The organism is Paenibacillus sp. UASWS1643 (genome assembly GCF_008693195.1).
Lineage (GTDB): Bacteria > Bacillota > Bacilli > Paenibacillales > Paenibacillaceae > Paenibacillus > Paenibacillus amylolyticus_B.
In genome coordinates this window covers 338,415-453,757 of record NZ_VXKZ01000114.1, presented here as the reverse complement: position 1 = coordinate 453,757, position 115,343 = coordinate 338,415, and the positions used below count along the sequence as shown (strand labels likewise).

At 44.5% G+C, this 115,343-nt stretch carries 103 protein-coding genes, 1 pseudogene and 1 other annotated feature (2 of these 105 cut by a window edge); of the genes and pseudogenes, 76 read left to right on the top strand and 28 right to left on the bottom strand.

All coding sequences use genetic code 11. From position 1 onward, the window contains the following. Together FE296_RS24355 and FE296_RS24350 are read left to right on the top strand one after the other, a co-directional pair. Positions 1–331: the 3' portion of a hypothetical protein gene (locus tag FE296_RS24355; RefSeq protein WP_150366624.1), read on the top strand. 281 nt of this gene lie to the left of the window's left edge; only the last 331 of its 612 coding nucleotides appear in the window; its start codon lies off the left edge, out of view; it ends in the stop codon at positions 329–331. Further along, on the top strand, positions 331–753 hold the full coding sequence (locus FE296_RS24350) for a hypothetical protein (RefSeq protein ID WP_150366623.1): 423 nt from the start codon (positions 331–333) through the stop codon (positions 751–753). Before FE296_RS24355 ends, FE296_RS24350 begins: the two co-directional genes overlap by 1 nt. A 273-nt stretch (positions 754–1,026) precedes the next feature. On the opposite strand, the gene FE296_RS32995 is transcribed toward FE296_RS24350, so the two are convergent. Beyond that, positions 1,027–1,269, bottom strand: coding sequence for a hypothetical protein (locus FE296_RS32995; protein WP_105597642.1), 243 nt, complete (start codon positions 1,267–1,269; stop codon positions 1,027–1,029). Positions 1,270–1,385: 116 nt separating this feature from the next. Further along, a complete protein-coding gene (locus tag FE296_RS24345; RefSeq protein WP_181155313.1) occupies positions 1,386–1,628 on the bottom strand; it encodes a stalk domain-containing protein in 243 nt (80 codons plus the stop codon). A 269-nt stretch (positions 1,629–1,897) separates the two neighbouring features. On the opposite strand from FE296_RS24345, the gene FE296_RS24340 reads away from it, so the two are divergent. From FE296_RS24340 to FE296_RS24290, 11 genes are all read left to right on the top strand, one after another. After that, positions 1,898–2,104 carry a hypothetical protein gene (locus FE296_RS24340; protein WP_150366622.1) on the top strand — a complete coding sequence of 69 codons (207 nt, stop codon included), beginning with the start codon at positions 1,898–1,900 and terminating at the stop codon, positions 2,102–2,104. Positions 2,105–2,422: 318 nt separating this feature from the next. Beyond that, positions 2,423–2,920: a phage holin family protein gene (locus FE296_RS24335; protein ID WP_150366621.1), complete on the top strand. Its 498-nt coding sequence runs from the start codon at positions 2,423–2,425 to the stop codon at positions 2,918–2,920. A gap of 250 nt (positions 2,921–3,170) precedes the next feature. Further along, positions 3,171–4,118 carry a glycoside hydrolase family 25 protein gene (locus FE296_RS24330; RefSeq protein ID WP_150366620.1) on the top strand — a complete coding sequence of 316 codons (948 nt, stop codon included), beginning with the start codon at positions 3,171–3,173 and terminating at the stop codon, positions 4,116–4,118. A gap of 935 nt (positions 4,119–5,053) precedes the next feature. Next, positions 5,054–6,700, top strand: coding sequence for an ABC transporter substrate-binding protein (locus tag FE296_RS24325; RefSeq protein ID WP_150366671.1), 1,647 nt, complete (start codon positions 5,054–5,056; stop codon positions 6,698–6,700). Between the two features lie 221 nt (positions 6,701–6,921). Further along, positions 6,922–7,926 carry an ABC transporter permease gene (locus FE296_RS24320; protein ID WP_150366619.1) on the top strand — a complete coding sequence of 335 codons (1,005 nt, stop codon included), beginning with the start codon at positions 6,922–6,924 and terminating at the stop codon, positions 7,924–7,926. A 36-nt stretch (positions 7,927–7,962) separates the two neighbouring features. Next, positions 7,963–8,862 (top strand): nickel transporter permease, encoded by a 900-nt coding sequence (nikC, locus tag FE296_RS24315; RefSeq protein ID WP_124117053.1) that lies wholly within the window; start codon positions 7,963–7,965, stop codon positions 8,860–8,862. A 727-nt stretch (positions 8,863–9,589) separates the two neighbouring features. Then, positions 9,590–11,470: a molecular chaperone HtpG gene (htpG, locus tag FE296_RS24310; RefSeq protein ID WP_124117052.1), complete on the top strand. Its 1,881-nt coding sequence runs from the start codon at positions 9,590–9,592 to the stop codon at positions 11,468–11,470. Between the two features lie 538 nt (positions 11,471–12,008). Continuing rightward, the gene (locus FE296_RS24305) at positions 12,009–13,424 is read left to right on the top strand and encodes a deoxyguanosinetriphosphate triphosphohydrolase family protein (RefSeq protein ID WP_150366618.1); all 1,416 of its coding nucleotides are present in this window, start codon (positions 12,009–12,011) and stop codon (positions 13,422–13,424) included. A gap of 21 nt (positions 13,425–13,445) precedes the next feature. Then, the gene (locus FE296_RS24300) at positions 13,446–14,471 is read left to right on the top strand and encodes an MsnO8 family LLM class oxidoreductase (RefSeq protein WP_190945517.1); all 1,026 of its coding nucleotides are present in this window, start codon (positions 13,446–13,448) and stop codon (positions 14,469–14,471) included. Positions 14,472–14,756: 285 nt separating this feature from the next. Further along, on the top strand, positions 14,757–16,469 hold the full coding sequence (locus FE296_RS24295; protein WP_150366617.1) for a methyl-accepting chemotaxis protein: 1,713 nt from the start codon (positions 14,757–14,759) through the stop codon (positions 16,467–16,469). Positions 16,470–16,810: 341 nt separating this feature from the next. Then, positions 16,811–17,788: a TRM11 family SAM-dependent methyltransferase gene (locus tag FE296_RS24290; protein ID WP_150366616.1), complete on the top strand. Its 978-nt coding sequence runs from the start codon at positions 16,811–16,813 to the stop codon at positions 17,786–17,788. A 177-nt stretch (positions 17,789–17,965) separates the two neighbouring features. Here the strand turns inward: FE296_RS24290 and FE296_RS24285 are convergent, their stop codons facing one another. Beyond that, the gene (locus FE296_RS24285; protein ID WP_124117049.1) at positions 17,966–18,922 is read right to left on the bottom strand and encodes a D-2-hydroxyacid dehydrogenase; all 957 of its coding nucleotides are present in this window, start codon (positions 18,920–18,922) and stop codon (positions 17,966–17,968) included. A 207-nt stretch (positions 18,923–19,129) separates the two neighbouring features. Here FE296_RS24285 and thpR point away from each other — a divergent pair, with 207 nt between their 5' ends. Continuing rightward, positions 19,130–19,732 (top strand): RNA 2',3'-cyclic phosphodiesterase, encoded by a 603-nt coding sequence (gene thpR, locus FE296_RS24280; protein WP_150366615.1) that lies wholly within the window; start codon positions 19,130–19,132, stop codon positions 19,730–19,732. Positions 19,733–19,862: 130 nt separating this feature from the next. Further along, on the top strand, positions 19,863–20,720 hold the full coding sequence (locus tag FE296_RS24275) for a cell wall hydrolase (RefSeq protein WP_124117047.1): 858 nt from the start codon (positions 19,863–19,865) through the stop codon (positions 20,718–20,720). A 274-nt stretch (positions 20,721–20,994) separates the two neighbouring features. Here the strand turns inward: FE296_RS24275 and FE296_RS24270 are convergent, their stop codons facing one another. Beyond that, positions 20,995–22,209 carry an MGDG synthase family glycosyltransferase gene (locus FE296_RS24270; protein WP_124117376.1) on the bottom strand — a complete coding sequence of 405 codons (1,215 nt, stop codon included), beginning with the start codon at positions 22,207–22,209 and terminating at the stop codon, positions 20,995–20,997. 382 nt (positions 22,210–22,591) lie between these two features. On the opposite strand from FE296_RS24270, the gene FE296_RS24265 reads away from it, so the two are divergent. From FE296_RS24265 to FE296_RS32990, 4 genes are all read left to right on the top strand, one after another. Then, positions 22,592–23,173, top strand: coding sequence for a TetR/AcrR family transcriptional regulator (locus tag FE296_RS24265; protein WP_076209603.1), 582 nt, complete (start codon positions 22,592–22,594; stop codon positions 23,171–23,173). A gap of 206 nt (positions 23,174–23,379) precedes the next feature. Then, on the top strand, positions 23,380–25,662 hold the full coding sequence (locus FE296_RS24260) for a YhgE/Pip domain-containing protein (RefSeq protein ID WP_150366614.1): 2,283 nt from the start codon (positions 23,380–23,382) through the stop codon (positions 25,660–25,662). A 672-nt stretch (positions 25,663–26,334) separates the two neighbouring features. After that, positions 26,335–30,933, top strand: coding sequence for a glutamate synthase large subunit (gene gltB / locus FE296_RS24255; protein WP_150366613.1), 4,599 nt, complete (start codon positions 26,335–26,337; stop codon positions 30,931–30,933). Positions 30,934–31,163: 230 nt separating this feature from the next. Continuing rightward, a complete protein-coding gene (locus FE296_RS32990; RefSeq protein WP_017690128.1) occupies positions 31,164–31,319 on the top strand; it encodes a hypothetical protein in 156 nt (51 codons plus the stop codon). Between the two features lie 98 nt (positions 31,320–31,417). On the opposite strand, the gene FE296_RS24250 is transcribed toward FE296_RS32990, so the two are convergent. Continuing rightward, a complete protein-coding gene (locus FE296_RS24250; protein WP_017690127.1) occupies positions 31,418–31,786 on the bottom strand; it encodes a helix-turn-helix domain-containing protein in 369 nt (122 codons plus the stop codon). Between the two features lie 378 nt (positions 31,787–32,164). On the opposite strand from FE296_RS24250, the gene FE296_RS32985 reads away from it, so the two are divergent. The 28 genes from FE296_RS32985 (at position 32,165) to FE296_RS24115 (ending at position 59,478) form a co-directional block, all read left to right on the top strand. Beyond that, entirely contained in the window at positions 32,165–32,569 is a 405-nt protein-coding gene (locus tag FE296_RS32985; protein WP_190945515.1) for a hypothetical protein, read from the top strand. A 155-nt stretch (positions 32,570–32,724) separates the two neighbouring features. Further along, on the top strand, positions 32,725–33,483 hold the full coding sequence (locus FE296_RS24245; RefSeq protein ID WP_105597655.1) for a tyrosine-protein phosphatase: 759 nt from the start codon (positions 32,725–32,727) through the stop codon (positions 33,481–33,483). A gap of 38 nt (positions 33,484–33,521) precedes the next feature. After that, the gene (locus FE296_RS24240; RefSeq protein ID WP_036611336.1) at positions 33,522–34,271 is read left to right on the top strand and encodes a YveK family protein; all 750 of its coding nucleotides are present in this window, start codon (positions 33,522–33,524) and stop codon (positions 34,269–34,271) included. Next, positions 34,252–34,929 carry a CpsD/CapB family tyrosine-protein kinase gene (locus FE296_RS24235; RefSeq protein ID WP_091015443.1) on the top strand — a complete coding sequence of 226 codons (678 nt, stop codon included), beginning with the start codon at positions 34,252–34,254 and terminating at the stop codon, positions 34,927–34,929. The genes FE296_RS24240 and FE296_RS24235 overlap by 20 nt, the downstream gene beginning before the upstream one ends. A gap of 187 nt (positions 34,930–35,116) precedes the next feature. After that, complete coding sequence (galU, locus tag FE296_RS24230) at positions 35,117–36,109, top strand: UTP--glucose-1-phosphate uridylyltransferase GalU (RefSeq protein ID WP_317889426.1); 993 nt, start codon at positions 35,117–35,119, stop codon at positions 36,107–36,109. Then, entirely contained in the window at positions 36,015–36,713 is a 699-nt protein-coding gene (locus tag FE296_RS24225) for a sugar transferase (protein ID WP_036611331.1), read from the top strand. Before galU ends, FE296_RS24225 begins: the two co-directional genes overlap by 95 nt. Before the next feature lie 34 nt (positions 36,714–36,747). Then, the gene (locus FE296_RS24220) at positions 36,748–38,124 is read left to right on the top strand and encodes an O-antigen ligase family protein (protein ID WP_150366612.1); all 1,377 of its coding nucleotides are present in this window, start codon (positions 36,748–36,750) and stop codon (positions 38,122–38,124) included. Continuing rightward, positions 38,121–38,579, top strand: coding sequence for a PssD/Cps14F family polysaccharide biosynthesis glycosyltransferase (gene pssD, locus FE296_RS24215; protein ID WP_036611329.1), 459 nt, complete (start codon positions 38,121–38,123; stop codon positions 38,577–38,579). Before FE296_RS24220 ends, pssD begins: the two co-directional genes overlap by 4 nt. After that, positions 38,576–39,055 (top strand): PssE/Cps14G family polysaccharide biosynthesis glycosyltransferase, encoded by a 480-nt coding sequence (pssE, locus tag FE296_RS24210; protein ID WP_150366611.1) that lies wholly within the window; start codon positions 38,576–38,578, stop codon positions 39,053–39,055. The genes pssD and pssE overlap by 4 nt, the downstream gene beginning before the upstream one ends. 38 nt (positions 39,056–39,093) lie before the next feature. After that, positions 39,094–40,161: a glycosyltransferase family 4 protein gene (locus FE296_RS24205; RefSeq protein WP_150366610.1), complete on the top strand. Its 1,068-nt coding sequence runs from the start codon at positions 39,094–39,096 to the stop codon at positions 40,159–40,161. A gap of 21 nt (positions 40,162–40,182) precedes the next feature. Next, positions 40,183–41,127, top strand: coding sequence for a glycosyltransferase family 2 protein (locus FE296_RS24200; protein ID WP_150366609.1), 945 nt, complete (start codon positions 40,183–40,185; stop codon positions 41,125–41,127). A gap of 11 nt (positions 41,128–41,138) precedes the next feature. Further along, positions 41,139–42,161, top strand: a complete 1,023-nt coding sequence (locus tag FE296_RS24195; protein ID WP_150366608.1) for a glycosyltransferase — start codon at positions 41,139–41,141, stop codon at positions 42,159–42,161. A gap of 46 nt (positions 42,162–42,207) precedes the next feature. Then, on the top strand, positions 42,208–43,110 hold the full coding sequence (locus FE296_RS24190; RefSeq protein WP_133386851.1) for a glycosyltransferase: 903 nt from the start codon (positions 42,208–42,210) through the stop codon (positions 43,108–43,110). Between the two features lie 8 nt (positions 43,111–43,118). After that, positions 43,119–44,495, top strand: coding sequence for a lipopolysaccharide biosynthesis protein (locus FE296_RS24185; protein WP_150366607.1), 1,377 nt, complete (start codon positions 43,119–43,121; stop codon positions 44,493–44,495). After that, entirely contained in the window at positions 44,482–45,510 is a 1,029-nt protein-coding gene (locus FE296_RS24180) for a polysaccharide pyruvyl transferase family protein (protein ID WP_150366606.1), read from the top strand. The genes FE296_RS24185 and FE296_RS24180 overlap by 14 nt, the downstream gene beginning before the upstream one ends. Beyond that, complete coding sequence (locus FE296_RS24175) at positions 45,507–46,889, top strand: sugar phosphate nucleotidyltransferase (RefSeq protein WP_150366605.1); 1,383 nt, start codon at positions 45,507–45,509, stop codon at positions 46,887–46,889. The genes FE296_RS24180 and FE296_RS24175 overlap by 4 nt, the downstream gene beginning before the upstream one ends. 32 nt (positions 46,890–46,921) lie before the next feature. Beyond that, positions 46,922–48,253 (top strand): UDP-glucose dehydrogenase family protein, encoded by a 1,332-nt coding sequence (locus FE296_RS24170; protein ID WP_150366604.1) that lies wholly within the window; start codon positions 46,922–46,924, stop codon positions 48,251–48,253. Between the two features lie 13 nt (positions 48,254–48,266). Then, a complete protein-coding gene (locus FE296_RS24165; protein ID WP_150366603.1) occupies positions 48,267–49,187 on the top strand; it encodes an LCP family glycopolymer transferase in 921 nt (306 codons plus the stop codon). A 39-nt stretch (positions 49,188–49,226) separates the two neighbouring features. Continuing rightward, a complete protein-coding gene (locus FE296_RS24160; RefSeq protein WP_190945511.1) occupies positions 49,227–51,368 on the top strand; it encodes a WD40/YVTN/BNR-like repeat-containing protein in 2,142 nt (713 codons plus the stop codon). A 10-nt stretch (positions 51,369–51,378) separates the two neighbouring features. Beyond that, a complete protein-coding gene (locus tag FE296_RS24155) occupies positions 51,379–51,963 on the top strand; it encodes a VanZ family protein (protein WP_150366601.1) in 585 nt (194 codons plus the stop codon). Between the two features lie 84 nt (positions 51,964–52,047). Next, on the top strand, positions 52,048–52,569 hold the full coding sequence (locus FE296_RS24150) for a hypothetical protein (RefSeq protein WP_150366600.1): 522 nt from the start codon (positions 52,048–52,050) through the stop codon (positions 52,567–52,569). Between the two features lie 290 nt (positions 52,570–52,859). Next, entirely contained in the window at positions 52,860–53,111 is a 252-nt protein-coding gene (locus FE296_RS24145) for a hypothetical protein (RefSeq protein WP_143760279.1), read from the top strand. A 32-nt stretch (positions 53,112–53,143) separates the two neighbouring features. Continuing rightward, on the top strand, positions 53,144–54,052 hold the full coding sequence (locus FE296_RS24140) for an ABC transporter ATP-binding protein (protein ID WP_124117026.1): 909 nt from the start codon (positions 53,144–53,146) through the stop codon (positions 54,050–54,052). Further along, the gene (locus tag FE296_RS24135) at positions 54,045–54,836 is read left to right on the top strand and encodes an ABC transporter permease (RefSeq protein ID WP_091015416.1); all 792 of its coding nucleotides are present in this window, start codon (positions 54,045–54,047) and stop codon (positions 54,834–54,836) included. The genes FE296_RS24140 and FE296_RS24135 overlap by 8 nt, the downstream gene beginning before the upstream one ends. A 177-nt stretch (positions 54,837–55,013) precedes the next feature. After that, positions 55,014–56,087, top strand: a complete 1,074-nt coding sequence (locus FE296_RS24130; protein WP_091015415.1) for an AI-2E family transporter — start codon at positions 55,014–55,016, stop codon at positions 56,085–56,087. A 216-nt stretch (positions 56,088–56,303) separates the two neighbouring features. Further along, entirely contained in the window at positions 56,304–56,699 is a 396-nt protein-coding gene (locus FE296_RS24125; RefSeq protein WP_150366599.1) for a GntR family transcriptional regulator, read from the top strand. A 30-nt stretch (positions 56,700–56,729) separates the two neighbouring features. After that, on the top strand, positions 56,730–57,830 hold the full coding sequence (locus FE296_RS24120; RefSeq protein WP_150366598.1) for a DUF1648 domain-containing protein: 1,101 nt from the start codon (positions 56,730–56,732) through the stop codon (positions 57,828–57,830). Positions 57,831–57,888: 58 nt separating this feature from the next. After that, entirely contained in the window at positions 57,889–59,478 is a 1,590-nt protein-coding gene (locus FE296_RS24115; protein WP_150366597.1) for an alpha/beta hydrolase family protein, read from the top strand. A gap of 125 nt (positions 59,479–59,603) precedes the next feature. Here the strand turns inward: FE296_RS24115 and FE296_RS24110 are convergent, their stop codons facing one another. Then, complete coding sequence (locus FE296_RS24110; RefSeq protein ID WP_124117020.1) at positions 59,604–60,962, bottom strand: hemolysin family protein; 1,359 nt, start codon at positions 60,960–60,962, stop codon at positions 59,604–59,606. 376 nt (positions 60,963–61,338) lie between these two features. Between FE296_RS24110 and cls the strand changes: the two genes are divergently transcribed. Both cls and FE296_RS24100 read left to right on the top strand, forming a co-directional pair. After that, positions 61,339–62,778, top strand: a complete 1,440-nt coding sequence (cls, locus tag FE296_RS24105) for a cardiolipin synthase (protein WP_047841979.1) — start codon at positions 61,339–61,341, stop codon at positions 62,776–62,778. 347 nt (positions 62,779–63,125) lie between these two features. Further along, entirely contained in the window at positions 63,126–64,037 is a 912-nt protein-coding gene (locus FE296_RS24100; RefSeq protein ID WP_124117018.1) for a YitT family protein, read from the top strand. A gap of 55 nt (positions 64,038–64,092) precedes the next feature. Here FE296_RS24100 and ligD read toward each other — a convergent pair whose 3' ends face one another. The 5 genes from ligD to ku form a co-directional block, all read right to left on the bottom strand. Continuing rightward, entirely contained in the window at positions 64,093–64,983 is an 891-nt protein-coding gene (gene ligD / locus FE296_RS24095) for a non-homologous end-joining DNA ligase (protein WP_150366596.1), read from the bottom strand. A 40-nt stretch (positions 64,984–65,023) separates the two neighbouring features. After that, entirely contained in the window at positions 65,024–65,974 is a 951-nt protein-coding gene (locus FE296_RS24090) for an ATP-dependent DNA ligase (RefSeq protein ID WP_124117016.1), read from the bottom strand. A gap of 53 nt (positions 65,975–66,027) precedes the next feature. After that, positions 66,028–67,125: a GerAB/ArcD/ProY family transporter gene (locus FE296_RS24085; RefSeq protein ID WP_190945509.1), complete on the bottom strand. Its 1,098-nt coding sequence runs from the start codon at positions 67,123–67,125 to the stop codon at positions 66,028–66,030. Positions 67,126–67,302: 177 nt separating this feature from the next. After that, positions 67,303–68,172 carry a VOC family protein gene (locus FE296_RS24080; protein ID WP_091015400.1) on the bottom strand — a complete coding sequence of 290 codons (870 nt, stop codon included), beginning with the start codon at positions 68,170–68,172 and terminating at the stop codon, positions 67,303–67,305. A 317-nt stretch (positions 68,173–68,489) separates the two neighbouring features. Beyond that, complete coding sequence (gene ku, locus FE296_RS24075; RefSeq protein ID WP_017690092.1) at positions 68,490–69,404, bottom strand: non-homologous end joining protein Ku; 915 nt, start codon at positions 69,402–69,404, stop codon at positions 68,490–68,492. A gap of 250 nt (positions 69,405–69,654) precedes the next feature. On the opposite strand from ku, the gene FE296_RS24070 reads away from it, so the two are divergent. The 8 genes from FE296_RS24070 to FE296_RS24040 all read left to right on the top strand — a co-directional run bounded on the left by FE296_RS24070 (position 69,655) and on the right by FE296_RS24040 (position 76,314). After that, complete coding sequence (locus tag FE296_RS24070) at positions 69,655–69,951, top strand: hypothetical protein (protein ID WP_124117014.1); 297 nt, start codon at positions 69,655–69,657, stop codon at positions 69,949–69,951. 4 nt (positions 69,952–69,955) lie between these two features. After that, the gene (locus tag FE296_RS24065) at positions 69,956–70,132 is read left to right on the top strand and encodes an H-type small acid-soluble spore protein (protein ID WP_026081228.1); all 177 of its coding nucleotides are present in this window, start codon (positions 69,956–69,958) and stop codon (positions 70,130–70,132) included. A gap of 108 nt (positions 70,133–70,240) precedes the next feature. After that, positions 70,241–70,402 (top strand): hypothetical protein, encoded by a 162-nt coding sequence (locus FE296_RS32980; RefSeq protein ID WP_190945507.1) that lies wholly within the window; start codon positions 70,241–70,243, stop codon positions 70,400–70,402. Further along, positions 70,399–70,881, top strand: coding sequence for a tRNA (adenosine(37)-N6)-threonylcarbamoyltransferase complex ATPase subunit type 1 TsaE (gene tsaE / locus FE296_RS24060; RefSeq protein WP_017690089.1), 483 nt, complete (start codon positions 70,399–70,401; stop codon positions 70,879–70,881). Before FE296_RS32980 ends, tsaE begins: the two co-directional genes overlap by 4 nt. A 2-nt stretch (positions 70,882–70,883) precedes the next feature. Beyond that, positions 70,884–71,732: a tRNA (adenosine(37)-N6)-threonylcarbamoyltransferase complex dimerization subunit type 1 TsaB gene (tsaB, locus tag FE296_RS24055; RefSeq protein ID WP_124117375.1), complete on the top strand. Its 849-nt coding sequence runs from the start codon at positions 70,884–70,886 to the stop codon at positions 71,730–71,732. 238 nt (positions 71,733–71,970) lie between these two features. Next, positions 71,971–72,492, top strand: a complete 522-nt coding sequence (rimI, locus tag FE296_RS24050) for a ribosomal protein S18-alanine N-acetyltransferase (protein ID WP_036668955.1) — start codon at positions 71,971–71,973, stop codon at positions 72,490–72,492. After that, positions 72,489–73,544, top strand: coding sequence for a tRNA (adenosine(37)-N6)-threonylcarbamoyltransferase complex transferase subunit TsaD (gene tsaD / locus FE296_RS24045; protein WP_150366594.1), 1,056 nt, complete (start codon positions 72,489–72,491; stop codon positions 73,542–73,544). Before rimI ends, tsaD begins: the two co-directional genes overlap by 4 nt. Positions 73,545–74,060: 516 nt before the next feature. Beyond that, positions 74,061–74,398 (top strand) — a binding site (T-box leader). Between the two features lie 356 nt (positions 74,399–74,754). Continuing rightward, the gene (locus FE296_RS24040; protein WP_150366593.1) at positions 74,755–76,314 is read left to right on the top strand and encodes a 2-isopropylmalate synthase; all 1,560 of its coding nucleotides are present in this window, start codon (positions 74,755–74,757) and stop codon (positions 76,312–76,314) included. Between the two features lie 578 nt (positions 76,315–76,892). Here FE296_RS24040 and FE296_RS24035 read toward each other — a convergent pair. Beyond that, positions 76,893–78,851 (bottom strand): ABC-F family ATP-binding cassette domain-containing protein, encoded by a 1,959-nt coding sequence (locus tag FE296_RS24035; protein ID WP_150366592.1) that lies wholly within the window; start codon positions 78,849–78,851, stop codon positions 76,893–76,895. A 279-nt stretch (positions 78,852–79,130) separates the two neighbouring features. Here FE296_RS24035 and FE296_RS24030 point away from each other — a divergent pair, with 279 nt between their 5' ends. The 8 genes from FE296_RS24030 to FE296_RS23995 all read left to right on the top strand — a co-directional run bounded on the left by FE296_RS24030 (position 79,131) and on the right by FE296_RS23995 (position 85,864). Further along, entirely contained in the window at positions 79,131–79,769 is a 639-nt protein-coding gene (locus tag FE296_RS24030; RefSeq protein WP_150366591.1) for a 5-formyltetrahydrofolate cyclo-ligase, read from the top strand. Between the two features lie 15 nt (positions 79,770–79,784). Further along, positions 79,785–80,288 (top strand): cyclic pyranopterin monophosphate synthase MoaC, encoded by a 504-nt coding sequence (gene moaC / locus FE296_RS24025; RefSeq protein ID WP_223869015.1) that lies wholly within the window; start codon positions 79,785–79,787, stop codon positions 80,286–80,288. Between the two features lie 38 nt (positions 80,289–80,326). Beyond that, entirely contained in the window at positions 80,327–80,812 is a 486-nt protein-coding gene (locus tag FE296_RS24020; RefSeq protein WP_017690080.1) for a MogA/MoaB family molybdenum cofactor biosynthesis protein, read from the top strand. 209 nt (positions 80,813–81,021) lie between these two features. After that, on the top strand, positions 81,022–81,270 hold the full coding sequence (tatA, locus tag FE296_RS24015) for a twin-arginine translocase TatA/TatE family subunit (protein WP_036611264.1): 249 nt from the start codon (positions 81,022–81,024) through the stop codon (positions 81,268–81,270). 78 nt (positions 81,271–81,348) lie between these two features. After that, complete coding sequence (gene tatC / locus FE296_RS24010; RefSeq protein WP_150366590.1) at positions 81,349–82,131, top strand: twin-arginine translocase subunit TatC; 783 nt, start codon at positions 81,349–81,351, stop codon at positions 82,129–82,131. Positions 82,132–82,604: 473 nt separating this feature from the next. Continuing rightward, positions 82,605–82,886, top strand: coding sequence for a co-chaperone GroES (groES, locus tag FE296_RS24005; RefSeq protein ID WP_017690077.1), 282 nt, complete (start codon positions 82,605–82,607; stop codon positions 82,884–82,886). Positions 82,887–82,959: 73 nt separating this feature from the next. Continuing rightward, a complete protein-coding gene (gene groL / locus FE296_RS24000; protein WP_036611259.1) occupies positions 82,960–84,594 on the top strand; it encodes a chaperonin GroEL in 1,635 nt (544 codons plus the stop codon). A gap of 451 nt (positions 84,595–85,045) precedes the next feature. Further along, positions 85,046–85,864 (top strand): DUF5677 domain-containing protein, encoded by an 819-nt coding sequence (locus tag FE296_RS23995; protein WP_190945503.1) that lies wholly within the window; start codon positions 85,046–85,048, stop codon positions 85,862–85,864. A gap of 319 nt (positions 85,865–86,183) precedes the next feature. On the opposite strand, the gene FE296_RS23990 is transcribed toward FE296_RS23995, so the two are convergent. From FE296_RS23990 to FE296_RS23930, 14 genes and pseudogenes are all read right to left on the bottom strand, one after another. After that, complete coding sequence (locus FE296_RS23990; protein ID WP_150366588.1) at positions 86,184–87,389, bottom strand: site-specific integrase; 1,206 nt, start codon at positions 87,387–87,389, stop codon at positions 86,184–86,186. A gap of 62 nt (positions 87,390–87,451) precedes the next feature. Further along, a complete protein-coding gene (locus tag FE296_RS23985; RefSeq protein ID WP_068661353.1) occupies positions 87,452–87,655 on the bottom strand; it encodes a helix-turn-helix transcriptional regulator in 204 nt (67 codons plus the stop codon). A 37-nt stretch (positions 87,656–87,692) separates the two neighbouring features. Further along, positions 87,693–88,067: a DUF6075 family protein gene (locus tag FE296_RS23980; RefSeq protein ID WP_150366587.1), complete on the bottom strand. Its 375-nt coding sequence runs from the start codon at positions 88,065–88,067 to the stop codon at positions 87,693–87,695. Between the two features lie 194 nt (positions 88,068–88,261). Next, positions 88,262–89,734, bottom strand: coding sequence for a DNA primase family protein (locus FE296_RS23975; protein ID WP_190945501.1), 1,473 nt, complete (start codon positions 89,732–89,734; stop codon positions 88,262–88,264). A 253-nt stretch (positions 89,735–89,987) separates the two neighbouring features. Next, positions 89,988–90,566 (bottom strand): hypothetical protein, encoded by a 579-nt coding sequence (locus FE296_RS23970; protein WP_150366585.1) that lies wholly within the window; start codon positions 90,564–90,566, stop codon positions 89,988–89,990. Positions 90,567–90,744: 178 nt separating this feature from the next. Continuing rightward, positions 90,745–90,930, bottom strand: a complete 186-nt coding sequence (locus FE296_RS32975; protein WP_190945499.1) for a hypothetical protein — start codon at positions 90,928–90,930, stop codon at positions 90,745–90,747. 252 nt (positions 90,931–91,182) lie between these two features. After that, a complete protein-coding gene (locus FE296_RS23965; protein ID WP_150366584.1) occupies positions 91,183–91,788 on the bottom strand; it encodes a hypothetical protein in 606 nt (201 codons plus the stop codon). Beyond that, positions 91,767–92,216: a hypothetical protein gene (locus tag FE296_RS23960; RefSeq protein WP_190945497.1), complete on the bottom strand. Its 450-nt coding sequence runs from the start codon at positions 92,214–92,216 to the stop codon at positions 91,767–91,769. Before FE296_RS23960 ends, FE296_RS23965 begins: the two co-directional genes overlap by 22 nt. 197 nt (positions 92,217–92,413) lie before the next feature. Next, entirely contained in the window at positions 92,414–92,611 is a 198-nt protein-coding gene (locus FE296_RS23955; RefSeq protein ID WP_150366582.1) for a helix-turn-helix domain-containing protein, read from the bottom strand. 434 nt (positions 92,612–93,045) lie between these two features. Next, on the bottom strand, positions 93,046–93,633 hold the full coding sequence (locus tag FE296_RS23950) for a hypothetical protein (RefSeq protein WP_150366581.1): 588 nt from the start codon (positions 93,631–93,633) through the stop codon (positions 93,046–93,048). 619 nt (positions 93,634–94,252) lie between these two features. Then, on the bottom strand, positions 94,253–94,861 hold the full coding sequence (locus FE296_RS23945) for a hypothetical protein (RefSeq protein WP_150366580.1): 609 nt from the start codon (positions 94,859–94,861) through the stop codon (positions 94,253–94,255). Between the two features lie 117 nt (positions 94,862–94,978). Continuing rightward, entirely contained in the window at positions 94,979–95,959 is a 981-nt protein-coding gene (locus FE296_RS23940) for a YqaJ viral recombinase family nuclease (protein WP_150366579.1), read from the bottom strand. A gap of 33 nt (positions 95,960–95,992) precedes the next feature. Continuing rightward, a pseudogene (locus FE296_RS23935) lies at positions 95,993–96,426 on the bottom strand (JAB domain-containing protein). A gap of 224 nt (positions 96,427–96,650) precedes the next feature. Continuing rightward, on the bottom strand, positions 96,651–97,589 hold the full coding sequence (locus FE296_RS23930) for a DUF932 domain-containing protein (protein WP_150366578.1): 939 nt from the start codon (positions 97,587–97,589) through the stop codon (positions 96,651–96,653). Between the two features lie 314 nt (positions 97,590–97,903). Between FE296_RS23930 and FE296_RS23925 the strand changes: the two genes are divergently transcribed. From FE296_RS23925 to FE296_RS23880, 10 genes are all read left to right on the top strand, one after another. Beyond that, the gene (locus tag FE296_RS23925; protein ID WP_150366577.1) at positions 97,904–100,384 is read left to right on the top strand and encodes a sacsin N-terminal ATP-binding-like domain-containing protein; all 2,481 of its coding nucleotides are present in this window, start codon (positions 97,904–97,906) and stop codon (positions 100,382–100,384) included. A 27-nt stretch (positions 100,385–100,411) separates the two neighbouring features. Continuing rightward, positions 100,412–101,386: an RNA-binding domain-containing protein gene (locus FE296_RS23920; RefSeq protein WP_150366576.1), complete on the top strand. Its 975-nt coding sequence runs from the start codon at positions 100,412–100,414 to the stop codon at positions 101,384–101,386. Positions 101,387–101,762: 376 nt separating this feature from the next. After that, positions 101,763–101,978 carry a hypothetical protein gene (locus FE296_RS23915; protein ID WP_150366575.1) on the top strand — a complete coding sequence of 72 codons (216 nt, stop codon included), beginning with the start codon at positions 101,763–101,765 and terminating at the stop codon, positions 101,976–101,978. Positions 101,979–102,010: 32 nt separating this feature from the next. Beyond that, positions 102,011–103,729, top strand: a complete 1,719-nt coding sequence (locus tag FE296_RS23910) for a DUF262 domain-containing protein (protein WP_150366574.1) — start codon at positions 102,011–102,013, stop codon at positions 103,727–103,729. Positions 103,730–104,169: 440 nt separating this feature from the next. Continuing rightward, a complete protein-coding gene (locus FE296_RS23905; RefSeq protein ID WP_150366573.1) occupies positions 104,170–105,825 on the top strand; it encodes an AI-2E family transporter in 1,656 nt (551 codons plus the stop codon). 11 nt (positions 105,826–105,836) lie between these two features. Continuing rightward, on the top strand, positions 105,837–106,838 hold the full coding sequence (locus FE296_RS23900; RefSeq protein WP_150366572.1) for a hypothetical protein: 1,002 nt from the start codon (positions 105,837–105,839) through the stop codon (positions 106,836–106,838). Then, the gene (locus tag FE296_RS23895) at positions 106,838–107,938 is read left to right on the top strand and encodes an AAA family ATPase (protein ID WP_150366571.1); all 1,101 of its coding nucleotides are present in this window, start codon (positions 106,838–106,840) and stop codon (positions 107,936–107,938) included. Before FE296_RS23900 ends, FE296_RS23895 begins: the two co-directional genes overlap by 1 nt. A 1,060-nt stretch (positions 107,939–108,998) precedes the next feature. After that, positions 108,999–109,439, top strand: coding sequence for a hypothetical protein (locus FE296_RS23890; protein ID WP_150366570.1), 441 nt, complete (start codon positions 108,999–109,001; stop codon positions 109,437–109,439). A 122-nt stretch (positions 109,440–109,561) separates the two neighbouring features. Continuing rightward, positions 109,562–109,798, top strand: coding sequence for a hypothetical protein (locus FE296_RS23885; RefSeq protein WP_150366569.1), 237 nt, complete (start codon positions 109,562–109,564; stop codon positions 109,796–109,798). A gap of 132 nt (positions 109,799–109,930) precedes the next feature. Continuing rightward, positions 109,931–110,278 (top strand): hypothetical protein, encoded by a 348-nt coding sequence (locus tag FE296_RS23880; protein ID WP_124117008.1) that lies wholly within the window; start codon positions 109,931–109,933, stop codon positions 110,276–110,278. Positions 110,279–110,404: 126 nt separating this feature from the next. On the opposite strand, the gene FE296_RS23875 is transcribed toward FE296_RS23880, so the two are convergent. Further along, on the bottom strand, positions 110,405–111,136 hold the full coding sequence (locus FE296_RS23875) for a hypothetical protein (RefSeq protein WP_150366568.1): 732 nt from the start codon (positions 111,134–111,136) through the stop codon (positions 110,405–110,407). A gap of 152 nt (positions 111,137–111,288) precedes the next feature. Then, a complete protein-coding gene (gene lacZ, locus FE296_RS23870) occupies positions 111,289–114,408 on the bottom strand; it encodes a beta-galactosidase, LacZ type (RefSeq protein ID WP_150366567.1) in 3,120 nt (1,039 codons plus the stop codon). A gap of 93 nt (positions 114,409–114,501) precedes the next feature. Here lacZ and FE296_RS23865 point away from each other — a divergent pair, with 93 nt between their 5' ends. Further along, positions 114,502–115,343: the 5' portion of a helix-turn-helix transcriptional regulator gene (locus tag FE296_RS23865; protein ID WP_223869014.1), read on the top strand. 25 nt of this gene lie beyond the right edge of the window; the window shows 842 of its 867 coding nt (coding positions 1–842); it begins with the start codon at positions 114,502–114,504; its stop codon lies off the right edge, out of view.

Genomic DNA, 115,343 nt, shown 5'->3' with positions numbered 1-115,343 from the left:
GCGTTTAAGTGGGTATGAAACGGATAGAACAGACTTGATAACAATAAGAGCGAATTTGACCGCTACAGACACAACAATTCTAAGTGGTGGAGCGGCAATGCTGATTAAGTCTATCGCGGTATGTTGCCGTACCACAGACCCGGTAAAATTAAACCTGCTATTTGGGAATGATTATATAATTTCAAATAGAGCACTTGGAAAGTTAGAAACTTTATTCATCCCTGTATCAGATCAATATTTTCCAGCCGGGGAAATAATAAAAAGCGGAGCGCCTGGAGTTACCGGGTCAGCTAATGTGGTAGTCCATATCAATGCACAGGTGGTGACCTAATGCCGACACTTGATAATTACTCACTGGGCAATTACGGGTTGGGCGGATGCGACAAAGATGCGCCTATGACCTTATTGTTCCAAAGCGGCGATGTGGCTTCTTCTAGTAGCACTTTGAGTTCCCTTAGCTTCGACCAACCCCAATTTGCCGGGCCTAATTTTTATTATATATCCGCAACCAACACTACTGGTGTAATACCAAAAATGATAATCGTCAGAAGAGGGATCGGCACGACAACAACCAGTGTATTTTTAAGAGACGTAAAAAATGCATCGGGTTATTCTCTTTGTTTTTGTAGCGCATCAGGAGGGAATTTTATTTCTATTTCCACAACTTTTACAGGTTTTTTTGTGACCAGTTCTTCGATCAGGTTGCCCGTTGCGATCAATGATACTAACTACAGATGGGAAGCATGGGGTTGACATAGAGAGATAGCAGGGGGAAAGGGTGTGACGTTGTGAACCGGGAAAGCTTATACCGCATACTCACAACATGAAGAGATATATAGCGTGGGGATCACATAGAGATAACCAGCGTACTTATATGGTAGCGTGCCTACATGGTACGCTATTTTTATGCCCTCTGTAGTGGTCAGAAAGGGTACTCAAAAATTACAAACACCCCACAATTATAGCTGGGGTGTTGTTCTTCTATGTGAACAGACTTTTTTTGCTAAGTAAAAGGCGCTGAGATTATTAGAACTTCACAGTGTAGTAGTTTCTGTCGCGAAGTATTGGATCAGAAATTTTAACATCAGAAACTTTTACGCCTGGCTTAATTAACTTACCAACAGATACACTTGACCACTCGTTTACAGTAATATTTCCCGAAGCGGTTGTTCCACCCATATACTCGACTCCAGTATCTAAAGTATAGATATCAATAAAATGGATGGAAGCCCATTTTGGAAATGTTGTTGGTTCTTTTTTAACTAACACATCGAATTCAACAATCGCGTATGTAGCACCTTCTCCTGCAGGTGAGTCATTGAAACTACTATCATATCTAACACCTGTAACTTTAATGTCAAAATAAGGTGTTTTGACAACATCGCCTACATTGTAAATCTTGCTTTGTGTTTGGCTTGTAGTGCTAGGGGAGTGGAGGAATTGTTGTTCAAAAACGATTCTCCTTTAGTTTCAAACTCAATTTTCTTTTGCTCTTTGTCATAAATTAATTTGTAACCAGTCATTTCTGCAACTTCACGAATAGGCAAGTATGTTTTTCCGTTATAAACCAGCGTGTCAGATTGCAAATTTTGTTCCTTGCCATCAACAGCGAATGAAAATTTGGTCAATATGGCATTAACCGTAGAGGGGGGCGGCTGCAGCAAGGGTTGCTGATCCGATCATCATGCCAATACCGAGAGTGGCCACTGTTTTAAATAATGATTTTTTCAAAGTGTGAGTCTCCTTTATAAATGGGGTATACACTTTATTTCGGTAAACACTGGAAATAGTTTATAGCACCTCTCCCAAAAAGACGGTACTTAATATGTTTGCCTAAATGAAATCACATCGATTTTCCCGGATGGGTCGAGGGCATAAAAATGAAGGAGGGAAGGCCATGTTTAATCGAGGGGGATTTAACCGCATGGCCTTTAACCGCCAAATATCCGTATTCGTGTTTGGTCGTGCTGTCGCAGACGTTTCCGGATCTGCGGCGGCGGTCGGCACGATGGAAATGACGGGTTCGGCGCGGTTATGGATGTGGCAACCAATGCTAAGGCGATTACATTTGAGAGGTTCCGAAACGGGCTATCATGGATGTTAGTTTTGGTAAGGTCGCGAAAGATAGCCGATACCATGTTTAAATTTCTGTAATTCACAGGTCAGTTCAAACCAGGTGATCAAATTATCATAGATGCCAACACATTTAAAATCACACAAAACGGCATGACCGCTTCACATTTACTATTTTAGAAGGCGATTTTATTAATTGAAATTTAAATCTAAATCTTAGTGAAAACAATTTAACATGGACAGACCCTTGTTCAGGGAATAAACGAACTTGTATTAAGGACTACACGCAATCCACTAATTTTTTTTTTGTTTCTAAAACGATTATACGAATCACAAAGGAGGTGAAACCATGGAAAGATGGGATACCCTATGGAAATGGGGAATTGCGCTGATGAGCAGCTCGGCAACCTACTTCTTCGGAGGCTGGTCAGGAGTGCTCGGTGTATTGCTTGTATTCGTCATCCTCGACTACCTAACGGGCATCGCGGCGGCGGGCATGAGTGGCAAGTTAGAGAGTAATGTTGGCATGTTCGGCATCGCCCGAAAGGTATTTATATTTGCAATGGTTTCGGTGGCTCATCTGGTGGACGGTGTTCTGGGAGACGGACATTTGTTCAGGGATGCGGTCGCCTTTTTTTATATCGCAAATGAGTTGTTGTCCATTATCGAAAACGGGGGTAAGTTGGGCGCTCCGATTCCGCCAGTGATTCGGCAAGCTATTGAAGTGCTCAAGGGCAAAGGGGGAACCGGGGAACTCCCCGGTAAATTCTCCCCAAGTGCCAAAGACTCTTTTTCACAGGCTGATCCGGATGACGTTGATTCACAGGCTGGAGATAGTAAGAAGTAATGCGACTATAGCAAGCTAGCACGTGAAACTAAACATAACTCAACACATCAGGGACACGCACACAAGCAACCCCTGATCCAACCGCATTAACTATAGGAGCATTTTGCATCAATCCAGAGAGTGACATCCAATCAGCAATGTATAGATCAGAATGCTCTAATCTGTCTATACTTGTACCCGGGAACGCTTGAATCGAATGATGTAAAATGCTGAACAAACGGCAATTTGCCGCATAAAGGGTGTGAGAAACATGCAAACGAGAAGTTCGGGCAACACACAGGGCATTGACGTCTCCCGATACCAGGGCAATATTGACTGGGCGAAAGTGAAGGCAAGTGGCATGACATTTGTATTTATCAAGGCAACCGAGGGACAGACATATACCGATCCAAATTACCAGAAAAATGTAACCGGTGCACTGGCGGCGGGCATGCTGGTCGGAACGTATCACTTCTTCCGCGCAACCTCTACCGATGGTGCCAAAGCTGAAGCGGCACATTACGCCAATACGCTTAACAAAGTTGGAGGCGCCAAAGCGTTACAACTGCCACCCGTCATGGACTACGAGAACAACCCCGGCAACCTGAGCAAAGCGCAGATGAATACGGTTGCCAAAGCTTTTTTAACCGAACTACAACGTCTGACAGGTGTAAAACCGATCATATACACGGGCAATTCATTTGCCGGGAATTTTGACACATCACTCAGCTCATACGATCTGTGGATCGCACGTTACAGCAACACACGTGTACCGGAAGACCAGCCGGCATGGAAGCGTTGGACGTTCTGGCAGTATACGGATTCAGGCAAGGTGAATGGCATTAGTGGCAACGTGGATATGAATGAATTCGAGGGAACAGCGGCACAGCTCAGAGCAAGATACGCAGCAGCCACTCCGAACCCCCCGGAGCCATCCAATCCGACGAATCCAAGTCATCCGAATCCACCAACCGAACCACCGAAAGGGGGCGAACCGATGACAGCCGAAGAGAAAGCAGCGTTTGACGCGCTCAAATCTCAAGTGGATAAACTGCAGGCACGTCAGCAAATGGAAGTTCCAGTATGGGCGAAAGCTGCTGTGGATGCAGCGCTGGCATATGACACCAAAAATCCATTGTTCAGCATCGATAATGGGGCGAGTTATGATTTTTACCGTTTTATTACCGTGATGCATCGCAGAGGTTTGTTTAAAAAGTGAGCTGATTCTTAGCAAATTAAAATGTTGATCTTATCTGAATAGGGATGAAATGGAGAAGGGACACAAGACGTTTTTTGTCGAACTGTGTTCCTTTTTTGTGTTTTGTGTAAGTAATATTGACGCATATAATAAAGTTGAAAACATATGTCTGTAAATCTCTTGTCTAATTGATTAATGTGATGTAAAGTAAGTTACACGAAATTGTTTTTCACTACGGTTTATTTACACAATCCTCCTCATCATGACAAAACCATAACATAAGAAGTTATTGTAATGTCTCCCTGTTGTACAATCCAACATCTCAAGATGACTCGTTCATACGTTATACACATCCAATCTGCAAGAGAAAACCACCGTTTTAAAAAACTTACACGATCTAAACAACCTAGCCTATGTTGAGTTTCTTTCGTCCGTATTGCAAACGATACCTAGTCCAGCTCCCACACTGCATACTCAAGACGACATGCTCAAGGAACAGACTTTATTGCGTAGCCAGCAACGTAGTATTCATATGCCCATCTGTATTTTCAATCTACTGACTTGAACATGCTCTTACCGGTCTGTAACCGTTTGCTGTTGCTTATTGACCTAAGTTCAAATAAAACGCAAAAATCATAAGCAGCAATCTCATTCAATTTCATAGATTCATCTCACAAGATACGTTGTTGAAGCTTTTTCTTTTTCTATAAAAGTAATCAATCCATGTCCTCAATCCTGTGCACGATGATCTCATATTTACCTGTATCCCATACGTATCCCATGCTGCTTTTACATTTCATCCATGTCGTACTTTTCCCAGAACTTTAATTCAGGTATCGCAGGCATTTAAAGCCTTTTATATGATACATAGCACCAAACCGACTGCCAACATTGGAGATCTTTCATGCCAGAATCACACACATTATGAGACAGGGAAGGGTGTTGTACGTATGCGAATGAGAAAAAAATGGATGTCCGGTGTTCTAACGATGGCCTTAAGTACCGTATTGGTGTTGTCCGGTTGCTCCAGTAACGAGAGTGGAGAGAATACGCCTGCTCCGGCAGAAGGAAACGACCCTCCAACCGAAGCGGTAGCGCAGGATACGATGATTATGGGGCGTGGTGGGGATTCCGTAGCACTCGACCCGGCAATTGTAACTGATGGGGAGTCGCTGAAGATTGGACATCAGGTGTTTGATTCATTGCTGGATTACAAGGAAGGCGGAACAGAGGTCGTTCCTGGACTGGCAGAGAGTTGGGAGATTTCGGCAGATGGGCTCAAGTATGTGTTTAAGCTGAAGTCCGGTGTGAAATTCCATGATGGAACTGACTTCAACGCCGAGGCTGTTGTGTTCAACTTCAACCGCTGGGGTGATCCGGCGAGTGAATATAAATTCGAAGGAGATTCCTTCGATTATTATGATTCCATGTTTGGTCCAGAGGATGGACGTGTGATCAAGGAAGTGAAGGCGACGGACGAGACTACGGTGGAGTTCACATTGAACCAGCCACAAGCGCCTTTCCTGCAAAATATTGCGATGACGCCATTTGGCATTGCCAGCCCAACCGCAATTCAGGAGAAAAAAGAAAACTTTAAGAGCGAGCCTGTGGGCACCGGCCCATTTGTATTCAAAGAGTGGAAGCGTAACGACTCCATCACCCTGGAGAAAAACGCGGATTATTGGAAAGAAGGACTACCGAAGCTGAACAAAGTTATCGTGCGTTCGATTCCGGATAACACGGCTCGCTTCAATGCCCTGCAAAACGGCGAGATTGATGTCATGGAAGACCTGAACCCGGACGATCTGTCCATCCTTGAAGGCAACAGCGAGTTGCAGAAGATCGAGCGTCCACCGTTCAATGTGGCGTATATCGGCTTTAACTTCAAAAAGAAACCATTTGATAATGTCAAAGTCAGACAAGCCCTCAACCATGCGGTGAACAAGCAGGCCATTATTGATGCGTTCTTTGCTGGACAAGCAGAGCCTGCTGTCAACCCGATGCCGCCAACGCTGTGGGGGTATAACGATACCATTGAGGATTACCCATATGATCTGGAAAAAGCAAAAGCTCTACTGGCCGAAGCTGGCTTCCCTGACGGTTTGCCTGATCCGGTAACCTTCTATGCAATGCCGGTATCCCGCCCGTATATGCCTGATGGCAAGAAGGTAGCAGAAGCAATCCAGGCTGATTTTGAGAAAATTGGCGTGACTACAAACATCGAATCCCCAGAATGGGCGACGTATCTGGATGATGCCAAAGCCGGGGAGAAAGATGATATCTACATGCTCGGCTGGACGGGTGACAACGGGGACCCGGATAACTTCCTGTACACTTTGCTCGACAAAGACGCCATTCCGGGCAACAACCGCAGCTTCTATGTCAACGAAGAGTTGCATGTGTTGCTGACCGATGCGCAGAAAGAAATAGATCAGGAGAAACGTGCCGAGCTGTACAAACAAGCGCAGGCAATTATCAAGGAAGACGCACCGTGGATTCCACTCGTGCACACCACGCCAATTCTGGCGGGTAAATCAAACCTGAAAGGTTTTGTACCATCGCCACTGGGCAGTGAATCCTATGCTGGTGCCTACTTCGAATAATACAGACGTAAGTTGAGCTTATCCATTTCAGGATAACGGAGTGTGCAGAATCACTCTGAAGAGGGTACTGCACTCGGAGTGAATAGTGTAATTTCTTTCTATTAAAGCGCTGGTGAGACGAAATGCTTGGCAGAACCCACATCCGGACGTAACTATCCAAAGCATGCGTTTCTGCCGGCGCTTTTTATTTTGCACGATATGTCGAAGGCAGGTGAACAGGATTGAACAGCTATATTGTCAAACGTGTGCTTGTGTTGCTGCCCGTACTGCTGGGCATGACCCTGATCGTCTTTTCCATCATCCACGCGATTCCGGGTGACCCGGCCGAGACCATACTTGGGCAAAAGGCAACCGAACAATCCAAGCAGGCCCTTCGTGACCAGCTCGGTCTGGATAAACCTTGGTTCCAGCAATATTTCGCCTACTTGGGCGATTTGCTCAAAGGAGACCTGGGAACGTCCATCCGCACCAAGGTGCCTATTGCCCAGGAAATTGTGCCTTATCTGACAGCAACCCTTGAATTAACGATGGCAAGTATGTTGTTTGCTGTCATTATTGGGGTGAATGCCGGGATTGTCAGTGCATGGAAGCACAACTCCTGGTTTGATTATTGCTGTATGGTTATTGCTTTGGTGGGTGTATCGATGCCAATCTTCTGGCTCGGTCTGATGGAACAATGGCTGTTTGCGAACAAGTTGCAGTGGCTGCCATCCATTGGACGCATGAATGCACGTGATCCGGTGGATGCCATTACGGGCTTGTATGTGCTGGATACGATGATTGCCGGACGCTGGGATCAGTTGTGGACTGTTACAAAACATTTGTTGCTCCCAAGTATTGCGCTTGGTACGATCCCGATGGCCGTTATTGCAAGGATGACCCGTTCCAGCATGCTGGAAGTCATGAGTTCCGATTACATTCGTACAGCAAAGGCGAAGGGACTGGGTCCGTTTTTTGTCGTATATGGACATGCACTCAAAAATGCGTTTATCCCTGTGCTCACGGTTATAGGCATCCAGACCGGATCGTTGCTCGGGGGTGCGGTGTTGACCGAAACGATCTTTGCTTGGCCGGGCGTGGGACGTTATATATATGAAGCGATTAGTTCACGTGATTATCCAGTGATCCAGAGTGGTATTCTGATCGTGGCCTTCTTTTTCGTGGTGATCAACTTGATTGTGGACTTACTTTACGCCGTGTTTGATCCTCGGATTAGTTATAAATAGGATTCCATCATTCATATCCAGGAAAGGAGACACCGCATGGCCAAATTATCGACCAATACCGGACCATCCATTGACGCTGCGTCGGCGAGTACATCCGGTCCATGGCGGGAAGCGTGGAGAACGTTTCGGAAAAATCGGCTTGCGCTTGCAGGTCTGATTATTATCGTATTTTTTATCCTGTTGGCCTTCCTCGCGCCATACATTGCACCTTACGATTACAAGGAACAGGTGCTGGTGGATCGGCTTCAGGCTCCTTCGGCAGAGCATTGGTTTGGTACCGATGATCTGGGGCGTGATGTGTTTTCCAGAGTGCTGCATGGGGCTCGTATTTCATTGTGGGTGGGCTTCTTCTCCGTCATTGGTTCCATTATTGCGGGCACGCTGCTTGGCCTGATTGCCGGATTTTATGGAAAATGGGCGGACATGCTCATTTCGCGTCTATTTGATATCCTGCTTGCCTTTCCGGGGATATTGCTCGCCATCGCCATTGTGGCGATACTGGGCCCGTCATTGCAAAATGCGCTGCTCGCCATCGCTATCGTGAACATCCCGACCTACGGAAGGTTGGTGCGTTCACGAGTACTCAGCTTGAGACAGGAGGAATTCATTACGTCGGCGCGGACACTTGGAGCAGGCAACGGGCGAATCTTGTTTCGCCATATCTTGCCCAATAGTCTTACTCCACTGATCGTGCAGGGTACACTCGGGATTGGAACGGCGATTATCGAAGCTGCTGCACTCGGATTTCTGGGCATGGGCGCGCAACCACCCGACCCGGAATGGGGTAAAATGCTGTCGGACTCCCGTCAGTTTATACAAAAAGCACCGTGGACTCTCATCTTCCCCGGTGTTTCCATCATGTTGACCGTGCTCGGCTTCAACCTAATGGGCGACGGCCTGCGCGATACCCTTGATCCGAAAATGGCGAAAAAGTAGAAGTTTCTAATTCTAACCGTAATTGTTTCTCCCCATGCCGGTTCGAACTTTGGTTCGAGTCGGCTTTTGTATTGCCTGCGGGTTTACGTTAAAATGATTGATGATGTGCAAAAGTTGAAGGGTTATTCGATCTTTTTGTTTAAAATAACCGCCTGCGTATTGACACCCATTTTTCCCATATGTTATATAAAAGGAAGGGTTTAGCACTCCGATCATTAGAGTGCTAACAAATGATGTTTTTACTACACGACTACATATGGAATGATTCTGTTTTTGAAAATAGAGATTGAACCTGAGTAGGACATGTGAAGCCAAGGGGCGCACAGACCTGAAGAAGCGAAATGTTTGCTTAATCAACAGACTTCATTTAAATAGAAGGCTCTAATCCTCATACAAGTTCCTGATTAAATGCGAAAGTAGTGCAGGGGACGAAATCGATTTGGAGGAAGCGAAGCGTTCGCCTTTATCACCGAGTTTCTCCCTTTTCAAAAGAGAATCAAAGAAATTCGGGGATAACAGCGATCCGAAAAACGATTCGTAACCGGAACGGCTACATTGCTGAACGTCATGCATTTTGAAGATTGGCTATTCTAGTGGATCTGATGATCAAGTGTTGAGCTTCGAATGATTTTCTGTCACTCGCAAGTTTTGTATGAGAAACTCAAGGTTTACTTTCTATTTTCAATCCAATCATTCGATATCCAATTTGAAAGGAGTCCAACCATTCATGGCTAAAAAAGAATTCCAGGCAGAATCCAAACGTTTGCTGGATATGATGATCAACTCCATTTACACCCAAAGAGAAATCTTTTTGAGAGAATTGATCTCCAACTCCAGTGACGCCATTGATAAAATTTACTACAGAGCCCTAACGGACGATTCACTCGTTTTCAACAAAGAGGACTACTTCATCAAGCTCACCATCGACAAAGAAAACCGCACGCTCACACTGACAGATACCGGTATCGGGATGACGCAGGAAGAGCTGGAGAACAACCTGGGGGTTATCGCGAAGAGTGGTTCCCTGGCGTTCAAGAAGGAAAATGAAGCAAAAGACGGCCATAACATCATCGGACAATTCGGGGTTGGTTTCTACTCGGCATTCATGGTGGCGGACAAGCTAACGGTAACGAGTAAAACGCTGGGCAGCGACGAGGCTTGGAAATGGGAGTCCGAAGGCGCGGATGGTTACACGATCACACCAGCTGAGAAAGATTCCGTAGGTACAGAGATCGTGCTGACGATTAAAGAGAATACTGAAGAAGATTCGTATGACGAGTTTTTGGAAGAGTACCGCCTGAGATCCATCATCAAGAAATACTCCGACTTCATTCGCTACCCGATCAAGATGGATGTAACGGGTCAACGGCCGAAAGAGGGCACAGAGAACGAGTTCGAAGAGTACCAAGAAGAACAAACCGTAAACAGCATGGTGCCGATCTGGCGTAAAAATAAAAGCGAACTGACCGAAGAAGATTACAATAACTTCTATATGGAAAAACGCTACGGTTTTGACAAACCGCTCAAACACCTGCACATCAGCGCAGATGGCGCTGTGGTATATAATGCAATCCTGTTTATCCCGGAGAACACGCCGTTTGACTACTACACGAAAGAGTATGAAAAAGGCCTTGAGCTGTACTCCAACGGTGTATTGATCATGGATAAATGCGGGGATTTGTTGCCAGATTACTTTGGATTTGTCAAAGGTATGGTGGATTCCGAAGACCTGTCCCTGAACATCTCCCGTGAGATGTTGCAACATGACCGTCAGCTTAGCCTGATCGCGAAGAACATTAAGAACAAAATCAAGAGCCAACTGCAAAGCCTGTTGAAGGACGAGCGTGAGAACTACGAGAAGTTCTACCAAGCGTTTGGTCGTCAATTGAAATATGGTGTATATAGCGACTACGGTGTGAATAAGGATACATTGCAGGATCTACTGTTGTTCACGTCTTCCAAAGAGAGCAAACTCGTGAGCCTGGACGAATACGTCTCCAGAATGCCGGAAGATCAGAAGTATATCTACTATGCATCTGGTGAGTCCATTAGCCGTATTGAGAAGCTGCCACAGATCGAGGGTGTTCTTGAGAAAGGGTACGAAGTATTGTACTTTACCGATGACATCGACGAGTTTGCAATCAAGATGATCACGAACTACAAGGAGAAAGAATTCAAATCCATCTCCAGTGGTGACCTGGGTATCGAAGATAACGCGGACAAAGAAGAAACGGACGCTCAGGACAACGACAACAAAGAGTTGTTTGAAGCGATGCAAGCTCAATTGGCAGGTAAAGTCAAAGCGGTTAAAGCTTCCAAACGTCTCAGAAGCCATCCGGTATGTTTGTCCACCGAAGGTGAATTGACGATTGAAATGGAGAAAATCCTGAAAGCTATGCCGAACAGTGAAAACGTACAAGCCGACAAAGTGCTGGAAATCAACGTGAATCACGATGTTTTCAAATCGTTGAAAGACGCTTTCGCGCAGGATCAGGAAAAACTGAACCTCTACACAAGCTTGTTGTACCATCAGGCATTGTTAATCGAAGGATTGCCAATTCAAGATCCAGTAGAATTCACCAACGATATCTGTAAGGTGATGGTGTAAAATCCTTCGTACAAGGGTGCGATAATATCCTTGATTCAAAAATTCATGTAGCTTCAAGAGTAGACTGCGTGAACATTAAGTTTAGTAGCTAAATCGCAACGCTGCATTCACCATATTCATCCGACAGGACATTTCCGTCCTGTCGGTTTTTGTTTTTTTACCCACAACGGGGAGGGCGCGGGGGAGGCAGACTATCATTGTAGTGATGGTTTTTCCGTTAGTAAAGGGAATTCAGAAAACCTGGAGACAACAGCGATCAGAAGAACGATCCGTAACCGGAACGGCTACCTGGTGGCACAGTGAGTACTTATGGTTGTTCAGCTATGGGAGCGAGCATATGTGAATAATGAGTTCCATGTGAATCATTATCATTTAGATGCACGGATGATAGTCTGGCAGGGTATAATAAGAGAAGATGACTGTTCATTACAAGTTGATGTAAGAAGAGATGACAATCGCAGACAGGTTTTACTTTTCGAAACCACAGATGTTGTGTATAATCACTCAAAATAGAGACAGTCGGCTAGGAGTGATCCCCATGCAATGGAACGATCTGAGAGAACATAGACAATATCCTGAATTAACCAAATTGGATGGATCTCGTGCAGCATATGAACGGGACTATTCGAGACTCATTCATTCACCGACCTTCCGTCGGTTACAGGGCAAATCGCAGGTGTTTGGCGCAGGAACGGGTGATTATTATCGTACTCGTTTGACCCATTCCCTGGAGGTGGCGCAGATTGCACGAGAGGCTGCCCGCAGCCTGATTCGTCGTTTTCCCGAAGTGGACTGGGACCGTGCGGATAACCCCGGCCTTATTATTGATTCAGAAGTGGTGGAGTGTGCTGCAATCGCACATGATTTTGGTCACCCGCCGTTTGGACATAAAGGTGAAGAAGTATTGGATGGTATTCTGGATGACCTCATCAACACCGAAGCTAAGAAAATCATGAAAAAAAGCCGCAGCGCCAAAGTTCCCAAGGTCGAGTCTGAAGTCCGTGCCGAGTTAAAACGGAAATACGAGCATTTTGAAGGCAATGCGCACAACTTCCGTCTCATAATGCACTTGGAGAAACGTGAAGATATCGACGGACTGAACCTGTCCGATGCGGTATTACTAGGAATCAACAAGTATCCGTACCCCGGGACAGAGAGCAAGAAAGGCATGTATCATCATGAGTGGCAATATATTCGTGAGATCCGTGATCGTTGGAACGTGCCGGCAGGCAAGAAGACGCTGGAAGCACAGCTGATGGATCTCTGCGACGATATTGCGTACTCCTCACATGACCTGGAGGATGGCATCAAAGCAGGCAAAATTGAAGTACATGAACATTTCCTGCAAGATCCACATGTGAATCGACTGATTGTGGATAAGATTACAACGCTGGAGGATCTGTTCTGGAACGGATGGACTCGAGAAGCGATTGGGAAAAAAGTAGAAGAGGTCCTCGCTTCGTTCCTGCGCATCTGGAATGAGAAGATGCCGTTCTGTGAGCATGATTACTCGCGTACCCGCCGTGAGGTGAAGGCCTACTGGGTGAGCTTTTTTGTAGGCAGCCTGGGCGTTATTGACGACGGCGACTGGAAGAAGGTCACCTTTGTCCGTGAAGGGGCTGAAGACCTTGATATGTTGCGTACGGTGAGTGTGCTCAAGAGTTTTGCCTGGGTGACGATGATTCGTGACCTGCGTGTGCAACGGCTACAGAAGCGAAGTGAATGGATGATTAAGCGATTATGGGATGCATTTCTTGATCCGGAAACGTCCAAATCCATTATTCCATCTGACTGGCTGCAGCGTTATGAGAAGGATCAGGCAAAAGCCCAGCCGATCTGGACTTGGGAACACATGGTGATCGATTATATCGCAGGAATGACGGATGCATTTGCCGAGAAAATATATAATGAACTCTACGGTCTGAAGGTGGGTTCGATCTACGATCTGGATTAAAATTAACCGATATAAAGGGAGATGAGACGCGTGGCTAAGCGAATGAGTGAGACGTTCAGTCTGGGCGTACTTGACCTAGTGCCAAGGTTAAACGATGCCACAGCGGAACAGGCACTTCAACAATCGGTTACACTTGCGCAACATGCCGAGTCTTGGGGATACGCCCGATACTGGACATCAGAGCATCATGATATGGCTGAACTGGCATCGGCCTCTCCCGAAGTACTGTTATCGCACATCGGAGCAAGGACAACAACGATCCAACTTGGCTCTGGTGCGGTCTTGTTGCCGCATTATAGCCCACTCAAGGTTGCGGAGTCGTTCCGCCTGCTGGCTGCGCTCTATCCGGGGCGCATTGAGCTTGGGCTCGGACGTGCTCCTGGCGGTGGACCTCATGCCACGATGGCACTCAGTGGCAATTACTTGCAGCATGTGTCCAAGCTGCCCGAATCACTTGCAGCACTCACAGAATTGCTCGAAGACCGCTACATGTACGAGGATCATTCCGTGACAGCTCGTCCGATTCCCAAGCTTCCGTTATCACTCTGGATGTTGGGAACTAACGTGAAGAGTGCAGAATTTGCGGCACGGTTTGGCATGGGATATGTATTTGGTCAATTCATGAGTGATGCCGATGGTACAGAGGCTGTAAGGCGATACCGGGAAGGATTTATTCCTAGTGCAACTATGAAGGAGCCTGAGGTTATGGTGGCAGTCAGCGTATTGTGTGCCGAGTCGGAGACGGATGCTATGGCCTGGAGTCGTGACATGATGGAGAGACGCGAGACAAATGGGAAAGAACGTTCAACTGAGCCGAATTCAAGTGGTATCACGATCTCTAACACGAATGATGCAGCCGTTATTGATCATAATGAATCGGTGCGGCACTATGCAGGTACAGCTGAGCAGGTATGGGCGCGATTGCAACAGGTGAGTAGCAGGTTGGATACGGAGAGGTTGCTTCTGGTTACGGCAGGACCAGATTATAAGCGCAGGTTGGATTCATATCGATTGCTGGCTGAGCATAAGACAGCAATACTGAACTAGGCTGATCGCTTTATGATTTTAGCCGTTGAAATCCGAACAAACCGAAGAGCTGCAGATCGGGACTTTACCGTATGCTGCAGCTCTTCGGTTTGAACTTTGTCAAGATTCAACAATCTTTTACAAAACCAAGCATCTTAATGACAAAATAATGTTATAATACTTTACGTCTATTTTCCTATCGATATAATATAGATAAGTTCTTTTGACAAGAGGTCAAAAGAAGGGGAAAACAATGACAAACGCACCTGCATTCGGGATGACCGAAGAGGTCAAGGGGGAAATCATATGTTCAGCAGATTCAAGATCAAGAGTATTGGTCTGCGTATCAGCATCGCGTTCTACTTGTTAATCCTCTGTTTAATTGTTTTGAGTGTCACGATTGTCACCCGGATGAATTCAATTGAAACCAATACCAATGAAATTACGAACAATTGGATGCCATCAATCCAGCAAATTAATCGGTTAAATTATACCACAGAGCGTGTCCTGTCACTAAGTTATCGTCACTTTGACGCGGAAGAAACAGACAAGGCATTTTTGTCAGAAGAGCGTACCAAGTATATTCGTGAAACGACGCAGGCGATTAAAATCTATGATCAGCAGGAGAAGTCTGCGGAAGAGCTCGAACACTGGACTGCGTTCAAGAACAAATGGGAAGCATATCTCAAGATTAATACGCAATCTATTAAGCTGAGTGATGAGGGTCAGACACAGCTGGCGAAGGAAGTAGCTGATAAAGGTGCTGATTCCTTCGACACCATGCAAGTCGATCTCGATTATCTCGTGGAATACAATCAGGAACAGTCCAATCTGGCGGCGACCCAAACGATCAGATCGGTGCAGGATGGTAGGTTAATCATCATTATCGGTGTTCTTGTCATGATTGTCATTACAGCGATCAGCATTCCGATTATTCGTTCACAGGTCGTGAAACCACTGCTACGTGTCATTAGTGCGGTGAAACTGATTGCAGAAGGCCAACTGAATGTTCAGGACATACATACCAAACATGAGGATGAGGTCGGTGTTCTGGCCAAAGCGGTGAATGACATGAAAGGTAACCTGACTTCCATGGTTCTGAGCGTCAGAAGAATTGCGCAAGCTGTCAATCTGCAAAGTGGGGAACTGGCGATATCCTCAGAAGAGGTTAAGATTGGTAGTCGCCAAATTGCTGTGACCATGGAAGAGTCAGCCAAGGCCGCGGAGAGCCAGGCAGAGACAGCCGTGGAATCAGCCCGTACGGTTGAAGTGTTGAATGATCACATTCAGAATCATACGGAACAAGGCAGTCAGCTACGCGTCATGTCGGATCTTGTACTGGAGCAAGGGCTGAATGGCCGCAAGGCGATGGAACAGTCGGTGCAGCAGATGCAACAGATTTCCGGTTCGGTCTCGGCTTCCATGAACAAGATGGAACGGTTGAATCGTAAAAATGAAGATATTTCCAAGCTGGTTCAGGTCATTCATGACATTGCACGTCAAACCAATCTGCTGGCATTGAATGCCTCCATTGAAGCAGCACGTGCGGGAGAGAGTGGACGCGGATTCGCTGTAGTTGCATCAGAAGTGCGGAAGTTATCTGAGGCTGTGCAGACTTCGGTTGAAGAGATCACAGCGATTACCGAGGATATTCAGCAGGAGTCACAAGGGGTAGTTGCGGAATTACGTACGGGCGTTCAGGAGACCGAACTGGGTCAGGAACATGTGATTGCTTCAGGACAACTCTTCCGTACAATTAACGAATCGGTGGAAGGCATGGTTGGTGTCATCAGCACGATGACAGATGGACTGGCAGGCATGCAGGAAGCAAGCGGACGAATGAATGATTTCAGTCAGCAGATTTCCGCTGTTTCGGAACAATCGGCAGCGAGTGTGGAAGAAGTTTCTGCATCGGCGGAAGAGCAAGTAAGTTCCATGGAAACGATTAGCGGCAACATTCAAAGTCTGAAAGAATTATCGGAAGATTTGCTTACATCCATTGAAAAATTAAAAATATAACCTTCTTCTTATAATAGAAGAAGCTGGAATCAAGCAGGCGGCGATTGGTGAGAAATCAGTATGATATATGAGCTGTTGGCCTATAACGTTTGCCAGCAAGAATGATTAGGATTCAATGTTATAATCTCAAAATTAAAGTAAGGCGTTCCTCAACAATGGGAACGCCTTATTTTTTTTCTTTCCAAATAGATACGTGCAAGGAAATGGATAGTTGTCTAGGAGCCTAACATTGTATACAATGACTACCTGAAGCAAACGTATGAGTTGTATTTGATATGTCTTCAATGAGCTTACTATTTATATAGAAGAAACATGATTAATGAAGGAAGGAGAGGGGGATTTTGCCTGATGAAACACTTGGTATTTACGCTACTTCTGGGAAACACCTCTACACCTTTGCTTGCCACGAGAACGAGCAAGAATTATGCATGCTGGAACTGAATACGCTGCTTGAACCGAGTTTGGAGATCTGTATGGATATGGGGTCGTATGTGTGGTCGGAACGATGTATTCCACCTGGACGCAGTCCTTTTATCCATGGCAGACTGGACGTGATCGGCGAAGGGGATGCCATGACTGATTTGCTTCCTCTTGCCAGAGATATTCATCTGTTGCCTGAAGAGACATTTAAGGTGGTTTGTCTGAAAGAAGGGGACCATACCCCTGATTATGCACAGTCTCGTCAACTGGAAAAAGAAGTTGGTATGTGTATTAAAGGCAAGGCACAGATGAAACAACCTAAGGTGACTTTCGGCCTAATCCGAACAGGAGAAAAATGGATCTTGGGCCAGTGGACAGAAGCAGATCGATCATGGCAGATTCACCGGCAGAAGCCGCAAAATTACTCAACTGGATTTGGCATCACGCTCGCCAGAGCGCTGGTTAATATTGCTGTTCCGAGAGTAGAAAACCATCTTTTGCTTGATCCATGCTGCGGTATGGGAACGGTTGTGATTGAGGCTTTATCCATGGGAATTGATGCAAAAGGTAACGATCTCAATCCGCTGGCTGTCCGAGGTGCACGTATCAATCTGCCGCATTATGGATATGATTCGGATCGAATCACACTGGGGGATATGAATGAACTGCAAGATTTGTATGATGCAGCAATTCTGGACATGCCCTATAACCTCTGCTCTGTACTTCCGGATGCTGAGCAACGAGCCATGCTGGAGAGTTTGCGCAGATTGGCAAAACGGGCGGTGATTGTTTCCACAGAGTGGGTAGAAGAGCACTTGTTGGAAGCGGGATGGGCTGTAAAAGAGTACCGAACAGTACACAAAGGCACGTTTATGCGTCATATTTGGCTTTGTATGTAAGCGTAAAAAACAAAAAAATCTACCTTAGGGAAATTTCCAGAGGTAGATTTTTTTATTGCTTACATATCCATTGAACTAACCGTTTACACTAGAACGTAGAGGACAGAAATATTTCTTTAGTTCAATGTAGATCGTTGATCTGATTTGCACAATATTGCATGGGAACGGGTGTTTGTGTTAATATTTATGACTATAATCCACAAGGTTCAACGGCAGGGTATCGCCAGCGACGTAAGCTTCCAGATTTTTGACGAAAATATCGACTGCTCGATCCGCGTATTGCTCTGTACTTCCTGCGATATGAGGCGTAATTAACACGTTATCCATGCCCCATAGCGGGTGGTCTGCTGGAAGTGGTTCTTCTTCGAACACGTCCAGTGCGGCGAAAGCAACTTGGCCGTTTTGGAGTGCATTCAACAACGCTTCCGTTTTCACACTGGGGCCACGGCCCACATTGACGAAGCAGGCACCGGATCGGAACTGCTCAAATGCAGTTTGATCATATATATGTTTGGTTTCATCGGTTAGCGGTAAAATGTTAATTACATAATCGCCCTGGCTCAAGGCTTCATGTAAACCAGTCATATCGTACATCTGGTCCACATTGGGGACATCCTTACCTGAGCGGCGAACTCCGATCGTGCGCATGCCGAGTGCTTTGAGAATACGGGCTGTTTCCGTACCAATCTCACCTACACCCACGATGACTGCTGTTTTGCCATGCAGTTCCGGCAGTGGTTTGGCAGGAGCTTTCCATTCGGCCTGCTGTTGATGCAGCATAGCTTGTCTCAGCCAGCGACTGTGGGATAACATCATGCCCAGAATAATTTCGGTGATTGGAATCGCGTGAACTCCATTTGCACTAGTGACCTGAACGTTCTTTTGTTGCAGATCTGCGAAGGGGAGATTGTCCACACCAGCAGACCAGACCTGAACCCATTTCAACAGGCTGTCCTGTTTCAATGCATGTTCTGTGACGAGTGGGGACCAGCCGAGAATAATCTCAGCTTCTTTCAACTCAGCGGGGTCCAATTCCTTGGCTTTTCCGAATTTCAGGGTGTATCCCGGTGCAGCATTCTGAATGCGTTGTTGCTGTTCTTCGGATAGAGATGGAAAACATACAATTTTACCCATAATGTGTGGTCCTCCTGAGATAAATAGTTTGATGAGTTTGATAATTAAAGTGTATCAGATTTGGTGTTGGATGTGCATTAAGGTGGGAAATGCAGGAATCTAGCCTTATTTGCAAATGGTTATATTTGTGTCACTCTATACTTACCCAACTTGAAACGATATGTATAGTTATGAAATAATAGAGCGAACTTTAGAGAGGTGTATGCAATGAATAACCAATCACATCAGGATCATTCCTCCCGACGGGAAAGATTGTTTGTAGCCATTCGTCTTCCTGTTGCTGTTCAGCAGTCTCTTCAGATGGATGCGAGGCTTGTACAGAACAAGCTGGATTTTCGTAAATGGACAGATCATAGAGATTATCATATAACCTTGCAATTTCTGGGGGATACGTTAGTTAGTGACATCGGACACCTGCGAAAAGCATTGCGCTCAGCAACAAGCGGATTCCAGCCGTTTGAACTTCAGCTTTCCGACTGGGGCACATTTGGGCTTGAAGAAGCACCTAAGGTGCTATGGAAAGGTGTTAGCGGAGAGATAGAGCGCTTGTTTTCATTGCAAAAACAAATCGTGCAGGCGACTTCGCCCCTTGGGTATGAAGCTGAATTAAGACCTTATGCTCCCCACATTACCATTGCCAGAAAATATCTGGGACAGGTTCCAGGTAATGAGAACAAAGGGGTATCTGGAGTGCTTCCGGAACATTCCACAGGTGCTAATTCATGGATGGTGGAGGACATTGTACTTTATGTGACAAGGCTGGGGCAATCGCCAATGTATGAGGTCGTGGATACGTACTCTTTTTCCTGATAATCATTTTTATGCCATAAAATCACATTGACATAACGTTTATCCCTATGTAATATTAGCCATCGTTATTCAAATTCTTTTTTTTGGGTTACTTAGTTAAGGGAATTGTTTCGACAGGAGGAATCTTCGAATGAACATTATAAGCAAAAATCGTTGGGTAGCACCGATGTTATCAGTGCTGCTTGTATGTATAGTGGGGGTAAATGTCGTTCAGGCGACGGGGAAGTGGAATGAAGCTAGTGATAGTAAACAGATGACCGAACTTGCGGCTTCTGGGCAAAATAACCAAACATCTACGCAGGAAGAGAGGCGCATGATGGAAGATGGGACAAGTCTGTCCTCTAATCTGTCTGCCCAAACCGTAGCGTGGACTGAATCTCTGCCAGCGAAGAACTGGCTTACGACTGCTCAAGAAGAGCAGGAAATGCAAGAAGCCAAGGCCAAGAACAAAGCTAGAGCGGTAGCTGCGGCCAAAGCCAAAAAAGAAGCTGCACTGAAATTGGCCAAAGTGAAACGTGCCAAAGAAGTCGCTGCTGCAACAACTCCCCCCCAAAAACTATACTTTACACGGACCAAACTTCTGAACCAGGAAGACTCGAAACTTGCAACCTGGTCATACAGTGTGTCCGATAAAGAACTGCATCTGCTGCAAAAAATCGTTATGGCAGAAGCGGAAGGTGAACCGTACGAAGGCAAAGTGGCAGTTGCCAATGTTGTCTTAAACCGGCTGCGGTCAGCCAATTTTCCCGATACCATTTACAAGGTCATCTATCAAAAATCCCAGTTTAGTCCTGTAGCGAACGGACGTATGAAACGTGTGGTTCCCAACGAGGACAGCATCAAAGCAGTGAATGCTGCGTTGAACGGGAAGAAGGAAGTTGCCGATGATACGTATTATTTCTTATCATTGACGCTTGCCGACGATCTGACAGTTGCTCGCTCGCAGAAAAAAGTAAAAACGATCGGTCATCATACTTTTTACAAGTAATCGACCCGTAAATTCTGCAAACAGGCAGGGTAGTTAACTGTGTGTACATCACACGGCCCTTGAAAAAGCCTGAATCGTAGTTTTATTTCGTTATTTAAAATATGGTTATACTCTAAATTACCCTTTTTTCTGCCAAATCATACGGTGGAATTCGTGAAAATAAAAGAAGGTTCCCTTCCAAAAATTCGGAAGGGAACCTTCTTTGTATATTGTGAGCAATTGTCTCGTCCTCTATAACACCTCATGAGAGCTATTCTATAGGCCCATAGAGACGTCAGAATGGTATTCTGGTACCTGACAAGGACGTGGCAGCGATTCCGGCTGAGAAGCGTTCCAAGGAGGTTGTTGTGACCTCGGGTGTAGTTGGGAACAATAAGTTATGAACAGCTTGAGCACAGCACTTCGGATCATAGGCCGACTGGTTACCTGAAATATGCGCTACGTTCAGCGGGCTTTCAGTTTGAGCAGGTGCCTGCTCAACTAGTTGTCTGAAACGATTGGTAATCACGTCGGCAGAGTGAATGACCTGGCCGTATCCGGCTTGTACAAAGTATTCACAGTTCTCTTCCTCTTGACCTGCAATCGGAGGAATAAATAACATCGGTAGACCCTTGGCCAGCGCTTCAGTGCATGTCATGCCACCTGGCTTCGTAATGAGCACATCGGATACATCCATCAGTTTGCTTACTTCTCGTGTATATCCCAGAATACGAATATTCGGATGCTGGAAGCAAGGCATTTCCTTCATTTTTGCAATCATTTTTTCATTGCTTCCCAGACAGAAGACCAATTGAACACGATCTGCCCAAGACGTGAGAGCTTTCATATGATCCTCATCAAACGAAAGTCCCCATCCGCCACCCATAAGTAGCGCTGTAGGCATGTTCTGAAGCCCCATCTCTTCCCGTAGCTTCACCTTATCTCCAGCTTCCCAGAAGTCTGGATGCACAGGGATTCCCGTGATCTGAATATGGGAGGGATCGACACCTCGGATCTCAAGCAATGCTTTGACCTGAGGGGTAGAGACCAGATATTTGTTCACTTCCGGATTAATCCATGTTCCGTGCACGTCATAATCCGTCACAACCGTATAGAGCGGGATATTCAGACCCTGGCGTTTGAGCCGGGAGATGACAGCATTCGGAAAAGGATGGGTACAGATCACCGCATCGGGTTTCAGTTGGGATACGACCTGTGCCGTCTGTGTATAGAAAATTCGGTGCAACGCCAGCTTGGTAAAACCATTTAATGATTTATTGTACTGTGTGCGGTACAACAGGCTGACCAGTTTGGGTTGAACCGATAGTGTCTTTCGATATGCAGAGAAAATTAGTGGAGCTACCGTTGGGTTCAAAAATTTGCCTAGTTCAATGACACGACTGTGAACATGTGGACTGACTTTTTTGATGCCATGTGCCAGCGCATGAGCGGCCTGAGTGTGACCGGTACCGAAACCTTCCGATAATAAGAGCACTCTTGGTTTTCGCATGAGTTCACCTTTATTCATAAGTTTTAATTCAAAAAGAAAATATTCATCGTTTATTCTAGCTATGGAATGCGTTACTACATGAATATACATTGGAGCACAAAATCATGTTTCTTCTATGAATATTTACACCATATATCTTACAATGAGACAACTTAAACTTCATTATATACACGTATTATCTGAGTCATCTTACACTATAGACGACGACAGAAGGAGTTTCCACTGCATTTCGGTTAAAAAATATTAACACAATTTTTAAAATGTTAGGGTTGCAATCTTATTTCGAAGGTGGTATTGTAGTTTTTGACCGGATGACTGAATTGTATTTTTGGTCATTTATATAGAACGTTTAAACAATAAATCAGCATAAAGGAGGGATACGATGGCTCCGATTGACAGGAGACAGCAGGTTATTCATGCAGCAGCCCAGTCGTTTGCCATGTTTGGATACAAAGCAACGACGATGGATCAGGTCGCCAAGATTGCGAACGTTGGCAAAGGAACGATCTATACGTTTTTCACCAATAAGGAACAATTGTTTGATCAGATCCTGGTAGAAGTGATTCAGGAAATGAAAAACATCGCGCATCGTGAAGTACATCAGGAAAGTGCATTTTTCGATAATCTGTTTCGGGTACTGGATGCATTGTTAGAGTTTCGTCGTGATCACGATCTGCTTGTTAAGTTATCTCAGGAGCTGAAGGACTTTGGAACGCTGCAGGCCAAGGAAGGATTGGACAAGGTGGAGAAAGTAATCTCCGACTTTCTGGCTAAGGAGCTTGAGAAAGCAAAAGACAATGGAGAGATCCGAGATTGTGATCCGCAAGTCGTCGCATTTATGATGATTCGCCTGTACATTGCACTCACTTCAGACTGGAGCAAACAACATCAACCGCTGAGCAAAGAGGAAATTAAGACTTACTTTCGCCTTTTCTTAATGGAAGGAATTGCTGCTATAACGTAATCCGAATTTAATCTACTATAATATAAGGATTTTTACGCGTATCAAGCAGTGAGGCTTGTCAGAAGACAGGTTGTTTTTTTGTCCTAAAGTGACCATTTGGGGAAAGTGGTCAGTTCGTGTTTCAGTATGTTTTCTGGAATGCGACATTGTATTTCATTATGGTTATTCCTGCTCATGGAGCAGAGAGATTAAGGGGAGAAAATGACATGAAATCTTTATCCGTGTTTTTCAAGGATGTGGGATCGGCCGTGAGAAACCCGAAGGTGTTGATCCCTGTTATTGCAATTATGTTTATACCGATCCTGTATAGTGGCATCTATCTGGCGGCCTATTGGGACCCGTATGGTCATGTGGACGAGATGCCGGTTGCCGTTGTCAATCTGGATAAAGGCGCTGAGCTGGAGGGCAAATCCCTCCATGTGGGTAGTGATCTGGTGGATGAGCTGAAGAAAAATGCCGATTTCAAATGGGATTTTGTCAGTGCGAGTCAAGCCAAAGAAGGCATGAGTAATGACAAATATTATATGCAAATTACGATACCGGAGAACTTCTCATCCCAAGCAACAACATTGCTCGATGACAAGCCGGAGCCAGCTGATCTGATCTATGAACCGAATGGCAATTACAGCTTTGTCGGTGCACAGATCGGTAAGACCGCTATTAAGGACCTGAAAGCAAAAGTCTCAGCCAAAGTAACGGAATCCTATGCAGAGACATTACTCGACAAGTTCTCTGAAGTATCAGATGGCTTGGCTGAGGCAGGCGATGGGGCAGGTGAACTGAATACCGGCGCAGGCAAACTGGATGATGGTGCTGTTAAGCTCAAGGATAACCTGGCGAAGCTTGCATCAGGAACGCTTGAACTTCAGGAAGGACTTTCTCCATTAAGTGATGGTGTTAACGCGCTGCATACAGGGGCAACCAAGCTTGAAAGTGGAACATCGAATCTTGTATCCGGTCTGCAACAGCTTCAGGCAGCTGCTTCGAGCCAGCTTCAAAGCGGAGCAGATCAGTTGAAGGATGGCAGCGCCAAGTTGGAAACCGGACTCCAGTCTTCACTGGATGGCACAAGTAAGTTACAGGCTGGCCTGAAATCGTCAGAACAGGGCAGTGCGAAGCTGTCGGATGGTCTGCAAAGTGCCGTTCAGGGCAGCGGCACACTGGCAACAGGCCTGCAATCGGCTGTAGATGGCAGTGGTAAGGTTGCTGATGGTGCACAGGGCGTAGCGGCCGGATTGAAACAGCTTGCTGCATCGAACCCCGAACTGGCCGAAAATGCGGATGTACAGAAGCTGCTTGCAGCAAGTGAGGCTGTCGCTGACGGCAGTGCACAACTGCATGAGAGCGAGCAGAAACTTGCGCAGGGTGCAGATCAACTGCATCAGGGCAACCAGCAGCTGGCTGCGGGGGCAGCCGAGCTTCATGGAGGTCAGGAACAACTCCTTGCTGGTGCGAACCAACTGGTGGATGGTCAGCAGCAATTACTGGCTGGTGCCGGACAGCTTAGTCAAGGAGGAGCGAAACTCTCCGATGGTCTGAAGCAGTTCAGCGGCAAGTTGGGTGATGCTGCAAGTGGCGGTACATTGCTTGCAGATGGTGCCAAGCAGCTGGGCTCAGGGACAACAGCTTTGCAAACGGGTGTAGGTAAACTCAGTGGTGGCGTTAATTCACTAACTGATGGTTCCAAGCAACTGGGTGATGGCGCGGGCAAACTGGCTGACGGTCTTACCGAGCTAAAAGATGGCTCAAGTGAACTGGCAACCAAGCTGAATGATGCCGCTCGGAAAACATCCGAAGTTAAGAAAACGGATGATGTGGTGAACATGTTCGCTGAACCTGTAAACTCCTCGGAGAACACAGCAGAGAACGTGAGCAATTATGGTACAGGATTGACACCGTTCTTCCTGTCGATTGGTCTGTTTGTGGGATCGTTGATTTCCACGATTGTATTGAAAATGCGGGAAACGTCCGTACCTGGTGTAACAGGCTGGAATCGTTTTGTCAGCCGGACACTGGTATTTGGCTCCGTGAGTATTTTCCAATCGGTTATTGTGGCAAGTTTCATGTTATATGGTCTTGGACTGGAGACGCACAGCGTAGGGCTGTTCTACCTGTTTACCATTATTACGGGGCTGACCTTCATGTTGATCGTTCAGGCACTTGTAACCTGGCTGGATCTGCCTGGACGTTATGTTGTCATTCTGCTTCTGGTCTTCCAGCTTGCGGCTAGTGCAGGGACCTTCCCTGTAGAACTGATTCCATCATGGCTTCAAGCATTTAGTCCTTGGTTGCCAATGACACACAGCATTATGGGCTTCAAAGCCGTGGTATCGAGTGGTAATCTGGATGTGATGTGGCATCAGGCAGGAATTCTTAGTATCTATGCAGGTGTATCCATCCTGCTGACGCTTGCTTACTTCCTTTGGAATGGCAGACGTCCGAAAAAAGAAGTCGAACAGGCTGATTCTGGTCAAGTTGTGACGGCATAAGTCGAACCTGATCTTCAGCAGGGTCATATTTTTGAAAAAAAACTTTATTTTCTTGTAGTGAAATTATGCAATATAGTAGTCAAATAGTGCAAATAGCCTGTGACCCCAAAAAGGGGTTGCAGGCTATTTTGTATACAAATGTATAGAGAAGTAAAGTTTCGCTGGCTTAAGCAGTGAAAATTTGGTGGAATTATGGATAAACCTAGGCTGTACATGGAACGATTTTCTTCTGTCAGCAATTTAAATCAGTTGTACTCTGGCTTAAAAAGTGTATAATTATTCGAAAAAGAGATGAATTTAAACGTCACTACTGTAAAGCTGTACTGCAAAACATTTCTTATCAGAGGTATTAAAAAGTTTAAATTGCGCTGATGTTAGGTCGGTGTTAAAATAATAGAACTATATCAAAAAAACGTCGCTCCATTTCAGTAGCCGTGCCAGCGGCTGCGTGTTGATTTATACAGGCTGTTTGCCGGATCGTCCGGATCAGCTCATCTCATTTAATGGCTTCTGCCCAATAGCAGGCATTATTTTTGACAGTCTCATGCTGTCACCTCTTCTATCTAGCAGGCTCTATCGCAAGCGAAAGGCCAGCTCCTCCCGTTTCATTGTTGCCTGTTGCCTATGTTCTTGATCTTTCCGAAATACTTCATTATAGAAAGGTTGCGTTCCATGAGACACATCGGATTACCTCCAAAACAGGGTCTGTATGACCCGCAGTTCGAAAAAGACGCATGCGGAATGGGTTTTGTTGCCAACATTAAAGGAGTACCTTCACACGATATCGTTAGTCAGGCACTGACCATGCTTAGTAACATGGAGCACCGTGGAGGACAGGGAAGTGAACCAAATTCCGGTGACGGAGCAGGTATCCTGATTCAGATCCCACATCGCTATTTTGCACAGGAAGCGGAACGTCTTGGTTTTGCATTGCCTGAACAGGGTTTCTATGGCGTAGGGATGTTGTTCATGTCCCAAGACCCTGCCATCCGTAGTGCACATGAAGAGAGCCTTAAGAAGATTATTGAAGAAGAAGGACAGACGTTCCTGGGTTTCCGGGATGTTCCTACTTTTGATGAAATGCTTGGCCGTTCTGCACTTGCAGCGAAACCTTATGTACGTCAGGTGTTCATTGGAAGATCAGCAGATGTGAAGGATGAGCTTGGATTCGAGCGTAAGCTGTATGTTATTCGCAGACGTGCTGAGCTGGCTATTCGTTATTCGGCAGATGAAGCAGAAGGCGGTTCATTCTACCTTCCAAGCTTGTCTTGTCGCAAAATTGTATATAAAGGCATGCTGACAACGGAACAGGTGGGAGAGTTCTATCTGGATCTGCAGCAAGACCTTGTTGAATCGGCTATTGCACTCGTGCATTCCCGTTTCAGTACGAACACCTTCCCGAGCTGGGAACGTGCCCACCCGTATCGCTTCATGATCCACAACGGTGAGATCAACACGATGCGTGGTAACGTGAACTGGATGCATGCTAGACAGTCCTTGTTCGAGAGCGAGTTGTTCGGTGACGACATCGCGAAAGTAAAACCGGTCATCAATCCAGACGGTTCGGATACAGCCATGTTTGATAACACACTGGAGTTTCTGTATCTGAGTGGACGTTCCCTGCCACACGTGGCCATGATGATGGTTCCTGAACCTTGGAGCACGGATGAGGGAATGGACCCTGCCAAAAAGGCATTTTATGAATATCACAGCACGATGATGGAGCCTTGGGATGGACCAGCAGCAATGGCCTTTACAGATGGGTTGCAAATTGGTGCAACACTTGACCGTAACGGTTTGCGTCCAGCTCGTTATTATGTAACCAAGGATGACCGTATTATCCTGTCCTCAGAAGTTGGGGTACTTGATATCGCACCGGAAGAGATCCTGTACAAAGATCGTCTGCGCCCAGGTCGGATGTTGCTTGTGGATACACAAGAAGGCCGCATCATCGCGGATGAGGAAGTAAAAGCAATCATTGCAGCCGAGAATCCGTATCAGGATTGGCTTGATGAGCATTTGATGGATCTGAGCGAGTTGCCGGAAGCACCGGAACTTCCTGATCCAAAACATGATAACGTGACCCAGCTTCAGCTGGCATATGGTTATACATTCGAAGAACTGCGTAAAATCCTGGAGCCCATGGCAACAACAGGTATGGAAGCTACGGGTTCGATGGGTTATGATGCACCGCTGGCTGTGTTGTCGGATCGTCCGCAGCGTCTGTACAACTACTTTAAACAGATGTTCGCCCAGGTAACCAATCCGCCAATCGATGCAATCCGTGAAGAGATTGTAACCTCTACGGCAACAACCATTGGACCTGAGCGCAACTTGTTGAATCCAGAACCGGAGAGCTGTCGCCAGATCCGTCTGGATACACCGGTATTGTCGAATGAAGACTTTGCGAAGATTCGCCATGTGCGTCGCCCAGGCTTCCGCTCCATGACGATTCCAATCTTCTTCACCGCTGCGGAAGGAGCAGAAGGACTTCGCAAAGCGATGGATTTGCTCTTCGAAGCTGCGGATCGTGTCATAGACAAAGGACATAACATTTTGATCCTGTCTGACCGCGGTGTGGACGCAGAGAATGCTGCCATTCCTGCATTGCTTGCTGTAGCAGGTCTGCATCACCATCTGATTCGCCAGGGAACCAGAACAAAAGTCAGCATTATGCTCGAATCGGCAGAACCGCGTGATATTCACCACTACGCGTTGCTGCTGGGTTACGGTGTAAGTGCGGTGAACCCTTATTTGGCCTTTGAAACGCTGGATGACATGATTCAGCAAGGGTTGCTGCGTGGTATCTCGCATGAGAAAGCAGTGAAAAACTACATTAAAGCAGCTACCAAAGGCGTTACTAAAGTGTTGTCCAAAATGGGGATTTCTACGATTCAATCGTATCGTGGAGCTCAAATCTTTGAAGCGGTAGGTCTGAAATCAGACTTCGTTGACCGTTACTTTACCTGGACACCTTCCCGTATCGGTGGAATTGGGTTGGAAGAAGTGGCAGCCGAAGCGTTGACACATCATAACCGTGCCTTTACGGAAAAAGACGGTAACGATAAAGTATTGGATTCCGGTGGGGATTATCAATGGCGTAACGACGGAGAAGAGCATCTGTTCAATCCGCAAACCATTCATACCCTGCAACATGCGGTACGCACTGGGGATTACAAGCTGTATAAAAAATATTCCAAACTTGTACAAGGTGAGAATGATCAACTGTTGACCATTCGCTCCATGCTGAAACTGAAACCAGTTGGAGATTCCATTCCACTCGAAGAAGTTGAATCCGTAGAAGATATCATGCGTCGTTTCAAAACAGGTGCAATGTCCTTCGGTTCGATCAGTAAAGAGGCGCATGAAGATCTTGCCATTGCTATGAACCGTGTTGGAGGTAAATCCAATACCGGTGAAGGTGGAGAAGATCCGGCTCGCTTCATTAAAGATAGCAACGGGGATTCCCGTCGCAGTGCGATTAAACAGGTAGCATCCGGACGTTTTGGTGTTACATCCAACTACTTGGTTAATGCCGATGAAATTCAGATCAAAATGGCTCAGGGAGCTAAACCAGGTGAAGGCGGACAACTGCCAGGACGTAAAGTGTATCCTTGGGTTGCTGAAGTCCGTGGTTCAACACCAGGTGTAGGTCTGATCTCACCTCCACCGCATCACGATATCTACTCGATCGAAGATCTGGCAGAGTTGATCTATGACTTGAAAAATGCCAATCCACGTGCTGAGATTAACGTGAAGCTTGTATCGGAAGTGGGCGTGGGTACCATCGCAGCTGGTGTAGCCAAAGGCCGTGCCGATATCATCCTCGTCAGCGGTTATGACGGTGGTACAGGTGCATCACCGCAAGGTTCGATTCGCCACGCAGGTATGCCTTGGGAACTAGGTCTTGCAGAGACACATCAAACGTTGATGCTGAACAATCTGCGTGACCGTGTTGTCCTCGAAACAGACGGTAAAATGCTTAACGGCCGTGACTTGGCTATTGCAGCTTTGCTTGGAGCAGAAGAGTATGGTTTCTCTACAGCACCGCTCGTTGCACTTGGCTGTATCATGATGCGTGTCTGTCAAATGGATACCTGTCCAGTTGGTGTAGCAACACAGAATCCGGAATTGCGTAAAAATTATATGGGTGATCCAGCTCATGTGGTTAACTTCATGCGATTTGTTGCTGAGGATGTGCGTGAGATCATGGCTGATCTTGGTTTCCGTACTATTCAGGAGATGGTCGGACGTACAGATTGCCTCGAAACGGTAGAAGCCGTAGATCACTGGAAGAAAAAAGGTGTGGATCTGTCTGTATTGCTGCACGTGCCTGAAATGCCGGAAGGCTCTGCACGTTACCGCACACAGCATCAGAATCACCAATTGGAAGAAACGCTGGATATGCAACAATTGCTGCCACTGGCACAGTCTGCTATTGAATCCGGTCAACCGGTTGAAGCGGTGCTTCCAATTACAAACGTTAACCGTGCAGTAGGTACCATTTTGGGTAGTGAGATCACACGCAAATATGGACTCGCAGGATTGCCTGAAGATACGGTTAAATTCAAATTTGTCGGCTCTGCCGGACAAAGCTTTGGGGCCTTTGTACCTAAAGGTATGACCTTGACCGTTGAAGGGGATTCCAATGACTACGTAGGTAAAGGACTGTCCGGAGGTAAATTGATCGTGATGCCTTCTCCGAAAGCAACGTTTGAGGCGGAAGATAACATTATTATCGGTAACACGGCTCTCTACGGAGCAACAAGCGGCGAAGCATATATCCGTGGTATTGCGGGTGAGCGATTTGCTGTACGTAACTCGGGCGCCAAAGTAGTCGTTGAAGGTGTAGGCGACCATGGTTGTGAGTATATGACAGGTGGACGTGTCGTTGTACTGGGCGATACAGGTCGTAACTTTGCAGCAGGGATGTCCGGAGGTATTGCTTATGTGTATGATCCGGAAGGCACATTCCTGAAACGCTGTAATCTGGAAATGGTTCTTTTGGAGCGTATCGAAGATGTGGCCGAAAGTGCAGATCTGCGAGGCATGATTCAACGTCATGTTGCCAATACAGGAAGTGCTGTCGGTCAGCGCGTTCTGGATAACTGGCAAGATGCGCTGAATCAGTTCGTTCGGGTTATTCCGAAGGACTTCAAACGTATGACAGAACAGATCGAACGAATTCAGGCAACAGGTTTGACTGGAGAAGCAGCGCTTCTTGCAGCGTTTGAAGCGAATATGCGTGAACTTGCACGTGCTGGAGGTTAATAACTTCCTTGTTCAAAGGTATAAGTGCATGAACAGGTTGTATTAAGAATAATAGGAGCAATATGGTTGCCATTCCGGCACCATATTGCTCCTATTTTGCTTTCGACAAAATTAGAACCCCTTCAAAAAACGTTATCGCCATGAGACGACAACATCGAGGAACTTTCTCAAGTATAATAAGGCTAGTTTTGGAGGGCAGGGAAAGTATAAAGATAAGAGAGGTTAGCGGAATGAATATGAAGCATCCAAACAGGGACGATCGTAGGCCGACAGGTAAACAAGTCGAAGCAACCCAGATGGACATCATGAAGGTTTTACTGCAATGCGGAATCGACCCGGAGCGTTGGAACCATTTCGTATCCTCCGTCAACAACAAGCGTCCTTGACACAATAGACAAGCATGGAATGAAAGGGAATTTAAGACACAAAAAAAGCCCAGAAGCCAGAGATGTTATCTCTCGGGAACTGGGTCCTCTTTTCGGGTCTAGTCCATACTGCGTTCCATTCGGACAAACGCAATAAAACGACGTGCCTCTTCTTCTGTTAAGGACTTCCCATCAATCATCAGATCGAAGCGTTCCAACACTTCCTTATCCGACAACTCCAAGGTATCAACGAATTCACGTACATCTTCATCCATCACGACATCGCTTTGCTTTGTACGTCCTATAAGATAATCAATAGACACCTCAAAGATGTCAGCAAGTCTCGTTAACACTTCGAAATCCGGTTTACGACGGTTCTTCTCGTAGTGGGAGAGAGCAGCTCTGGTAATATGAATGGAGCTCGCAAGTTCTTCTTGAGTAAGTCCCCGCTGTTCCCGTAATTCAGCAATGCGATTTCCGTAGCTCATAAGCTATTTCCCCCTGAACGACATCAAATATATATTGAAACAATCCTGAGCCAAGTGTTTGATCAGGGCAGCTTTCCTGCAAAAGAGTAACTCCTCATGTGTTTCCTTTAACCCATTTCCATTTGTAAATAGGTCTGTCTAAGGACATCTCAAATTGTCGTAAATCAAAAGAACCATGTCCAAATACCGCTTGACATGATACGTATTGTATCGTAAATTGGACGTATGGAGTTACAAAATGTATCATTTGGAATATTTTAAGTATCTCCTTGTTGCCTGGACCATATACCTGTGAGAAGGAAGTGGAGGCAGTCCATGTAGGCTAATCCATTCTAAAGGAATGAAACCATGTATTCAATAATTCAGGAATGGGCTGATATGAAATTAAATGTCCATATGTACATTCAGGAGTTTCAAGGGAAAATGGTAGACTGCAAAAGACGCCCTGTTCTGTTACTTGGAATGGACACTCAAGCAATCACCTTCCTGAGCGACCTGAACTTGCCGGTATCATCAGAAATGCTCATTGGTTTGGATGTTGAAGATCAACATGTATGTGTAAGACTTCACGCAAGGTTGCAATGGAAACAGCCCTTCGGAGAGCTCACAATGTATCATTCAAACTTGCATATTCAGCACGAACAGAAACTATATATAACTGGACAGTTAAACACAATGCTTACTGAAGTTCAGTTTCCCGCGGTTTCCCGTTTTCAGTATGAAAAGGCAACAGAACAAAAGGTTCTACAGGAACCCTATCATTACATTGATTTCACCATATAATTCCAAGTCGATTCTTAACATTTTCTGAACAAAACATGTACTTAACGCCATTTTACTATATTTCATAGCGTTATGCATTAGTTCTTTAACACCAAAAGCATTTGCGCAATGAATAAAGGGGCGAGGGGGCTCATACTATTTCAGGAAGTTTGGATATGGTTGAAATGCACTGCCACATATTATCCGGCCTGGATGATGGTCCTGTTCGAATGGAGCAGTCTGTTGCGATGGCTGAGAAGGCGGCAGCCTCAGGAATTACCTCCATTATTGCTACTCCGCATCACCTGAACGGGCAATACAACAATGAACCGATGGTGGTCAATCAGGCCGTGAACCTGCTTCATGCAGAACTTCGCAAACGTAACATTCGCCTGGAGATCCGTCCCGGACAGGAGATCAGGGTGCATGACAACCTGATTGGAGACTTATATGCAGGAAAGTGCTGCACACTCGCCGGAAGTCGTTACATGTTGCTGGAACTGCCCTTTGGTCATATTCCCTCACAGTTCCCCAGGATACTGCATGAATTACGAATAGCGGGAATTACCCCTATTATTGCTCATCCGGAACGTAATCGTGTCATTTTGAAGAAGCCAAGGTTGTTGGCTGATTACTTGAGTCAAGGCGGACTATGTCAGCTCACAGCTCAATCTTTCACTGGGCTTTTCGGACGGAAAGTTCGGCAGTGGTGTTTTCATTTTTGCAAAGAAAACGGGTTTCATTTCATTTCATCAGATGCACATGATACGTGCAAAAGGACATTTGCCATAAGTGAAGGGGAGCGGGCCATCGAGCGTCGATTTGGAGCTGAAGCCGTTAAGCGGCTGGCAGAGAATGCGTCGCACATTCTATCGAATTCGTGTCTGGTCACAGAACGCTGGAAACCTCGCAAATGGCTACTGTCCATCTGGTAGTTACATAGGATAGATCACAACGTATAGGAGGAATGAAAGTGGAACTGAAAGGATATTTTCGACTCTTACAAAAGAAACTGTGGTTGATTGTTGCAATTGCTTTGATAGCCGGTGTGGGTGCAGGGGTTAAAAGCATTTTCTTCACCCAGCCGATCTATGAGGCAAGTTCCAAACTGATCGTGAACCAGACCTCTAATGTTCAAGGCCAGGCGATGATGGATTTTAGCATGATTCAAACCAATATCAAACTCATTAACTCATACAGAGAAATTATTAAATCTTCAGCCATAATGGATAAAGTCGCTACTACGTATCCGGACCTAGGCTTAACCTCTGCACAGCTCATGAACAGCACCTCCGTCTCTACAGCCAGCGAATCCCAAGTGATGAGCATAACTGTACAAGGGACTACCTACGAAAAAGCCGCAAAAACGGTCAATGCCATCTCCAACGTATTCCAATCTCAAATCCCCCTAATCATGAAAATCGATAATGTGGCTATCCTCAGTGAAGCAAAAGTGGACAGTAACGCATCTCCAATCAATATGAAAACCACATTAAGCATCATTGTCAGTCTGTTCGCAGGTCTTGTGCTCGCGATTGCACTTGTATTCCTGATGGATTATCTGGATGACACATTCAAATCCGAAACTGAACTTGAAAAAGAGCTGGGCCTGCCTGTGCTTACGGTTATATCCAAAATGAAAAAAGATGATCTGAAAAATACGAAAAATTACGTATCTCAACAGAAAGTGGGGGATGGCAAATATGTCGCGGCTAACCAATGAAAATAACAGTCTGGTGACCTATTTTAACTCCAAATCTCAAATCTCGGAGGGATACCGTAAATTACGGACCAACATCCAGTTCTCCTCAATCGACAGTCATATCAAAAAAATCATGGTGGCTTCGGCCGAAGCCGGCGAAGGCAAGACCACAACCATTAGCAACCTGGCGGTAACCTATGCCCAGGAAGGCAAAAAAGTTCTGCTGATTGATGCGGATCTGCGTAATCCTTCCTTGCACCAGGTGTTTTCCGTACCCAATCATATCGGTCTGAGTAGTGTGCTGTCTAATCAGTACAGTGTGGAAGACGTACTTAGAGAGAGCTATATCGACAATCTCCAATTGTTCACTTCTGGTCCAATTCCGCCGAACCCTTCCGAGATGATCGGTTCCAACCGGATGAAAAGGCTGATTGAGAAGTTAGAGGATCAATATGATGTCATCATGTTTGATACACCGCCGGTGCTCGCGGTAACGGATGCACTCATTGTGAGTTCGCTGTGTGATGGCGTGCTGCTGGTCGTGAACTCGGGCAAGGTCAAGAAGGAACTGGTGAAGAAGACCAAGGCTGCTCTGGAGCATGTGAATGCACGAATCCTGGGCGCAATCCTGAACAATATCAAAAACGTTGCAGTTCCGGTGGGCTACGGAGAGAAGTAAACCTTCCATCCAATGCTCCCAAGTAAACAGGTAATGTCTACTGCACCTTTATCACTGTAGGCACTCGGTCATGCTGTGGGTTCAATGAACCTTAGACGTTAATCGTCGAAGGTATGACGTGAGGACGGGTTAGATGCCCTGGTTCAACTTTTATCAAACTAAAAAAAAAGAGGATAGGGTGGTATTTATGAAAAAAGTGAGAAAAGCAATCATTCCTGCAGCTGGACTAGGTACACGATTTTTGCCAGCCACAAAAGCGATGCCCAAAGAAATGCTCCCTATTGTGGACAAACCAACTATACAGTATATCGTTGAGGAAGCCATTGCCTCTGGAATCGAAGACATCATCATCGTAACTGGTAAAGGGAAACGGGCAATTGAAGATCATTTCGACAATGCTTTTGAATTGGAACATAACTTGCTGGAAAAAGGGAAGCTGGGCCTGCTTGAAGAGGTTCGCAAATCCTCTAATGTGGATATCCACTACATAAGACAAAAAGAGGCCAAAGGACTTGGTCATGCTGTCTGGTGTGCACGTAACTTTATCGGTGACGAACCTTTTGCCGTGTTGCTCGGAGATGACATCGTCGTATCGGAAGTTCCATGCACCAAACAATTGATTGATCAATATGATCAGGTTCAACATTCCATTGTTGGCGTACAAACCGTACTTGCTGAACAAACAGACAGATACGGCATTGTGGACCCGCTTCAATCGGATGGCCGTTTGACAGAGGTTCTCAGGTTCGTAGAGAAACCTGCCCAAGGCACAGCGCCTTCCAACCTGGCGATTATGGGGAGATACGTACTGAGTCCAGAGATTTTCGAACATCTAGAGCAACAAGAGATTGGTCAAGGGGGAGAGATTCAATTAACAGACGCGATTCAGCGCCTAAATGAGACACAAGGAGTGTATGCTTACGATTTCGAGGGAGTACGTTATGATGTGGGCGAGAAACTGGGATTCATTTTGACAACCATCGACTTCGCTCTGCAAAAACAGGAACTTAGAATTCCTATGCTGCAAGCTCTGCAACAAATTTTGGAAAAAGAGTCGGTAGAACATGCAGCCGGGGGGAGTTTGAATGAGTCCATCTCCCCAATCGAAGGAAGCGGAGATTGTTATGGACCCAAGTCTGGGGTACAATGCATCAACGATGTCAGGACAAAATGCGGATAAAGTGTATCTATTTATGAAAAGAATGCTCGATTTGCTGGGTTCTTTCATAGGTTTAATCATTTTGTGCCCCTTGTTTGCGGTCATCGGATTACTGATCAAAATCGAGGCCCCGCAGGGGTCTGTTTTTTTTCGTCAGGTACGGGTAGGACAGAATGGAAAAGAGTTTCACATGTACAAATTCAGGTCCATGGTTGCGAATGCAGAAGATCTGCTGGAACAGCTGATTGATCAGAATGAAGTGAACGGGAATATGTTCAAAATGAAAAATGATCCCCGCATTACCCGGATTGGCAAGTTCATTCGGAAAACCAGTCTGGATGAGTTGCCACAGTTGTGGAACGTGTTCAGAGGAGAGATGAGTCTCGTTGGACCCAGACCGGCTCTGCCCAGAGAAGTGAAGAACTACACTTCCTATGACAGACAACGTCTTCAGATGATCCCGGGATGTACGGGATTATGGCAAGTCAGCGGACGAAATAGTGTTGGTTTTGAAGAAATGGTAGAGCTGGATCTGACGTATGCCCGTGAGCGCAGCATGATGGTGGATATCAAAATTATCTTCAGAACGTTCAAGGTGCTGGTAGGTTCGAAGGATGCGTTTTGAAACACGATTCTGGCTTTGAGGTGGCATAGCAGATATGCAAAAGACCGGTATACTTGCTGCATTGAATATGAAGTCGTTTAATATCATTCTTTTTTCGCTGGTAATTGTCTTCGCAGCAATCTATCTTCCGCTAGTCTCGGTTGTTGCACTCATAGTTGTGATTCTGCTGGGCGTTTATATTAAACAGCCCAGCTGGATTTTTATGATTCTCATCGTAAGTTTTTCATTGTCCATTGACAAAATATTTAGCATTCATCTGGCAGGACTGGATTCGCTGTCCTTCTACAAGCTGGCGATTCTGGGTTTTGTCGTCTCTCTTTTTTTACGCTTTGGAATTCGCAAAGATCTGATATATCCTGCACTGGCGATTGGTTTTTTATTTGTGGAGAGTTATTTTCTATCTGATCTGCCCAGTAAGGTTAGTCCGCTCGATCCATTCAAGGCCTTTCTGGGAGTCATTGTTCCTTTTTTGTTGCTGATGCCCCATTTTTCAAGAGAAATCAGTCAACGAATTATACGTGTACTCGCATGGTTGCCGCTGTTCAGTCTGGCTGGTGGTTATATTCTGCAACTCGTCGGCATATTGTCCATTACTAACCTGGAGATGTCGGGTGTAACCCGGTTACAGGGAGCTAACATCGCCGCGCATCTGGCCATGTTGTGTTTTATCTCGATCTGTGTCTGTCTGATTCAGATCAAGCAAGGCCATCAGGTTGTTCTGTATTACATGCTTACCTTGACACATCTGGTCATTCTGGTCCAGACGGGAACAAGGGGGCCACTTATTGCGCTTATTCCGATTATTCTGGTCTATCTTTTTGATCAACTGAAAGCCTTCATCAAAGGCAGAGTCAGTGCCATTATTCCTCTCATTCTGTTCGTTGTCGCTGTGGCCTATATGGTGATTGCGCAGTGGGACAATTATGAGATGAGGTCAGAGAGCAAAGGGCTGTCGGGAAGGGATGTAGCCTGGAATTATTTTATTGGCAAAGCAAATGAGTATCCGATATTTGGACGTGGACTCGGCTCAACTCTTGTAGCAAATGATGGAAGTATTTTTTCTGGATTCGTTGTTCCTCATAATGAATACATTCGTTTTTATTACGATGGCGGGTTAGTTGGAGCCATCCTGTTGTTTCTATCGCTGCTGCTGGTGTTTCGGGCTGTTTACTTCCGATTGGGCGGCATGATCCGGTTGTATTTTGCCGGTATGATTATTGGTTTCCTGACCTATTCCTTTTTTGACAATACCCTGTCCACGGTTCATCTGATTGCTCCATTCTGTATCTTCCTGAACGCGTTATATGCTACCGGAAATGGAGTTCATTCCAAGTCAGGGGCTGAAGCAGAAGTGGATATACAGATACAGCGAGCCAAGGACGTATCCTTTTCAAAGGAGATTAGAACATGAAGGTCTGTTTGATCAGTTCTACAGGAGGTCATTTTGATGAATTAACCAAAATTATTCCTGCGGTTGAAGAACATGATTATTTCCTGATTACCGAGAAGAATAAAAGCAGAAAAGTAGATTCTGCACAGGGCAAAGTATACTTCTTAATGCAGCAAGAGCGTAAAAATGCGATGTTTTTACTAATCTTTGTGGCTAATATTATCAAGTCGTTCTTTCTATATCTGCGTGAGCGTCCAAAGGTGATCATTACAACAGGGGCCGGAGCTACCTACCCTTTTTGCCTTATCGGTAAAATCTTCGGTGCCAAGCTGATTTATATCGAAAGTTATGCCAAAATCTATTCCTCCAGCGCAACCGGGAGATTGATGTACAAAATCTCGGATGAGTTCTTCATCCAATGGGAAACGTTGCAGGATAGCTATCCCAATGCAAAATACAGGGGGGCTTTATTTTGATATTTGCTATCGTTGGAACCCAGCGGTTTCCCTTCAATCGGATGTTTGAGCTTATTGATGAGGCGATTGAGGCAGGAATTATTGAAGAAGAGGTTGTTGCTCAATCCGGATATACCGAGTATCAGCCACGAAATTTCACTGTGATTCCTTTCCTCACCCAGGAAGAGATGAATGAATATGTGGAACGCAGCAGATGCATTATTTCTCATGCGGGTGTTGGCTCCATTACAAATAGTCTTGAACGCGGCAAGCCCGTTATTGTCATTCCACGCCGGAAAGAATGGGGCGAGCATGTGGATGACCATCAGCTTGAAATCTCCAAGGTTTTTCAGGAAAACGGCTATGTGGCCGTCGCGGAGAGTCGGGCTGAATTGCAAAAGTTGGTTCCTTGCATAGAGAAGCTGACGTTCCAGCCCTATGTGAGAAAACAGTCTGATCTGATCTCATCCATTAAAAATTACGTGAATAGTCTGTAAGTGGTCTGAAGATTAACCATGAAAAAAAGGAGTCTATCATGAAACCAAAAGTATTGGTTGTTGGATCATCCTTGAAGGATATGGGCGGAATTGTGAGTGTCATCAAAAACATTGAGGATTCCTCCATCTCGGAAATGTACGCCATGCAGCGGGTCGAAACGTATATCACGGGCAGCGTGTTCTCACGGTTGCTTATTTTTATACGGGGATTCATTCAATTCTGGATGAAACTGTACACGTTTAAGCCGGATATCGTGCATATTCATATGGCGAACAACGGGAGCTTTTATCGGAAGTCTCTATTTCTGCTAACGGCACGAAAGTTGTTTCGAAAGTCAGTTATTCTGCATATTCATGCGGCCAGCTTTGATGATTTCTACAATCAATTTGCTCTGCAGCGCAAGTATTGTCACTACATTCTGAATCAGGCAGACAAGTTGATTGTCTTGTCCCAGACGTGGAAAGATTACTTTGCTACGATTGTGCCGGAGACAGCGATTGAGGTTCTTTATAACGGGGTCTTTGTCAAAGAACCGTTTGTAAGAGAACAACAAGCAGCCGTTAATGCTCTCTTCATGGGCAGACTCGGTGAGCGAAAAGGAGTCTACGATCTGCTTCAGTCCATTCAGCAATTGAAGGCGCTAGGCGTTACAGCTACCTTCAATCTGGCAGGGGATGGCGAAGTCGAAGAAGTCAAAGCAATCGTGCAGCAGTATGGAATAGAGGATCGTGTCAATGTACTCGGCTGGATTAACGGAGAGCAAAAGGAAAAGCTGATGCGGGAAGCGGATCTACTGGTCCTGCCTTCTTATCATGAGGGATTACCTATGGCCATACTTGAAGCAATGAATTGTGGCTTGCCCATTATATCGACCACCGTCGGAGGCATCCCCGAAGTGATTACATCCGGTCATAATGGGCTGTTAATCGAGCCGGGAGATGTGCACGGGCTGACATCAGCGCTGGAATACCTCATCACGGATGAAGAGGTTAGAGCAAGAATGGGTTCGCATAACAGAGAGATTATATCGGATAAGTTCGATATGAATCTTCTCGTAGGCAGATTATCAGGAATATATGATGCACTTCAAGTGAAGGTATCTTAGTGAACAGGAAAAGGTGATGAAATGAACCCCTTGGTATCTTGCATCATTACGACCCATAACCGGGCCGATTTATTGAAAAATGCGTTGAGAAGTGTACGAGAGCAAACACATCCGTATCTGGAAATTTTCATTGTGGATGATGGATCAGAAGATCAGACGCCAGAGATCTGTCAGGCTTGGGCCCGGGACGATTCACGGATTCGGTACATCCGGGTTCCATATCCCAAAGGAGCCAACCATGCACGGAATGTAGGGATATCCCAAGCCAATGGCAAGTACATTGCCTTCCTGGATGATGATGATGAATGGATGCCTGACAAAATAAAAACTCAGGCGGAAGTGCTGGAGCGTACACAGGAATCATTCACTTTTTGCAGCAAGTATCTCGCATACACGAATGAGCAGCATCAGGTGGTCAAACGGAAATTGTCGGTGGAACCTCGCGATGTTATCCGGTATGAGGATCTGCTTACATTCAACTGGATTGGGGAAACGTCCAAAATCATGGTACTTACTTCACTGGCCCGTGAAGTTCGATTCGATGAAAATCTGACATCCGCTCAGGATTATGACTTTTATCTGCGTATATTGAAACGAGGCTACATCGCCGTGAATGTGAAAGAACCGCTGGTGGATATCAACATCCACAGTGGTCCACGAATTTCAACCTCTACAACGGCCAAGTACAAGGGCCAACGCAAGATTATATTGAAATACTACAATGACATGTCCATGGAACAGAAGCGTCGTCAGTTACACCATTATCGAATGCTCGAATGGTCGAGAAATACACTTCGCAATAACGTTTATTTGAAAAAAGCACTATCGCTGTATCCCTGGTGGAAAGATTGGGTGCTGCTCAAGCGTAATACCAAAATTATGATGCAAGGATTTCTGATGAGATTTCATGCAAGGCGCGCAGTTGGAACGTATACAGAGGAACCTGTGCGAATGAAACTAAAGTAAGAGGTGCCTGGATGGAAAATCCGACGGTGTATATGCTGCCTAAGATGATTGAAAACAATAAATTCAATGAGCTGTTATCCGATTCCATTGAGAATAAGGGATGGGAAGTAAAACAGTTTACCAAAAAAGATCTAATCAAACTGAGAAAAAATGATGTGCTGCATTTTCATTGGCCCAGCTTCTATTACAGAGGTTCATCCGTGCTGTCAACAGTGATCAAATCCATCCTATATGTATTGATGATTTGTTTTGCACGTTTGCGCGGGGCCAAATTGTTTTGGACGGTGCATAACATCTGGCCTCACAACAGCGGTAAGACGCGCTTCGATTATTGGATGAGAAAAATACTGGTCCGAAACTGCTCCAAGCTGATTGTCATGGGCAAACCCCTGATCTCTGAGATCTGTTCGACCTTTGGGATTGATTCTAGCCGGATCGAGGTTATTCCTCATGGACATTACAAGGGAGTGTATCAGGGGAAAGGCGTGAATATCCGCTCCCGGTTTGGCATCCCGGAGGATAGTTATGTGTATGCTTTCTTCGGTCAGGTGTCGCCTTACAAAGGCGTGGATGATTTGCTGGAGGCCTTCAAGGATCTGGATTCCGAACAAGCCCATCTGTTGATTGCTGGCAAAAAGGTAAAGGACTATGACCTTGGAGATGAATTTCTCAAGAGTGGACATATCCATACCCATTTTCATTTCATCGAAGATGATGAATATTCGGACTATTTCGATGCAGTCGATTCGATCATTCTTCCATACAAGCAAATTGCAACTTCCGGTAGTGCGATTCTGGCATTGACCTTCTGTAAACCGGTGGTGGCACCACGGATTGGCTTATTGGAGGAATACCTGCCCGAAGATTGTGCGGTCCTCTACGAACCTTCGGATCCGGATGGGTTGCTTAAAGCGATGAATATGATCCGATTAAAACAATCGGAGTTTCAGGAAGGCAGTGGTTTTGTCAAAGCGTTGGAGCGGCTGGATTGGCCAGTGATTGCCCAAAGGACACTTACCCTGTACTCCAGTTAGTACAGATGAACAGGTGGACCTAATTGAAAAATATGGGGATGAAATGATGAAGGTAACCGTCGCGATCTGTACGTATAACCGTGCACATGATGCGGTAGAGGCCATACGAAGTGCAATACAACAGAATTACGCAAGCAGCGACTATGAGATCATACTCATTGATAACAATTCGAAAGACAACACACGGGAAATCGTGCTCCAAACCATCTTGCAGCATGAAAACCATTCGATCCGTTATGTGTTGGAAGAAAAGCAAGGGTTGTCCGTAGCCCGTAACCGGGCCATTCACGAGGCGCGCGGCGAGTATATCCTGTTCCTTGACGATGATGCCTTTGCTTGCAGGGATTGGATTCGCCAAATTGTTAGCGTGTTTGAGATGAATGAAAACATCGGTTGTGTCGGAGGCAAGATTGACCCGATCTGGGAAGTGCCTGAGCCAATGTGGATTCCACCGGAGAACAGGTCGCTATTCACCATTCTGGATTTTGCAGATGAAGTCACTGAAATGAAAAGTCCTTATATTCCATTTGGGGCAAATGTGGCTTTTCGTTTATCCGTCTTTGATCAACTGGCTCCCTTCCGTGAAGATCTTGGAAGAGTGGGGAACAACCTTCTCTCCAGTGAAGAGAGTGAATTAATTGCAAGAATACGGACAAAGTTCAAGGTATACTACACGCCGTATGGTGCGGTACAACATAAAGTAGCCAAAGAGCGAACGACAAAGAACTGGTTTCTGCGCCGAATCTATTGGCAAGGTGTGAGTGATGCCATTCGTGATCAGGATCGTGGTGTTGTGCGTACGGCCAAACATGGCATCAAGCTTGCACAGGGGATCACAACCTCACTGATCTACATTTATAATGCAGATCGGTTCACACGTCAGCTTGCCAAAGTATGTTACCGAAACGGCATGATTGTTGGGTCGCTTCGTCAAAACAGTAAGGGATGAGGATCGCTATGGCGCAAGTTGCACTTCGCAAAGTATTCAGAGGAAACGGCTTAATGAGTGCCATATTTCAGACAAGTGGAACCAATCTGCTGGTCATGACACTGACGATGCTGTCTTCCATTTTGACGTCACGCATGTTCGGCGTAGAGGGGAAGGGCGCATTCTCGGCCATTCTGTTCTGGCCTGCGCTCTTAACCGGATTGGTCGGATTTGGACTACCAACTTCTATCATTTATAACATCAAACAGAGCGCAACCGAGAAGAGTGCACAGTATGTGCGGTTAAGCTTTCTTTTTCAGGTTCCGGTGTGCATCATCATTGGCATAGTAGCCTGGTTTGGATTACCCTTCTGGCTTTCCAACTTTCCGCCGGAGGTCGTGCAGATATCCAGATGGTATACGATTGCTACCGTTCCTGTACTTATTGTCATCAATCTCATATCAGCCCTCTCGCAGAGTCGGGAGAAATTCGCTGTATATAATGGTATCCGGTTAATGATCCCCCTGTTTAATGTAGGCGGGCTTTTTGTGTTATGGGGTCTGGGCATGCTGAGCATTCAGCTCGCGGCTGCGATCTATTTTGTAACCAGCTTCTCAGTGGTGGCGTGGGCTATCTATGCGAACCGTAATGAATTGAGACTGAGATGGTTCAAGGATCGGGTGGACCAGAGTTCGGCCAAGAAGCTTTTTGGTTATGGCAGCAAGGTGTATGGCGTTGAATTGTTAGGAACGCTGTATACCCAGTTTGATAAAATCATTATTTTGGCTTTGCTCACCCCGCGTGATTTTGGACTGTATTCCGTCGTATTTGCGTTATCCCGAATCTACAATGCCGTTCAGACGGCGATTAGCAATGTTGTTTTTCCAAAAGTGACCGGATTGCCCCAAGAGCAGATTATTCGAACAGTTGGCAGAGCCTTCCGTATCTCGCTCATGGTCATGATGATCATTGTAATACCCACCATGTTTGTGGGGAACTACCTGATGGGTCTTCTGTTTGGCTCCGAATTTTTGGAAGCGAGCGTTGCATTTTATATTTTGGCTGTTGAATGCATCATTGGTGGTGGCTCCTGGATTCTGGCATCCGCATTTAATGCACTTGGTCGGCCTGGACTTGTGATGATCAGACAGCTCATTGCACTCTCGGTGACGGTGGCTTTGTTCTTTGTATTCACCCCGCTGTGGGGGCTCAACGGAATTGCGATTGCATTATTGATCGGGTCCATTGTGCGAATGGTGGTTACTGTGGCCGCCATGAAAATTGTATTTAAGGTGAAGTTTGCCGCCATGTTCTATGACAAGGAAGATTTGCCGTTCCTCTATGAACGGTTAAACAAAAAAAGAAGAAGAGTCACCCAAGGAGGAGATGGAGATGCTGGGCACTAATAATATTCATCCAATGGAAGAGTTGAAGGGACATTTACGTCAGATTTTGAAGGTCATTCCACCGCGTACCGAAATCTATTATTTGGATTACCCGGTGCATAGCAATGGTGGCGACTTGTTGATTATGAAAGGGACTGAGGCTTTCTTCCGGGACAATGATATTCAAGTACGTGCCAGATACAGCATTCTGGATTGCCCTTTGTCTCTCAAGGTACCGGAAGGTATCACAATTGTGTTGCACGGGGGAGGTAACTTTGGTGATCTGTACCCTGCCCATCAGAAATTGAGAGAACGAATGATTGCCCAGCATCCGAATCATCGGATCGTCATTCTGCCTCAGACGATGTTTTACAAAAGTGATATTGAATTGAAAAAAACAGCCCAAGTATTCAATCGTCATAAGGATGTGCACTTTTTTGTCCGGGATACCTTATCTTATGAGATAGCCAGTAAAGAATTTCAACAAACAAATGTCTATCTGTCTCCCGATATGGCGCATCAATTGTGGCCTCTGAAGTCCAAGAGCAAGCCCAATGCAGAGATGTTGTATTTCTTCCGTAAAGACATTGAGAAGACTCAGAATCAGGTGCATTACGAATCCGTCAGTGGACCTAAGGCCACGTTTAAAGACTGGGAGACATTGTACAACCGGGTTGACCGGAAAATCATTCGCATGATTACATCCCGGTTGAAGTCAGGGAAAGGCAGCTCTTTTGCCCGCTGGTTGTGGTACAAATACTCTGATCGGATGGTACATACGGCCATTAAGGAATTCAATAAGTACCAAACCATTACGACATCCCGTCTGCATGGACATATTCTGGCCTGTCTCCTGGATCAACCGAACATCCTGCTGGATAATTCATACGGCAAGAACTCGAATTATTATGCAGCGTGGACCAAGGGCAATCCGGCAGGCAGACTGGAGTCCAACCAGACCAGCACATATAACAAACCAACCGAGACCGGCAAGGGAGCAAGTACGGTTGTGTTGTCGGATGGTGCAGCCCTATGAGAAGTATTCTGTTATCCGGCGGTTCTGGCAAGCGTCTCTGGCCGTTATCCAACGATTCCAGATCCAAGCAATTTCTTAAAGTTCTTCATGGGCCAGAGGGAAATCCGGAATCCATGGTACAGCGGGTATGGCGACAGCTGAATCATGCCGGACTTGCATCAGAGTCGCTTATCGCGACCAGTTTGCCACAGGTGGAGATTCTGACTTCTCAGCTGGGAGACGATGTGAGACTGGTTGTGGAGCCTGAGCGCAGAGATACGTTTCCTGCGATTGCGCTGGCAGCCTCCTATCTGTATTCCGTAGAGAGTGTGAGTCTGAATGAGACAATTGCAGTGTTGCCTGTAGATCCCTTTGTTGAAAAAGAATTCTTCGAAGTGCTGGCAACCTTACCGGAGATGCTTGATAAGTCTGGTGCTGATCTGGCCTTAATGGGAGTTGTGCCCACGTACCCGTCAGAGAAGTATGGATACATCATTCCGCAATCCCTATCTTCCAGTGAAAATAACAATGAATACGTGAATGTAGCGAAGTTCCAGGAGAAACCCTGCGAATCCGATGCGGTCCTCATGATTGAGCAGGCCGCATTATGGAATTGCGGGGTTTTTGCTTTTAAGCTGGGTTATTTGATCAATCTGCTCATTGAGATGGAACTGCCGATCCAGTATGACGAAATGCTGAAGCAATACGGAAGATTGAACAGGATCAGTTTTGATTATCAGGTTGTCGAGAAGGCAAATCAGATTATCGCTATTCCGTATGACGGTTTCTGGAAAGATCTAGGCACGTGGAACACACTCACGGAAGAGATGGGAAGCTCGGTTGTAGGAAAAGGGTGGATTACGGGAGATTCCCTGAATACGCACCTGGTCAATGAATTGAACATTCCGGTTGCCATATTGGGATTGTCGGATGTGGTGGTCGCCGTGAGTCCGGATGGCATTCTGGTCAGTGACAAAGAAGCCAGCCCACGTATCAAGGAAATCTTGAAGAATGAGGATCAACGCCCCATGTATGAGGAGCGTAGGTGGGGGTGTTACCGGGTTCTGGATTACACAAGAAACGAAGCTGGCGGCGAGGTTCTCACCAAACGAATCTGCATCAGTGCCGGGAAAAACCTGAGTTATCAATACCATTTGCTTCGCAATGAGGTATGGACGGTTGTATCGGGAACAGGGGAATTGATTCTGGATGGGCAGAGTCGAATGATCGGGCAAGGAGATACGGTGATCATTGACCGGAGTATGCTTCATTCCGTCAGAGCCGTTACGGAACTGGAGATCATTGAAGTACAGATCGGCAGCCAGCTGATTGAGGAAGATATCGTTAGAGTGTCTACCGAATGGCACGATATTGTTCAGACATATGTGAAGCACGCGTAACCAACACATTAGAACATGGGGGAGATTATGGAATGAATATTACGGTGATTGGCACAGGGTATGTGGGTTTGGTATCGGGCGTATGTTTTTCGGAACTGGGAAATAACGTGATCTGTGTCGACAACAATGTGGAAAAAGTGAATATGTTAATGGACGGTCATGTTCCGATCTATGAACCGGGTCTGAAGGATATCATGAATGCCAATATGAAAGCAGGAAGGCTGTCCTTTACCACGAACATTCAGGATGCTATCAGTCGTTCGGATATCATCATTATCGCGGTGGGTACGCCATCCCTGCCTAATGGCGAAGCTAATCTGAGCTTTATTGAGCTTGTCGCGCGAGAAATAGGTTCTTATATGGATAATTATAAAATAATAATGACTAAAAGCACTGTTCCTGTCGGAACGAACGATCGTATTCAGGAATGGATCAGCAGTTTGACGAATCATCCATTCGACATGGCATCGGTACCGGAGTTCCTGCGAGAAGGTACCGCTGTACAGGATACGCTTTATCCTGACCGGATAGTCATTGGGACACATAGTGAGCGGGCAGTCACCACGTTGAAAGAGCTGCATCAGCCATTAACCGATCAGATTATTGTTACGGATATTCGTTCGGCCGAAATGATTAAATATGCATCCAATGCTTTCCTGGCAACCAAGATTTCATTTATCAACGAAATCTCTAACATCTGTGAGAAAGTAGGAGCAGATGTCAGCCGCGTTGCCGAAGGCATGGGCTATGACAGACGAATCGGTGCCTCCTTTCTCAAGGCAGGCATTGGTTACGGAGGTTCCTGTTTCCCTAAGGACACACAGGCTCTGATTCAAATTGCAGGTAATGTGGATTATGACTTCAAACTGCTGAAGTCCGTGGTGGAAGTGAACAAAGATCAACGCTTCAACGTCATTCGTAAACTGGAAGACGCACTAGGCTCACTCGAAGGGAAGGAGATTGCCATCTGGGGGCTTGCTTTCAAACCGGATACCGATGATGTTCGTGATGCTCCGGCGATTGAGATCATTCAGCGTTTGCTTGAGCAGGGGGCAGTGATTCGGGCGTATGACCCCATCGCTACCGAGAATTTCCGCAAAGAGGTGGATTCCCCATCCATTACGTGGGAAGAACGTGCCATGAAAGCGGCGGAAGGTGCTGATGCACTCTGCGTTCTGACGGAATGGAAAGAGTTCATGGAGGTTAATCTGACTGATTTGGCAGCACATATGAATCAACCCATCCTGATTGATGGAAGAAACATCTACGGAGAAGATCAGATTAAAGATACATCCTTCCAATACTACTCCGTTGGTCGTCCAGGTCTAACCAATATCGATGGAAGAAAAACGGCAGTCATCTAACGGAGGCCATAACATGAGACGCGGGATCAAAATAACATTAGGTGCCATTTCCCTTGTTGCAGTTGTCATGATTGGATATTCTGTGTACCTGTATTCGCATGTTAAATCAGCGGCGGATCAAATGTATGAACCCCGGGAACCCATCAAGCAGGTATCTATTGTTGACCAGCGGGGTGGGGGAGATTTCCCTGTGGACATGGAGAATGAAGAACCTTTTAATGCTTTGATTCTGGGTGTGGATGAACGTTCCAATGATCGGGGGCGCTCCGACACCATGATTGTATTAAGTGTTAATCCTGCGAAACAATCCGCACTTATGTTTAACATCCCCCGAGATACCAGAACGAATATTGTTGGTCACGGCACGGAGGATAAGATCAACCATGCCTATGCTTTTGGGGGCGTTAACATGTCTGTGCAAACGGTGGAACAATTGCTTGATGTTCCCATACATTACTACATGAAAGTGAATATGGAGGGCTTTGCACAAGTCATCGACATGGTGGGTGGAGTGAATGTGAATAACCCGTTTGCATTTGACTATGAGGGTTACCGGTTCGAGCAAGGGAATATTCATCTGGATGGTGAAGCTGCTTTGGGATTTTCGCGGATGCGTTATGATGATCCTAAGGGAGATCTCGGGCGGAATGACCGTCAGCGGGAGATCATCAAACAAGTGCTGAAGAATACGGTTCAGGTATCCAACGTGTTGCAACTGGAGACGTTGCTGGACGAAGTCAGTGCTCATGTCAGAACCGACGTTACCTTTGATGAGATGAAGCAGATGTTCTCCAAATATCGTTCGGTACTGGATCATATTGAATCCGTTGAAATTAAAGGCACGGGCAAGAAAATAGACGGAGTGTATTACTATATCGTGGATCAGTCGGAACGAGACAGGATACATCAGATGATTGAAGAACATTCAAAATGATCGGATAGGGCGGTGAACCAGATGCGTATCTCCAGGCTAATGAAATTGTCCCTGATTGTGCTACTAATGTATATGCTCATGATACCGGCAAGTACAAATTATGTTCAATCAGCTCAAAACTATCAATGGAAGAATATACCGATTGGTGGTGGGGGGTACGTTACGGGGGTGGTCATTCATCCGACTGAGCCTGATCTGGTTTACGCTCGAACTGACGTTGGAGGAGTCTATCGGTTGGATGCAGCTTCAGGAGATTGGGTCCCACTACTTGATCATTTCGGAGATGAGGACAGCAATCTGTACGGCGTGGATGGAATTGCGCTGGATCAGCAAAACCCCAATGTCGTGTATATCGCTGCTGGGAAGTACGGTAACGTGGGGCCGAGTGATATTCTGAAATCCACAGATCGGGGAGAGACCTGGATTCGAACCGGACTTAATCTTCGGAATGAATCGAATGGAAATATCCATCGAGCCATGGGAGAGAGCATCGCGGTTAATCCCACGAATTCCAATTACCTGCACGTGGGTACACGATATGATGGATTGTACACTTCCAGTGATGGTGCAGCCACTTGGAGCAAGGTATGGGATGTACCTAGCGGGCTGTCCGGTGAGGGAATTCGGAGTGTAGCTTATGGATTGAATCCCGTGACGAAGCAAGGTCAAGTTGTGTATGCGGGGGTTCGCGGCATTGGTGTGTATAGCAAAGCACCAAGAAGCAATGGTCAGACCACTTGGCAACTTACCGGGAGAAGCCCCGAATATCCTGCGCGTATGACTGTGGCGAAGAACGGGACGTTGTATGTGACAACGGATAATCAAGGCGTTTACAAGTTCAATGGTGTACAGTGGACGAATATAACACCCAGCTCCAGTTACTCATCTTATTATGGAATCACAATTGATCCCAATAATGATAATCACATCCTGGCAGCCGTTCGAACAGGCGGAGATAATCTGCCACTGTATCGTTCCGTTAATGGCGGACAGAGTTGGACAACAGTGAGCAAAACGCTGGTATCCAAACCGTCATGGTGGACACCCAACATGTTTTTCTCAGCGACATCCAGTATCAAGTTTGATCCGCATAATCCGGGTACCGTATATGCTACAGACTGGTTTGGCGTGTACAAAACGGAAAATATCAATGGTACCAATGGATTGACTGGCAATACAGCGAGTACTTGGGAAGCCATTACCGATGGTCATGAAGAAGTCGTCGCACTCACGGCATCCACACCACCTCAGGGTGTTTCATTCTTCAGTGGTTTAACGGATCAAGTCGGATTTAGACATGAAAATGTAACCGATGTTCCTCTTAATAAAATCCCGCTCGCGGGTATGCGAGAAATTGTAAGTATTGACTATCATGAAGCAAATCCGAATTACATGATATTTCTGGGAAGCAGCGACTGGTATGGAACGACCACACGATTATTTGTCTCTTCCAATAACGGAGTTACCGTAACTCCAATGAATGTTCCGGCTGGCTCCAAACTGGGGAGGGTCGCCTACTCGGCCATTAATCCGAATGTAATTGTTTATTACCCCCAGACCGGTAATCCGGTCAGAAGCACGAATCGTGGCGCAACCTGGCAGAATATGAACGGTGCCCCTTTTCAGGCTATCGGGGGGAATATGGTCTTTGCCTATAATCATCCACTGGCTGCCGATCGCATCAATGGATATAAATTTTATATGTATGCTGCTGGTTATTTGTATCGCTCAACGGATGCGGGTGCCAACTGGTCCAAAGCCAATGCGGTTCGCCTTCCTGTTAATACGGATATCAATACGAGCTCCATTAAAGTCGAGGCTGCACCTGGTGTGGCGAATGCCGTATGGGTAAGTTTGGGAACTGATGGACTATATGCATCGACCAACTCGGGAAATACATTTTCCAAGATCCAAGGTGTACAGAATTCCAAATTATTTGCCTTTGGAAAGGCTCAGCCAGGCAAATTGGTTCCAGCCGTCTATGTATATGGCACCGTAAATAATGTGAATGGATTCTTCCGTTCAGATGATATGGGGGCAACCTGGAACAATATAGGTCCTTTAGGTGATGGAATCGGGCTGGGCAATGAACCGCAAATTATGGCGGCAGACCGTCAAATCTATGGTCAGGTATATGTAGGTACAAATGGCAGAGGCATGTATGTTGGATCAATAGAATAACGATAGAGATATGAAAGTGGTGAAGATCAAAATGATGGAGGAGGGCTCCGGGCGCACGAGACAAAAGCATGTACGAAGAACGTACGGATTTCTCATTGCTCTGCTGTTGATTGTGATCTGGATTCTGGTGATCTGGTCCATGTCCACGCAATCCTCTCAACAGCAAGACATTCAGCCTTGGCTTCATAAATGGTCTCAAAAATTGCACATCGGTTTTACACTTCCTGATGTGCAATTCACTTACGGGGAGTATGAGTATTCGCTGAAGCAGCGGCCGTATGATTTTGCAGAGTTCGTCTTTCGCAAGAGTGCGCACTTATTTGTATACGCTGTGCTCGCCGTGCTTGTGTTCGGCGGGCTGCGGTACAGAAGAACATCCCTTGTGACCAGTATCTTTTCTGCTCTGGCTGTGGTGTTTGTCATAGCCTCCATTGATGAGTATATTCAGCAGTTCAGCCCGGACAGGACAAGCTCGATACGTGATGTTGGAGTAGACTTGCTCGGCGGCTGCTGTGGGATTGCCATATATGCAGGACTTCAGTCCATGATCCGAAGGATCAGAAAGGGAAAGTGTACTTCCATTCACAGCGAGTGATTTCCCAGGAAATTAGATGTATCGTTCAACTTCTACTTGTCTGCCATCCGTCATAAGTATGGAGTAGGACAAGGAGGACTGGACATGCTGCGAAGAAGGAACCGCAATGCTTTGCTCAAAAAGATCGGGTTCATCACGATCATTGTATTATTGCTGTGGTTGATTGCCAGAACCATTCCGTATTTGTTTCAGGCAGATACAACGGATGAAGCTGCTGCTGTTGCCGAAGAGTTTTACAAATATGAGCAGACGGGTGACTTCGGCAGTTCATGGGAACTCTTTCATCCTCTGATGAAAGAGCGGTTTCCCAAGAGTGCTTACGTACAGAACAGAGCACATATATTTATGCAGCATTTTGGCGTGGAAACGTTTGAGCTGGAGATGGAAAAGCCGGAGCGCGAGTTCGATGTAACCGTGATCGATGGCGTTAAGCCATTTTCTGAAGCCTACAGAATCCGGGTCACCCAGAAGTACTCAGGTACCTTTGGCCAATTCGATATTGTGCAGACCTGTTATCTGGTAGAGGATGGCGATGGGTGGACCTTACTCTGGTATTATCCAAATCAGAAAAATGAGGATACCTCGCATGTCGACAATAGTGACTGATCAGGAATCGTGGGCATGTTGTGAAAGAGATTCAAACTCCGTCATAATGATATTAACCCATACATTGAACCGAATTGTATCATTTACCTAACATGAAGCTCCGTGAATGCGAGACTTTTGTCGCATTTATGGAGCTTTTTTTGCGTTTTTCTTGTTTTTATGCCTGTAAAGCCTTGACATTAGTCCCGGTGTCAAGTAAATTACGAGATAGATACAAAATGTATCAATTTTCAGCGTCTAACGACAAATAACAAGGACTTCTAAGCTCCTTGTGAGGGGAAGGAATATCATTGATCGAAACGGGCCGCTTTTACTGTGTCAGTTGTGGGATGATTGTGTCGGTCACTAGAAGCTCTGTCGAAATGAAGGAAGAGGGCAATGGAGGCAATCACGTATTTCGCACCGGATTCTACCGGAGTGAAATGCCGCTTGGATGCTGTGAAGCGTGTGTAGTTGAAGCGAAACGTCAGGGGAAATCCCAGTTTGCGGGACAATATACTAAAGATTATGATACACTATGTTCATATGAGAAACGGGCATGAGTTATGTGCTCGTCCATGAAGGAGGGGATTGAATGCAGCAGGAGCCGGTCGTCCGGATTCAGGGCGTCAGCAAAATCATATCCTCCCGATCATTGGTCAGCGACCTGACTCTGGATATTTCTCCGGGGCAGGTTTTTGGTTTTTTAGGACCTAATGGCGCGGGGAAAACAACAACGATTCGGATGATGGTTGGATTGATGTCCATCAGTAAAGGTGACATTTTCATCTCGGGACACAGTGTGAAGAATGAATTTGAGAAGGCGGTAGCCCAGGTAGGGGCTATTGTGGAAAATCCGGAAATGTACAAGTTTCTGACCGGGTACCAGAATCTTGTTCACTTTGCCCGCATGTCACCTGGAGTTACCAAAGAACGGATTGCGGAAACGATTGAACGTGTGGGGCTTACGGCCCGTATTCACGATAAGGTCAAAACCTATTCACTGGGCATGCGCCAGCGTCTGGGTGTCGCGCAAGCGATATTACATAAACCGAAGCTGCTTGTACTGGATGAGCCGACCAATGGTTTGGACCCGCAGGGTATACGGGAACTGAGAGATTATTTGCGTCAGCTCACCCAAGAGGAAGGTCTTACGGTCTTTGTATCCAGTCATTTATTGTCGGAGATGGAGCTGATGTGTGATACGGTGGCCATCATCCAGAATGGCAAGTTGATTGATGTAAGAAACCTTCGGGCTGAAGCCGGTTCGGATGCATTAATCGAAGTTGCTTTTGAGCTGAATGATGTTGACCGCGCTGCGGATCTGATTCAGGGTGCTGTCGTACAGGGCAATGTCCTGGTGATGCGAGTGTCTCGTGAGCAGATTCCGGATATCAATGCCAAGCTGGTTAGCGAAGGGTTTCAGGTATACGGTATTCGTAACGTGACTCACACCCTGGAAGAACAATTCTTGCAAGTCACTGGGGGTGGAGGCATTGGGTAGTTTTGGTAATCTGATATTGAACGAGAATATGAAAATTTTCCGTCGTCCCCGTACCTGGATCATGTTATCAATTCTGGCGCTGATCTCGCTATTAATGCCAGTGTTACTGCGAGAAGGGATGGGGTCCAATGAAGTTTTGTACTGGGAAGCGGCTGTAACGACCATCCAGATTACGTTTTTCCTGAACACGATCTTCTGTGTTGTGATTGCAGCGGAATCGGTCGCGGGCGAATTTACCTGGGGAACCATTAAGCTATTGCTGATCCGTCCATGGTCACGAAGCAAAGTTCTTGCTTCCAAATATCTGACCGTCGTTGGCTTCAGTATTGTCAGTACATTGCTGGTCATCGTGATGGCCATGCTAACGTCTTATATCCTTTTCTCGCATGATGCTCCGGGAGGAAGCAGTAGTCCGGCTACGAATGCTCTGACGTTATGGGGATATTTGTACGTTGATCTGTTCATTACACTTGCGATTGCCTTTATGGTGTCCTCCGTATTTCGTTCAGGTGCACTTGCGATTGGATTATCCCTGTTCATTATGTTCTCACAGAGTATCTTCTCACTCATATTCAATCCGGTCCGTTATGAGTGGGCCAAGTATGTTCTATTCAACAACATGGATCTCAGCAAATACATGACCTCCGGGGCGGATTTTGCGCTAATGGGTGGTCCAAGTGCAGGAATGACACTGGGTTTCTCCATTGCAGTTCTGGCGGTGTATTACGTTATTTTCATGGTGATTTCCTGGGTTGTATTCAGCAAAAGAGATGTGGCAGGCTAACGCCTGCTTCTTTTTTTTGCTCCAATGCTGTTTTGGAAAGAAAAAAAAGTGTATATTCAGCATCGCCTGTGGCATGACTGTCATTTAAGGGTACTTAGTATCATAAGTAAATGACTAGATATACATATGAACGCCGCAGTCACTTTGGCAGAGCAGCGCATGGAGGGATCATGTTTCTTGATAAATAACAAGTTCTACCGCATATGCACAGCGATTATTCTGCTGCTGCTCATCGTGTATCTGGGGGAAAAAGTGAACTTTATTTTCAGCCCCCTGACCTCACTGATTCACATCATCATCATTCCGCTGCTGATTGCTGGTTTCTTCTATTATCTGCTGCGCCCGCTCGTCGATTATATGGAAAGGCATAAGATCAAGCGTGCATTGTCAGTTCTGATTATTTATGTCGTAATTGCATTAATACTTGCAGGTTTTAGTGTGCTCGTATGGCCTTCCCTGCGTGAACAATTGATGAATTTTGTGGAGAATGCTCCAGCGTTGGTTACTTCACTCAGCGATCAGTTGAATGCACTTGAAAAGAGCAATTTTGTATCCAGATACCTGCCTGATGATTCCAATCTATTCTCACGATTATCCGATGTTCTGAGCCAAGGGATCACGCAGGTAACCGATTATGTCTCCGGGTTATTCTCCGTGGTATCCAATCTGGTTATTATTCTGGCAACGTTCCCGATCATGTTGTATTACATGCTCAAGGAAGGCAGCAAGTTTGGAACGAATCTAACCTTATTATTGCCAAGACATTATCGGAAGGATGGGGAAGAGACCGTCCATGAGATCGATGAAGCACTAAGCAACTATATTGTTGGGCGGGTTATTGTTAATGTAGCCCTGGGGATTCTGATGTATATCGGTTTTCTCATCTTAGGTTTGCCTTACGCTTTGCTGCTGACTGTTGTATCGATTATTCTGAACTTCATCCCTTATGTGGGTGCTTTGCTGGCAGCTATCCCGGTTGTCATTGTTGCGTTTATCGAATCACCTTCGATGGCGATCTGGTCCCTGGTCATCATTGTAATCGCACAGCAAATTCAGGATAACCTGATCTCACCTTATGTCTATGGCAAGCAGCTTGATATTCATCCACTGACTACCGTTATCCTTTTGCTCGTGGGTGCTGACCTGGGGAATATCTTGGGTATGATCATCGTGATTCCCCTATATATGATTCTGAAAATTATAGTTCGCAAAATCCATTATCGGATTGTCGAAGATAAGACTGAAACTTAAATGGAATTTGAAATACAACGCTGTCATGTGCCACTATTAATGTTTGTTATTGAATCACATCGATAAGCTCAACAGTATAAGCCGCATATCAATGGTGAAGGGTCAGGTAAGTTTGCCCTCGCCATTGGTGTGCGGCTTTTTTTCATCCATATTGCTCACTCATGTTATATCTGTTATACTTGGTATATAACAGATAACAAAAAAGAAGGTGAACCCTTGATTATTCAACTGGATATGCAATCCGAACTTCCCATCTATTCGCAACTTGTTTATCAAATTATTGAAGGCATTGCTAGTGGTGAGTTACAGCTAGGTGAGGCGTTACCATCGGTTCGGAATTTGGCCGCAGATATCGGTGTTAACCTTCACACCGTCAACAAGGCTTACACACTACTCAAGCAAGATGGATACATTCTGGTTCATAGACAAAAGGGAGTTGTAGTGAACCCTGATGGAATGCCTGGTTTAACGGATGATTTTTTGAAAAAGCAGGAAAGAGAATTAAGACCGATTATTGCGGAAGCGATCTGTCGCGGAATGACCAAAGAGGAACTATCTGCAGTGTTAGACCAAATGTATGATGATGTGAAGATGGGTCACAACAAAGAATAAAGAATAACGAATCAAGGGAGTGTGTTATGTATGCAACTATTTAGTATATTGCCTATCATTTTAATCTTTGCTCCATTAGCCTTACTGCTATCCTTTGCACCTTATGTGACAAGGGAAACAATCAGCTTTGGGGTTACGGTAAGTCAATATAATTACTACACACCGGTATTACGTAAGCTCCGGAGAACGTTTGCTACAGTAAGTCTGATCGGAAACGGGTTGATTATTCTTACCTGTCTGTATATACTCCGATCTGCCAATGAAGAGTCTACCACAATGATCACCGGTGTTTGCACAATGATATTCATTGTGTACTGGGCCGCACTACACATCTTATTTCATTTCAAGATGAAAAAGATAAAAGAAACACTTACAACTGTAGAAGTACCTCAAAGGGTTAAAATCGATACCACCTTCCGCCAAAATAAACTCACCTATTCCAACTATTGGTTTCTCGTTCACATAGCTATTATTGTAGCCATTGCGATCATTACAATCTTGAATTATAACGCACTACCTAACGTCATTCCGATGAAATATGATCTTCAGGGCAATGTCACTTCCAGTGTGCCCAAAACCTACCTTTCAGTATTGGCTATTAACCTTGTACAGCTAGGAATCATTGCACTGATGATGTTGGTGAACTGGAGTATTAAATCAAGCAAACAACAGCTTACTCCATCTAATCCTGCCCAATTTGCTGCTGATCATATCCGATTCCGCCGTAAGTGGTCCCTATTTACGATCATAACAGGCTTGCTTCTTACCATCTTATTTGCCTTCATTCAGATAAATATGTTCGTTCCTAATCAGGTCTTGTTAACAGCGATTAGTCTGATCACCTCAGTGGCGATCTTATTAGGCGCTATATTGCTGTCGCTTACAGGCAGACAAGGCGGTGGAAAAATTAGGAACCATCAGGAGGATCACGAACGGTCCAAGGAGCAGCCTGTGAATGACGATGATTATTGGAAACTTGGTTTTATTTACTTCAATCCCAAAGATCCTTCTTTTACCGTAGAAAAACGTTATGGAATAGGTTGGACGATTAACTTCGCTCGTCCACTATCTTGGGTCCTAGTGTTATTCATTATTGCTATTGTTGTTTTAAGCAGAGTTCTGAGCCAATAAATGCTCATAATTCTATGCATTTAATAGATGAAATTAATTATTAGGAGGAGTTATTACAATGAACAATTGGAAAAAACTATTACTTTCTCTTACTTTTATAGGTCTCATCCTTCCGGTGACATCCATCTCAGAAGCTGCTGAAAAATCCGCTGGTAGTGAAAATATTGTTCCTATTCGTGAGATTGCAGAACAGAATGGGGCAGAGGTATCTTGGCAACAACAAACAGGACAGATCACAATACGAAAAAGCGAGCTTACGATTGTAGTTAAGGTAGGAGAGAAACAGGCGATTGTGAATGGGCAAGTCATCCCCTTAGACAATCCTGTTCAGTTAACGAAAGGAGTTACCTATATGGATGGGGCGTTTCTTACCGAGACGCTGAAGGCAGCACCTGAGGACATATTCATTTCACTTATTAGTGAGGGCGATGGTCAGGAGGCTGCCAAGTATGTTCATACCTCTGTGAGTGGAGTGTTGTCACCCACGTTGTTGAGTCAGCTGTGGGGAGCTTTAGAAGGACAAAATGGCAAAATTACAAGTGAAGCCATAGCTAAGCATGTAGAAGATAATACAGTGCATCGCAATGTTACCTATACGTTCAAAACAGAGCTGACTCGTATAAATATTACGGTCAGAATGAATCATAACGGACTTGTGGATGATTTGCATATTGCCGCCGCTACGCCAGATGTGTATCAAAAACCAAGCTACGACGACCCATCTGCCTATACAGAACAAGACATTACGGTTGGTAAGGGGGATCTAGCTTTACCAGGGACATTAACTTTGCCCAAGGGTGAGGGACCTTTCCCAGTTGTTATTCTGGTACACGGATCTGGGCCTAGCAATCAAGATGCTGCCATTGGTGGTGCAAAGCCGTTTCGTGATCTTGCAGTAGGTTTAGCTTCACAAGGAGTTGCAGTATTAAGATACGATAAGGTCACGTATGAGCATACCTATAAGGTGGCTTCTCAGCCTAAATTCACATTAAAAAAAGAGAGCGTAGATCAGGTAAACGATGCAGTGGAATTGCTTAAAAAGAATGCACATATTGATTCTACAGCGATTTTTGTAGCTGGACATAGTCAAGGCGGGTTTGCAATGCCGTTAATCATTGCTGAGGATAAGCAACATGATATTGCAGGAAGTATTCTACTTGCTGCACCAAGTAGTAGCTTTGTGGATGTGCTTACCGAGCAGCAGGACGAATTGGTAGAGCGGATGAAGCAGCTTGGTTTAGACACGGATGTCATTCAAGGGCAAGCTGATTTTTATAAAAATGTGGCTGCGATGGTTAAAGATCCAAAATATTCTGTAGATCATCTTCCTGAGGCGTTTCCACTTCAACCTGCTTATTGGTGGTTTGAGCAAAGAGATTATGTGCCTGCGGAACTGGCTAAAACACAAAATACACCTATGCTTGTTATACAAGGCGAAAACGATGTGCAAGTGTCTATGAATCAATTCCAAACCTGGAAATCGTCTCTTCAAGGTCATTCCAATGTAACGTACAATAGCTATCCAAAGGTAAATCATCTTTTATCCAACTATGATGGACTTTCAATCGGTCAAGAGTACGCTGAGCCATCTAATGTCTCCAAAGCCATTATCGATGATATTGCGAAGTGGGTATTAAAATCAAACTAAAAACGGGAGTTCCATTCTTGGGTTGAATGATAACTTGGAGAAGTGACGGATAGGGCGAGATAGAATAAGAAGAGGAGCACTTGCCAAAATAGGCAAGTGCTCCTCTTCTTATTTATAAATTTGCTTTATTTAGACCAATTGGACTCTTTCTCGTCTTCATCGGTATAATCAGACATGGTCAGTGGTTCCTTGGGAACAACGGCCACTTTGTAGAACCGATTTTTGTCTTTTTCCAGCAAAACAAAGATTAGATTCTCGAACTCATATTCTTCCTGTTCATTCATCTCGGGACGGTGGCTGTAGAGCCATCCACCAATGGTGTCCCACTCATCTGCATCCAGGCTGGACATAAACATGTCGTTCACCTTCGATAAGGAAACCTTGCCATCCATAATGACATAGTTCTCATTGATGACTTGAATATCTTCCACTTCGTCTGCGTCGAACTCGTCGCGAATCTCACCAACAATCTGCTCAAGTACATCCTCGATGGTTACAATTCCGGAAGTTCCTCCATATTCGTCGACAAGTACGGCGATATGTACGCCATCCTTCTGCATTTTCTTGAGCAAGTCCTTCACAGGAGTTGTTTCGTGAACAGCCGATACAGGCTGAATCAGGGAGGATAGATCAACAGGTTCATCGTTTCCGTAAAGTTCCAGGAAGAATTGTTTCGTATTAATGATACCGATGATATCGTCTTTACTCTCATTCACTACTGGAAAACGTGTATATTGTTCTTCACGAATGATCTCCAGGTTTTCCTCGTTTGTTCTATTCACATAAAGGCAGACCATATCGGTCCGGGGTACCATGATTTCTTTGGCTAACATTTCATCAAAAGCAAAGATCCGGCTTACATAACCGAATTCGGCTTGGTTGATTTTACCACTTTCAAAACTTTCATTAATGATGATCTGCAACTCTTCTTCGGAGTGTGCATCTTCATGTTCAGAAGCCGGTTTGATTCCGAACAGTTTCACCAGTTGGTTCGCTGAGCCGTTTAACAGCCAGATAAAAGGATACATAATTCGGTTAAACCAGATGATAGGTGTAGACGTCAGCAGTGCAACAGTCTCGGCTTTCCGGATTGCAATTGTTTTTGGAGCGAGTTCACCAACCACAACATGCAGATACGTGATGGAAGCAAACGCGATTACAAACGATAAGAATGAAGAAACCGCCTCAGGAATTTGCATACTTTCGAACACAGGGTGGAGAATTTTCTCTACCGTTGGTTCACCCAGCCAGCCCAGTCCCAGAGATGTGATCGTGATTCCAAGCTGGCAGGCGGACAAATAACCATCCAGATTGGCAACGGCTTGTTTAACAGCCAGCGCACGCTTGTTTCCTTCTGCAATCATTTGGTCGATCCGGCTCGGTCTAACCCGTACCAGAGCGAATTCCACTGCGACAAAAAACGCCGAAAGTCCTATCAAAAAAGCAACCATTACTAAATTTAACGCATACCTCTCACTTTCCATTCACTGCTCTTCTCCTTTAGGTAATAAGTTTTTAACGATTATTATATCTAATTTTACGTAAGAAGACCACCTCCCGACAAAGAAATGAGGAAGAGTCTGGAAAGTAAAATGAGCAGATTGGTGTCACAATGCGAATCTGTTCCATCATTAAACTGATATGTAGAAGGTAACACAGTCAGAATATACAATGAACAAAGTAGAATTTTGAATTTCCAGAATCAAGTGTTCCGTCTGCTTATGTAAAGTTTTATCTAAGCAAACGTTACGAATAGGGGGTACATTGGGTATCTATGATTAGCTGTATACATAATCGTCAAAGCTGTGTAGGTGAGAGAAGGGCAAGGCCATAAAGCTTGCCACTTGAGGAGGAAGCCGAATGTTCTGGCTGGTCATTATATTACTCGTATTTATTTTCCAGGCAGCCACAATTCTTTTGCTGGAATTTCGTAATCCGGCTAAAGCTGTGGCTTGGCTGTTTATTTTGTTCTGTGTGCCTTTGATCGGTTTTGTAGTGTACTATTTCGTGGCGCAGGATTATAACAAACGAAAAAAACTTCGCAAGGGTGGATCGCGGATCTTCCGTGAAATGAAGGAAACAATTTGGGAACAAGCCCACATCATTGGAGATGTCGAACAGATGCCTGGTGATCGTTTCAGCCACCAGCATCGATTGTTTAACCTGTTATCCCATCTGTCGGAGAGCCCGATTACAGGTTGTAACCACAGTACGGTGCTCACAAATGGTGAAGAGGCATTTGCGGCAATGCTGAGGGAAATGGAAAAAGCAAAGCACCATCTGCATGTGGAATTTTACATTTTCCGTGATGATGTAATCAGTACGAAGTTTCAGGATGTCATGATTCGTAAGGCACAGGAGGGCGTGAAGGTTCGGTTTATTTGTGACGGTCTCGGCAGTCACAAGATGAGCTGGAGTTTTATCCGCAAACTGCAGGATGCAGGTGTGGAGTTTCATTATTTTCTACCGCCACTGATTGCAACGATTGACCGAAGAGTCAACTACCGGAATCACCGTAAAATTGTCGTTGTGGATGGACAAGTTGGCTTCGTGGGTGGCATTAATGTAGGCGATGATTACCTTGGACAATATCCAGAGGTGGGTTTCTGGCGGGATACACATGTGCAGATCGAGGGAGATGCCGTGTACTTCCTGCAAAGTACGTTCCTTAACGACTGGAAATTGGCTTCCGGTGAGCGAATTACCGAACCCCAGCTTGCGGAATTGTTTCCACCTCATATCTGTAGCGGGGAAGAACGAATTCAGATTCTGGCCAGTGGGCCGGATCAGGACTGGGATGCCATTCAGGAAATGTGTTTTGGGGCCATTTCGGTAGCCTGTGACCGGATTTACATTACAACACCATATTTTATTCCTGATCCTGCTCTGTATGAGGCACTCAAAACAGCTGCTGTCAGTGGCGTTGATGTGAAAATTATCATTCCATATCAATCCGATTCAAAGCTTGTTCATTTGGCATCCCTTTCATATGTAGAGGAACTTCTGCGAGCAGGTGTTGAGTTCTTCCAATATCGCAAAGGTTTTGTACATGCCAAAGTGATGATTGTGGATGAGTTGCTTGCAACGGTAGGCACGGCCAATATGGATATGCGCAGTTTTTTTTGCAATTTTGAGTTAACGGCTGTCCTGTTCGAGTCCTCTCCGATTCGTCGTTTGATCACTGACTTTGAACGTGATCTCGGGGAATGCAGTCAGATCGATGGTGAGGTATTTCAGAAGCGTTCACGACGGCAAAAAGGCGCAGAAATGCTTTCTCGGATGCTTTCTCCGCTTCTTTAGCCGATTTAGGGCAGATTTCTGAAGATAAGTTCACTTTTTGTGAATTTATCTTCTTTTTGCTGAGTATTTTGCGCAAATTTGATCTTTTATGATATAATAGATATATAAATCATGTCTTGGCGAAGGAGGGGAGTCTGCGGGAAAACAGGCTCCCTTTTGCTCTCTTTTGAAGTGCAAACCGGGATGAATAACATTTTGAATCCATTTTATATCGCCTTTAGATGCTTGCGCTGTATAGCCAGGGTACATATAGAACGCAGTTTGCTGTTCTCCATATGTAGATTCACCCTGAGTATTTAAATGATTTATAAAATGGATTCACACACTGATTTAACGGGGGGGATACCATGTCCAATGTAACGGTGAAAGAACTAACAGCCAAGCAAGCTGACCGCGGGGTCAAAAGCTCGGTGTTTACATTAAAGCTGCTGCAACGTATTGTGATGATTCTGATCGGTGCTGCACTAATGGCTGTATCGCTTGAAGTGTTTCTCGTACCGAATGGTGTTATTGATGGTGGGATTACGGGGATTTCAATTATGGTGTCAGAACTTACACATCTGCCACTCGGAGTATTCCTGACCTTGCTCAACTTGCCTTTCCTGATTCTGGGTTACAAGCAGATTGGTAAAACATTTGCATTATCCACACTACTGGGGATCGTGGTCATGTCCATCGGGACATCATTATTGCACCGTGTTCCTGCATTAACGCCGGGTGAGCCTTTGCTCGGAGCTGTATTTGGCGGATTGATCCTGGGTGTGGGTGTTGGACTTGTCATTCGGTCTGGCGGTTCACTGGATGGTACGGAGATTGTGGCCATCTTGCTTAGTGAGAAGTCACCTTTGTCTGTAGGACAGATCGTATTATTCATTAACGTGTTTATTTTCGCAGGTGCAGGATTTGTATTCGGTTGGCCGAATGCCCTGTATTCCATGATTGCATATTATATTGCGATGAAGATGATCGATATTGTGAATGAAGGACTTGACCAGTCCAAATCGGTATGGATCATTAGTGAGAAATATCGTGATATTGGTTCAGCCCTGACAGACCGTCTCGGTCGGGGTGTAACTTTCCTGGATGGAGAGGGCGGATTCAGCGGGGATGAGAAGAAGATTATTTTCGTTGTAATCACCCGGTTGGAAGAAGCCAAGCTCAAGTCCATCGTTGAAGACTGGGACCCGCAAGCCTTTGTGGCGATCGGTAACATTCATGACGTGAAGGGCGGACGTTTCAAGAAAAAAGGTATCCATTAGCGATTGATATATACATGAATGATAATAGCCGACACCCTTGTGATGAGGGAGTCGGCTATTTTTTCTTCAAATGTTTGAGAATGTGTTCAACCGGTTGGGGTTCAACAGCTGCGATTAAATCACCGGTTTTGTTCAAGCGTTCAATAATGTTCATCAGATGATAATCCTGGATGGAGACGTTGCTTCGAACCTCATCCCAGGTAAGGGGTGTAGAGACAGTGGCGCCAGATTTGGCACGAGGTGTATAGGGAGCGGCAAGGGTTTTGCCTCCATAATGCTGGAGATAGTCAAAATAAATGCGGTCTCCTCGGTCCTTTTTAAGTCGTTCCAGTGTGAACAGATCCGGGTGCTTCTGAGTGACATATTTGCCTACAAAATAACCAACCTCTCTCAATTCATCAAAGGTTACCCCTTGGATAATCGGAACGATGATCTGAACTCCTGTTGCGCCCGAAGTTTTGGGAATGGACCTCAAACCAAGGGAAGTCAGGGTTTCGCCAACGATGAGTGCAGCTTGCATAATCCGGGGTTCATGTTCCTGAGAGGGGTCCAGATCAATCATCCATTCACTGGGCAGATGGCTTCCCACAGTATGCAGAGAAGGATGAAATTCAAGTGCAGCCAGATTGCCAAGCCATAACAATTCGGGAAGTCCATTCATGACCACATAGCGGATGCCGTCGTGAACTTCAGTGTGCACATAATCTGGGACAGGCTCAGGGGCATTCTTTTGATAGAAAAATGTTCCTCCAGCGCCGTGGGGATATCTTATCGTGGTGAGAAGTCGATTGCTCGTATACGTGAGCAGATAAGGAGCCAGAGCGGCCAGCTTTTGCAGATAGATGGCTTTGGTAACACCCGCATCCGGCCATAACAACTTGTCCGGGTTTGTGACCGTCAGTTCTGTGCCTTCTATTATGATGGTTCCCTGGATCTTGGGGGCCATATGGAATACCTCCTATATGTGTAATCAATCTTGGACTGACTCATTGAAGAAGCTGGTTCGCCAGACAATCCTCACGGGTTACCTCTGCGAAGGTCTGAATACTGGGATGGCGTAGAGTGTTATGGTGAGTCAGCTCCATATACTGCACTTTGACTCCTATTCGTGGTTCCACCCAGGTGGTCTCTGCACTGCGCTCGGGTACATTATTGAACGGTCTGTCCTGCCTGATCAGAGGCTCGACTTGATGTGTGAGTTCCCGCCACGTATTGGAGTTCAGCTTGCCAGTCCCGACATGACCAATATAGACAAAATCAGGCCCATCATATACACCGACCGCGACGGCATTCACAATACCGCTCCGGTACGTGACTCCCCCGATCATGGCATATACATCATGCATGATTTTGACCTTCTGCCAGCGCTGATCCTTGCCCTGTATGCCATAACTGCTGGTGAGATCCTTGCAGACAATGCCTTCCATCTGATGTTGTCTCATGACCGTAAGCAGGGAAGCGGCATCAAGCGTATTGGTGACCTCCTGAACATGGGGAGCGGTGTTAAGGACCTCGTGCAACAGGCGCTGTCGATCTGCCAAAGGCTGATCCGTCACCCATTTCCCCTCATAAAACAGGATATCAAATACCATATATGTGACCGGAATCTGATGTATGGCTTGGGCGATACCTTCGGGTCTGCTCATCCGATCCCGCCGCAGAACATGATAAAACGAAGGTTTTCCGGTGTCGGGGTCCAGTGCAATAACTTCCCCATCCAAAATATAAGAGGAGCCTGAACACAGATTGCGTGGTGTTACCAGCTCGGGATACTGTGCGGTTCGATCATGTAATCTGCGATTCACCAGGCGCAGCTCATGCCCGTCCTCATAGGCAAGCATGCGGACTCCATCCCACTTGACCTGGGCAATCCATTGCGGCCCTGTGGGCAAAGTATCTCTGGAGATGGGTTCGAATGGAATCAACGGTTTGAACATGGGGAACTCCTTCCTCGATCTAACCAATTAGCGTAGGTTAATTCGGAATTTAGTTATATTTTTTGAAAACGGGACTTCATATGATGCACCAGAATGAGCAGTAACGGAAGTGCTATGCCACAGGTCAGATCCCAATCAATCCAATAGGGAATAACGACCTTGAGATAAAAGTTCTCGTTCGGAGAGATTAGAATAGACATGGCGAGAATAAGCATGGCACCAGGCAGGATCAGAGAACGGTGACTGGACAAGCGAAACAGGTGGGCGACGCCCAGGACAAAACCGTAGAAGAACAGAGCGGCTTTGAAGAAAACAGCGATAATCCAGACCGATGCTATGAAGGCTTCGATGCGTTGCACAAAGTTTCCGATATTGATCTTCTGTGAAAGGTTGAATGAAGCGAACCAGTGATGCTGGGTCATCCATGGTCCCATTACGAGCAGACACATACTTAGCGTCAGTGTGAGTAACAATCCGCCAATCATCCCTGCTAACAGGACGTCCTTCTCCAGATGGGGCTCATTTTTTGTGTAGGGAAAAAGCATCATGAAGATGCATAACTCACAGTAGGGATATGTGAGTACAGCAACAAAACCTTTGAATGGATCAAGAAATCCTTGTGCAAGCACAGGTTGGATGTTAGCTAAATGTATATGGGGGATTAGACACACCGTCAGAATAAGCAGAAACAACACGATCAGAGGAAGAAAGACCTCAGCAGTTTTACCAATGCTCTCCAGGCCCGACAGAAGCCCCCAGACAAGTGCACACATAAAAACCAAATGCAGAATCAGTAATGGAGATTCCGGCAAGATCTGGGTAGACATAAAATCGCCAATCTCCCTAATGAACGTTGAGGTACTGATCAGGAAATAAAAAATATAAAAAGAGCCAAACAGGGTCCCGATCCAGGGTCCCAGTGTTCGAAGGGCATTTTGAATCAGATTTAACCGGGGATGCAGTTTGTAGGCAACAAGCATAATGAAGAGTATGCCAAGACCCCCTGCGACTCCCAACAAGGCTGATAACCAGGCATCCTGATGAGCGTAGGATGTGATCATGGAAGGGAAGATCAGAATTTGCTCCCCAATTGTGCACAGGAACATGAGTGAAGCGAGCTGCCTAACAGTCAAACGTCCCTTTTCGATCATGAGGTATCTCCTTAACATATCTTGTCTATGTATTGGTTAGAATGCACCAATTGTGCCAGTTTTATAAAAGCCAACTCAAAAAGCCCGTGCAGCCGATCTCTCTGTGATGTAGAGAAATCAGTTACCCGGGCTTAATAAAATGAGGTTAAGCAAACATATTGTAACACTTAAACAAAATCAGTTCGCAGTTGTCAGACGTATACGAATATTTTGTGGATCTACCGTAAACCAGGTACCCTCCACTTGTGTAACGACTGCGCCGGATTGACGCAATTGTTCAAGTGCTTGTTCCACGTGATCCTTTGTGGCGTACACAATGGTGAAGTAGTCAATTCCTGTAGCGTTATCTGGATTAACAGGTGCATTCACTCCTGCCCAGATATTCAATCCCAGATGATGATGATAGCCGCCTGCGGATACAAATAGTGCTGACATGTTGGCGAAGTTACCCACGATATCGAAACCGAGTACGCCAGTGTAGAAGTTGCGGGCTTCTTCCAGGCTGCGGACGTGGAAATGTACGTGACCAATAACGGTGCCAGCAGGCAGACCCTGCCAAGGTTCATTCTCCGATATGGCAAACAGGCTTTCCACATCAACAGGATCACTTGCCATCACGTAGTTATTGTCGCTATCCCTTTTCCAGGTATCACGTGCACGGTCGGCGTAGATCTCAATCCCGTTCTGATCGGGATCTGAGATATAGAAGGCTTCGCTGACCAAGTGATCGCCTTGGCCGATATCGATACCGGATGCAGCCAGATTACGAAGAGCAAGACCCAGGGACTTACGGTCAGGTAGCAGGATGGCGAAATGGTACAAGCCAGCGTGTGAGCGTTCCGGCAGGGTAATTCCATCCGTGAGCTCTTCCAATCGCAGCAGGGACTGTTTTCCGTCGGCTGTCAACGTGGCCACTTTGCCACTCCGCTCAAGTAATTTCAATCCAACCACATCGGTATAGAACTTAATCGAACGATCCAGGTTCATAATTCGGAGACTCACTTCACCCAGATGGGTTGTGGCAGGGATTTGATACGTTGTATTCATGATTGTTTCCTCCTGATCATAGATAATATGGATTCTCGTTTAATTTTGTATATGCGTTGAAAACGGATTATTTAATTGAATACTGTTAAAGCAGAATTACAGCGTGACTGTATATTCATAAATAAGTTACTTTTCATAAGTTAATATAAAATATAAATCGGCTTTCGTCAATCGCATTTTGCAATTATAGCTGGAGTGTGATTGACAAGAACTGTTTCAATAGTTCTGTAAAACAAAAAAATCCGACTGTGAAGCCGGATCAGAGTAAACCTCATTACATGAGTTATATAACGGAATCGGTCTTGCCGTAGCGGCATTCAAACTTTTGGTTTGGGTGTCGCCTTTTTTCTTTTGGCTGGTGCAGCAGGTGTATCGGATTCTCCTCCGGCAACCGCTTGAGCAGGCGTTTTTCGTGGCGCACGTTTCTTAGGCTTAGCCGTTGTTGTCCCAGGGTCAGCCGGAATAGGCTTCACGGCCTCGATACTTGCCTGCAAGGCAGCCATCAAATCCATCACATTGGCTTCAGGTTTGGCTGGAGCAATCTTGATTTCTTCGCCCGCCACTTTGTGCTGGATAAGATCCAGCAGTTTGCTACGATAGTCATCGGTGTATTTACCGGGTTCAAAAGGCGTGGACAATTGATCAATCAGCAACTTTGCCATCGTGAGTTCCTTTTCATTCACGTTCTGCACTTCCGGCAAGTTGGGCACCTGGGAGACAGGACGAATCTCGTCCGGATAGAAAATCGTCTCCATAGAGAGGCAATCTTCCAGCACACGTATGGCAGCCAGACTGCTCTTCGAGCGAATGGAGATTTTGGCGATGCCAATTTTGCCGGTATCCCGCATGGCGTTCATCAAGAGCTGGTAGGCATTTCCCCCAGCCTGATCGGGCGATAGGTAATATGTTTTCTGAAAATAGATCGGATCAATCTCAGTCAAGTCGACAAAATCCAGTATGGTAATGGTTTTGCTGGTGGAATCATTTAATGCTTCCAATTCATCTTTCTCGAAGAGAACAAACTTTCCCTTTTCATATTCATAGCCTTTGGTGATCTCTTCCCACTTCACGTCCACTTCACAGGAGGGACATTGACGAACATAAGCGAGCGGGCTGCCGCAGACTTTATGGATATAGCGCATCGAGATGTCTTTGTCTTCGGTAGCCGAGAACATTTTGACAGGTACATGCACAAGGCCAAAACTGATTGCACCTTTCCAGACGGTATGCATAGGTCGGCTCCTTTCGAAAGGTTGTTCAAAAATTCCGCTTTCTCGGTATTGAAAACCAGACTTTTTGAACACGGATTTATATTCAATAGTATGGGCATCTGGTGCGAGGGATAATCGTCTTGTAGACGAACGAATTCGTATGGTTCGGCGATACTCGGGGATGATAACAGAAACATGCTTGGATTCCGACAGAAAGATGAGCATGGAATAGGTAGTTATTCTCGCAGCACATATGCCGGGAGGTGCAATATTGAAAAACAGACGTGATGAGGAAGAAGCACACAAGCATGCATTTTCTCCATATCCTCTTGCCAAAGCCGAAAGTGCTGAAGAATTCTATACACCTGCTACAGCTGTAGACTGGGAAGCGGTCACTTCGGAAGAATTGCCCCTTGATCGGGAGTCGTTCATGCTCGACATTGACCGGATGGTGAATGAAGGGTTAGGCGGGGGGCAGGTTACGGAAGATAACGGTTATATTGGTGATAGCACAACAGACACCATGATTAGGGAAGACCACGAAGATCCGGAAGGGGAGTATGAATAAAATGATGGATGCAAAACGCGCTAAAGCGATCTATGATTCGAAGGATACCATTGCCGTTACATTGGAGGGAGATCCAGTCTGGATCGAGAATGTGGATGAAGCCAATGGCATGGCAACCGTTCAGGTTGGCAGCAGGCCGGGAAATACCCAGACGGTTCGTGTGGATCGTTTGGAGGAGTAGATACAAGTAGCATATAGTTATTGAGGCGTTCGAGAATGAATAAAAGCTGAAATATATGCATAACATGGCCGGTACCGAGAGGTGCCGGTTTTTGGTTTTTCCTAATAGGTGTCTGAAACTTCGAAGGAAGCGAGTTATGAGACAGGTCTAATAATGCATGTTGTATTTCCGCTTGCCTCCTTGGATGTTGCGGGGGAAGAAAGGGACCGATATAATAAGGTTCAAAGTGAACTCAGGCGGCTGGACCGCCAAAGGTGGGGCGAATATTGAATCAGACGCACGAGCAGTGGGTGTATCAATCCCATGGCATTGCAGATACAGAAGCACTCGCTTCCGCACTTGCCAGACAGGCAAACGCCGGCATGGTGATTGCTTTGGATGGTGATCTGGGCGCGGGAAAAACGGCATTTTCACAGAAATTTGCCTGGCATTTAGGTGTACGTGATGTGGTAAGCAGTCCCACTTTCACGCTAATCAAGGAGTACGAAGGGCGTCTGCCTTTATATCACATGGATGTATATCGCATATCGCTGGAAGAAGCGGATGAGCTTGGACTTGATGAATATTTCTATGGAGCCGGAGTCAGTCTGGTGGAGTGGTCGAGTATCATTCCCGAATTGCTGCCGCAAGAGCACTTGCATGTGCAGATTGAAACAACGGGCCTGGAGGATCGAACGATTACACTGGATGGGTACGGCGAGACTTATGCAGCCATGTGCCGACAGTTCAGACAGAATGGGGTCAAATGATGATGGAAGATTTACAAAAAGAGCCGCGTCAGCGGTTTTTGGCGTTGGATACATCCACCGCAGTGATGGCAGCTGCGATGATGGAAGATCATGCGCTTCTGGAAGAACGCAATGAACGGGCTGAGCGTAACCATTCGGTACACGTTGTACCGGTGATGGAGCAGCTGCTGGCCGCCAGCAACACACAGCCTGGGCAACTTGACGGCATTGCCGTTGGCGTTGGCCCAGGCTCGTACACGGGCATCCGCATTGCGGTGACCGCGGCGAAGACACTGGCCTGGGCGTGGGACATCCCTGTAGCCGGGGTGTCCAGCCTTCAGGCCATCGCCTGGGGCGGCTGGCACAGCGGCCTTGCCGCCAAGGCAGAAGCTGCGGCAGAGGAAGCCGCAGCAGGGGTTGGCGGAACGCCATCCGTGGACCAGGGCAGCACAGGTGCTGCCCCTGTCCACTGGATCGTTCCGCTTGTGGATGCACGGCGCGGTCAAGCGTGCACCGCGCTGTTTGCCTCCGCCGGGAGCGATGCGCCCCGGCGTTTGGCGCCTGATGCCATCCGCAAGATGGACGGATGGCTGGAAGCTCTCGCCGCCCGCATGGCGGAGACGGCGCCGGAAGAGCGGCCCGCAGCCGTCTGGATCGTCGGCGAGACGGGCCCTCATGCTGCGGCAGCGGCGGAGCTTCGCTGCCCCGCAGGAACGGCGCTCCAGCTCGTACCTTATGAGCTGGAAGGCCGCTGGGTTGGGCGCCTTGGCGCCGCCGCGCTGCTTGCAGGTCAGCGTGAAGACGTGCATGCGCTGGTGCCAAACTACACCCAGTTGTCTGAAGCGGAAGCCAATCTGCTGCGCAAAGGCTAAAGTAGTTGTTCAAAAAGTCCGCTTTTGATTACGAAGGATACCTGGTGGCATCATCAGCATCGAATATGGAATTCAGCCGAAATAAGCGGGAGGCTTACGAAGTATGTTTCCTTTGGAAACATTGTGGTTGCTCACGTAGTTTTCCCTACGTTCCGCTACTCCATTTATAGCTTCATCTCATCTTCTCGGTACTGAAAACCGGTCTTTTTGAACACGCACTAAAGGGGAGGGGAAGCAGATGGACAATGTGGCGAATAATAAGCAGGAAGCAACGCTTCAGTTCAGGTTCATGACACTCGCGGATATTCCCGATGTGATGGAGATTGAACATGAGGCCTTTACCCTGCCCTGGACGGAAGAAGCATTTCAAAATGAATTGACACACAATCATTTTGCTAAATATATGGTGATGGAATTAGAAGGAAAAGCCATTGGCTATGCAGGTATGTGGACCATCATGGATGAAGCCCATATTACCAATATTGCAGTCAGAGGCGCGTATCGTGGACGCAAGCTTGGTGAAAAGTTACTGGATGAATTAATGAGCACAGCGGCTTATCTCGGGATGGAACGAATGACGCTGGAGGTCAGAGTCTCGAACAGCATTGCTCAGCGTTTATATCAGAAAAAAGGGTTTGAATCGGCGGGTCTTCGTAAAGGGTATTACTCCGATAATGGGGAAGATGCGATGATTATGTGGGCGAACTTGCCGTCTGCAGGCCGGAGCGGCGAAGAGGAAGGAAGCGTACTGGATTCATGAACGAACTCAATGAAAAAATAAATTCTGCACCATCTTACATTTTGGCGGTGGAGACAAGCTGTGATGAAACATCGGTAGCTGTTGTTAAGGATGGGAGAGAAGTGCTATCCAATCTGATCTCAAGTCAGATCGAGACGCATAAGGCATTCGGTGGAGTGGTACCTGAAGTGGCTTCACGCAAACACGTTGAAGTCATTACGTTGATGCTGGAACAAGCGATCGAACAGTCCGGCATTCGTTCACGTGATCTAAGTGCAATCGCCGTAACACAAGGGCCCGGGCTGGTCGGAGCACTGCTGGTGGGTATCGTTGCGGCCAAAACGATGGCGATGGCACTGGGCAAACCACTCATTGGCACACATCATATTGCGGGGCATATCTATGCCAACCGACTTACTCATGAACTGCAATATCCAGCGATGGCACTGGTCGTATCCGGTGGACATACAGAACTTGTGCATATGGAATCCGAGGGCAAGTTCAAACTGATTGGTCGTACACGTGATGATGCCGTAGGCGAAGCGTATGACAAAGTAGCACGTGCATTGGGATGTCCTTATCCGGGTGGCCCGCATGTGGACCGGATGGCATCTGAAGCGGAGGATGTAGTGCCATTACCACGGGTATGGCTGGAAGCGGGTTCGTACGATTTCAGTCTAAGTGGTCTGAAGTCTGCTGTACTGAACGTGCTCAATCAGGCCAAAATGCGAGGAGAACCCTTGGAGCCGTCTGCGGTTGCACGTGGTTTCCAGGAAGCTGTTGTTGAAGTATTAGTGGAGAAAGCCGTTAGAGCAGTTCGTGAGTATGGTTCACGACAATTGCTGTTGTGTGGTGGTGTTGCAGCAAACCGGGGATTGCGCTCGGCTTTACAGGAGCGATGCACGAAGGAAGGGCTTGAACTGTTAATCCCGCCAATGGATTATTGTACGGATAACGCGGCCATGATAGGAGCAGCTGCGTATCTGAAATGGCAGCGGGGAGAAATTGCTGAATTTGATGCGAAGGCAGATCCGGGACTTTCCTTGGAGGAATGGTCCGTTCAGTCCGTATAGGCAAGCGGTTTGAGATTAAGAGTTGACAGCAGGGATGTAAAGAATGTATATTTAGTTACAAATTTAAACAGGAATTCAGATTCCTGAACTGATAAACGCGATGAACAGGAATAGTAAGGTCATTCCCGGTCTTAGAGAGCTGCGGTACGGTGCAACGCAGTCGAAGGAAACCTGAAACTCACCTGGAAGCGGAACGATGGAACACGGTGACTCCTTGGGAGAATCCGAAGGCCGATCATGGCCCAAAGTACATGGTTACGGGTTGCCTCCGTGAATGGGCCGTTGTCGGTAGGACCGTTTTTACAAGGATCAACTGACGATAACTGAGGGGGCTTTCAGGCTGCTTCAAGTGATCCGGATATGCGAAAGCATTCAGAGGTTGTCTTGAATGAACAGGAAGGAAGTCAACAAGAGTGGTACCGCGAAGGTGAACAGCCTGTCGTCTCTTGCATTATTGCATGAGGTGGCAGGCTTTTTTGATTTTCAAAATAAAGATGAATGAAGTTAGGTCATATTATAAATGTGATGAACGGGAGCAGTAGAATGATAAAGCGCTCAGAGAGCTGCGGGGTGGTGCGACGCAGTGGCTGGAATCATTCGAATCTCGCCCGGGAACGGAGCTGTGGAAGCATGGGGACGATATCAATTGCCCCGTTGTCCTGATGGACAACGACATGTGTTACACAGCAACGGTTAACCTCCGTTATAGGGTGTTTCTCCGAATTCCAGTGATGTCGTACGTGCACACACATCCAACGGATTTCGGAGACGACGAGGTGGATGGAGTCGGCGTAAGTCTGGCCCATCAAGCAAGAGTGGTACCGCGGAGGGGAGAATAACCCGCCGTCTCTTATATGAGATGGCGGGTTATTTGTGTTTGCTGCCGGCAGCAGGGTGGGCGTGGGATAAACCATATGGAGATTGAAAAGTGAGAAAGACAGGGTGTAAGTCGACGTACAACCTGTCACAAGCAAGTAGGATATTTAACAAACGAGCAATGAATATGGAACATCAAGTAAATGAACATGAAACATCAAGTATAGGCACTAAACATGCAATAGGCTTTAATGATTAACAAGGACTAAGCTACAAACGACATACGCATTTACAAACAAAATATATAACAACAGTGACGGCGATTAGCGGGTGTTCTTGTGGCACGTGGATCGTAACGAAAATATTTATAAAAATTTGATGGAGGTTGATGGATATGACAACAACTAATAACAAACGCATGATTGAGATTTTTGATACAACGCTGCGCGATGGAGAACAGGCACCAGGAGCGAGTCTGCAACCCGAGCAAAAGATTGAACTGGCACACCAACTGGCTTCTTTGGGTATCGACGTCATTGAGCCTGGATTCCCGATCTCCAGTCCAGGTGAGTTCGCGGCGGTTCAGGCGATTTCGAGACAGTTGCAGAACGTGGAGATCTGTGGATTCGCGCGTGCGGTCAAAGGTGATATCGATGCAGCAGTTCAAGCAACAGCGGATGCAGCACGTCGCCGAATTCACTTGTTTATCTCTTCTTCGGATATTCATATTGAGCATCAACTACGCCGTCCGCGCAGTGAAGTGGTGGCTACTGCTCGTGAGATGGTATCTTATGCACGCCAGTTCACGGACATCGTAGAGTTCACAGCCATGGACGCTGCTCGTACCAAGATGGACGATTTGATTGAAATGGTTGAAGTCGCCATTGAAGCTGGAGCGAGCATTATCAATCTGCCGGATACGGTCGGTTATGCCCTGCCACATGAGTATGGCGAGATGTTCCGCCGGGTGCGTGAGGGTGCAAGAGGCGGTGATCAGGTTCGTTATAGTGCTCACTGTCACAATGATCTGGGCCTGGCCGTAGCCAATAGTTTGGCCGCGATCGCCAATGGGGCTACTCAGATTGAAGTGACCATCAATGGTATCGGAGAACGGACAGGGAACTGTGCACTGGAAGAGCTGATTATGGCGCTGGAGACTCGGGGAGACGCAATTGGTGCAAAGACGAACATTAAGCTGAATCAGCTGTATGAGACTTCACGTCAGATTAGCCGTGCGATGCACTTCCCGATTGCGTACAACAAGCCAGTGGTGGGACGTAATGCATTCCAGCATGAATCCGGCATCCATCAGGATGGTCTGCTGAAGAATCGGAACACCTATGAGATTATGGACCCGGAAGCGCTGGGTATTCCGCGCAGCATGATTATTTTGGGCAAACACTCCGGTCGTCACGCCCTGAAGGATCGGGTTCGTAAATACGGTTTTGAGCCGGATGAGCAACAGATGGAGCAATTGTATGAGGTGTTCAAAGAAACCGCAGACCAGCAAAAAGTGGTCAGTGACGACCAGTTATTGCAGATGGTTAGCCAGACCATGAATATTCCTGCACAGGACTATGAACTGGTTGAATTGCAGGTGACGGCAGGCAGCATGACGGATCGAATGGCCGCCGTTCGCATTCGCACAAGCGCTGGAGAACACTCTTACTCCGCTGTTGGCGGGGGACCCGTGGATGCGACCATTCGTGCGATTGGTCAGAGCATTTCCGATGATATTGCATTTGTAGATATGGAGATGCATGCTTTGAGTGGTGGAGAGGGTGCAAGTGCGGAAGCTGTAGTTACCGTGGAGCGTGCAGGACGTGAGTTCCGGGGAACAGCAACACATAATGATATCGTCATGGCTGCCGGTCTTGCTTATGTAGCGGCTTGTAATGCTGCTGGGCTGAAGGCTGAGTCTTCCGAACATCATGAACAAGAAGCGCATGCGTAAACCATCTTTGCCAGATCGCATCTACAGCGGCAATAGTAGCAATTGCGATTTGATGTAAATATGCAGGGCATATATAAATAAATGACGGGCAGGCCTTGAACGACAAGGTCTGCTTTTGTCTTATTATGGAGGAACATTGAGGAGCGGGAGAATGCATTTGTCAAGGTGTGACTATAGTTATCCACATATCCAGTGTAATTTGTGGGTAACTACCGCAAAGTCAAACCAGTATAGTTTTCGAAACGAAAAGGGTTTAGGGGATAGAATGACTCCTTACTATCCACAAAGTTGTGGATAAAGTGGATAACTTAGTGGATAAATATGGTTTTTGTGTGTAAAAGGCTATTCTACCGCTGTATAATTAAGCTTATTAATGTGCTTGCTATCTTGCTTTCTTGTGGATAAGTGTGAGGGAAAGGGGGATAAAAATATTTCTCTTCATTCGAGTAAATTTGACAAAAGCCAAAACAGTTCTCCCGACTTAAACAAAAAGCTGATCCCAATAAGGAATCAGCCGGTGGTATAGCTAAACTTGTATGGACGCGATCAAGCCATGGCCTGAGTCTGTACTATTCGTACTATTCCATAGCTAGTTCTTCCCAGTCCTCGTATGCCTTAGTGAGTTCTGCTTTGTGTTCCTCCGATTGTTGCTGGAGTTCTTGCAACTTCATATAATCCTGATAGATTTCAGGCAGAGCCATCTGTACCTCAAGTTCTGTAATCTTCGTTTCCAACTCCGCAATCTGTTGTTCCAGAGCTTCCTGCTTGCGTTGCCGGTTACGCTCTTCACGTTTCGCCTGTTTTTCTGCTTCGAATGAAGCCGCTCCGGATTTTTCGGTTGTGGCTGTGTTCAGATCGGATTTGGACGAGTTCTTGGTTGAAGTCTGACGTGCCTCAGCAGCTTCACGTGCGATGTCCTCAAGCTCCTGTTTCTTCTCCACATAATCATCATAATTACCGAGATAGTGTTCCGTGCCGCCTGGATGAAGTTCGACAATGCGTTCAGCCATTTTGTTGAGGAAGTACCGGTCATGGGAGATGAACAGCAGGGTGCCTTCATAATCCATTAATGCCGCTTCCAGCACTTCTTTGGCAAACAGGTCGAGATGGTTCGTAGGCTCATCCAGAATGAGCATGTTGGCTTCCTTCAGCATCAGCTTGGAGAGAGAGACACGTGCTTTCTCACCGCCGCTGAGGGAGGAGATCTTCTTGAGCACATCGTCACCGCTGAATAAAAAGTTCCCCAGTACGGTCCGAATGCGTGCTTCTTCCATCCCGGGATAGGCACTCCACAGTTCTTCCAGAACCGTGTTGGACGGATTGAGCCCAGTCTGTTCCTGATCATAATAGCCAATCTGCACTTTTGTTCCCCATTGGATCACCCCGGTTACGGGACGTAAACTTCCCGTAAGACACTTCAGCATGGTGGATTTACCAATACCGTTTGGACCAATCAGAGCAACGGTTTCCCCGCGCCGCAGATCGAAGGATACGTTGCGGAACAACGGAGAAGCCTCGTCATAAGCGACGGACAGCTGATCCACTCGAAGCACTTCCTTGCCTGACATAACGGCGGTTTCGAAGGAAAAATGGGCTTTTTTCAAATCTCCCATCGGTTTATCGAGGCGCTCCATTTTGTCGAGGGCTTTGCGCCGACTTTGCGCCCGTTTGGTCGTTGACGCACGTACGATATTTTTCTGAACAAAATCTTCCATCTTGGAGATTTCACCCTGTTGTTTCTCATATTGCTTCATCTGAGTTTCATACTCGGCAGCTTTGAGCTCCATATAACGGCTGTAATTGCCCGTATATTTTTTGGAGCGGTGACGTTCGATCTCAACGATGGTTGTTACGAGTCGATCAAGGAAGTACCGGTCATGGGATACCACGAGCAGTGCGCCTGAATAACCTCTCAGATAATCTTCCAACCAAGTAAGGGTGGCGATATCGAGATAGTTGGTAGGCTCGTCCAGCATGAGCAGATCGGGTGCCTGAAGCAAAATACGAGCAAGCGCAAGGCGTGTCTTCTGCCCGCCGCTCAGAGTAGCAATGGGGGTGTCTGGCGAAAATTCGCCGAATCCCATCCCGTGCAGTGCACTGCGAATGCGGGTTTCCATCTCATAACCGCCATGGTCCTTGAACCAGTCGGAGCGTTTCGCATAACGTTCCAGCAGATCAGCATACTTTTTCTCGTCTTCCATCTGGGCAGGGTCGGCAATATCGCGTTCCATCTGACGCAAATCAGCTTCAGCCTGTGTCAGGTGAGCGAAGACGTTCATCATTTCTTCCCAGATGCTGCGATCGGACTGCAGCCCGCTGTTCTGAGCGAGGTAACCAAGCGTTGTTTCTTTGGACTTGAAAATCTGTCCTCCGTCATAGGACATTTCACCGGCTATAATTTTGAGCAAAGTGGATTTCCCCGCACCGTTTACACCAACGAGGCCGATGCGCTCGCGTTCTAATATTTGTAAGTTCACGCCGTCCAGGATTGGATCGACACCAAAACGTTTGATAATTCCGGATACTTGCAGCAGCATAAAATTAAGTTCCTCCATAGGTCCAGTTCTTGATATGACAACTATATCCCAGTTTACATGAAATACAGAGCAATTGCACCGATTGGGAACGCATGGGGCATGTAGTCTTTTTGATCAATCAATGATAAACTGAAAGAAGGCATGTTATTACATGAGGATTTTGCAGAAAATGAATCATTTTAACCATTTCAACAAGATGACAACTGGTCATAACATATAAATTGTTTTTAATGAGAGCTTTTTTCTACCTTCCCTATCAACAGGAGGTTATTCAAGGATATGCAGGATCATGCGGAACTGAAAAGTCAGCTTCGATCCAGACTAAGACAGAGCCGTGATTTGATGGATGCGAGCATGCGTCAGCAGGCAATGACTAAGATTAACGCTGGAGTGAAGCGGGAGCTGGAGCGCCTTAGACAGGCCAAGAGTAAGGTCGTGAACAGACCACTCGTTATATTCAGTTATTTATCCTATGGAAGCGAAGCATCCACAGCTTTTCTGTTTCAAGAGGGCTGGGAACATGGAGATGTGATGCTTGCACCGAAAGTATTGGCGAATCCACCCCGAATGGAGCTAAGGCGAGTGACCGGAGAACAGGATCTGGAGCCAGGCATATGGGGGATACCCGAACCTAAGGATTCCTGTGAAGTCCTGACGCCTGATGATTGGCCGGATATCGATCTCGTATTGGTACCGGGGCTTGGTTATGATCTCCATGGAGGGCGTATTGGTTATGGTGGCGGTTATTATGATCGTTTTGCCGAGACGCTTGCAGCAACATGTGTGATGACGGGCAAGAAACCGTTGATGGCTGCGATGGTATTGCCGGGTCAGCTACAAGAGGAGATCCCAATGGACCTGCTCGATCTGCGGATTGATCTGTTGATAACAACCGAAGGTATATTACATATCGAATAAAGGGTTGTGATGTGATTGAGTTCAGAAGTGAACAACGGCCAGGCTTCGGGTGGAAAACTGACCCATTTTAATGAACAGGGGCGGGCCCGGATGGTTGATATTTCGGGTAAGGAAATTACCGTACGTACGGCTGTGGCCGTAACGAAAGTGACGATGAATCCAGATACACTGGAAGCGATTCGGGAGGGCCGAATCGGCAAAGGTGATGTTCTGGCTGTGGCTCAGATTGCCGGGATTCAAGGCGCGAAGAAAACGTCGGACTGGATTCCGATGTGCCATCCGCTGGCACTGACGGGTGTGGATATCCGTTTTCATGACAACGGAGTGGATGAATTACACATTGAAGTTACTGTCAAAACCGAAGGCAAAACGGGTGTTGAGATGGAGGCACTCACGGCTGCCTCAGCTGCAGCACTGACGGTCTATGACATGTGCAAGGCCATGCAAAAAGATATGATTATCGGTCCAACCATGCTGAATTCCAAGAGTGGTGGCAAAAACGGTGATTACAGCCGATAGGCAATATTTATTTTCATAGAGGAGAAGGGTGAATCTTTATGGTGTGGAGAACAGCAATCCTGACAGCCAGTGACAAAGGAGCCCGCGGGGAACGTGAGGATACGAGTGCACAAGTCATTCGGGAGCTGGTGGAAGAAGAGCTGGGTGGTCAAATCGTGGAGTACCGTATCGTTCCGGATGAACCCGATGAGATTATTGCGGCTTTGATTGAGATGACGGATTATTTTCACGCCGATCTGGTGCTGACTACCGGTGGCACGGAGCTGGCCATTCGTGATATTACTCCGGAAGCGACCCGGCGCGTAATTGAGCGGGAAGTTCCCGGGATGGCAGAGGCCATGCGGTACAGTGTAATGAGCAAAAACCGTTCTGCAATGCTGTTCCGTGGGGTATGTGGCATTCGTGGACGCACGCTGATTGTTAATCTGCCAGGTACACCAAAGGGTGTGCACGAACATCTGGCAGCCATTATGGATCAGCTTCCGGAAGCGCTGCTGATGGTTACGGGTCAGTTCAAGCAATAATCGAGCACGGACTCTGGGGCAAGATATCCGATTAGCCATGAACCGGTGTTAGATTGTTATAGTGACATCTCTTATTTGTGAATTTTGCGGGTTATGTAAGTGGTTACATCTATGGTATGATGGGCTTAAATTAAGAACGCAGCAGAGACATCTATGAACATCTGGCCGAGTATGCGCATCTTCGAAGCTTGAGACGAGGAGGATTATCAATGTTAAGTTCCATTGGACCAACGGGTTTTATTTTGCTGGCCGTGATTGCATTGTTGTTGTTTGGACCCAACAAACTTCCGGAACTGGGACGTGCAGTTGGGCGTACTTTCCGTGAATTCAAAGAGGGCGCTCGCGAGATTATCTCTGAGGATGACTCGTCCAATCGCAAAGAGCAGGAGAAAGCGAAACCGCTGGCGGCTGAGAGCACACCTGCAGACAAGCCTGCTGATAAACGCCTGCCGGAATAATCTTGACGGCAATGAAAGAGAAATCCCTTCCTGCCGGAAGGGTTTTGTATTTTAAGCTGGCAATAATGGGGGGCAGGCATGACGCAGCAAATGGAAGAAATGTCGATTACGGAACATCTGAGTGAGCTGCGGAAGCGGCTGATCTACGTATTAAGTATTTTTGTGCTGGGACTCATTGCAGGATTTTTTGTGGCGGACCCGGTATACCAATATCTGACGAAGTCAGAGTCGGCAAAGGGTTTTGTATTACATGCCTTCTCGTTCTGGGACGGGATTGGCATCTACATGAAGATTGCAGGGTTGTTCTCACTTATTATTACACTGCCATTTACGGTGTATCAGATCTGGAAGTTTGTTAGTCCGGGGCTGAAACCGCGCGAGCGAAAAGCAACGCTGAAGTATGTGCCCTATGTGTTTCTTTTATTTCTGACAGGTATGGCTTTCTCGTATTATGTTATTTTTCCGATGGCACTTGCCTTCACAACAGCGATAACGGAGAAGATGGGGCTTGTGGAGACCTACGGGATGAAACAGTATTTCAGCTTCTTGTTTGGAATCGTGCTGCCTGTGTCCCTGTTATTCGAACTTCCATTACTTATTATGTTTCTGACAGGACTGCGGATTCTGAATCCCATTCGCCTTCGCAAGATGCGCAGAGTTGCTTATTTTGTTCTGATCTTCATTGCAGTGGTTATTACACCTCCAGACTTTATATCCGATCTGCTGGTGATGATTCCCTTGCTCCTGTTATATGAGATCAGTGTGTTATTATCTGCAATCGTATATCGCAAGCAGCTTGCAGCCGATGAAGAGATCGAATCCCGCTATGTTCGTGCCGAGGATAAGAAACATGCGGGCTAGAACAATAAGTTGATATGAAAATGGAACAGAGGATATCTCATTCATTGTGGTGTAAGACTGGTATGTGTGTGGATGAGGATGATCTGTAATGTGCCCGGAAAAGACGGTCTGTTCTTATCCGGGCTATTGTTGTAGATTGTTCCCCTGTAAGCAAGGACAAGCAGGCATATTATGCTCAACAATGGATACAATGGGAAAGGGGCTGTCTGCTAAGCGTTGCAGAAGGGCTAAACAATTTCGTAGAATAAGATTAGTGAATTGCAACATAGAACCAGGCACAGCGGGTGTAATTTGGCTATGTTTGTGTAAATTCAACGTAAATTATCGCAGGAATTCGTCAAAAGGACTTGAAATCATGCTTCAAGTTGAGTATCATAAAGTTGGTTGTTAGCACTGAACACTGTCGAGTGCTAATACATATGGCTACAACCTACAATGTAACGTTATATAATTTCAAAAGGAGGCTATTTTTCATGATCAGACCTTTAGGTGAACGCGTATTGGTAGAACCACTGGAGCAAGAACAAACAACTTCTTTCGGGATCGTACTCCCGGACTCCGCCAAAGAAAAACCGCAAGAGGGTAGAATCATTGCAGTTGGTGCTGGAGTATTGAAAGACGGCGTACGTGTAGCTCTGGAAGTGAAAGAAGGAGATCGCGTTATTTTCTCCAAATATGCCGGTACAGAAATCAAATTCGAAGGTAAAGAATATTTGATTATGAAAGAAAGCGATATTCACGCGATTCTCGACTAATTCAAATTTAATCGGATAACCGAACCATATAGCACGACCATTTTCCAACAAAAACTAGGGAGGTTTTCTTAACATGGCTAAAGACATTAAATTCAGTGAAGACGCTCGTCGCTCCATGCTTCGTGGTGTGGATGCATTGGCTAATGCAGTAAAAGTAACACTCGGTCCTAAAGGCCGTAACGTGGTTCTGGAGAAAAAATTCGGAAGCCCGCTCATCACTAACGATGGTGTAACCATTGCTAAAGAAATCGAACTGGAAGATGCATTCGAGAACATGGGTGCACAACTGGTTAAAGAAGTAGCAACGAAAACCAACGATGTTGCCGGTGACGGTACTACTACAGCAACTGTATTGGCGCAAGCGCTGATCACAGAAGGTCTGAAAAACGTAACTGCAGGCGCTAGCCCAATCGGTATCCGTAAAGGGATCGACAAAGCGGTTAAAGCTGCGGTTGCAGAATTGCAATCCATCTCCAAACCAATCGATTCCAAACAATCCATCGCACAAGTTGCAGCAATCTCTGCAGCTGACGAAGAAGTAGGCGAATTGATCGCTGAAGCTATGGAAAAAGTAGGTAAAGATGGCGTAATCACAGTAGAAGAATCCAAAGGATTCGCTACAGAGCTTGAAGTGGTTGAAGGTATGCAATTCGACCGTGGATACATCTCTCCTTACATGATCACTGATACGGACAAAATGGAAGCTGTTTTGGACAATCCGTACATCTTGATCACAGACAAAAAAATCTCCAGCACGCAAGATATCTTGCCATTGCTTGAGAAAATCGTTCAACAAGGCAAACCGCTGGTATTGATCGCTGAAGATATCGAAGGCGAAGCACTGGCTATGCTGGTTGTGAACAAATTGCGTGGTACATTCAATGCTGTAGCTGTTAAAGCTCCAGGATTCGGTGACCGTCGTAAAGCAATGCTACAAGACATCGCTGCCCTCACTGGTGGCCAATTGATCACGGAAGAACTGGGTCTGGACCTGAAATCCGCTGTTGTGGAACAACTGGGTACAGCTCGTCAAATCCGTGTAACCAAAGAAAACACAATCATCGTTGACGGTGCTGGTAACAAATCCGATATCGATGCACGTGTTAGCCAAATACGTACACAACTGGAAGAAACAACTTCCGAGTTCGACAAAGAGAAACTGCAAGAGCGTCTGGCTAAATTGTCCGGCGGTGTAGCAGTAATCAAAGTTGGTGCGGCTACTGAAACAGAATTGAAAGAACGCAAACTTCGCATCGAAGATGCCCTGAACGCAACTCGCGCTGCGGTTGAAGAAGGTATCGTATCCGGTGGTGGTACAGCGCTCATGAACGTATATAGCGCGGTTGCGGCTGTAGCTCTGTCCGGTGACGAGCAAACAGGCGTAAACATCGTCCTGCGTGCTTTGGAAGCACCAATCCGCACAATCGCAGCTAACGCTGGCGAAGAAGGTTCCGTAATCGTGGAACGTCTGAAAAAAGAACAAACAGGCATCGGCTTCAACGCTGCAACTGGCGAGTGGGTTAACATGATCGAAGCTGGTATCGTTGACCCTGCGAAAGTAACTCGTTATGCATTGCAAAACGCGGCTTCCGTAGCGGCAATGTTCCTGACTACTGAAGCGGTTATCGCTGACAAACCAGAACCAGCAGGTGCTGGTGGCGGAATGCCTGACATGGGCGGTATGGGTGGAATGGGCGGCATGATGTAATATAGGCTGCAAAGCCTTGTGGGGCGTGGGTTTCTCTTCGGAGAAACCCACGCCCCACATTTTGCCCACAATGTGTAAAATAAAAGACACCTTAGAGTGATGGAAATTGCTCTAAGGTGTCTTTTATTTTTGATTGTAATCAGAAACTCATGAATATTCCGGTACAGAAAAGCCAAGGTGCTAATAGTTCCTCTTTTCAAAAAGAACAGGGGACAAGTGATTTTGATATATATCACTGAATTGGAATGCTCCGATTCCGGATCATGTGAATAGGTTTAATTATAATAGCAGTGGAATTTTAAGAAATTGTACAAGGTGCTAAATATAGACTACGGTTATTGAATATTCGACGGTGACGGTAAATTAGCAAAAAAATAAAAAGAAAACGACCTTTAATATTCCAATTATGATCTTCCGGAATAATTTCCATGCATATAAAGGAGAAATAATGATGACTAAAGAAGAGCAAAATGCTTTACTCTATTCACTAAGTCAGACCATTTTGTACGCAGACAAGCTGCTGGATGAAGTAGCGGAAAATGGCGGACATTCAGAAAAAGAGGTAATAATATTTGCATTGTTTAGGCAGTTAATCGAACAAGTGGACGGCATATTTATCGGTGCAGATCAAAACAACTTAGAAGTAATCAGAGCATCTGTGCGAAATGCATTCGAAACCAATCTGGCTATAGAATATATTTTTCAAGACCCAGCGCAACTAATAGACCGCGCTTTAAGCTATGAGGTAGGTTCAATTAATCAGGACATCGATTGGTTTCAAATGGCTATTGATGAAAAGACCTTAGATCCTGAAGTTACTGAAGCCACTCTTATTTCTAAACAAGCATTACTGCAAGCCCAATTAATAACGACAAGTTTGACTCACATAACAAATGAATGGAACAGAGTAAAAGCCACATTAAGACGCGGCTCACCGAAATGGTACTCTCTGTTTGGTGGCCCAACAACTATCTTTGCTTTAGCAAAATACTTAAACATGGAAGATGAATATAAGACAATTTATGCCGGGCTTTCCGCAACAGCGCACGGTACAACAGCACTAACAAATGCGGCTCTGGAAGATGCAACTGGTAGGGTATTACTGTCGCCTCTAAGAGACGCAGATAAAACAAAAGAAGAAACGCCAATCCGACTAGGTCGCGCATTTCTTCTTGGTATGATATCTAAGCTAATTCGAAATTATCATACTCAAAAAGAAGCTGAATTCGGAGTGTTTTTAGACGAACATATCAAACCTACAGCATCATAAAGACGGCACTATTAAGAAATAAACAGCGAAAGTCTAGAGCATCGACCTAGGCTATCGCTGTTATATATTTATCCTTATATAAACCTTGATATATTTCTAACATAATTAGAATATATTCTACAAACAGACGGCCCTAAGGAGAATTTTATTGGCAAAATGTTTGAATTGAACTGACTGTTAGCGCAACGAAGGCAGCCGATACCCCTGGTCGTCAGCCGTTATGTTATCATTGCGTTATAGATTCAGCCCATAACAAGGTTCAGTAATCGCTTATTGGCTAAGTGAGTATGGGATTTCACCTAATCAGTTATTACTCTAACTACAAACCCTCCATCAACTCACTGAACTTTTGTGCGGCTTCTTTCTTCATCGTTTTAGTGATATGGAGATACACACGTTTTGTAATTTCGTCATCTTGGTGCCCTAATCTTTCCATAATCTCATGAATGCCGACTCCAGCCTCAGCAAGCAACGATGTATGTGTGTGACGTAGCGAGTGAGGGGTTAATGCATCATTCAAGCCAGCAAGCCGTAGAAGCCTTCTCATTCGATTCTGGATTGTTTTAATGAACTCAGGAAAGCCCATATCCTTCTCTGTTTTGGCAAATACAAAATCTTGATCGTAATACACATCTCGATGGAGCATCTTAAGCTCGTTTTGACGAGCTTTTAGCTTTTCTAGCTCTTTAAATACCAGTGGGTCTAGTTCGATGGTTCGTTTCGATGTGCTTGTCTTAGGTGTCAGCAAATGATACTTCGTTGCCCGATTTGTAGGATTGTAGTAGGTCTTCGTTACGGAAAGAGTACGCTCCTTAAAATCGAAATCCTTCCACTTTAATGCACAGAGCTCACCGACTCGAAGTCCACTATAAGCAAGAGTCAGGAAGATTATATAGTCGTTCGTTAATCCCTTCTCCTTCGCAATTTGAAGAAGCTTAGTTAGCTCATGCTTTTCAAGATACTTCACCTTATTTTCCTCTGCTTCAATTTCCTCAACCGTTTTCTGGGGACGAGGAAGCTTTGCATATTGTGTTGGATCGTTTTTGATGATTTCTAACTCTATTGCCTTGGTAAACAACATTCGTCCTGTGGAATGAATACCAGCAATCGTATTTAACGCAAAGCCACGCTCGTATAAGTCTAGAAGGGCATTCTGATAAGTTTTACGAGTAATGCTCTTCACTTGATGATTTTGGAAGTAATCGAGCAATCGAGATGCTTCATGCTTTCGAACACGTACGGTACTAATTTTGACCGTGGTTTCATAGAGCTTCAACCATTCTTCAACTAAAGTGGGGAATAACATCTCCTTTTCCGCTATGTAAGTTCCCTCTGCAAGCTCCGTATGCATCGCCGCACATGCAGCTTGAGCCTCCTTCTTAGTTTTAAACCCGCCCATTTGTCGTTGGATTCGTTTGCCCGTGAGTGGATCTCGACCGATATCAAGGGTGAATGACCAGGTTGCATCACAAGTACAGCGTTTACCGCCACATTTACAACCACGTTTTCTAAAGTAGCCGTTCATTAATGATCATCCTTTCTAAAAAGTGTAGAGATGGAAAAGCCATCTCTACGTAGAAGATTTCGTTATGCTGATATCACATTAGGATTGGTCCGCTTGGAATCCAGCCATTTGAAGAAGTCGTCTCGGTAGACGATTTTTCTACAATTGATGATGAGTAACGGGAAATCCGGCTCCCTAGCAATTTCGTAAGCTGTTGAGCGGGATACACCTAAAATTTCTTTCACGTCTTTGATTTGCAGGATAAGAGGGTAGTCAGATTTATTCATGGATTATGGACCTTCCTTGTTGTCGTAGATTGATCGCTTAAAGAGCGAATGAATAAAGCTCGGAGTCCCAAATATAGAGTCCACTTGCTAGATCAAATTCTTTCCCGTTCCACAGATTAAGTGCAAGGTTAACAAGTGCAGTGGTTTGACCGGTTAGTGGAGCTGTTGAGCCTGTGGAACGATGCTCTTGGAGCGAAATGTTATCCAAGCAATCAAAGTACCAGTCGAATGGCCCGGTTTCTTGCTGTTCAAGCTCGAAACACTTGAAAATATCTGGATATGTGGCCAGGTAATAAGTCGAGGTGTATTCCTTCGTACGGTTAGCAAATTTTTGTACACATTTTTGAAAATTATGCTTATGAGCTTCATTTGAAAAATAAACCTGGCTGCAGTTTCTCGGGTTCTCTTTCATGCTAAAACCTCTTTCCAATGTATTCAGATGAATAATATATATCTGAGATTACGGGAATAACGTGTGGCATGGACTTAATAAAGATTGTAGCGGCATGTAGCAAAGTAGTAGAGAAGAGCAAGCTACGTTAAAAACGGCTTAATACGCCTAGCTACTTGGGCATTTTAATGCTGTAGCCAATGTAGCATTGAAACCTACTGTATTTCAGTAAGCTCTGATTTAAGCTCGGTATTTGTTAATAGTCGAATTCCCCGAAAACCCTCCAGAGGGGTAGACCCGTTGATCCTCATTTTTCCGGTCTTCACATTAAGTTTTGTGACTTCTATAAAAAACTCTTGCCTGCTTAGTGATTTGTAGCCATTATCCCGACAGTATTGCTTGTAAGTTTGGAAAAGAACTTTACGATGAACTTTGTACTCATTATCCTCTGGAACCATGCAGCATCGATCTCGTACAAATTCAGTGACATTATTTAATTCAGAGATGTACCGGAGTTTAAAGGCACGTGCATCGCTACTCTCGGTAAAAACAAGGTTGTTTTCCAATAGTTCTTCTAATCCTTCTAGCGCCCATTCGACAATGTACGACTTCTCGGCAGTTAATTTGTCGAGCAACATTTTATCCCTCCGTTCTTCTGTGATCGTGTTATTGAATATTAAAAAATGCAGCCGATCAGTGAAGGCAGTTGTGCCGTCCAATTTGTTCAGAAGAGGCATATGGTTCCCGCAAGCAACCAGTTTTGTCTTCCCGTAGAATTGAAAAGGATCTTTTCCCTTTTTCTCTGCAGTTATTAGGTCTCCACCCGTTATTGTTTTGATGATGTCGCTTCCTTTAATCGCGCTGTTGTCATCCATTTCAGCACTGATATTTAATTTGGACTTAAACAACTCGGCGGTCATAAACCGCGTCTCACTCAGTTGTTTTAGTGACATGGCTGTTGTATGCTTTGAGCCAATCAGTGAACGCCACAAAGCCAACCACACACTTTTTCCGGTATGTGGTAATCCTAACAGGATGAAGAACTTCTTAGCCCGCCATTCGTTGCTGATAATGTATCCGGTCAATTGTTGCAAGGACTTCATTTTCAGGCGATCCCCAGCTGTGCAATCTTCCAGAAAACGTCTAAAACAATTTCCTTGTTCTGCGTGTTCTCGTTTTGAGTGATAAACCCGAATATTCGAATACGATTCCCCGTATTCTGCATCGACGTAACTTGTGAATAAGTAGTCCGGACTGTGTGGATAGCATCTCTGCTCGTTTATATCGAAAACGACATTCCGAAAATTGATCAAGTGAGTTTGACTATCAAAATCGGTGAAAGAAACTTGAAGCTCCGGACTACTAACAATGCGGTGGACAACTTCTGCGATCTTGTGTTTCCCGAGTTTCATGTCCATCTCCGGGGTTATACACTTTCGGATAGCTACGTAGAGACTTGCTTCCGTTTGTTCTTCGAAACAACCATACTCAACGTCATAGAGAAACACCGTTGTACCACAGCATCGAACTACCCGTTTTTCAAGCAAAGCCATCTTCGCTTGGACATCGATCGGTATCTTTAATTCCTGGTTTTCGTTATCATTCTTCTTCTCATGGCTTTCTTGTTTGGATGAAACCTTATCCGTCTTGTTGACAGGTTCTTCAATCTGGATATTATGTATATCCATGTATTCCTGTTGCACTCCTCCACGCCTTAATGTGGAGGGAATACTTGTGTCATCGATAGTCATATCGTGCGATTGAACGAATGACCTACTAACGCTTCGATCAGTTGACAGCGAGAAGTCGTTATCCATTTCCAACTCCATGTTTTGCGATCTCAGAAAATCGGTATTCAGTCTTTCCGATCTAATTTGATCCAGCTTCTCATAGAGAGAATCATCTACGTCCGCAAAGTCTTTTTGACGGTATGGCGTCCGATTATTCCGCTTCATTCCTATCACCTTCTAACTGAATTAAATAACGGGAAAGGCCAGGGAAGTGCTGATTCAGCATACTGTGAGCAATGATTCTAATATTGTCGCTCGCTATCCTTGATGCGGTGAAAATATGACTAGACTTCCTATATGGCAAATTACCATCATATACCGAAAACTGGATGAAGTCTGGACAATGCAGTAGCGCAATCATGATCTCGTTACTGTATTCGAGTTCTTCGTCATCATTTGAAAGTTCATAATATTGGTCACTACAATTGATGTGAAATGTACAATCGTTCTGCCCTTTAACATCTATCCATACCCTCGTTAGACTTGTAGATGGATCAGTAGTAGGGAAAGAAAAATGTTGATCTCCGTATCGACCAATACAGAGCTTTTTATCGTTTCGAATAATACCTATAATGAGGTTGTATGGTTCAAGTTCTGTGTGGTCAATAAGAGCGCAAGACTCCTTCCCATTACACGCCAAGACCTGGATGTCTTTCTTCTTTTTTGTCAGTTGGGTAAGAAGTCTCTGTTCCTTCTGAGTCGAATTTTCGAATAATGTTTTTGCGATCATGTACATTCTCTTTGTAAATGAATTGTTACTAACACACCGGGTTGGCCTAGGATACCAATGGAGTGATGGATAACTTGAATTCAGAATAACAAGGCAGATTTGTGGTAAATAATACCACCTAACTTGTAAAATTTACTATCCTATAGACATTAAAAAAGAGCAACGTCTCCGTTGCTCTTCATCTTAAGTTCCATCCAAGCTTATTCAATTCCCTAAGTAGTTTGTCCTGCGACAACTTCACTTCTTCTGCATTATTCAGTTTCTTGAAATAGGAATCGAGATCATCGATAATTTTTTCTAAGGTAATCTTCGAGTCAGAACTATTCGAGTTCATTCCAACAATGTCTTCGAAGTCATCAGACATTACTCCAGCCAAATATTCTATGGCTCCATCTATGTCGTCCATTATCTTAATGCTATTGTTTTTATACCACTTCAAGGGCTCGGTCGCTAATAGTAAATTAAAACTTTGACCTATCCTCTTGTTTTGATTTATCCGGTCCTTAACATCTCTTGCTTTGAAATACAGTTGAATAAAATCAATTTGAATGCTCTCAATATGTTCACATTGCCCTATGTGATCAAGCTTTTTTCTGAACGGTGTTAGGCTCGGCTTTTATGGATTTTTAACTAATCGATACAAGAAATCTTTTTTGTACAACTTCGCCAGTTTTCCTCTGAGGATAGGAGATAGTGTATGGTCCTCTGATTCTGAAGCCCCAGTAAATGCACGAGGTACAAGCGATGAAAGCTCTTTTTTTATAAATTTAGTGAGGAACGGAACTAATATAAAGTTAAGTAAAAAGAAGTAGTTGTAGCTATCCCGTTTTTCCAATTCGACCAGCAGATCAACTCCACTATAATAAGCCGCGTCAAGGTAACTACGAATGTTTAGATCGTTTATTAATATAAAAGACGCAAGAATCTTCAGTTTGTCCGGAGAATATTTATATTGATTTGAATTGTTATTAGCGGCAGCCATGAATATGGACGCTTCCAATAAGAACAGCATATTTGTGTCTTTTTCAAATAACAACAACTCTTCATAGGACGGGTGATTCGTTGATTGCTGTTCAAGAGTCTCTATAAACCATTTAGTTTTTTGAATAGCATTCTGGAAGAATGTTTTTGAATCATCTTTGTTTTGCCGTTTATTGATGATAAAATGTGGTTGTCTTGTTAGCGTCATATCACCTTCAGTTAGCTTTTTATGCAGAACCATCCTGTAAAGTGATCCTGATATTTTGGAGAATAACTGTGCCATAAGTTATCTGTTTCATCATATGAGAATTCAATATCCCCAGAGCTTTCTATGTCTTTTTCTTTCAGACTATAATCGACTGGAATTCCAGGGAATATTTGATTCGTTAACAATATCTCGGCATTTCGCAGCTCATTTCTAGTTTCTTTCGAGCCCATATCCCTAGAAATACTAATATCAAACAGGTCACATAGAAACTCGAGCGAAAAATACTCAATGAAATCCTCCGGTTTATTGAAATATTCTGCAGCAATGCCCTCAAAGAAGTTATCCTCATCATCGTCGTCATATTCATCTGACCAAAGATAACCAAACTTATGTAGCAGTACCTTTTCTTCGAGCGATATAGTGATTACATCCTCGTAGATTAAATGCAGTACATAGTTCATTATGTGCCCGCGCAATTTGTCGCAGTTTAATTGAAGGCGTTTGCAAATTAGTTCGAACACTGGGCCCAAAGATATTGAATTGCAAACGTCCTCGTAGTTGGAGATTTTCCTTCTATGATCGAACTCAAAACCAAAGTAATCAAAAACTTTATTTTTTATCCCCGTTGAGTGGCGCTTTCCCATAAATTATCCTCACCTTATTTCCTGCTACGTTGTTTTGATTTTCTAATAATATAATCTGTCACAGCAGACCGCTGAATCCGATGTGAATTACCTACCCTGAATGATTCGATCTCATTTAAATTAATTAAATTATATGCTGTATTCATACCAATTTTCAACAACTCAGCTAGTTCTTGAACAGTAAGTATCTCTCCATAGTAATCATCATACATAAAAATGTCCTCCCTATACTATAGTTACTATTCTGTTCATTAAATCATTTTCATCGACATTAAAGAGCATTATTCTTTGTTGTTTTACACTCCTGGTGAAAAGTTCTTCGTCTATATCACTGCGGAATAAGTATCAAAAATGAAACATTAATAGTCTTCAATGCAAAAAAAAGAGGAGCAATTATAGCTCCTTCCTTAATCTATTATTCAAGGGATCTATCTCGTTGCTTTGTACCCCGAAACATTCTGAAGATACCATAGACCAGGTAAAACGGCGTAACGGCCCAACCAATAAAGGTGGAGAGAATGATCTTGTACACGATATAGTTTGAAATGGTTGTAAATACCGTGATATTTCTTTGCAGCTTGCTGATAAAGACCCAGCCGAACGGGATGCTTATTATTACATACAGTGCAATCAGTAGAATTTCCCCCTATGATATAGTCGTATTTTCCTTGCCCTCATTGCTCAATGCATGTTTGACTACTGCAGTTTCTATGATCTGCTTGATGATAGGAACTGCTGTAAATGCATAAGAATACTCTGTTACTCCTGGATTATGCCGTTTCTTGATAAGGTTCTTTTTGGTTAACTTTGAAACGATAGAGTAGCTTTGCTTTTTGTGATCGATGAAAATGGTGTGTCTTGTGGTGTTCTTGAATACGAATCGTACTCCCCAGGTCCCTTTTTCGAGTTTGAAATCGGGATGAAGCTCAGTTGTTAATAATTGCTTGTAGAGATGATCATCTGTTAAAGGATGGGAAAAGGAGTAGCTTTTCAGGTTTAGCTTGATGAGCTTGATGCCTGAGATTGCTTGTAGGGTTATGTAGGCTGCAGCCCAACCAATTACTATACCAAAAGCAATTGCTATGGGACCTCCAAATGCAAGTGCTATGCCTCCTAATGGGATGAAGAGGATATACAACTTTTTGAGTGCCTTCATTGGAGTTTCGATTGAGATAGCTCCGTCAGTTGTATCCTTATTTTTTGTAACAGTTGGCTGATTGGATTGGATTTGCATAAGCGGCTCCTTTGAATAAATTTTTCTGGGTCTCGCATGGGGAATGCTAGCCTTTCGTGTTATTGCTCTCATCCTTTAAAATTCCAAGCATATAGCGTTTAATGTCTTCTGGAGTAAGAATAGCTAGATATTGTTGAGATTGGGGAGGGCTGTCGCTTTTTGTAGACGGACTTGATAATGTAAATAAATCGGTAATATTAATCTTCAGGGCCGATGCTATTTTCTCCAATGTTCGGATGGTAGGGTTTTTCTCACCCCACCTCAACGATAGTGCAAACTTAGGGCGTGCTCAATATGATATAACAGCCAAATAAGTGGATATAACCATGGATTGATACCACCAGTATCAATCCATGGTTTGAGATGTTTATTGCAATGTGCATGAATGTAAATAACAGGGGGATAGGCACCTTATTGAAAGGAAATTTTTATTTTCTATGAACCTGCGTCACTATGTTCCGCACTTAACGGAAGACCGCTAACTAGCTTAGCGTCAACGTGTATACAGCTATAATATATAATCCAATCGTAGAGCACTGCGTATGTCGGTATGTCGTTTCTTAATATCTGAAATGAAACAACGGTCAGCTAATTTGACTGACCGTTGTAATAATAACTATTATGCGGCTGCTGTTACTTGCTTTTGGCGCAGTCGCTTTTGTAGTAAGTTCATGATTTGTTGATCACTGACCTGCTCTGAGCGCTTTTTAGCATACCATTCATCAAATCCATCGAGGCTTCCTGCAAGCTCATGCAAGGTTGCTTTAATTTGATTAGTAAGTGCTGATTGTCTGCTCTTCAGTTTATCTGTAAGTTCTTTTTTATTGCTCGTGCGACGATTTGGTGATTGAGGCTGAGAAGAGGAAGGAGTCTCCGTTACCCAGCCTTTATCGTGATAATAGTGCTTATAATGCTCGGGCACGATAATCATTTGTTGTTGCTTGTCCAATGTGATCAAGCCTTTATATAGATCACTACCAACACCAATTCGGCTTGCGCATTTCTTCATGCCATCCGTAATCGCACTCTTCGTCGTATCGCCTTCGTGCATGCCTGATTTAATTTGTTCACTCGCTGCGTCAATAAAAGTAATCCATTCCTTTAGCTCACTATTAAAAAAGCTGAATTGGACATAGATCTTCACACGTGGGTTTTTACTGCCTGGATCTTGAATGATTTTTTCAGTATCATATAAGCCTTCATATTTCCAGTAGCCTACTCCAAGCACTAGATTCAGACGTTCAGTAATGGATTGACCGGAGATATAGCAGCGGTCACCAAGCTGTCATAGTGGTATTCCGAATAGGGGAAGGGGGCATTTAATCGTTGGAATAGGCTTATTACTTCAGTGGGCAATCGTAACAGCCTCCTTCTTGATACTAAACTGGCGGAAATGAGTTTTCTTTAGACATGCTTCATGAATGTCAGGATGAAGCTCCTTAAGCTGTTTGCTGTCTATTCCGGTTCGACTTCGGTTTTCCCACTTCACTTTGTAAGCTCCAGCGATGCCAATTTCGTGACTGCCCATTAGCGCTTTGAATTGATTTTCGATTTCAGCTATCGTCTCCTCCAAGATCTTAAGCTCACGCTTATGATCGAAATATGTCTCGATATGCATGAACTCTTCTAATGGAATGATGGTACTGCTTTTAGCTTCAGGGTAGAGTCGATTAAGAAGTGTGCTACACGCCTCTGAACCATCGACAGGAGGACAGTTTCCAGCAAGTACATAATGATGCCAGAAGTCACTGGCAAGACGTAGAAGCTGAGCAATGAGTTCGTCGTCACGCATGACTTCATACTCCCGATATTTATTACCGCCAATGAGAGTGCCAAAATATCCCCAGTCTAATCCAGTCACAAACATATACCACTGTAATTGGACGTAGTAGTAATCGGGAATATTTCCATCGTTCCATTCCTTAAGCAGATATTCGCTTGCTGTTTTAATCTCAAGGATGCCGCGACCACGCTTAGGACAGATGATCATTCGATCGATATTACCCAGTGCCCAACGGTGCTCAGGGTGGCAGTATATAACCTTCTTCTCTGTTATCGCCCATTCGGGATGCTCACTGGCGAACTTATCCGCAATGAGGGGTTCAAGTCTAGTTCCCCATTCTGCCGCCTCGCCCATTTGTTCATTCGGGGCTTCTCCCAATTTCTCTAGGTAGATATGCATGGGTGATCTCCATTTAGAGATGCCGCAAATCGCCGCAAGATCAGAACCACCAATACCATTCCGACGATGGACGAGCCACTGTTCATAGGATAGATTGTCAGTTTCAACAAGAATGTCTGCAAGGAATTTTAGTGCTGTTGCCATTGTTCTTATACACCTCCAAATTAAAAATGAGGATTAATGTACGATTGACATTAATCCCCGCTCTTTTAAGCTTACATATTGTTTGTGACCGATGACGATATGATCGAGGACATCAATTCCGATGAGTGTTCCTGCATCTGTTAGACGTTTGGTGATAGCTATATCTTCCCGACTTGGGTCAGGGCTACCACTAGGGTGATTATGACAGCAAATAATTGATGCGCTACTACGCTTAATGGCCGGACGAGACAAGCGTTGAGGGAACCAATGGATATCAGTTCTGTTGCTATACCTGCATTCTTAGAGTTGAGTAGTATAACTACAAAATGCTCTTTCTGTAGATAGCGGAATTCCGGCTCAATTAGATTGTATACATCTTCAGGAGAGCGGATCTTACAAATGGGTGGACTTGTGACTGCTAATACCTGAGCAAGCTTTAATGCTGCGAGTATCTGCCGTGCTTTCATATGGCCAATGCCTTTGATAGAAGTTAGTTCTTGTTCAGTTACCTCGATCAATTCTTCCCTAGTGCGACAAAGAGAAAATATTTGATCAATAATATAGCTGCTAGGCTTCTCACGCAGGGAGTCTGCGAGTAACGATCTTAATTCAAACTGGTTATTGTTCATGCAAATAAGCGACCTCCAATAGAGTTCAGATAGTCTGATTATTGAGCTGGAGCTTAGATAGCTTAATAAGCCGTGGCCAGAATCAATTCATAAGCTCTGTCAATCAGCGGATTGCCTTCCATGGTACGAAGAAACAGGTTTTCCTTATAAGAAGCTGTTTCTCTAAGTGGTTTCGCATGTGTAGCGAAATCCGAGAAGGCGTGGATGAAGCGATAACCGTTTTTACCGACTTGCTTTAAATCAGGAGCTTCAAAGTATCTTGCGTGTAAATCCTCTCGTAGCTGCTGAACATTTTTCTCCTGAAGCTTAGTTGCATTGTCTGGTGTGGGGAGAAGAAACTCAATGTACTCCATCACCTTGTGGTCCGGCGTTTTGATCCGATGGAGTCGGTCAATTTCGGTCCCTAGTTTGTCCATATACAGTTCAGCATGAAGTAAAGTCTTCGTGGCCTCTTCCAGCTTTGACTTAATATTACCGGTATGAATGGTTGTCCACATGCGTTTGGCACTATTAAGTGCTAAATTTAAGGTGTTCTGGCACACAATACGGATAGGGGTCATAGCAACTTTTATGCTCCCAGTGCCATCGTGACTGTTTGAAAAAACCATGTAAGGAGAGATTCGATCCCCAGCGATGATGTAGTTCTCCGGCAGTTTGGCGAGCAGCCATACCTTCTTGCCGTTCTGCAAGCTTCCAGCGGTCTCAGATCTTATACCCTCCCCAAGTAATTCATCAGCGAAAGCGAAAGCTTCATGATTCTGGACAATCTTGTACCTGTCCGTGACGACACCGAGCATCCGTTGGTCGGATGCTCGGATGTTTGCTTTGTAGCCTGGGATTTCGGCAGCATCTTCGGTTTGGATTGATTTCTGAATGACCGTCCAGTCTAATCCAGCTGCTTGTAATGCTTCATCTGAACTGAGTGCGTGTTCGACTCGATTACCGAGTCCGTGCCATGGAGCTTCTCTTACGTAAAACATGGTTTCGATGTTGGCTGGCATTGGATCATCTCCTTGTAACGTTTGTTTCAGCGAGTAACCGGATCTTTAAAAGAAGCAGAACGTAACCGCGGCTATATAGCTGTACATGAACAAACTATTTGGCTGTTTCATTGTAATAATATAGAATTGAGTTATGTAGCTATACTCTTTTGTTGTATCAAAGTTCAAGAACTCTGTGCGGAATATTCTTAGGATAATGGCACTGTTTGTGTAAATTATATCTTTCTATTCGATCTTAATTCTTAATTAGGACGTGAAGTGAAAAATCATTAAAGTAAGGAAACATCTACTAAGTTGAATTGGGGGTAATCAGTATGGAAGAAAGAGAAGAAATCTACCAAAAGAAGACGATAGATTCGGCTATAAATATCATTATGACAAAGATGGATGAATTGCGGGGGGCTAATGAAAATGATAAAAGTATAATGAGAAGAAGGTGGATGTGGGAATTAATACAAAATGCAAAAGATTGTGCTAATGGAAGTGAAATTTCAATTTGGATTGATATAAATGAAAATAAATTAGTATTTTCGCACAATGGTAGCATATTTACTTATTCCAATTTAGTAGATTTAATAACACAAATTTCATCGAAACGAATAAACAGTGAAGAAATGACAGGGAAATTTGGGACAGGATTCATCTCAACGCATCTTATTTCGGAAATTGTAAAAGTTAAAGGGATTTATCACAGCACTCCCGATTCAGTTAATTATAAAAGCATGTGTTTAGATATTGATCGAAGTGGAAAAAACGAGCAAGCAATTAAAGAAAGTATAATCAATTCGATTTCAATGTTGGATACGATTGATATGAGTGATAATATTGAATTTTCATTTGACAGTAGCGAACCTAAGACCTCATTTATTTATGATTTAACAAAAAAAAATACGATGGAGATACAAGAGGCTATAAGGAGCGGATGTAATGATCTTGATAAGTCAATCCCTCTTGTATTTGCATTTGTTGAGACAATAAAAGTAGTTCATTGTGAAGGTGTTACTTATAGGCGTAATAGTAAAACGTCTCTAATTAAAGATAGATTAGATATTATTGATGTTGTAAAAACCTATGCTGACAATAATGAGCCTATAGAAATAAGAAAGATTTTAGTATGTTACGACAAAAATAATGAAGTATCAATAGCAACGATTATAGAGATGCGTAATGATAGGTATTATATATGCCCAATAGTAGACATACCAAAGTTATTCTGCGCTTTCCCGTTAATTGGTACGGAAGATTTCAGCTTTCCGATTGTAATAAATAGCCCAAATTTAAAAGTGTTACAGGAGAGAAATCATATTCAGGAAGGGGCGGAGACGAATAAAGAAATAATAAATATTGCAATTTCTCTTTATAAAGAACTACTAGAATATGCGTGTCGCAATAGCTGGAATAACCTATTTAATTTGTGTTACGTAAAACATTCAAAAGAGTCGGTATTCCAAAAGGAAATTTCTAATACAATTCAATCAATATATCGAATGCAGCCTATTGTCGATGTGCAACATAAGTTGAACAAAATAAGCAAGGAAAGTTTATACACAGAGGTTAATGGTAAAGATTCAGTTAATATATTAATTCCATCAATGGATAAGCCTGAGCTGAATGATAGACTTTGGGATCTAATTAATTGCTTAAATACTAGAGCAATTCCGACGAAGGATAGCTATAAGTACTGGTTGGGGATTTCCCCCAACAATAGAATTACGCTGCAAGCCACATATGATAATTTACTAAAAGGTAAAACCATAAATGACCTTTGTGGATGGTTCACAGATAAAGACGAAATGATGCCATGGCTTAATAGATTTTATAGTTTATGGCTCGATAGTAGTGATGAACGTAATTTTATTGCAACTGCTATAGTTCCAAATCAAGATGATCAATTCATAGAAATTACAAAAGTTTCAGTAGATGTTAACATTGATGATGTACTAAAAGAAGTTTTAACTCTATTAGGCACTGATATTAAAAAGAAGTTATTGCATAAAGGTATCATACTATCAGAGGGCATTAGAATTGATTCGATTAACAATGAATATATTGCAAATAAAATAAATGATCATGTACGCAAACAATTGTCAGATGAAAGCTCTAATACAACTAAGAGAACTCAGGAAGTGCAAAATATATATAATAAGCTTACAGACTGGTTTTTAAAAAATCCTGATCTGGCTAAGCCATTATTTAAAGATATATATGATAAGCAATATCACCAAAATATTCTCTCTAGTCCAGAAGAAACAGCAAGGCGTCTTGGTTTAGCAACTACTGTTGAGAATGAAATGCTTGAAAACAATTTAGAGTTAGAGCAATTAAAAATCATTCTAAAGGAGAGTGGAAGACTACTCAAGATGTTTGAAGATGGGGAAATTTCAATATCTGAAGATGCCATGCAATTATTTCAGCATATTTCTTCAAAGTCGCCTTATGCAAAAGAAAAAATAGATTATCTAATAGATAGAAGTATAACTAATGTGTACGAGGAGTTGTTCCATAACCCGTTATATTCAGTCGATAACACATTAGACGAATGGAAACACAATAATTATTCCACAACTGTTTTTAGAGCGAGGAAATTGGATCTGGATCTGGATATAAGAGTTGTTATACGTCCAAGCGACGACGATAAAATCATTTTCTTTGAAGATGCCGAATTAGAAGCTCTAGATGACACTGCTTATGAGTTATGGACCAATAACAGAGAAGGCGATGTAAGGATGATTACATTAGGTGACCTACTAAAAACAACTGGAATTTCAGCAATTCCACTAAGAAAAATATTTTAGATAAAAAAATTAAGGAGTCTTTCTAAGATGAATATTGTAGAAATTATCCAAAATAAAATAAATGAAAAAGACAGAACAAACATAGTTTATATTCATCCTGTTATACCGAATGAAGAAATTGCCCAGTACATATCAGCATTTTCTAATGAGAATGGGGGTATAGTTGTATTCGGTGTAAAAGATGATGGTAGAAATTTACGGATGAAAAAGTCTGCCTTCAGAATAAACGAGAAGGAAAAAATTATTAGGGAAATGATTGACTCGCATGTGAAGCTTTGTTTTGGTGAGTTTTATGAAGGAGAAGTAAATAAATTAGAATATATATATATCGAAAAAAATGAAGAAACGGTTTGTTTTAATGGAATACCTTTTAGAATTAACATCGTCAATAATAGACCACAGCCAATAAATAGAAAGAAGCTATTCTTATCCTATTGTCAAAAGGATTCTTGTATTGCTGACATAGTTGAGGAGAAGATCAAGGGAAAGATACGAAGTGTAGACATATCAAGAGATATACGAGATGTGAAGTATAAAGAAAGCTTCTCAGAATTTATGCAATCTATCGGTAACCATGATATTGTTATTTCAGTTGTAAGCGACCAATACCTAAAATCACGTAACTGTATGTATGAAGTGGTAGAGACAATGCGAGATAGAAACTTTATCGATAAATTGTTTCATATTGTAATTTCTAAAGATGATGTGATTTTTTATGACGATTCTACCCAATCTCAAATTGCGGCCGATATTTATTCCATGGGTGGTCTAACAGGCTATTTAAAACATTGGCAATCTGTTGAGGATGAATTACGGCAGTTAATTACTGAACTTGGCGACCCTTTATTAATAAGTAATCATGCTGACGAATTAAAAGTCATAACAAAAATAAAAATGGAAATTCAAGACTTTTTGAAAATACTTCGTGATAGAAAGGGTATTTCTTTTGGTGACATGTTCAGATCAGACTTTGTAGATATTGTTTCTAGAATTCAAAATTAACATTATGTAGTATGTAAGAGTAAAGAACTCAACCATACACTATACGAGCTTGAGGGTGATCCTCAAGCTTTTGTGTTTAATTGCAGGGGATCATAACTACGTTCAGAAGTTTGCTATTAACAAAGAATAGTCATATTTGCCTATAGGTAATTTATTAATGGAAGGACTTTCACGTATGTTGTAGAATTTTTACATATCTGCTAGCAGATTGAATACTGCTATTTAAAAAGCAAATCGGCTATTAACGGTCGAAGTGTTCCGAGCCGACTGGCCCGAAGTGGTTTTCGAAGTATTGCACACAAAGGATATTCCCGAAGAAATAATGGCATGTATGAACGTGCTTGAATATGAGAGTAACACAAAAGGAGTACGCTTAATGAGTATTAACATTTCAAAGCAAAAACGTGACGAGTTGACCACCAAGATAGAGGCAATTCGTTCATTTATATTAAAGGGCTCGCAAGACGACGAGAATAGTGAGAGTTTTTTGACATTCCTTGGGCAGCTAGAAAAAGAGGTCAAGGGCAAAAAATATGATTTGGTATTGCCTACGCGAAAAGATACAGTCCTTACCCTGCCGGATGGTGGGTAGATAAAAACAAGTAATGAGTGAGGAAGATAAACATGGCATACGAAAAGAAGAATATAAGAGCAGTAATTGAGGATATTAACAGTCGCAGGATTTATCTTCCGGCAATTCAGAGAAAATATGTATGGGACGATGAGCAGATTACTCGATTGATGGATTCAATAATGCTCGGATATCCGATAGGAACATTTCTTTTTTGGAAAGTAAAGAAAACCATTGTAAATAAAAAAGATTACTCGATGTATGAGTTTATTAAGGATTTCCATGAACGTGATCTATATAAGAATCCTGCAGCTCCGCAACCCTTCCCTATAGGTAGCGAAGAAGAAACGATATGGGCAGTCTTGGATGGACAGCAGAGATTGACTTCTTTATATATTGCCCTTCAAGGAAGTATTGGCCGTAAGTTATCAAATAAGAGGTGGAAGAACGATGATGCATTCCCTAAAAAGGAACTTTATTTTAATCTTCATAGTCAAAGAACAGACGATGAGGATATTTCATATGAGTTTAAGTTCCTTACAACAGAGGATGCACAAAAGCAAAAGGATAATAAGCTGTGGTATTTGGTAAAGGATATATTGAAATACTCGCAAGATGAACTTGTAACGGAATTGATTATTCCTAATGGTTGGGCTACCGATAAAGTTGCAATGAAGAATACATCACTGCTACATACCAGGCTTGTCGGTGATGAAATAATAAATTATTTTGAAGTTGAAGCTGATTCTATCGACAGCGTTCTTGATATTTTTGTCCGTGTAAATTCGGGCGGAATAGTCTTATCAAAGAGCGACTTGTTATTCTCCACTATTGTTTCACACTGGGATAAGGCAAGGGATGAAATAGATAAACTACTTGCAGAAATCAATAAAATCGGTGAAGGATATAAATTCTCCAATGACTTTATAATGCGCACCTGTTTGTATGTTCTCGATATGTCAGTAACACTAAAGGTTGAAACCTTTAAGAAAGACAGTGTACTAAAGATAAAGGATAATTGGGATGCTATTCGTAGAGCTATTAAGGACACAATTGACTTACTTAATGAGTTTGGATTCAATTCGGAAAATATAATATCTTATGTTGCAGTATCACCAATGGTCTATTATCGTTTTAAAGGCGGTATCTTTTATGCTGAAAGTAAATCAGAATTAAGAAAGTATATTGTTATTGCCCAGGTAAGACAGATTTTTGGCGCCGCTACAAATTCAGCACTTACAAGTATTCGAGAGGCCTTAAAGACTGCACCTTCGGATGCTTTCAAGATGAGTAATCTTCTCAATGTGCGTTTTACTGGGGAAAGGACATTGCGTTATACATCTGAGGAAATAGATGCCTTGTTTGATACGTATGAAATCGGTACATACACGTTTATGTTGTTGTCATTGCTGTATCCAAGTTTGAAGTACAGCCAGAAGGGTTTTCATCAAGATCATATGCATCCTCATACAAGTTTTGAAGAGAAAAAGATTACAGGCGTGGTTTTGCCGGACGGCTCGGTAATAGATGCTGATAGAAAAGATGAATGGCGTCGTAGAAGAAATACATTAGCAAACCTTCAATTATTGGAAGGTCGTGAAAATGAAAGTAAAAATGCGACAAGGTTGGTGGATTGGCTAAAGGTTCCTGAAAATAACGAAAATGCAAAGTACCTTCCAAGTGAGACTTCATATGAATTATCTAACTTCGAGGAGTTTATGGAAAAACGCCAGAAGTTGATGAGTGATGCTTTGAAAGCAATACTGTTGTAATTGGCAAGGTGAAAATATCGATCTAATTATTTCGAGCCATCTGGTGACTGTCTGTCTGCTCACCTCGCAAATGGACGGGACGTGTACAAAGTTCAGGCTTCGGCCTGCAGGGAACTAACTCACACCATATACTCTAAAACTCAACCTCCTCCACATCTCGCGGCGGAGGTTTCTGCCATGCGAACATATACTCGCTAACAGGATGTTGACGGTGGCGCAGGGTACTATATTCCATGAACCGACTTTTGTCTTCCATAGTTGCTAAACGTGATACAAAGGAAATTGCGCAATAAATGACGAAATAAGTATAGTACTTGAGTCTTAGAAGCACTTCGCGCTTAAGAACCGCAATAGAGAAGACCGCCTAATAGCGGCTCTTGATGATCAGATGCTTTTGACTTCGATATGATATCGTTTATTAGGAAGGAGAATTTGAATCGATGGCTAACAACAATGCAAATCAAAATATTGAAAATGATAGTCGTGAAACTGACTTTGACTTTGAAGAAGTGGAAGGGTTCTTGTCAAAACAGTTGGAAAAAAGCTTTGCTGAGTTGGAACTACTGGAATCGGATAGGAAGTCTATATCGGATCCGGATTCTTTAGGGAAAATAGTCGTTGATGAAGTTTGGAAACAGTTCGGGAATCAAATTGGTCTCGATATGACCAATGAGACTTTGATTCAAAAATATGATCGGGAGCACCCTGAGCAATACAAAGATATTGCCGATTCGATTTTGCAAGATCAGCAATACAAAGATGCAAATAAGGCTATGAAAGAGCAACAACAAGCTGGAACTTTAACGGATGAATATACAGGAAAAGTCTTAAAGCCTGGAGAACAAGCTAATTTAGATCACGTCGTAACAAGAAAGGAGATATTTGAAAGTCAACGAAGGAAGCAAGCGGATTTAGGGGTAGCTGACCTTGCCAATAAAGAAGAGAATCTAAAGCCAACAAACGAGAATTTGAACAAAAGCAAAAAGGAAAAGAGTAATAAAAAGTATGTAGAAACCCGTGAGACTAGGGAAAAATCACTTATTGAGCAAAACGAAAAGGCAAATAAAAGGGTTGATGAATCAAATTTGTCAGATGTTGAAAAACGTTTGCAAAAAGAGAAAAACGACAAATATTTGAACAATAAGCTTGCTGCTGATGACGATCTTATGATGCAAGCTGATAACGAAGCAAGGAAAGCAATTAATAAAGATATTCGAGTTAATGCAACAAAAAAAGTGGTGAAAAGAGCCGGAAAAGATGCTCTAAAGACTATGGCCATCTCTGCACTTTTTTCATTGTTAAAAGAAATCATGAATGGTCTAATTCGGTTTTTTAAAGAAAAATCAAAGTCCTTCAAGGGATTCTTATCCGAAATGAAGGAATCGATAAAATCATTCTTCTCCAAAATTCTAAGTGTTGGTCAGAATGGAGCATCGACATTTATCGGTACGATTGTATCTGAAATCTTCGGACCTATCGTAAGTCTTTTTAGAAAATTGTCAAGTTTAATTAAGCAAGGAGTATCTTCTGTTATTGATGCAGTAAAATATCTTCGAAATAAGGAAAATAAGGACAAACCGTTTGCAATAAAAGTAGCACAAATCGGGAAAATAATTACTGTTGGGTTAGTCGGGGGCAGTGCGATTTTCTTGGGAGAGGTTTTTGAGAAATTATTGTTGACCCTTCCCGGAATGCAAATACAGATCCCGCTGATTGGCACGTTTGCCAATATGATTGGTTTATTTCTATCAAGTTTAGTGTCCGGATTAGTCGGTGCTATCGTATTAAATCTTATTGATAAATTAATAGCCCAAAAGTTGAAAGAAGCGAGTGGCCGACAAGTTATTGATAAGAAAAATAAAATTATGAACCTTCAACAGGTTCAACTCTTTGCAGCTGAAAATCGTGTTATAGCATTGAAACAAAATGTGATGAGCGAAATATCCAAGAATCACATATTAGCGAAAGACGAAATGCGACAAGCACTTAATACAATTTTTGATGAAGAAAAGACGAGTGATTATAAAAATTCAGATACCAGAAATCGTCAGAGTGACTTGGCACAAATGCAAAAAGATTTAGAAGATTTACTTTGAGGTGATGAGAAGTGTCGAATATAAAGGCGAGAGAGCAACAGAAAGGAATTGTGACGACTAGATCCGGTGTTTTTAACGAAAAGAAAAACGAGTTAAAGTCATTCAGCGAGAGTTTGCCTAAAGAAGCAGAGTTACCCAGTGTCCCGACTTCGGGCGGGTTATTTGGGTTATTTCCTTATAATGTAAAGGGTGACGACTTAAATAGGCTAACTGAAAGTATTCAAAATAGAATGATTGAGCAAAACAAAGTTCTAGTTAGAACGATTAAAGAGTTTAATACTATTTACGATACATTTTCTGCACTGGATAAAGAGTACATTCAAGGAATTATCATCTCTTTGAAAGCAGCCGAAGAAGCGAATGCAAAAGCATTAAAAGGTATAGAAGGCGTTCAAGATAATCAAGATGAGATCAAACAAATCATTAATCAACAGAAGCAAGTCATACAGGTCCTGAAAAACTTTAAAGAAAAGATTGAAAAAATTGAGCACTTGGCGGATGTTGATCAAATATTTGCCGGTTTTTCTAAAATGCATAGTAACGTTAATGTAATCGAAACAAAGGTTGAAGCGCAGATTAATGGAATAAAAACATTGGCATCTTCTCTGTCAGTTTTTCAAGATAATTTAAAACGCATGGAAGATATTCAAAATAAGCAATTTCAAGCTGTGAATCAAAGGGTTAAGGATGATATTCAGTCCTTAGCTGAAAAAATCGATAGAGACCATTCCGAGTTTGATGCCAAACTAGATGCAACTACTAACGAGGTCACAATATACAAAAGTAATTTCGAATATGCTATTAAGGAACTCAACGTTGGAATTGAGCAACAAGCAGTAACGATGTCTGCTTATCTTGAATCCGAATTGTCAAGAGCTAAAAGTGAGATTACAGAGCTAAGCCTGTTGACAGGAAACCTATCAAAAGCGTTGAATACGACTCGGGTCATTTCATTTGCCAGTATCGCTATAACATTTGCCCTTGTAATTATGATAGTGGTTGGGGTGCTGTAATGATTTCAGAGAATTATAAACGTCAGCTGATCCATGAAGTTAAGCAAATAGACGCATACTTAGGGCCAACATCTGGTCTTGAAAAATTAGTTCAAGAAATAGCCGATGAACAACATGATAAAGCTGTTCTCGAGTTGATCAAAAACATAGGGATCTTAACGAAGAAACAATCCTTGCCCAAGATGGAGCAAAAGCAAGAAAAAGTTGTTGAGTTATTATACAAATATCTAGGAGCATCAAAGGTTGATGAACTCTTCCAATACTTAAAAGAGTCATCGAATGTTTCACTAGACGAGTTACTCAACCAATTGGACGAGCTCGTTGGTCTCGAGAATGTGAAGCAGCAAGTCCATGATTTGATCGACTATAATCAAATACAACATTTACGAGAGAAAAACGGATTGAAAAAATCCAATAAAACTTTACACATGGCATTTCTCGGAAACCCCGGCACGGCGAAAACTACAGTAGCTCGTATTGTTGGGAGGATGTATAAAGCAATCGGGTTACTAAGTAAAGGACATTTTATTGAAGCGAGCAGGACTGATTTAATTGCTGAGTATCAAGGGCAAACAGCAATCAAGGTTAAGAGACTCATTAATCGTGCGAAAGGCGGAGTCCTGTTTATTGATGAAGCGTATAGCATAACAGAGAATGATCATAGCGATAGTTATGGGAGAGAAAGTCTTACCGAGTTAACAAAGGCTCTAGAAGATTATCGCAATGACCTGGTTGTCATCGTAGCTGGGTATACCAATTTGATGGAGCAGTTCTTTGAATCCAACCCAGGATTAAAGTCAAGGTTCAATACTTTTGTTTCATTTTGTGATTATTCCCTTGATGAGCTTGTTCGAATATTCAATTACATTTGCAGTCAGAATGACTATTTTGCCGAAGAGCAAGCTATTGATAAAATACGCGATTTGTTGCAAAAGAAATTAAATGAAAAAGATGAGCACTTCTCAAATGGTCGTCTCGTTCGGAATTTGTTTGATGATATAACGCTGAATCAGTCAAAGCGGCTGTCGAAGTTGTCGGGGTATATTGCTAAAGAATCGTTGATGTTAATTACCAAAGAAGATGTTCCTCAAGATAGTTGACTTGTGCTTGTCTGCATGATTGGTTAATCGTTATAACTCACCGTTGCAAACACCAACTATTCGAGTATGCCGTGTATCGGTGGCTAGACGATTGTCGTTAGAAAGCTAGAAGAACAGAAACTTGCTGAAGCTTGATGTAACGGTAATCGATGAGGACAGTTCGGGTGCGTGGATGATTCTGGATGCTGAATAAAACGCAAAACAAAATTACTAGAACAACCTTGAATGTGTGAACGCCCCATGACCGGACTTCGCTGTAGCGACTGCTATGACCTACCTCTGTCGAAGATGCCATAGTGTAACATCTTCCGGATTTCGGGATGGATTTGCATAAATGGAGGTTGTATATAAAGGGCATAGTTTGTATCCAACAGACGATTAACTAGCTGATGGTGTACGATGGAGTCGTAACAACTCCCCCAGTGGATGTGAATATCAGGTGGGGGAGTTGATGTAAAATTGATGTAAAACATCAGCACATCCCATCCACAACGAACTAACATGAACGGATCTCATTCCGAAAAAAATGCGTCAAATCAAGGATTGAGCGGATTGCAACAGATTAGACCAGACATGGACATGTTCCCTCATACGAAACCTACACTTGAATAATTTTATGCCCACATTTTGCCCACAAACTCTACCCACAGATCATACTTCCACGGACTTATTGAACTAACTTTCGAAGGGAATCAGATAAATAACCTACAAAAAGACTCAAAAAACCTATAAAAGCGTATTTGTCTCATGGGCGGCATGATGTAATAAAGGTGTAAAAACCTTTAAAGCATCATGTGCCTGGCAGAATGAATTCTCGTTACGATGTGACAAGAATTTGTGAAGCAGTCACTGATACAAATTATAAATAATACAAAAACCACTTCTTAGTAATTATTAAGGAGTGGTTTTTGTGTTGTTGAATATTTTCATAATCAAAGTCACTAATGTGGAGAACTTCATTTTCTCTTTTGTAGTGTTGCCATATATATATGGTTCCTATTGCATAGATTTGCAGTTGTATGATGAAAGTTAGTATCAAGAGATATGGAGGGCATATATCATGAAACATATTAGAAAAATGATATTGGCAGTTTTGGTGTCTGCCGCTGTTATTATCTTAATTTATAATTTCACTTCTGATTCCGAACGAAAATTTGTAAAAGTAAATGAAGCTAGTGATACTCCATCGACTACATTAACAGTAATCGATAATGAGGATTTCGCAGGTACTACAAATACGCATCGGTTTGATATTCCGGCAGGGTTTGGTTATGTGAAAGTGATTTTTAAAAACATGGGTTCGAAACACTACACGTTTACGATCAATGAAGGATCTACTAGTGGAACCGCGATAACGTCTGGCAGTGTTCCAGCAGATGGAAAAGAGCATACATATTTTATTGACAAAGCGTTGTCGGCTGGTGGGTATTATGTGAGCACCTCTTCTGCACAAGGGATGTCGGGCATACTGGATGTGTCTCTTGGAACTAAAGTTAATTAAAGATTCGGAAATTCGCTCTAAATGCAGATTTGAAGCCCTAAGATTGAAACCTCGTTCCTATGGTTTCGTATGTACTGTGATACATAGAGAGCTTATCAGTAACGACTTGAGGAGGAAATGATTTGAGAAAGGGTACAAAGTGGGTATTATGGATTCTGGGCTTGATGCTCGCTGCAATATTTATCAACTTTTTTATGAATTTATATAGCTTTGCTTATGCACTGATTACCGTGCTTTTACTTGCCTTTATGGGATGGGGATTCTTAGCAAAGTTAAAGAACGACGTTCGGCAGCATGAAGACCATCATAGAAGAGAGCACGAGTCTGCGATCGATGACATTGATCGATATACAAGATAGGTAACACATACCTGATTTTTCACACGTAACCTAGCTTAGCTCTGATCTGATAATCTAGCCAATTGGTTTATCAACCGTTTTTCGAGATTGATTTTTCAATTTATGGTTATTTTATTATATTGGAGGGATTTTATGAAATTATTTAAATTGCCATTGATTCTTTGTACTATATTACTTTTATCTATTGTCTCAGCTTGTAGTGCGGATGATAGGCTACACGGAAAGAGCGATAACTGGGATGTGTCTCTTCAGAGATCAACAGGGAACTATAGTATTACTTATATAGGTGATGAAAAGCGTATAAAGGATTTTGTGTTTGACCTTACCGGCAGTAACATAGACCAACAGGGGAAAGCGCTGGAAGAGCAAGAGGTTCCGTTCAGTATGTCGGGTACGGCTACTGAGGCGGAGAAAACGAAAGACCCGATTACCTTTAAAATGAGTTGGAACAATCAAAGCGAGACTGTAACTTTTGAGTAACTCTCGCATGGTGGAGGCGTTCATCATTGGTTTGGTGGCAAACACTGAATCATTCCTATAGTACATACCACACGTTAGGCCGTTCCTTCATGGAGCGGCCTTTTTACCTTTTTGCACAATCGCATCTTATTTCGCAACAGTTATTTCAAAAGTAGAGTGATCATGAACCTGTACGCTGAAGCGATATTCCAATCCGTTGCGAATAGTCGCTCCATCAAAATCAGACTGATTCACATCGCGATCCAATAGACCCATATCCTGAATGACATCTTGTGCATCGTTATACGAGTACTCACTATTGGTTGTGAGAATGAGTGTGGCGATAGCAGTCAAAAAAATTCCACCTGTTGGTTTACGCGTATCACCAGTTCCGTATAACCTGATTTCCTGTACGCTCTCATCCGCATTCACTACACCAACCAAGCGCAATTCATCATTGAATACATACTCGAAAGTACCAGTGCCCTGCTCGGAAGAGTCTTTCATATCCAAGCGGGTAATACTCAAACCATTCAGTCGGTATTTGCCCACGGCGCCATTAAACTTGTTTTTTAATTCATCGGTAGTCATGTGGAGGCCCGAAAGTTTAATCTGGGTTGAAGTTGCCGGATTTTTTTCTGTTGTAGCGTTACTTGATTCGTGTTCCAACGCCTGATCAATTTCAGGCTGAGTAGAGTTCGAAGATAAATTCAGCATGCCATACAAACCTATTGAAGCAATCGCAAAACAGGCCGTCGTTAGAAAAATATATCTGATCGGCAACCTATTACCTTTGCGAATAGATAAGATCATCAGAATAAGAAATCCCGAAAAAGCGATAAAGCCAAGAATGAAGAGAGTGGTAAACAGATATTGCAAATTCTCACCTCGTAATAGAGTAATAGCTGGTAAAGATCTTTTCTTGCACCTCATTCATTATAATGTTCCCATGGAAAACTTCAAACTCTCACTACTCACTGCCCCAACAAAAAAAGCACTGCTGGCATACTGCCAGCAGTGCTTGCTTGGTGTTATACAGGTCTTACCGTAAAGGTGAAGTGATACGCGCGGTTGGCTGGTAAGGTGTATTCAGCGTGGGTACGTGCGCCCCAGCTGTCATCTCCGCCAACACCCATTTGTTTGTAATTGATGCGAGCGACAGTCTGTGTACTCTGAGGTAATTTGTACACATGGTCGTTTGCTTCCAGTTCCTCCGGTGTCCACGGCAACGCATTAATTTCAAATGGTATGGTGGCTTCAACATGAAGGCCAAGCTGACCATCCGCTGACGTAATTTCGGCAAAGCGTACATCCGTTTTGTTGCCACACTCTTGTGGTTTCAGATATGGAACAAATTGATCTCGAACTGCACCTGTGTAATAGCCGAGACGTGCACTGGTCAGACGATCTGCGTAGTTGTCATGCGGTCCTCTGCCGTACCAGGATATCGTATCCAGGCTGTTATTTAGTTGCAGCAGCATACCAAATTCCGGTAGATCGGGTAGGCCCTCGCCTGGAATAAGAGTTTGGCTGATTTCGAGCACGCCATCCGGACTAATTCGGTACGTAATAGACAGCGTACATCCCGGATGTTGATCCCACGTATAATCGCTCGTCACTAGAATGCCTTGCTCGTCTGCATGGTGCTCAAAGCGAATTAATCTGCTGGTAGCGTGAGCATCTCTCCAGAAGGCAGAACGCTCATTCAGGCGGTTTCCCATATCATTGTCTGTCATGGCTCTCCAGAAATTTGGCCGAACCGGTGCGAGCAATTGCTCCTGATTGTTGATCTGATAGGACGTTAACGCGCCAGTAGCTGGATTGAAGCTCAAGGTTACTTTATCCGTTGCCACTCTAAGTTCATCTTGCAGATTCTGAACATGTAGCGCATTGCCTTGCCCTTGTTGTACCGATTGGATTGGACGCAATCGCGGAGATACCACGAACTGATCCCAGGCAATTTCGTGACCTATTCCTGCCCATTTGGTTGCGACTTTCGTAACCAGAGATACAGTCAGCACCGCTTCCTGGAACAGATCGGACGATGGCGTGTACGGGATTCGGACTTCAACCGATTCGCCAGGAGGTACCGCGATATCCAACGTGCCGTTCTCTACAGACTTGCCATCGTGAGTTACTGTCCATACGAGCGAATATTCGCTCAGATCCGTGAACAGGAACTGGTTTTTGATACGAAGCAGGCCGTCTTTCACATCAACGGTTTCCATACGAACGTTCTGATAACATTTCTTCACTTCTTCCAGCTTCGGTGTAACCGTCTTATCCGCCAGAATGAGTCCGTTTCCGCAGAAATTGCCATCATGAGGGGATTCACCGAAATCGCCGCCATAAGCGAAATATTCTATACCGTCTGCCGTAGTGGTACGAATGGACTGATCGACCCAGTCCCAGATGAATGCACCCTGCAATACATCATATTTATCGAATAAATCCCAGTACAGATGCAGACCGCCGCAGGAGTTACCCATGGCATGGCTATATTCGCAGATAATATATGGTTTCTTCGGTCCTTGCATGCGAGCATAATTCTCCACATTTTCAGGGCTGATATACATCGTTGATTCAATGTCGCTTGCCGAATCGGAAGGACGATAATGGAAAGTCCCTTCATAATGAACGAGACGGGTTGGATCGACTTGTTTCAGATAATCGTACATGGCGATGAAGTTATCGCCGCCGAAGGACTCATTACCCAGAGACCAGATAATAACGGACGCATGGTTTTTGTCCCGCTGGAACATGGAGTTACAGCGATCTATTACGTTGTTACGCCATTCCGGCTTGCTCGCGGGAATGTTGTTTTCATTCATTTCCTTTTGCCCGTAGTACCAGGTGCCGTGAGTTTCCAGATTCGTCTCGTCAATGACATACAGACCATATTCATCACACAGTTCGTACCAGAGTGACTGATTCGGATAATGGGATGTGCGCACAGCGTTAACGTTATAGGACTTCATCAGTTCGATGTCACGGATCATGTCTTCCCGCCCAATAGCTCGACCCTTATCCGGGGAAAATTCATGACGATTCACGCCTTTGAACACAATGCGTTTGCCATTGATTTGCATCAGGCCGTCCTTCAGCTCAAACTTGCGGAATCCGATCCGGCTGCGGACCGCTTCCAGTGTCTCGCCTGATTCGTCCTGAATGGACAGTACAAGTGTATACAGATGAGGGGTCTCGGCGCTCCATAGAAGCGGCTTCATAACCTCTGTTGACAACTGGAATGAAAGTTCATCCTCGCCCTGGAAAGTAACCGCCGCAGCAAGTGGTTGCTTCAGTACAGTCTGCTGTTGTGCATCATAGAGCTGTGCCTGAACGGACAATCCGGCAGTAGTCTGCACCGCATTATGATTAAATAACTTCAAATCCAGCAGTAGCTCCGCATCCTGATAGGCATCATCAAGTTCAGTGCGAACAAAGAAATCGGCGATCTGAACCGGTGAAGGTGAGTGCAGGTATACACTACGGAATATGCCGCTTAACCGCCAGAAATCCTGATTCTCCAGCCAGCTCGCATCACACCAGCGATATACCTCTACAGCCAGTCTGTTCTCACCTTCGGTCAGATACGGTGTGATATCAAATTCTGCGGGCGTGAATGTGTCTTCACTATAACCGACGAGCTCCCCATTAACCCATACATAAAAGGCAGATTCAACGCCCTCAAAGTGCAGCAGGACAGGCCGGTCTTTCCAGTCCGCAGGAACAGTAAACGTACGGATGTACGAACCCACCGGATTATAGGTTGTTGGTGCAAATGGTGGCTTCAATTCAGGCTCACGCTCGACCCACGGATACGTCATATTTGTATATTGGGGATAATCGTAACCCTGTAGCTGCCAGTTGGAAGGAACGGAGATCTCGTCCCAGTCACTGGCATCATAGTTGTTCTCGTAAAAGGATGTAATCCGTTGCTCCGGTGTCTCCGCAAAGGCAAACTTCCACTGACCATTCAGTGATTCGTACCATGGCGATGCGCTGGCTTCATTGGATAACGCTTCTGCTACAGATGGAAACGCTACCATAGACGCATGTGCGGGTAGACGGCCTACTTGAAAAGTCTCGGGATTGTTGTTCCATTCCGGGTATCCATTTGCCGGAGGGGTGTATACCAGTTTGTTTCGCATAACAGCAACTCCTTCTGAAATGTTATAATATTGTCATTATAGAATTGAATGATGACTTAGAGAATAAAGAATATTGCCCATATATATCACAATATGAAACTAACGATGAAGAAAGTGGTGTACTGGATGGATACCCGGATTTTTTTTGGTAAAACAGAAGAAGCTGCTCGCCTGCCGATCTATATGACGACGGTTGGTTACTGGGAACACCAATATGAAACCGAGCGTCCAGAGGGATTCCCGGATTATCAGATCCACCAGATTATTCATGGTCAGGGGAGACTGATTATACAAGAAGACGAGTATATCGTAGGACCAGGTGACGTTTTCTTTCTGTATCCCGATGTACCGCATCGATATATGCCCATCAGTGACCGTTGGGAGCTGGCTTGGGTCTCGTTTCAGGGGAGAGAGGCCAGCCAGTTATTATCTTATGCGGGGATTACCGGTTCACGCGTATGCAGACTCAGGACAGCCACGCTGCTGCATGGCCTGGAGCAACTTCTGGTTAGAGGAGAGGATGGCGGTGATACGGATTACGCAGATTACGATGTTGAATGCTCCAAACAATTATATGCTCTGCTGCTGGATCTGAAGCCACTGCTCATCGCATCCGCCAATTATAATGATGAACTGGAGCGCTTGAAGCCTGTGCTGCGTTATATCGCAGAGCATCTGGATCGTTCACTTTCCCTGAAGGAACTGGCCGATGTGGCTGTGGTATCTCCCCAATATTTGTGCAGGCTGTTTCAGAGGGCACTCCATACCAGACCTGTATTTTACGTGAACCAGGAACGGATCAATCGAAGCAAACAACTTATGTTCAGTGAGAGAGAGCTTCGAATATATGAAGTGGCTGATCGGGTGGGTTACGAGAATGCCAGTTATTTCTGTGCGATGTTCAAAAGGCATACAGGTATGAGTCCAGAGCGTTT

What these genes read in the sequence shown, in the direction of transcription:
- FE296_RS24200 (WP_150366609.1), top strand. Translation starts at nt 40,183, where the DNA reads ATGAACCCCTTGGTATCTTGCATCATTACGACCCATAACCGGGCCGAT.
- FE296_RS23980 (WP_150366587.1), bottom strand. Translation starts at nt 88,067, where the DNA reads ATGAAAGAGAACCCGAGAAACTGCAGCCAGGTTTATTTTTCAAATGAA.
- FE296_RS24020 (WP_017690080.1), top strand. Translation starts at nt 80,327, where the DNA reads ATGGTGTGGAGAACAGCAATCCTGACAGCCAGTGACAAAGGAGCCCGC.
- FE296_RS23985 (WP_068661353.1), bottom strand. Translation starts at nt 87,655, where the DNA reads ATGAATAAATCTGACTACCCTCTTATCCTGCAAATCAAAGACGTGAAA.
- FE296_RS23940 (WP_150366579.1), bottom strand. Translation starts at nt 95,959, where the DNA reads ATGGCAACAGCACTAAAATTCCTTGCAGACATTCTTGTTGAAACTGAC.
- FE296_RS23930 (WP_150366578.1), bottom strand. Translation starts at nt 97,589, where the DNA reads ATGCCAGCCAACATCGAAACCATGTTTTACGTAAGAGAAGCTCCATGG.
- FE296_RS23925 (WP_150366577.1), top strand. Translation starts at nt 97,904, where the DNA reads ATGGAAGAAAGAGAAGAAATCTACCAAAAGAAGACGATAGATTCGGCT.
- FE296_RS24330 (WP_150366620.1), top strand. Translation starts at nt 3,171, where the DNA reads ATGCAAACGAGAAGTTCGGGCAACACACAGGGCATTGACGTCTCCCGA.
- rimI (WP_036668955.1), top strand. Translation starts at nt 71,971, where the DNA reads ATGGACAATGTGGCGAATAATAAGCAGGAAGCAACGCTTCAGTTCAGG.
- ku (WP_017690092.1), bottom strand. Translation starts at nt 69,404, where the DNA reads ATGCATACCGTCTGGAAAGGTGCAATCAGTTTTGGCCTTGTGCATGTA.
- FE296_RS24180 (WP_150366606.1), top strand. Translation starts at nt 44,482, where the DNA reads ATGCTGGGCACTAATAATATTCATCCAATGGAAGAGTTGAAGGGACAT.
- FE296_RS23995 (WP_190945503.1), top strand. Translation starts at nt 85,046, where the DNA reads ATGACTAAAGAAGAGCAAAATGCTTTACTCTATTCACTAAGTCAGACC.
- FE296_RS24335 (WP_150366621.1), top strand. Translation starts at nt 2,423, where the DNA reads ATGGAAAGATGGGATACCCTATGGAAATGGGGAATTGCGCTGATGAGC.
- FE296_RS24150 (WP_150366600.1), top strand. Translation starts at nt 52,048, where the DNA reads ATGCTGCGAAGAAGGAACCGCAATGCTTTGCTCAAAAAGATCGGGTTC.
- FE296_RS24090 (WP_124117016.1), bottom strand. Translation starts at nt 65,974, where the DNA reads ATGTTCAAACCGTTGATTCCATTCGAACCCATCTCCAGAGATACTTTG.
- FE296_RS24170 (WP_150366604.1), top strand. Translation starts at nt 46,922, where the DNA reads ATGAATATTACGGTGATTGGCACAGGGTATGTGGGTTTGGTATCGGGC.
- FE296_RS24100 (WP_124117018.1), top strand. Translation starts at nt 63,126, where the DNA reads ATGTCCAATGTAACGGTGAAAGAACTAACAGCCAAGCAAGCTGACCGC.
- FE296_RS24030 (WP_150366591.1), top strand. Translation starts at nt 79,131, where the DNA reads ATGCAGGATCATGCGGAACTGAAAAGTCAGCTTCGATCCAGACTAAGA.
- FE296_RS23910 (WP_150366574.1), top strand. Translation starts at nt 102,011, where the DNA reads ATGGCATACGAAAAGAAGAATATAAGAGCAGTAATTGAGGATATTAAC.
- FE296_RS24120 (WP_150366598.1), top strand. Translation starts at nt 56,730, where the DNA reads ATGCAACTATTTAGTATATTGCCTATCATTTTAATCTTTGCTCCATTA.
- cls (WP_047841979.1), top strand. Translation starts at nt 61,339, where the DNA reads ATGTTCTGGCTGGTCATTATATTACTCGTATTTATTTTCCAGGCAGCC.
- thpR (WP_150366615.1), top strand. Translation starts at nt 19,130, where the DNA reads ATGAATAACCAATCACATCAGGATCATTCCTCCCGACGGGAAAGATTG.
- FE296_RS32975 (WP_190945499.1), bottom strand. Translation starts at nt 90,930, where the DNA reads ATGTCTGATGACTTCGAAGACATTGTTGGAATGAACTCGAATAGTTCT.
- FE296_RS24275 (WP_124117047.1), top strand. Translation starts at nt 19,863, where the DNA reads ATGAACATTATAAGCAAAAATCGTTGGGTAGCACCGATGTTATCAGTG.
- FE296_RS24285 (WP_124117049.1), bottom strand. Translation starts at nt 18,922, where the DNA reads ATGGGTAAAATTGTATGTTTTCCATCTCTATCCGAAGAACAGCAACAA.
- FE296_RS24235 (WP_091015443.1), top strand. Translation starts at nt 34,252, where the DNA reads ATGTCGCGGCTAACCAATGAAAATAACAGTCTGGTGACCTATTTTAAC.
- FE296_RS23970 (WP_150366585.1), bottom strand. Translation starts at nt 90,566, where the DNA reads ATGATCGCAAAAACATTATTCGAAAATTCGACTCAGAAGGAACAGAGA.
- FE296_RS23965 (WP_150366584.1), bottom strand. Translation starts at nt 91,788, where the DNA reads ATGGTTCTGCATAAAAAGCTAACTGAAGGTGATATGACGCTAACAAGA.
- FE296_RS24260 (WP_150366614.1), top strand. Translation starts at nt 23,380, where the DNA reads ATGAAATCTTTATCCGTGTTTTTCAAGGATGTGGGATCGGCCGTGAGA.
- FE296_RS24080 (WP_091015400.1), bottom strand. Translation starts at nt 68,172, where the DNA reads ATGAATACAACGTATCAAATCCCTGCCACAACCCATCTGGGTGAAGTG.
- groES (WP_017690077.1), top strand. Translation starts at nt 82,605, where the DNA reads ATGATCAGACCTTTAGGTGAACGCGTATTGGTAGAACCACTGGAGCAA.
- FE296_RS23915 (WP_150366575.1), top strand. Translation starts at nt 101,763, where the DNA reads ATGAGTATTAACATTTCAAAGCAAAAACGTGACGAGTTGACCACCAAG.
- ligD (WP_150366596.1), bottom strand. Translation starts at nt 64,983, where the DNA reads ATGGCCCCCAAGATCCAGGGAACCATCATAATAGAAGGCACAGAACTG.
- tsaB (WP_124117375.1), top strand. Translation starts at nt 70,884, where the DNA reads ATGGAAGATTTACAAAAAGAGCCGCGTCAGCGGTTTTTGGCGTTGGAT.
- FE296_RS24305 (WP_150366618.1), top strand. Translation starts at nt 12,009, where the DNA reads ATGCAATGGAACGATCTGAGAGAACATAGACAATATCCTGAATTAACC.
- FE296_RS24295 (WP_150366617.1), top strand. Translation starts at nt 14,757, where the DNA reads ATGTTCAGCAGATTCAAGATCAAGAGTATTGGTCTGCGTATCAGCATC.
- FE296_RS24115 (WP_150366597.1), top strand. Translation starts at nt 57,889, where the DNA reads ATGAACAATTGGAAAAAACTATTACTTTCTCTTACTTTTATAGGTCTC.
- FE296_RS23920 (WP_150366576.1), top strand. Translation starts at nt 100,412, where the DNA reads ATGAATATTGTAGAAATTATCCAAAATAAAATAAATGAAAAAGACAGA.
- FE296_RS24250 (WP_017690127.1), bottom strand. Translation starts at nt 31,786, where the DNA reads ATGAGCTACGGAAATCGCATTGCTGAATTACGGGAACAGCGGGGACTT.
- FE296_RS24175 (WP_150366605.1), top strand. Translation starts at nt 45,507, where the DNA reads ATGAGAAGTATTCTGTTATCCGGCGGTTCTGGCAAGCGTCTCTGGCCG.
- tatA (WP_036611264.1), top strand. Translation starts at nt 81,022, where the DNA reads ATGTTAAGTTCCATTGGACCAACGGGTTTTATTTTGCTGGCCGTGATT.
- FE296_RS24185 (WP_150366607.1), top strand. Translation starts at nt 43,119, where the DNA reads ATGGCGCAAGTTGCACTTCGCAAAGTATTCAGAGGAAACGGCTTAATG.
- galU (WP_317889426.1), top strand. Translation starts at nt 35,117, where the DNA reads ATGAAAAAAGTGAGAAAAGCAATCATTCCTGCAGCTGGACTAGGTACA.
- FE296_RS24160 (WP_190945511.1), top strand. Translation starts at nt 49,227, where the DNA reads ATGAAATTGTCCCTGATTGTGCTACTAATGTATATGCTCATGATACCG.
- groL (WP_036611259.1), top strand. Translation starts at nt 82,960, where the DNA reads ATGGCTAAAGACATTAAATTCAGTGAAGACGCTCGTCGCTCCATGCTT.
- FE296_RS24140 (WP_124117026.1), top strand. Translation starts at nt 53,144, where the DNA reads ATGCAGCAGGAGCCGGTCGTCCGGATTCAGGGCGTCAGCAAAATCATA.
- FE296_RS24300 (WP_190945517.1), top strand. Translation starts at nt 13,446, where the DNA reads ATGAGACGCGTGGCTAAGCGAATGAGTGAGACGTTCAGTCTGGGCGTA.
- nikC (WP_124117053.1), top strand. Translation starts at nt 7,963, where the DNA reads ATGGCCAAATTATCGACCAATACCGGACCATCCATTGACGCTGCGTCG.
- FE296_RS24340 (WP_150366622.1), top strand. Translation starts at nt 1,898, where the DNA reads ATGTTTAATCGAGGGGGATTTAACCGCATGGCCTTTAACCGCCAAATA.
- tsaD (WP_150366594.1), top strand. Translation starts at nt 72,489, where the DNA reads ATGAACGAACTCAATGAAAAAATAAATTCTGCACCATCTTACATTTTG.
- htpG (WP_124117052.1), top strand. Translation starts at nt 9,590, where the DNA reads ATGGCTAAAAAAGAATTCCAGGCAGAATCCAAACGTTTGCTGGATATG.
- FE296_RS23880 (WP_124117008.1), top strand. Translation starts at nt 109,931, where the DNA reads ATGAAATTATTTAAATTGCCATTGATTCTTTGTACTATATTACTTTTA.
- FE296_RS24225 (WP_036611331.1), top strand. Translation starts at nt 36,015, where the DNA reads ATGAGTCCATCTCCCCAATCGAAGGAAGCGGAGATTGTTATGGACCCA.
- FE296_RS23955 (WP_150366582.1), bottom strand. Translation starts at nt 92,611, where the DNA reads ATGTATGATGATTACTATGGAGAGATACTTACTGTTCAAGAACTAGCT.
- FE296_RS23950 (WP_150366581.1), bottom strand. Translation starts at nt 93,633, where the DNA reads ATGCAAATCCAATCCAATCAGCCAACTGTTACAAAAAATAAGGATACA.
- FE296_RS24245 (WP_105597655.1), top strand. Translation starts at nt 32,725, where the DNA reads ATGGTTGAAATGCACTGCCACATATTATCCGGCCTGGATGATGGTCCT.
- FE296_RS24165 (WP_150366603.1), top strand. Translation starts at nt 48,267, where the DNA reads ATGAGACGCGGGATCAAAATAACATTAGGTGCCATTTCCCTTGTTGCA.
- tatC (WP_150366590.1), top strand. Translation starts at nt 81,349, where the DNA reads ATGACGCAGCAAATGGAAGAAATGTCGATTACGGAACATCTGAGTGAG.
- FE296_RS24325 (WP_150366671.1), top strand. Translation starts at nt 5,054, where the DNA reads ATGAGAAAAAAATGGATGTCCGGTGTTCTAACGATGGCCTTAAGTACC.
- FE296_RS24350 (WP_150366623.1), top strand. Translation starts at nt 331, where the DNA reads ATGCCGACACTTGATAATTACTCACTGGGCAATTACGGGTTGGGCGGA.
- FE296_RS24270 (WP_124117376.1), bottom strand. Translation starts at nt 22,209, where the DNA reads ATGCGAAAACCAAGAGTGCTCTTATTATCGGAAGGTTTCGGTACCGGT.
- gltB (WP_150366613.1), top strand. Translation starts at nt 26,335, where the DNA reads ATGAGACACATCGGATTACCTCCAAAACAGGGTCTGTATGACCCGCAG.
- FE296_RS23895 (WP_150366571.1), top strand. Translation starts at nt 106,838, where the DNA reads ATGATTTCAGAGAATTATAAACGTCAGCTGATCCATGAAGTTAAGCAA.
- FE296_RS24065 (WP_026081228.1), top strand. Translation starts at nt 69,956, where the DNA reads ATGGATGCAAAACGCGCTAAAGCGATCTATGATTCGAAGGATACCATT.
- lacZ (WP_150366567.1), bottom strand. Translation starts at nt 114,408, where the DNA reads ATGCGAAACAAACTGGTATACACCCCTCCGGCAAATGGATACCCGGAA.
- FE296_RS23990 (WP_150366588.1), bottom strand. Translation starts at nt 87,389, where the DNA reads ATGAACGGCTACTTTAGAAAACGTGGTTGTAAATGTGGCGGTAAACGC.
- pssD (WP_036611329.1), top strand. Translation starts at nt 38,121, where the DNA reads ATGAAGGTCTGTTTGATCAGTTCTACAGGAGGTCATTTTGATGAATTA.
- FE296_RS32985 (WP_190945515.1), top strand. Translation starts at nt 32,165, where the DNA reads ATGAAATTAAATGTCCATATGTACATTCAGGAGTTTCAAGGGAAAATG.
- FE296_RS24205 (WP_150366610.1), top strand. Translation starts at nt 39,094, where the DNA reads ATGAAACCAAAAGTATTGGTTGTTGGATCATCCTTGAAGGATATGGGC.
- FE296_RS23905 (WP_150366573.1), top strand. Translation starts at nt 104,170, where the DNA reads ATGGCTAACAACAATGCAAATCAAAATATTGAAAATGATAGTCGTGAA.
- FE296_RS24040 (WP_150366593.1), top strand. Translation starts at nt 74,755, where the DNA reads ATGACAACAACTAATAACAAACGCATGATTGAGATTTTTGATACAACG.
- FE296_RS23960 (WP_190945497.1), bottom strand. Translation starts at nt 92,216, where the DNA reads ATGAACTATGTACTGCATTTAATCTACGAGGATGTAATCACTATATCG.
- FE296_RS32990 (WP_017690128.1), top strand. Translation starts at nt 31,164, where the DNA reads ATGAATATGAAGCATCCAAACAGGGACGATCGTAGGCCGACAGGTAAA.
- FE296_RS24265 (WP_076209603.1), top strand. Translation starts at nt 22,592, where the DNA reads ATGGCTCCGATTGACAGGAGACAGCAGGTTATTCATGCAGCAGCCCAG.
- FE296_RS24110 (WP_124117020.1), bottom strand. Translation starts at nt 60,962, where the DNA reads ATGGAAAGTGAGAGGTATGCGTTAAATTTAGTAATGGTTGCTTTTTTG.
- FE296_RS23890 (WP_150366570.1), top strand. Translation starts at nt 108,999, where the DNA reads ATGAAACATATTAGAAAAATGATATTGGCAGTTTTGGTGTCTGCCGCT.
- FE296_RS24155 (WP_150366601.1), top strand. Translation starts at nt 51,379, where the DNA reads ATGAAAGTGGTGAAGATCAAAATGATGGAGGAGGGCTCCGGGCGCACG.
- FE296_RS24190 (WP_133386851.1), top strand. Translation starts at nt 42,208, where the DNA reads ATGAAGGTAACCGTCGCGATCTGTACGTATAACCGTGCACATGATGCG.
- FE296_RS24220 (WP_150366612.1), top strand. Translation starts at nt 36,748, where the DNA reads ATGCAAAAGACCGGTATACTTGCTGCATTGAATATGAAGTCGTTTAAT.
- FE296_RS24085 (WP_190945509.1), bottom strand. Translation starts at nt 67,125, where the DNA reads ATGATCGAAAAGGGACGTTTGACTGTTAGGCAGCTCGCTTCACTCATG.
- FE296_RS23975 (WP_190945501.1), bottom strand. Translation starts at nt 89,734, where the DNA reads ATGGATATACATAATATCCAGATTGAAGAACCTGTCAACAAGACGGAT.
- FE296_RS24195 (WP_150366608.1), top strand. Translation starts at nt 41,139, where the DNA reads ATGGAAAATCCGACGGTGTATATGCTGCCTAAGATGATTGAAAACAAT.
- FE296_RS24035 (WP_150366592.1), bottom strand. Translation starts at nt 78,851, where the DNA reads ATGCTGCTGCAAGTATCCGGAATTATCAAACGTTTTGGTGTCGATCCA.